Here is a 112446-nt window from a genome sequence, read left to right as displayed (position 1 = left end):
TGGCGACCGAGCCGACGAGCGCCGCTGCGACGGTCGGCAGGAGGTAGCCGCCGTGCACCGACTCGAGGGCGAGCCGACCCTCGAACCACGACGCGAGGAGCCAGGCGGCGAACCAGGCGGCGACCGCCACGGCGACGAGCACGAGCACCCTCCCGCCGACCGGCCAGCCGTGCGCGAGGTCGACCCCGAGCAGCATCGCGGTCGCCGGGACCAGTGCCGCGAGCGGGCCCTGCGCGGGGTGCCGCAGCTGGTCGACGAGCCGGTCGTGCGCGCGCACCCGGACCCCGCGGACGGCGTGCGCGGCGAGCAGCCAGACCCAGGCGACGGCGGCGATGCCCCAGAAGACCTGCGGGAGGACGGCCGGCAGGTCGAGGACGGGGGCGGCGTACGACCAGGTCTCGGCGAAGCCGGCGAGGCCGAACGGGACGGCGAGGGTGTTGAGCGGGATGCGGGTGGTGGGACGGGGCACGGTGTCCCATTCTCCCGAGTCGGACCGCTCCCGGGGGTCCCGTGCCAGATTGGGCAGCATGTCCTTCGAGAACACCGACCACGTCCAGGCCACCACCGCCGGCTCGTTGCCCCGCACGCCGGAGCTCATCGCCGCGAACGCCGCCCGGCCCCTCGCCGCCGACGGCTTCACGCTGGAGACCACCGACGAGGTCCGTGCGCTCACGAGCGCCGCGGTCGACGACGTCGTCGCCCGCCAGACCGCCCTCGGCATCACGCAGCCCGGCGACGGCGAGTTCGGCAAGGCGATGTCGAACAGCGTCGACTACGGCGCCTGGTGGGGGTACTCGTTCCAGCGCGTCAGCGGCCTCAGCCTGACCGAGGAGGACATCTTCACGCAGGAGCCGGTCCGCTCCGAGCCCGGACACGTCCGGCTCACGAGCTTCCCGGACCGCCGCGACTGGACGATCTTCCGCGAGGCCTACACCGACCCGGGCTCGGGCATCGGCACGGGCAAGAACGCCACCGCGTTCCCGACGACGACCGGCCCGATCACGTACACCGGGCACGAGGCAGCCCGGACGGACGCCGCCAACCTCCGGCACGCCGTCGAGGCCGCCGGCGCCGCGAACGGCTTCATCACGGCGCTCTCCCCCGGGTCCGCCGCCCGGGTCGCGAACGAGTACTACGCCACCGACGAGGAGCACATCTGGGCCTGGGCCGACGCCCTGCGCGAGGAGTACCGGATCATCCTCGACGCCGGTCTCGTCCTGCAGATCGACGACCCCTCGATCGCCGAGAACTGGGACCAGATCAACCCGGAGCCGACCGTCGAGGACTACCGCGCCTTCACCCGCATCCGCGTCGAGGCGCTCAACCACGCGCTGCGCGGCCTCGACACCTCGCGGGTGCGCTTCCACCTCTGCTGGGGCTCGTGGCACGGCCCGCACACCACCGACATCGAGCTCCGCCACATCGTGGACCTCATGCTCGACATCGACGCCGGCGCCTACTCGTTCGAGGCGGCGAACGCCCGCCACGAGCACGAGTGGACGGTCTGGCAGGACGTCGCGCTGCCGGACGGCAAGGTCATCGTGCCCGGCGTGGTCGGCCACGCCACGAACGTCGTCGAGCACCCGGACCTCGTCGCGCAGCGCATCGAGCGGTTCGCCTCGGTCGTCGGCCGGGAGCGCGTCATCGCCGGCACCGACTGCGGCCTCGGCGGCCGCATCCACCCGCAGATCGCCGCCGCGAAGCTCGAGTCCCTCGGCGAGGGCGCGCGCCGGGCGAGCGCGACGCTCTTCTAGCCGTCGCAGCGTGCGAGGTTCCGCGCTCGGTGCGGCCCGCACGGCCTGTCACGGTGTGCGGACGCTCGCACGGGACGGTCTGGAGGCGCGGTGCGGGCCCGACCCGCGCCTCCGGGCCCGCAGGCGGTCGCGTCTCCCCGAGAGGGACGTCGGAGCTCAGGAGGTCTGCCAGAGCACCGACGCCCGCGCGCCGTCGCTGAAGACGTACGCCCGCCCGGCGTCGCCGAGGTCGAACCGGAGCGGACCCGGCTCGATCGACGCGACGAACTCGGTGCCCGCGGGGGTCTCGTCGTCCTGGATCCACTCCGGCAGGCCGCCGTACTGGCCCGCGACGAGGACCCCCTCGGCTGCCGCGGCCGCGAGCACTCGGTCGGGGTCCTCGTCGTCGTGGACCATCGGCACCGGCACGTGCCGGAGGAGCATCGCGTCGGCGAGGAGCGGTGGGGACGCCGGCTCCGGGTCGTCGGGATCGCCGTGCGGTGAGACGGGTCCGGCCGCGAGGTGCAGCCCTCGGAGGGAGAACACGAACGCCGCGTTCGCGCCGCTGTCGGGCTCCCACGATGCACACGTCCCCGGGTCGAACTGACACACGAACACGCTGACGAGCGTGCCCCGGTGCTCGATCTGGGTGGTGAACTGCATCGGTTCGTCGTGGTGGGCGCACAGCGGCCACTCCCATCCCTCGGGCACCGCGGGGGCACCGCCGATGCGCGAGGCGGTGATGGGCGCCGACGTGTCCGGACGGTACGCCCCGAGCACGATCGTGCCGAGGTGCTCCGCCACCGACGGGGCGGTCCGGGGAACGGGGGGCTCGGTCGGATGCTCGACCAGTGTCAGCACGGTGCGTTCCGGTCCGCTCCCGCGCTCGGGTCCGCTCCCGCGCTCGGGTCCGCTCCTGCGCTCGGCGACGACGAACCGACCGGGCTGTGGCGGCGCGAGCGGCAGTTCCCAGCGGAGGAGCGGCCAGTCGGGCATCCCACGCTCACCGGTGCCCGGGTCAGGGCCGTTGTCCGCCGATCGGAGCATCCGGACCAGGGCGGCGACGTCGAGGTCCGGGAACCCCGCCGCACGCGACTCGGCGACCACCCGGGCCGCGGCACGGTCGAAGGGGGCGTCACGACGGCGGGCGCGCCGACCGCCGGGACGGACGACGGCGGCGTGGATGCCGTGCAGGACGAGCAGCGGCGGGAGCGTCCACGCCGATGCGATGAGGAACGAGGCGCCGACCGCCCGGTACCGGAAGGCGTTCTCGAACACCGAGATCGCGACGAAGGCGACGACGAGCACGATCCACGCGGTGACGAGCACGGTGGTCCAGGGTCCGCTGCCCGTCTTCGAGCCCGCGCGGTGCGACCGTGCACGTGCCCGGGCAGCGTCCTCGGTGTCGACGTCGACCCGTGTCGCCGGTCCTGCGTCGGCCATGCGGTCCCCCGATCCACGAGCACCCGACGTGCTCGCGAGCAGCAGGTTAGCGGTCGGACGCGGCCGCTCCGGTCACCGGCGGGCGCGCCCGAGCAGCGCGGCGCCCACGACCGCAGCCGCGCCCGCCCAGGCCAGCGGCCGGGTCACGCGGCGGCGCTTCGCGACCCAGCCGCCGTTCGTCGCGTTGCCGGCGTCGGCCGGGGTCCAGAGGTTGCCGTCGGTCGGTGCTCCCGTGCCGCGGAGCGCGAACGTCTGCACCATCGGCTTGGTGATCTTGTGGAACAGCCCGGGGAAGACGTACTGCAGCGGCACGAGCGACGCCTGGATCCGGCCGACGAACCGGTAGCGCTTGGGGTGCAGTGCCGTCCGGACGACCGCGCGGCCGGCACGCTCGACGGACACCGTCGGCGGCAGCGGGTGCGAGGTCTTGCCGGTGTAGTTGGCGCCGTTCTGGTAGATCGGCGTGTCGATGGTCGACGGCAGGAGCGCGGCGAAGCGGATGCCCGTGCCGGCGAACTCGTCGCCGAGGACGTCGACCAGGCCGAGGGCCGCGTGCTTGCTCGTCACGTAGGCGGACTGGTACGGCGCGGACAGCAGCGACTGGATCGAGCCGACGAGGACGTAGGTGCCCTCGCCCCGCTGCTTCCAGTGCGGGAGCAGGGCGGTGATCGCGTGCAGGTGGCCGTACAGGTTCGTGTCGACGACGCGCTTGAAGGCCTCGGTCGGGGTCTGCTCGAAGAGGCCGTAGACGAACAGTGCGGCGTTCCCCACGAAGACGTCGATCCGTCCGAAGCGGGTCGTGGTGGTCGCGACGAGGTCGCGGACGGCGTGCTCGTCGGCGACGTCCGTGGGGATCGCGACTGCCTCGGCCCCGAGCGCCCGGCACTCGGCGGCGGCGGCTTCGAGCGAGTCGTGGCTGCGGGCGGCCAGCACGAGCGTCGCGCCCTGCCGTGCGAACTCGTGCGCGGCGGCCCTGCCGATCCCGCTCGATGCTCCGGTGACGACGACGATCTTCCCGCGGAACCGATGTGCCATGGGTCCTTGGTACGCGGTCGCGGCTCCGTCCCCGCACAGGGCACGTGCTGCACGGCGGGTCCGGTAGCGTCGAGGGGCAGGCGACGAGGGGGAACGGTGCACGGGGACGCGGTGGACACGCTCGGGATCGACGGGGTCTGGTTCGATCCGCTCTGGCGGGTGGAGGTGCGGCTCACCCCGCTCGAACGACGACTGCTCGAGACGTGGACGGTGCGACGGCTCGCGTACGTCGCCCACGCCGGCGGTGCCGCGCTCACGACGACCCAGTCGTACTCGCGGCTCGAACACTCCCTCGGGGTGCTCGCGCTCGTCACCGCCTTCGCTCCGGACGACCACCTCGCCCGCACGACCGCACTCCTGCACGACGTCGGACACCTGCCGTTCAGCCACACCTTGGAGGGTCTGGGCGGCCTCGAGCACCACTCCCTCGGACGAACCGCGATCCGGCGCCTCGCGGACGAGGTCCCTGGTATCGACGCCGACCAGGTCATCGCGGTCGACGAGGGCCGCGTGCCGTCGGTGCTGACGTCGGTCCCGGGCGGACTGAAGCTCGACCACCTGGACTCGTTCCTCCGGAGCGGCCAGGCGCACGGACGGACGCAGACGCCGCCGCACGTGCTGCTCGGTCGCCTGCGGCTCGTCGGCGGGACGGTCGACGCGGATCCGGACGACGCCCTCGAGCTGGCCGACCTGGCCATCCGCGAGGCATTCGCGCAGCGCTCCGCGGCGAACCTCGTGCCCGTGACCGTGCTCCGCGACCTCGTCGGGCGGCTGCTCGACCGCGGTGCGCTGTCGCCGGCCGACCTCGCCCGGAGCACCGAGGACGAGGTCTGGGCGCGCCTCGTCGCCGACCCCGACACCGCAACCGACGCCGAGCTCCTGCGCCGCCGACCGCAGGCGTGGCGCATGCGCACCGGCGACGGACCCGTGCCGACCGGTGCGCTCCGGCACACGGTCAGCCGTGGGTACCTCGACCTGCCGACGGTCGGAGGGCGTGCCCTGCGCGATCCGCGTGTCGAGGCGCTCGCCGCGGGCCTGCCGCTCCGGGTGGCCGTGACGCGCGACGGGGTGCGCTGACGCGGGCCGCCTGCCACGATGGGCCCATGCGCAAGGACGACCTCACCGTCGACGAGGCGACCGTCATCGCCCAGCACGCCCGCGACGGCGTGCTGGAACTCGACGATCCCGAGGTGCGCAAGGTCGTCGAGCAGGCGAACCGGGTCCTCGTCCGCGCACAGATGTGGGGCGACGAACCGAGTCCGCGGCTCCGACGCCGCCGGCGGTTCATCGCGATCGGCGCCCTCGTGATGGTGCTCGTCTGGGTCGTGGGGTTGCTCGCGCCGTTCGCCTTCCACTTCGGGTGACCCGGGCACGGGCTTGCCCCGCCGGGCCGGAGGGGCTTGACTCGACCCGATGACCAGCACGGCCGGCTCGACCGCGACCCCCAGGACCTGGACCGTGACCGCACGGGAGGACACCGGGCCCATCGCGCTCGTCGGGCTCCGCGCCTCGTGGGCGCCCCTGGCGAAGCAGTCCGTCGTCGCCGCCCTCGTGGTGGCCGCCGCGGTGACCAGCACACTCACGCCCTTTCTCCCGGTCACCGACGCGCCGCGGATGTGGACCGGCGTGGCACTCGCCCTCGGCGGACTGCTGGTGGCGGCTGTCATGGCGCGCTGGCCGGGCGCCGCCCGCGCCGAGCTGGTCGTCCCGGCGATCGACTTCATCGCGATCGGGCTGCTCCGGTACGGCACGGGCGACACCCGTTCGGTGTTCCTCGCCGTCGTCGTCCTGCCGGTGATCTGGATGGCGGCGAGCCCGGGTCGGCGCCACGTGCTGTACCCGCTGCTCGGGACCTGCGCCACGCTGCTGTTGCCGTACGTGCTGGAACCCACCGAACCGCGTCCGAGCGAACTCGTCCGGCTCGCCTTCGCGGTCGTCGTGTACGGCGCGACGGCGGCCGTGACCAACGAGCTCGCCCGGCAGGCGGACGTCCGGCTCAGCACCGCACAGCGTCGTCGTCGCGTGGCCGAGGGTGAGATCGACCGGGCCGCCCTCGTCCAGCAGTCCCTGCTGCCCGCGTCCACGGAGGGACTCCCACCGGAACTCCACGCACTCGGGGTGTGCATCCCGGCACGGACCGTCGGCGGCGACTTCTACGACTGGTTCCCGACACCGGACGGCGCGGCCTTCACGCTCGGCGACGTGATGGGCAAGGGCGTCGGCGCCGGCATGATCGCCGCCGCGGTCCGGTCCCTCGTGCGCAGCACCGTCGACGAACCGGACGCGGCCACGGCGGTCCGTCGAGCGGCCGCCGGCCTGGCGACCGGGACGTCCGACGTCGAGAGTGCACAGTTCACGACGTGCTTCCACGTGCGGATCGACCGCGACGGCCACGCCCGCTGGGTCGACGCCGGCCACGGGTTGAGCCTCCTCCGGCGTGCCGACGGCGCGGTCCGGTCGCTGCGGTCCGGGCACCTGCCGATCGGCGTCGGGACCTCGTGGTCGAGCGAGACGACCGACCTCGAGCCCGGCGACGTCGTCGTGAGCGTCAGCGACGGGGTGCTCGACCTCTTCGGCGGGGACCTCGACGCGCTCGACCGCTTCGAGGCCTGGGTCGCCGAACGCTCGCACCCCCAGCAGCTCGTCGACGGGATCACCGAGCTCGCCCACCGCGGCGAGCACCCCGACGACGTCACGGTGCTCTGCATCGCCTACCGACCCTGACCACCCACGCGCACACCCGAGGAGGACGACGTGGACGACCGCATCGACCGTCGCCGGTTCATGACCGCCGGCATCGCCGGGACCACCGCCGCGATCGTCGGCACGAGCATCGCGAGCCGCTCCACACCGGCCGTGGCGGCAGCGGGCACCCTGCTCGCCGCGGACGAGTTCGACGGGCCAGCAGGCAGTGCGCCGAACAGCGCGGTCTGGCGGTACGACCTCGGCGCGGGCGGGTGGGGCAACGGGGAACTGCAGACCTACACGGACTCCCGGCGGAACGCGGCGCTCGACGGTGCCGGCAACCTCGTGATCACCGCCCGGCGTGAGGCCGACGGTTCGTTCACCTCGGCGCGGCTGAAGACCGAGGGCACGTCGACGGCGCAGTACGGCCGGATCGAGGCGCGCATCCGGATCCCCCGGGGGCAGGGGATCTGGCCCGCGTTCTGGATGCTCGGCGCGGACATCGGGTCGGTCGGGTGGCCGGCCTGCGGCGAGATCGACGTGATGGAGAACGTCGGGTACGAACCGACCGTGGTCCACGGCACGGTGCACGGCCCGGGGTACTCCGGCGCGCAGGGCATCTCGGCGGCGTCCACGAACCCCACGGGGGCTCCGTTCGCCGACGACTTCCACGTGTTCGGCGTCGACTGGCGTCCGGACTCGATCACGTGGTCGGTCGACGGCACGGCGTACCGGACGCTGACCCGAGCCGACGTCGGGGCGAATCCGTGGGTGTTCGACAAGCCGTTCTTCGTCGTCCTCAACGTGGCCGTCGGCGGCTCGTGGCCCGGGTCACCCGACGCGTCGACGCGCTTCCCGCAGCAGATGACGGTGGACTGGGTGCGCGTCTTCGCGAACGCCTGAGGCTCAGGGGCGGCCGCGGCCGTTCCGCGCGACCAGCCACAGGTACGTGCTGTGCCCGATGAGGGCGAGGCCGAAGAACACCGCGGCCACGGCGTACACGCGGTCGAGCTTGCCCTGTCCGATCACGAGCATCACGACGCAGAACACGACGGCCACGGCGAGCACGCCCACCTGCACCGTCGACCAGATCCGTCGGAAGCGCGGCATGCCCGTCTCGTTCACGACTCCATGGTGCCAGATGCCGTCAGTGCTCCCGGAGCGCCTCGACGAGCTCGGCCTTCCGCTTCGACGAGTACCCGGTGATGCCGAGCTCCTTCGCGCGTCGCTTGAGGTCCGCCACGGTCCAGTCGTCGTACGACCCGGACTCGCCGCCCTTCTTCGCCACGGCGTGCTCGCCCCGCGCCGCCGCGGCGTTGCTGATGCGGGCGGCCTTCTCCTTCGAGTTGCCCTCCTTGCGGAGCTCCTCGTACATGTCCGGCTTCTTGAGTTGGTTCGGCATGGCGCACACCGTACGCCCGGGTCCTCGACGTGGGAGACTCCGGCATGACCGAACCCTGGACCTCCGACCCGGGTGGTCCGGGCACCCCGGTCGTGCTGCTCCACCCCGGTGGCACCGATTCCCGGTCGATGTCGGCGCTGGCCGAGGCGTTCGGTGGCGCCCGTGTCGTGCTCGTCGACCGAGCCGGGCACGGTCGCACTCCCGACGTCGACGGCCCGTGGCACTTCGCGGACATGGCCGAGGAACTCGCCGGCACCGTGCGGTCCCTCGGCACCGGTCCCGTGCACCTCGTCGGGTGGAGCGACGGCGCGATCGTCGGGCTGCACCTCGCGCTCGCCCACCCGGACCTGGTGCGGTCGCTCGTGTTCGGCGGTGCACCCTTCTCCGTCGACGGCTGGCACGAGGGCGTGCTCGACGGCGACCCGCCCCGGTTCATGGCGGACGCCTACGCCGAGGTGTCCCCCGATCCTCCGGAGCACTGGGAGGTCGTCACCGCCAAGTCGCGGGTGCTGCACACGGCGGAACCCGCGGTGACGGTGGCGCAGCTGGGCGGCCTCGCCGTCCCGGTCCTCATCCTGTGCGGGGACGACGACGAGGTGCGGCTCGACCACCTCGCCCAGATGCTCGAGGCACTGCCGGACGGCGAACTCGCAGTGGTCCCGAGGGCGACGCACGGCCTCGTCGTCGAGCAGCCGGACCTCGTCGCGCAGCTCGTCGAGGCGTTCCACGCGACCGACAAGAGCGACGGCGTCGCACCCCGCCGTCGCGCGCGGCACTGACCGGACACCGCACTCCTGGGCGGCGGTCCAGACGCCGTCCGGTTCTGTGGGAGGGAACCGATGAGAGGACCCGCACCATGCCCCGCGACCAGTACGAGCCAGCCGACCCGCGTACCCGCTACCCCGACGTCCAGCCGGAGCCGCAGACGCAAGCCGAGCCGGGCCTCCAGAGCCGCATGCGGCCGGTACCGGACCTCGGTGAGGAGACCTACCGGGGAACCGGCCGGCTCGCCGGTCGGAAGGCGCTGATCACCGGCGCGGACTCCGGTATCGGTGGTGCCGTCGCCATCGCCTTCGCGCGCGAGGGTGCGGACGTCGCGCTCGCGTACCTCCCGGAGGAGCAGTCCGACGCGGACCACGTCATCGAGCAGATCCGCGCTGCGGGCCGGACGGCCGTCGCGGTGCCGGGTGACCTGCGCGACCGGTCGTACGCGACCACGCTGGTGGAGCAGGCCGTCGCGGGACTCGGCGGCCTCGACGCGCTCGCGAGCGTGGCCGGTAAGCAGCGTTGGCAGCCCGAGGTCGAGGACCTCACCGACGAGCAGTTCGAGGCGACGTTCGACGTCAACGTGTTCGGGCTGTTCCGCCTGGTCCGCGCTGCGCTCCCCCACCTGCAGCCGGGGTCGACGATCACCACGACGGCGTCGATGGAGGCGTACAAGCCCGCTCCGGACCGGCTCGACTACGCGGCGTCGAAGGGCGCGATCAACAACCTCTCGAAGGGGCTGTCGCAGGCACTCGTCGAGCGTGGGATCCGGGTGAACATCGTGGCTCCCGGACCCACCTGGACCGTCCTGCAGCCGAGCGGCGGCGTCGACCCGGAGTCGCTGCCCGAGTTCGGGTCGAGCGAGTCGCCGATGGGCCGCGCCGCGCAGCCGGCCGAACTCGCGCCCGCCTACGTGTTCCTCGCCTCGCACGAGTCGAGCTACGTCGCCGGGGAGACCCTCAACGTGAACGGCGGCATGGTGACGCCCTGACCCGGCACGGCCCACGGGCTGCACGCACCCGGGAATGGAACGAGCGTCCCGGGTGTCTCATCCACCACCGAACGCGAAGGAGCACACCATGAGCCACGACCTCCACGAGAGCACGGCCGTCGACGTCCAGCGGAGCTGCACGCCGGCGACGACGGTCTCCGTCCTGCACGACGAGCGGAAGCCGTCGTTCGGACGCTGGCTGGGCCAGATCAACCGGCAGGACTGACCGCCGTCGCGGCAGCGGCCGGGACCGCGGGCGTCGCCGCCGCGGCGGCCGCAGGTGCGGGGGCTGCGCCCGGGACGCCGAGTTCGCGGATCCGCCGCGCCGGCACCCCGGCGTAGACCCCGTGGGAGGTGAGCCGCCCCCGGACGACCGCCCCGGCCGCGACCACCACGTCGTCCTCGATGACCGTCCCGGGCAGCACGACGGCACGCCCACCGATCCAGACCCGCTCGCCGATGTCGACCGATCGGCCCGAGGCGGTCTCGCTCCACGCCCCGTCGTCGCCGATCTCGTGGTGGCTCGTCATCACGAGCACCTGCATCCCGATCGCGGTGTGGTCGCCGATCCGGACCGGCGCGACGGCCTCGACCGTGACGTTCCGGTTGAAGTACACGCCCCGGCCGACCACGAGGTTCTTCGGATCCCCCGTCAGTGAGAACAGCGGACCGGGGCTCGACGCGAGGTCGGCGCCCGCGGCGGACGCGATCAACCGGCGCACCGCACGTGGCAGGAACGGCGAACCGAGCAGCAGCGTGAACAGCGTGTACTCGCGGGCGTGGACGACGTCGTCGCGCAGCCGTGAGCCGAACGTGGACGGAGATGCGGTGCGTGCGGACATGCCGCCTCCAGGTCTCGCAGGGGGACGTGTGCGTCCTCGCACACAGCCGGAACGGTAGGTCGGCTCGAGCACGGTCGACAACGCGGGGACCGGGGCGTTGCGCGATTCTTGCGGTGTCCGCTGCCGGGATCCCGCACTGCTACCGTGCTCGCATGTCCTGGGGCCGACGGTACTTCGCGGTCCAGTCGGTCGCGGGGGCCCTCTGGTGGATCGCGGTGTGCACCCTCCCCGGGGTCCGGTCGGCGACCCTCGGCTCGCTCGACCCCGTCGTCGTCGCGGTGTTCGACGTCCCGCTCTTCGTCGTGGCATCGGCGCTCGCGGCGGCCGGCAGTCGCGCCGCCGCGGTGGTCACGACCGGGTGGACCGCGCTGGTCATGGCCGCCCTGGCCGTCTGGGCCACCGCGACGACCGAGGCCGGTGCCGGAGTGCTCGTGATGATCGGCGCGACCGTCGGGTCCGCCCTCGCCCTGGCGCTCGTCGTGCTCGGCCGGGTCCCGACCGAGTGGCTGACGACCGGCCCGCTGCGGTTCCGGACCGCCGACCCCGACGCGGGTCGCCGCCGCCACGTCCTCGGCACCGTCCTGCAGATCACCGTCTTCTGGGGGCTCTTCCTCGGGGTCCTGCCGCTCGTCATCGCCGCCGCCGAGCACCGCTGGCGGCTCCACCCGACGCTGCCCGACGGCGTCGTGGCCACCGCTGTCGTCACCGGAGCCGTCGCACTCGTCGCCGCGAGTGCGCTCGGCATCGCGTCCGCAGCGGCGATGTCGACGCAGGGCGCCGGGACCCCGCTGCCGTCCGCGATGCCGAACCGGCTCGTGATCGCCGGTCCGTACCGCTCGGTGCGCAACCCGATGGCGCTCGCCGGCATCGCCCAGGGCGTCGCCGTCGGGCTCCTGCTCACCTCGTGGATGGTCGTCGTGTACGCGCTCGCCGGGTCGATCGTCTGGAACTGCGTCGTCCGCCCACTCGAGGAGGCCGACCTCGACCACCGGTTCGGCGACGACTTCCGGCGCTACGCCGCACGCGTCCGGTGCTGGGTCCCCCGGTGGCCGATCCCGGCGAGCGCCCCGGCGGACGCGATCAGCCCGCCGCGCCGCTGATGTTGACGAGCCAGGTCACGCCGAAGCGGTCGGTGACCATGCCGAACGTGTCGCCCCACGGGGCCTTCGTGAGGGGTTCGATGATCGTCTTCGCCCCGTCGGCGAGCCCGTTCCAGTAGCGCGTGAGGGCTGCTTCGTCGTCACCGCTCAGGGACACCGAGATGTTGCTGACGTCGGGGCCCTCCATGCCGGTCGGTGCGTCGGAGGCCATCAGCAGCAGACCGTTCTCGCCCTCGAGCTGGCCGTGCATGACCTTGTCGGCGTCGGCGGGGTCCTGTGCCATCCCGGCCTCGCCGAAGGTGTTGACGGTGAGTTCGCCGCCGAAGACGCCGTGGTAGAAGTCGAGCGCGTCACGGGCCTGGTCGCGGAGGCCGATGTACGGGTTGAGTCGGACGGTCATGGTGGACTCCTCGCGGATGGTGCACGGGCGCCGTCGTCCGTGTCGCGTCGATCGTCCCAGACCGTCGGCGCGCGCGGAAGCCCGTGGGCGGGTCGTGCAGGATGGGGCGGTGGACAGCGACGACGCGTACGACGAGCACCTCACCGCCGAGATGCCGTGGACCGAGGTGGTCCGGACACTCGAGGGCCTCGGGTGGACGCCGTGCGGCACCGGGGACTGGGCGTGCGCGTTCCGTTCCCCCTCCGGTCGACTCGCGGCTCGGGTCAGCCCGTTCGACCCCGCCGGGCCGTACTCGGCGATGCTCTACCGTGTGGCGGCGCACACCCGTCAGGTCCCCGTGCTGGTCGACCACCGCGTGCTCGAGGGTGGGTCCGACCTCACGGTGATGGAGTACCTCGCGCCGGTGTCCGCGGCCGAGGGGGCGGCCTTCCACCGGTCGATCCGTGCCCGCGAGCCGGACGTGGCGGCGCTCGCCGAGCACATCGACGCCGTGCACGCGCGTGGTGCCCGGGAGCAGCCGTGGTGGGGTCCGCTCGACGACAACCCGGCGAACGTGATGCGCGGCTCGGACGGCCGGCTGGTCGTCGCCGACCTGTTCTACGCGGACGGCCCCGCGCTGTACGCCACGGTGCGGGACGACCCCGACCGGGTCGTGCGGGACTACCCGGAGCACCTGCGTCGGCACATGACGGAGTTGCCGCTGGCGAGTTCCGGCGGGTGGGCGGTCGGCGATGCGGAGCGGATGCGCCGGGCACTGGCGGCGGCGGACCGACGCCGGTCGGGATGACGTCCGGACGCTCCCCGCCCGCCACCAGCACCGGACGGTCCCCGCCCGCCACCAGCACCGGACGGTCCCCGCGCGCCGGGGCACCCGAGCACCCAGCCGCCTCGGCCTAGCATCGTGAGGATGCCCGACCCCCGCCCCGACGAGTTCATCCGCGTCCGCGGCGCCCGCGAGCACAACCTGCAGGACGTGGACGTCGACATCCCTCGCGACCGCATCGTCGCCTTCACCGGCGTCTCCGGCTCCGGCAAGTCGAGCCTCGCGTTCGGCACCGTGTTCGCCGAGGCGCAGCGCCGGTTCCTCGAGTCCGTCGCCCCGTACGCCCGGCGACTCATCGCGCAGGGGTCCACCCCGCACGTGGAGTCGATCACGGGACTCCCCCCGGCCGTCGCCCTGCAGCAGCGCCGCGGTGCCCCGAGTGCCCGCTCCACCGTGGGCACGCTGACGACCCTGTCGAACTCGATGCGCATGCTCTTCTCCCGCGCCGGCACCTACCCCCCGGGAGCCGACCGGCTCGAGTCCGACTCGTTCTCGCCGAACACCGCCGCCGGGGCCTGTCCCCGCTGCCACGGACTCGGCACCGCGCACGAGGTCACCGAGGCGTCCGCGGTCCACGACGACTCGCTCAGCATCCGCGACGGCGCGATCACCGCGTGGCCCGGTGCCTGGCAGGGCAAGAACCTCCGCGACGTGACGGCGGTGCTCGGCTACGACATCGACCGGCCGTGGCGGGACCTCCCCCGCGCCGACCGCGACTGGCTGCTCTTCACCGAGGAGCAGCCGGTGGTCGAGGTGCACCCGAAGCGCGACCGGGTCGCCAAGCCCTACCGTGGTCGGTTCTGGAGCGCCCGGCAGTTCGTGCTGCACACCCTCGCGGACTCCCAGAGCGAGACCCAGCGCACCAAGGCCCTGCAGTACGTCGAGTCCGGACCGTGCGGCCTGTGCGGCGGCACCGGGCTCACCCGGGCGGCCCTCGCCGTCACGGTCGGCGGGCACAGCATCGCCGACCTCAACGCGCTGCCGATCACGGCGCTCGCCGACGTGCTCCGGCCGATCGCCGCGATCACGGACGCCTCGGCGGCGACGTCCCGTGCGTCCTCGGGCGAGCACACCGAGGTGGCCGTCGCGATCGCGGGTGACCTCGTCACACGCCTCGACGTCCTGCTCGGCCTCGGGCTCGGGTACCTCGCGCTCGACCGGTCGACGCCGACGCTCTCCCCCGGTGAGACGCAGCGTCTCCGGATCGCGACGCAGCTCCGCTCCGGGTTGTTCGGTGTCGTGTACGTCCTCGACGAGCCGAGCGCCGGACTGCACCCCGCCGATGCCGAGTCCCTCGTGCAGGTGCTCGACGACCTGCGCGCCGGCGGCAACAGCGTCTTCGTGGTCGAGCACGACATGAGCATCGTCCGCCGTGCCGACTGGATCGTCGACGTCGGGCCGGGCGCGGGCTCCGGTGGCGGCACCGTCCTGTACAGCGGTCCCGTCGACGGCCTCCAGCACGTCGAGGGGTCGGTGACGCGGCGGTTCCTCCACCCGGCCGGCCCACCCGCCGTGCGCACACCGCGGGAGCCGGTCGCCACCCTGGCGCTCCACGACGTGACGCTGCACAACCTGCACGGTCTCGACGTCGACGTCCCGCTCGGGGTCCTCACCGCGGTCACCGGGGTGAGCGGCTCGGGGAAGTCCTCGCTCGTCGGTGGCGTCCTGGCCACCGAGGGCGCCTCGCACCCGCTCGTCACCCGGGTCGTCCAGGTCGACCAGAAGCCGATCGGCCGCACGCCCCGGTCGAACCTCGCCACCTACACGGGCCTGTTCGACGCCGTCCGCCAGGCCTTCGCCGCCACCGATGCCGCACGGGAGCGCGGCTGGGGCGCCGGACGGTTCTCGTTCAACGTCGCGGGCGGCCGGTGCGAGGTGTGCCAGGGCGAGGGCTCCGTCTCGGTCGAGCTGCTGTTCCTGCCCGGCAGCTGGGCGCCGTGCCCGGAGTGCCACGGTGCCCGGTACAACGCCGAGACGCTCGAGGTCCGGTGGGACGGCGCGAGCATCGCCGACGTGCTCGGCATGACCGTCGACGAGGCGGCGCCGTTCCTCGCCGGCCTCCCGGCCGCGGCGCGCGGGCTCGAGACGCTGCGCCAGGTCGGTCTCGGCTACCTCCGACTCGGCCAGCCCGCCCCGGAGCTCTCGGGCGGCGAAGCGCAGCGCATCAAGCTCGCCACCGAACTGCAGCGCGCCCGGTCCGGCCACACGCTCTACCTGCTCGACGAGCCGACCACCGGCCTCCACCCGGCCGACGTCGAGCTGCTGTCCGAGCAGCTGTCGCGGCTCACGGACGCCGGCAACACCGTCGTGGTCGTCGAGCACAGCATGGACGTCGTCGCGGCGGCCGACCACGTCATCGACATGGGTCCCGCCGGCGGGGACGCGGGCGGGCAGGTGGTCGCCGCCGGTACGCCGGCCGCGGTCGCGGCGTCCGCCACGAGTCGGACCGCGCCCTACCTGCGCGCGCAACTGGGGCGGTGAACGCGAGCGGGTGACGGCCTGGAGGCACGGTGCGGGCCCGAACCGTGCCTCCAGTCCGACCCGGTGCGGGTCGAGGGCCGCAGCGCTCGCTGAGTGGCCATCAGCTTTTCATCCCTCCGGAGGATGCACCCGCGGGGCGACCGGAGCATGCTGAGCGGTGTGTGGGGAGTCCGGTCGTCCGCGACCGCGGTCGTGGGGGCCGCGGTCGCGACGCGCCGGACCGTCTGATCCGCGGCTCGCGATGGCCGGCCGGACTGGCCGACCGCTCTCCGTCGCGGGGACGGTCACGACCCCGACAGCCCCACCGCGGCGCGCACGGCACGCAACCCCTCGGGCGTACCCGGCCAGTGCCGGTCCACCGCCGCCGCGCCCGCCCGCCGCGTGACGAACCGGAGCACGAGCGCGACGACGACCGCGTCGTCGAGGTACCCGATCACCGGCACGAAGTCCGGCACGAGGTCGATCGGCAGCAGCAGGTACCCGAGGAGTGCGACCAGGGCGATGCGCACACCCCGCGGCACCGTCGGGTCGGCGACGAGCCGCCGGACCAGCCGCACGACGTCGGGGACGAGCCGGAGCGCCTCGACCAGCCGGAGGCCGTCGCCCGATCGACGCGCGGCGACCACCAGGGCGATCACCACGACGCCCCACACGATCACGAACCCGCCCACGATCGCGACGACGACCGACCACCACTCCATGCCCCGAGCATGGCGGACGCGGTGTCGCGGGAGCTGAGCGAACGGACAGGTCGCGCTGCGAAGGCGGTGTCGAGCCGGAACGGTGCCGCCCGCCCCGGTACTGTTCCCGTTCGTGAGTGTTCGTCGTCGCGCGTCCCGTGTCGTCTCGATCGGGGTCGTCGCAGCCCTCGCCGCGTCGTTGACCGGCTGCGGGGAGGGGTCCGGGGTCGACAGCGACTACGCGAAGATCTGCCGCGACAACTCGACGCAGAAGCGCCTGCCGGACGACGACTGCAACAACCACGGCGGGCACGCCGGCTGGTACTACCTCCCGCTCAGCGGCAGCCGTGCGACGAAGGTCCCCGCCGTCGGCGACGCCGTGTCGGGCGGCACCGCCAGCCTCCCGTCGGGCAAGACCGCGGAGTCGGGGATCTCGTCCCGCGGCAGCTCGGTGACGAAGGGCGGCTTCGGCGGGTCCGGCGAGCACGGCGGGTTCGGCGGCTGATGGAGCGCGTCGAGTTCACCGAGCGCCCGGACTGGCAGCGACGGATCCAGCAGACCGGCCTCATCTACTCACGGTCGGTGCGCGAGGACGGCACCGCGGTCGAGTACTGGAACGACGGCGCGGCGTACGTGTTCACGCTGCCCGAGGTCGAGGCGCTCGAACGGCAGACCGAGGAGCTGCACCGCATGTGCCTCGAGGCCGCCCGGTACCTCGCCTCCGGCGAACTCGGCACCCTCGGGCTCACCCGCGAGGGCTTCGACCTCGCCGCGTGGTCGCTCGAGCAGGGCGAAGCGGACGTGTACGCCCGCTTCGACCTCGCGTACGCGGGCGACGGCTCCCCCGCGAAGATGCTCGAGTACAACGGCGACACCCCCACCGGGCTCATCGAGGCCTCGGTGACGCAGTGGCACTGGCTGCAGGACCGCATCGCGGACGGGACGCTGCCCGCCGACACCGACCAGTGGAACGGCATCCACGAGGCGATGGTCGCCCGCTGGCGCACCCTGCTCCACGCATCGCTCCGCGCCGAGGAGGGCGGTCGGCTCTTCGTCGCCCACTCCGACCTCGACACCGCCGGCGAGGACTGGAACACCGTCGCGTACATGCGGGACCTCGCCGGCGAGGCCGGGTGGGAGCACACCGGCATCGAGATGAAGGACATCGGGTGGCACGCGGTCGCCCGGCAGTTCGTGGGCAACGCCGAGCCCGCCGGCTCGTCCCGGAGCGTCTTCACGCTGCCCGGCGACGAGGACGGCACGCAGTACCCGGTCATCCGGAACCTGTTCAAGCTCTACCCGTGGGAGGACCTCGTCTCCGGGGACGACCGCGCCGAGGGCGACCAGGAGTTCGGCGCGTTCCTCGTCAGCGACCGCGGCCGCCTCGGCCGGTGGTACGAGCCCGCGTGGAAGATGTTCCTGTCGAACAAGCTGCTGCTGGTCGCGCTCTGGCGGCTGTTCCCGGGCCACGAGAACCTGCTGCCGGCGTTCGCCGACGGCCCGAACGGCATGACGGACTTCGTCGTGAAGCCGGTGTTCGGGCGCGAGGGCGACGGCATCGCCGTGCACCGCGCGGACGGCTCGGTGACGACGAACGGCTCGGAGTACCGCCGCGCCGGCACCGGCGGCGAACGGGTGTGGCAGCAGTACCACGAGCTGCCGGACTTCCCCGGATCACGCGGCCACAACCACCCGGTGCTCGGCTCGTGGGTGGTGGACGGCGAGTCGTTCGGCGTCGGCATCCGCGAGTCCGACGGCCCCATCACCGACTACTGGTGCCGCTTCGCGCCGAACGTGATCACCGCGTCCTGAACGACGGGGCCGCGCGTCCTGCCACGATGGACGGCATGACCTACACCGCCAGCAGCGACCGCTACGACACGATGCCCTACCGCCGTACCGGGAACTCCGGCCTCGACCTGCCGCTGCTCTCGCTCGGCTACTGGCACAACTTCGGCGACGACGTCGCCTTCGAGACGCAACGTGCCGTGAGTCGCCGCGCCTTCGACCTCGGCATCACCCACCACGACCTCGCGAACAACTACGGGCCGCCCTACGGTGCCGCAGAGGTCAACTTCGGGCGCCTCATGCGTGAGGACTTCCGGCCGTACCGCGACGAGATGATCGTGTCGACGAAGGCCGGCTGGGACATGTGGCCCGGTCCCTACGGCCAGGGCGGCGGCTCCCGCAAGTACGTCCTCGCCTCCCTCGACCAGTCGCTGCAGCGCACGGGTCTCGACTACGTGGACGTCTTCTACTCGCACCGCCTCGACGCGTCCACCCCGCTCGAGGAGACGATGGGCGCCCTGCACACCGCGGTCCAGCAGGGCAAGGCGCTCTACGTCGGCATCTCGTCGTACGACGCGGAGCGCAGCCGCCAGGCCGCCGCGATCCTGCGCGACCTCGGCACGCCCCTGCTCATCCACCAGCCCTCGTACTCGATGCTGAACCGCTGGATCGAGACCGAGGGGCTGCTCGACGCCGCGAGCGAACTCGGCTTCGGCGTCATCGGCTTCACCGCGCTCGCGCAGGGGCTCCTGACCGGCAAGTACCTCGACGGCGTCCCGGAGGACTCCCGCGCCGCCGCCGGCAAGTCCCTCGACGCGTCGAGCATCACACCGGAGGTGGTCGCCCACCTCCGTGCCCTGAACGACGTCGCCGCCGCACGTGGCCAGTCCCTCGCGCAGCTCGCGCTGGCCTGGGCGCTCCGCGACGAGCGGGTCACGTCGCTCGTCATCGGCGCCTCGCGCGTGTCCCAGGTCGAGGACAACGTCGCCGCCCTGGCGAACACGTCCTTCACCGACGAGGAGCTCCGCACCATCGACGAGCACTCCGTCGGGATCGCGGACGTCGACCTGTGGGCCCGCGCGCGCGCCGGTCAGGTCTCCTGAGCGGGAACCGTCACCAGGTGGCGGACGGGAGGCGCGGTGCGGGGCCGCGCCGCGCCTCCCGTCCCGCAGGCGGTCGCGTCCGCACTGCGGTGGGCCCTGCCGGGATCGGCATGCGTCATCGATTGCACTTCCTGTTCCGCACGGCGTAGATTCGCACCCGTGACCACCATCTCCGAGTACGCGGCGCAGCACGGCATCTCGCCGCGCCGCGCTCGCGCGCTCGCGCAGCAGGGCCGTCTCCCGGCACGACGGGTCGGACGTGCCTGGATCCTCGACGATGGCGTCGCCACGACGCCGGCCGTCGGCACCCGACCGATGAGCGAGCGCACGCGGCGCCTGTTCCTCCGTGCACTGAGCGACCAGACCGTCCGTGAGGTGACCGGGTCCGACCGCCGACGCATCGCCGCGTACCTCGGCCGGCTCCGCGCCTCCGACCGACCGGCAGCGCTCATCCGGGCGTGGTTCCGCGAAGCGGAAGTCCCGACGGGCTTCACGCTCGGAGAACTCCTGGTCCGGGCGGCACTGGAACACCAGGACGACGTCGTCGCCGACCGTCTCGCCCGACCACAGCGGCGGTACCTCAACTCGCCCGAGCGCCTGGCGCGGGTCGTCGCCGACGAACGGGCGATCCACGGCCTCAGCCGCGCACAACTGGCCGACCGTGCCGGCACGACACCCGGTGACGTCGCCGCCGTCGAGACCGGGCGGCAGGTCGACACCATGCTCACCGTCCTCCGGGTCGTGAACGCGCTCGACGTGCACCCCCTGGCGTTGCCCACCGGAGCTGTCCGGGACTCCGCGTGAACCGGGTGCTCCACGCCTGGCTCGAAGGGCAGTACGTCGGCGAGTTCGCCGTCGACGGGAGCGGCCGGATCACGCTCCGCTACGACGATGCCGCCCCGGACACACCCGTGTCGCTGTCCCTGCCCCGGGACGGCAAGATCTCCGACCGGGCACCGGGCCGGTTCCTCGACAACCTCCTGCCCGATCGGCCCGAAGCCCGCGACTGGATGCGTCGCGTCACCGGAGCCCGCTCGACGAGCACGTTCGACCTCCTCGAAGAGGTCGGCGGCGACGTCGCCGGCGGGCTGGTGCTCCTCCCCGCACCGGAGTTGCCGCAGCCGGCGGCCACCGCGCTGCTGCTGGCCGACGACGACGCGATCGCGTTCCGGATCAGCAGCCTGCACGACGATCCGGATCGCTGGTGGGAGCGGAGCGACCCGGCCCGGTTCTCTCTCGCCGGTACGCAGCCGAAGTTCGCGCTCGCGAACGTCGCCGGTACCTGGTTCTGGCCGAACGCGTCGGTCCCGTCGACGCACATCATCAAGCCGGCGTTCTCCGCCAACCGGGGAGCCGAGCATGCAGAGGTCGCGGCCGAGCGCCTGGCAGCGGACATCGGCATCGTCGCCCCGCGAGCCGACGTGCTCGACGTGGTCGGCGAGCAGGCGTACCTCGTTGAGCGCTTCGACCGGGCACCGCAACCGTCCGGCTTCGCCGCGCGACTCCACATGGAGGACCTCGCACAGGCACTCGGCAGGTCCGGTGCCGACAAGTACCGCATCGGAGCGAAGCCGATCCTCCAGCTCCTGCTGCAGCACGATGCGTCGGGCACGGCCGCGCACGACTTCCTCCGGCAGGCCGCGTTCAACGCAGCGATCGGCAACGCTGACGCGCACGCGAAGAACTACTCGGTCCTGCTCCGACCGGCGGGGGTGGAACTCGCGCCGCTCTACGACGCCCTGCCCACGCGCCTCTGGCCCGGGTACGACGAGCAGCTCGCGATGCGCATCGGTGGCGCGCAGTACACGCAGGAGCTGACACTCGACCACTGGTCGAAGCTCGCCGATCAGTCCGGCCTGGACGTCGACCGCGCCCGCGTCGAGGTGCAACGGGTGTACGACGACGTCGCCGACCGGATCGACACCGCTTGGAACGACCTCGACGACGACCAGGCCACTCGGATGCGCGGACTCGTCGCCGAGCAGACGGCGAAGATCGCGGGTCCGCGCGCGACGCGCACCACGCCGGGAACGGTGGGCCCTGCCGGGATCGAACCGACGACATCCACGGTGTAAACGTGGCGCTCTACCAGCTGAGCTAAAGGCCCTCACGTCGAGTCTACGGCGTCGGACACCCGCCCGATGTTCAGCCACAGGCTTACTTTCGGCGATGTGAAGTCGTATCCTTAACACGTGCACTCCGACCCCGTGATCGCGGTGATCGTCGACCTCGTCGACTCCCGCACCCTCGACGACCGCGCAGCGGCCCAGCGCGACGTCGAGCGCGCCTTCGACGGTACCCCAGCGGTCGAGGCGGTCGATCCGCTGCGCGCCACCGTCGGCGATGAGTTCCAGGTGATCTACGCCACGCTGACCGACGCACTCGTCGCGACCACGGCCGCGATCCTCGCACTGCCGCCGACCGTGCAGATCCGGTTCGGGATCGGGCGCGGCACGGTGCAGACGATCGGCGCGGGTGCGGTCGGTCCCCTGCAGGACGGCCCCGGGTGGTGGTCCGCACGCGACGCCATCAACGAGACCCACCGGCGCGAGGACGGCCGGACCGCGTTCCTCCGGGCCTGGTACCACGACGCCGAGGACCGCCACGGACCGACGGAGCGACTCGTGAACGCCTACTTCCTGAGCCGCGACCACGTCGTCGCGCGCCTGACCCCGCGTGCACGGCGGATCGCCCTCGGGCTGGTCCAGGGCCGGACCCAGGCGCAGATCGCTGCTGAGGAGGGCATCACCCCGTCGGCGGTCTCCCAGTCCGTGCAGAAGTCGGGCGTCGCCGCACTGGTCGAGGGCCTGCGGGTCCTCGGGGACGGGGGCCGCTGATGCTCGCCGGGGTCCTCCTCGCCCTGATCGGGACGGCCGACGTCGTGCGCACCCGGACCGGCACCGACGCCGCACCACGCCGCGTCCTGACCGTGATCGTGGTCCTGCTGCTGTGGATCGGGATGGCCGTCGTCGCCGTGCCGGGCCTCGGCCTCCCCGTCGGGGCGGTGGCCACCGCGATCGTGCTCGCCGCCCTGTGGATCGCCACGACGACGCCGGTGCGGCCGACCGACGCCCGGCCGTCGACCACGCCGCCACGGGTCTGGTGGCGCCGTTCGGGCTCGTGGCCGTCGGTCCTGCTCGCGGTCGCGCTCGCCGTGCTGCTGCTGACGGTCCCGTCCGTCGATCCCTCGGGGTTCGTCGTCGAGTGGCAGCGCGGTTCCGCGCCGGCGTTCGTCGCCGCCGTCCCGCTCGCCGCGATCGTCGGCGGCGTCGGAGCAGCGCTGTTCCTGGTCGACTCGGCCAACGTCGTCGTCGCCCAGGCCCTCCCGCCGGGGCTCTCCCCCGACACCGTCGGGCGTACGGTCGAGGACGGCCGGGGGCGACGGCTGTTCGCACGACGACCCCGACGGGATGCCCGCGACGCCGAGCCTGCAGGCGACGACGACACCGGCGCGGGCACGGTCCTGCTGCAGGGCGGCCGCATGATCGGCCCGATCGAGCGCCTGCTGCTCGCCGGGTTCTCGCTGGTCGGGGCGTTCCCCGTCGTCGCGGCGCTGATCGCGGCCAAGGGCATCGTCCGCTTCCCGGAGATCCGCCGCGAGACGACCGGGTACCAGGCCGAGTACTTCCTCATCGGCAGCCTGGTGAGCTGGGCGATGGCGTTCGCCGCGGCCGGCATGTGCTGGTTGCTCGCACAGGGCTGAGGCTCGCGCCGCGTCCCGCGCGACCCGTGACCCGCGTCCCCGGGCACCGCGCTCCCCCGTCGAACCACGAATCCGACATCGAACAACCGCCGGGTCCCGGTTCGATGTCGGATCCGTGGTTCGACGCCGCCAGCGCACCGCCGCCAGCGCCCCGCCGACGCCACGGGTCGATGCACAGCGGCCGCCCCGGGAGATCCCGGTCGTCGCCGGGTAGCGTCATCCCCGTGAACGGAGTCGGAGTCCTCGACGAGGCCGGCCGCATGCGGCTGCTGGGTGCCGGTGCGACCGGTGCCGCCTTCGCCGTCGTGCTCGTCGTCCTCGTGGCGTCGTCGTGGACGGAACCGACCCCGGCGCTCCTCGTCGGCCTCGGCGTCCCGGCGGCAGCGGTGGGCATCGCGATCGCCGTCGTCCTGCAGCTCCGCTCCTGGCGCGCCGAGGGCGGGTACGACCGGAGCGTCGTCGTCCGCAACTGGGTGCTCGACGGCGAGGTGCCCCCGACCGTGCCGGCCGCCGAGTGGATCCCCCTCGTGCAGGCCCAGGCCGAGCGCGAGGTCGCCGGCTGGGGCAAGATCGTCCTCTCGACGATCTGGATCCTGATGACCTGGTCGATGCGGGACCAGCACGGACCGGTCATCACGACGATGCTGATCCTGCTCTGGATCGGCCTCGGCCTGTGGAGCGCTCTCTGGGTGATCCCCCGCGCCCGGGCCGCCAAACGGCTGCTCGGCCGCGGCGTCGCCACCCCCACCTGATCCCGCCCGGCACCGTCCTGGGTACGCTCGCCGTCATGCAGAGTCGCACCCTCGGCCGTACCGGCCGCCCCGTGTCCGTCGTCGGCCTCGGCACCTGGCAGTTCGGCGGTGACTGGGGCCCGGTCTCCGACGCCGACGCGAACGCCGTGATGGACGCGTCCGTCGAGTCCGGCGTCACGCTGTTCGACACCGCCGACGTCTACGGCGACGGCCGGAGCGAACAGCTGATCGGCGCGTGGCGGGCGGCCAACCCCGACGTCCCGCTGACGATCACGACGAAGATGGGCCGTCGCGCCGACCAGGTCCCGTCCAACTACGTCGCCGCGAACTTCCGCGAGTGGGTCGACCGCTCGCGCCGGAACCTGCAGCAGGACACCCTCGACCTCGTCCAGCTGCACTGCCCGCCGACCGAGGTCGTCGCCGACGACGCCGTGTACGACGCCCTCGACGCGCTCGTCGCCGACGGCTCGGTCGCCGCCTACGGCGTCAGCGTCGAGACCGCCGACCAGGCCCTCACCGCGATCGCCCGCCCCGGCGTCGCCACCGTCCAGATCATCCTCAACGCGTTCCGCCTCAAGCCGCTCGACCGCGTGCTGCCGGCGGCCCAGGAGGCGCGGGTCGGCATCCTCGCGCGCGTCCCGCTGGCATCGGGGTTGCTGTCCGGCAAGTACACGGCGGACACGTCCTTCGCCGAGGGCGACCACCGCAACTACAACCGCCACGGCGAGGCGTTCGACCAGGGCGAGACCTTCAGCGGCGTCGACTTCGAGGACGGGGTGCGCGCTGCCCAGGCCTTCGCGGCATCGCTGCCCGATGGTGTCTCGGTCCCGCAGGCGGCGCTCGCGTGGATCATCGCCCAGGACGGCGTGACCGCGGCGATCCCCGGCGCACGCAACCCGGAGCAGGCCCGGTCGAACGCCGGCGCGGGCTCGCTGCCCGAGGTCCCGGGCCTCGACGAGACCGTCCGCGAGCTGTACGACGAGTGGTTCCGCGCCGCCGTGCACGACCGGTGGTGAAGCCGGCGGCCGTCGGCGCAGCGCTCGCGGCCCTCACGGTCCTGGCGCTCATCGCGGGCGGGACGGCACCGGCGGACGGCACTGCGCGGTCCGCTCCCCCGTGGCCCGCGCCGACGGCCCTCGCCGAGCACGCGGACGACGCCGGACTGCGCAACGTCTGGGGCGAGCGACTCGCCGAGCACGTCCACACCCACCTGACGATCCTCGACGGCGACGTCCCCGTGACGGTGCCGGCGAACGTCGGGCACTCGGACACCCGACGGTTCGCCGCGCAGCTGCACACGCACGACACCTCGGGCATCCTGCACGTCGAGTCCCCCACCCGGCAGACCTTCACGCTCGGGCAGTTCTTCGACGAGTGGGGCGTCTCGCTCGGCCCCGCGCACGTCGGCGGGCTCCGTGGCGAGCTGACGGTGTGGGTCGACGGCCGCAGGTTCATCGGCGACCCGCGCTCCATCGCGCTGACGAACCGCCGCGAGGTCGTGCTCGACGTCACGACGATCGGCGAGGTCCCGCACCTGCCGCCGCCCTTCGACTGGCCGCCGCAGTACCGCTGACCCGCACCGCGACACGCCCGGCAATGCCGCGCCCTCAGTCGCCCGGGAGCCCGAGCGCGCTCCCCCGCGGGACCGGTCGCGGCTCCGGAGGGTGCACGGCCCGGAGCGCGCGAACCAGCTCGCGGTCGTGCCGGTCCGAGCCGCCGCCGACGCTCCCGAGGCCGTACCGAGCACGCAGTCGGACCGGCCCGTGGACGGTCTCGAGGCGGAGGCACGACATCGTGAACGTCGGGTACCACGGAGGCCGGTACTCGCCCACGTCGATCGACGTCACGTCCGACCACAGCACGGTCGACACCGGCTCCGGTTCCTCGGGCGCCCACCCGTGCAGGCCCGCGTCGTCGACCGTCCACACCACCGGCAGCGACGTCGGCACCCCGACGGCGCGCTGTCCGGATGCCCAACGCCGCACCGGCAGCCAGAGCCGGATCGGCAGCCCACCGACCTCGTGCACCCGTCGCGCCGTCGCGCGGTCGGCGTACGGGAACCACAGGTTCGGCACGACCACCACCACGCCCGTGATGATGACGGAGGCCGCGATCGCGCTGATCGTCGGTTCGGTGTGGAACGCCACGCACGCTGCGGTCCCGACCGCCACCGCGACGAGGCTCGCCACACGGAGCGGCACCGGGTCGACGAAGCGGCCGTCCCGCAGCCGCTCCAGCCACGCCCGACGGTCCCGCGGCACGTCAGGCCTCCTTCGGGGCGGTCCACGCCAGGTCGAGGTCCCACTCGTCCACCGAGCCGGCCGGCAGCTGCCACACGTACTCGTTCTTGAGCTTGCGACCGTCCTCGCGGAAGGGTCCGGTGCGGTACGGGTAGAACGCCACGGTCGGCAGCGTGCCCGGCGGCGCCGTCCGGATCGCGTTCGAGAAGTCCTTGTTCAACCGCCGCAGTTCGGCGACCACCGCGCCTCGAGCACCGTCGGCGTCGAACCCCGATGCGCCGGACGCGAGCTGGAACGCGATGTGCAGCTGCCGGTCACCTCGGTCGTCCTCGTAGCTGATCAGCCGGTGGTTCTCGACGGCCTCGAGCAGTGCCGGGTCGCCGTAGACCACGTCGCGCACGACGTCCGGCGCGACGACCGCCCCGTTGTAGTCGACGGACAGGTCGGACCGCCCGTAGTGGAACAGCAGCGGCAGGTCGAGCTCGGCGGCGTCGGCGAGGTCGTCGAAGCCGTGATCGCGCAGGGTCCGGCGCAGCGAGCGCATCCGCACCACGTGCCCGCGGTCGTGGATGTTGTACCGGATGCGGGGGCTGATGTTCTCGGACCGGGTGATCGTCACGACGAGCTCCCCGAGCTCGTTCGTCTCGATGAGGTAGCCGAACGGGTTGAACTGGAACACCATCGGCAGCACGCCGTACTCACCCTGCTTCGTCAGCGCGGCGGAGAGCTCCGGCGACGCCGCGATCGCCCGACGCAGCTGCACGCTGAACGGCGTCTCGATCCCGAGGTTGATCTCGAGGTCGCTCGCCCCGTACGACCCGAGCACGGCCTGCGCGTACTGCTCGATGTGCGCGCGCATGTTCTCGCTGATGCCCTCGCCGCCGAACGCCGCGACGATCGTGTACTCGCTCCAGTCGAGCCGGTCGTCCTCGAACAGTGCCTTCAGGAACGGCGGGTAGCTGCAGATGATGTACGTGAAGTCGGTGCCGAACTCGCGCATCGTCTGCACGATCTTGTCGCGGTCCGGCCCGATCGACTTGATCATCGACGACTCGGTGAGCGACGCCGTCACGTTCATACCGGTGGCCCAGGCGCCGAGCGAGAACGCGTTGAGCACGAACGGCTGCTTCGGCAGGTCCTTCGCGGTGCGCGAGAACCCGAGCTGCAGCAGCTGCCGTGTGGCCTGCCGTTCGTCGGGCCCGCGCACCCAGCTGGTCGGCGTGCCGCTCGACCCGCTCGACTCGTCGACGACGACCCCGCGCCGGGGCAGCCGACCGTCGACGCAGCGCTCCGGGATGCTCCACCGCTTGACGTACGACTCCTTGTCCATCTCGGGCAGCCCCGAGATCGCTGCGGCGATCCCGCCGCGGGTGTCCAGACGGGAGGCACGCCCCGCCTCCGCCAGGAACGCCCCGTACGCGGGCACCCGCTTCGCAGCGCGTTCGGCCGTCCGCCACGCACGCCAGCGTCCGAGGGTCCAGCGGAGCGGCTCGATGCCCGGCGTGAGCAGGAGCTTGTGCGTGCCGACGCGCGGCATGAACAGCGCCACGACCGTCTCGACGACCCAGACCACCGAGAACACCGCCGCGCGCTTCACCGGGCACCCCCGATCGTCATCGCCGCCGCGGGTCGGCGGTGCGCCAGCGGTGGCGGTGCGCTGTGGCCGAAGCGGAAGAGCATCCACGCCATCCGACCGTCGGACTCGTCGACGCCGGCGCGCTCGACGAACGCCGCGTGCGACCGCGGGTTCGTGATCACGGTGCCGAACGGGTGCAGGGCGACGCCCCGTGCCGTGAGCTCGAGCCAGATCCGCATGAAGGTGCGTCCCGCCTCGACGTAGTCCGCCGGCGACGAGAACGGTCCCTCGAGCCACCCGAGCTGCCGGACGCCGCGCATCGTCGACAGGTACACGCGCTTGAAGACCCCGCCGACGCCGGGTGCCTCCCAGAGCCCGCGGTGCTCCATCGCGAACCGCAGCACCGGTCCGGGCATGAGCATCGTCTCCGCCGACAGCCCGTCACCGGACTCCGCCGCCTGCCGCTTCGAGAACCGCAGCCAGTGCAGGATCTCGTCGTGCACGGCGTCGTGCTGCAGGTCGTCGAACAGGGTCTCCTGGTTGACCCGGACGATCTCGTCGACGGTGGCCCGGTCGGCGGTGGTGCGGAAGCGGTGACCGGCCGCCGACGCGATGGCGGCCGCAGCCCGGATCGCGGACTCGTCCACCAGGGTCGCGTCGTAGGGCCTGCGCGAGGTGCGCCGTTCGAGGAAACGGGCCAGCGCCTCCCGGTCGTCCGCCGTGGCGGCGCGCGGACGCAACGCGACCGTGCCCAGTCGGTGCAGGTGGTCGTCGGCCGCGCCGGAACCGACGCCGGCGTCCAGCCGCCCGAAGTCCATCTCGGCGTGGTCCAGCCGTTCCTGCACGGTGAACCCGTGCGCCCGGGCCACCACGTCGAGCCCGGCCAGGAACACCCCGGCGCAGACGTGGCCGAACGGGATGCCGAACGACTCGGCCGGCAACCCCCTGCGCAGGTCGTAGAACACGGTCGCGGTGCGGTCGTCCTCGACGCGCACGACGATCGGTTGCGAGTTGTGCGGCGACGGGTAGTGCCGCGCGTCCTCGATGATGCCCGTCCACGGTGATGCCATCGGTTCCCCCTCGGTGGTCTCTGCCGTCGATCATACGAACGCCCGGTGACGCCCATGCCGTCCGGGGAATGCAGTGCTCCCCGAGCCCGCGTACGCTCGGCCCATGGCCACGATCCGGACCGGCACCGACCTCGCCGCGGTCGAGGACGTGATCGCCGGGATCACCGCGCACGGCGAGCGCTACCTCGCCCGGGTCTTCACCCGGCAGGAGCGCGCCGACGCCGGGGACGACCCGGAGCGCCTCGCGGCCCGCTTCGCCGGCAAGGAGGCCGTGCTGAAACTGCTCCGGCCGGAGCGGTCGGACGCCGTCCCGCTGACCGACGTCGCCGTCGTGCTCGACACCGTCGGCGCCCCCGTCGTCGAGCTGACCGGTCGTGCGGCGGAGCTCGCCGAGGCGATCGGCTGCACGTCGATCGCGGTCTCGTTGTCCCACGAACGGGGACTGGCGATCGCCACCGCCGTCGCCCTCTCCGAGCGCTGACGCAGCCCCCTGGGTCGCTCCCTGTCAGGGCACTCAGGTCCGGCGCGGCGCGTGCGGTTTCACGCACCCGCACGGCGGCTTTCCGGGCCGCCGTCCTCCTTATCGTTGCCAGCATGCACCAGGACCCGACCTCCGCAGCGACCGCCGTCGCACTCGTCGCCCCGACGACCGAACTGGCCGTCCGGCGAGCCCTCGCCGACCACGGGCGGCTCGTCGTCGACGCCATGGACGTGGCGTCGATCGCCGACCTCTACGCCCTCGGGCTGACCTCGCACGCCACCGTGAACGTGATGCTCGCGGTCGAGAACGAACTCGACGTGGAGTTCCCCGACGCCGCGCTGCACCGGTCGACCTTCGCCACCATCGAGTCCATCGCCACGGCAGCGGAGACGGCGGCGTGATCACCGAGGAGCGTCCGGCGAGCGCCGGCACGACCGTCTCCGCCGTCGACCGGTTCGCCGAGCGCACCGCCCTCGTGGTCGACATCGCCGCCCGGTACGCCGACGAGGTCGACCGTGACGCCCGTCCCCCGCGCGAGGCGATCGCCGCGATGAAGGAGCACGGTCTCCTCGCCGCGGCGGTCCCGGTGGAGCACGGCGGTGAGGGGGCGACCCTCGCCGAGCTCTCCGTCATCGCGACCGAACTCGGACGTGCGTGCGCCGCGACGGCCATGGTCTTCGCGATGCACCACGGCCAGGCCATGGCGCTCTGGCGGCACGGCGGCGTGGCCCTCGGCGTCACCGCGATGATCGAGGCCGTGCGGGACGGCGCCCTCGTCGCGTCGTCCACCACCGAGCGCGGCATCGGCGGCGACGCCCGTCGGAGCACCTGTGCGATCGAGCCCGACCAGGCCGGACGCATCCGGCTCCGCAAGGACGCCCCGGTCATCTCGTACGCGACCGAGGCCGACGCGATCCTCGTCACCGCCCGGCGCGACCTCGACGCGCCGGCGTCCGACCAGCGGCTCGTCATCGCGCTGCCGGCGGAGACCACGCTCACGCAGACCTCGACCTGGGACACGCTCGGGCTCCGCGGCACGTGCAGCAACGGCTGGGTGCTCGACACCGAGACGCACGAGGACCGCGTCCTGCGCGACGACTACGCGACGATCTCCGCCCGCACGGTCCTGCCCGTGTCGCACGTCCTCTGGGCGTCGGTGTGGCTCGGGATCGCGGCGGACGCGGCGGACCGTGCCCGTCGGGCCGTCCGCAAGCAGGCGCGCGCCGCCGTCGGGCAGACCCCTCCGGGAGCACTTCGGCTCGCCGAGCTCCTGGTCGACCTGCAGACCATGGCCGACGCCGTCCGGCACGCCGCGGCCCGGTTCGACCAGGTTGCCGACGACCCCGAGGTGCTCGAGTCGACGGCGTACGCGCTGGCCGCGAACGCGCTGAAGATCGGCTCCTCCGAGCGGGTCACCGACCTCGTCACCCAGGCGCTGCGGATCGTCGGCATCGCTGGGTTCGCCGCCACCGGGGAGCTCAGCATCGCCCGGCACCTCCGAGACGCGCACGGTGCCGCCGTGATGGTGAGCAACGACCGTCTCCTGCAGAACGACGCCGCACTGGCACTCATGACCGGAGCCATCCTGTGACCATCACCGAACCGACGACCACGACGCAGTCCGCACCCGCGTCCGACCTCGACGCCGCCCGCGCCGCGCTGCGTGCACGGCTGCTCGCCGACGGCGTGCTCATCGACCTCGGGTCGCCGGGTCTCTACGGCCGCACGGGCGTGTTCGAGCGCGTGTACACGGCGGTCGACACCGCGGCCATGGCCAGCCAGCAGGACCTCGACGCCGAGGTGCTGCGCTTCCCGCCCGTGGAGCCGCTCGCGGCGTTCGAGCGCACCGACTACATCGCGTCCTTCCCGGACCTCGCCGCGTCGATCTCCGGCTTCACCGGTGACGACCGCACGCACCGTGCCCTGCTCGCCGCCCGCGAGCGCGGGGAGCGGTGGGAGGGCTTCCTCGAGCCGGCCGACCTGATGCTGACCCCGGCGGTCTGCCACCCGGTCTACGGGCTCGTCGGGGACCGCGTCCCGCAGGACGGCCGCACCTTCGACATCGTCGGCGACTCGTTCCGGCGCGAGCCCTCGCTCGACCCGATGCGGCTGCAGGCGTTCCACATGCACGAGTTCGTGCACATCGGCACGCCCGGCTCGGCCCAGCACCACCGTGACGACCGCATCCCGGTCATGCGCGCGCTGCTCGAGTCGTTCGGCCTCGAGATCGACGTCGTCCCCGCGAACGACCCGTTCTTCGGACGGGTCGGGCAGATGCTCGCCCGGAACCAGGTCGAGCAGGCGCTCAAGTTCGAGTTCGTCACGCCCGTCTACGGCCCGGAGCACCCGGCGACCGCGATCGGCTCGGCGAACCTGCACGAGGACCACTTCGGCACGTCGTTCGGCATCTGCACGGCCGACGGCGAGGTCGCGCACAGTGCCTGCGTCGCGTTCGGCCTGGAGCGCATCACGATCGCCCTCTTCGCCGCGCACGGCACCGACCTCGACGCGTGGCCGGCTCCGGTCCGCGCGGCCCTGGCCCTGTGAGCACCCACCACGGCTGGACGGGTCGCCCGGCCCTCCGCGTCGCCGTGCAGCTCCCCGTCGCGGCGCGCGCCGGCGTCGTGATCTGTCCGCCGCTCGGGCAGGAGGGCGTGATCGCGTACCGGACCCTCCGCCTGCTGGCGGACCGACTGGAGGCGCGTGGCGTGGCCTCGGTGCGGTACGACCCGTCCGGACGTGGTGACTCCGCACCCGACGGCGATCCCGACGCGCAGGTCCGGTCGGCACGTCGCGCCGCAGCGGTGCTGCGTGGTGCCGGGGTCGAGCGGATCGCGTACGTCGGTCTGGCCTCCGCCGCGCCGATCGCCGCCGCCGCGGCCTCCGACACGGACGGCCTGGTCCTCTGGGACGCGCCCGCCTCCGGCCGCGCCTGGCTCCGGAAGCAGCGAGCACTGGCGACGATCACGATCGGCGCCGACCGCGTGGTCGACGGCGTCGAGAGCCTCGTCGGCATGGACGTCGACCCCACCGAAGCTGCGGCCCTCGGCGCGCTCACCTACCGGTCGCGGACCGGCCCGACCATCGCCCTCGTGCGCCCGGGCAGCAGCGCCCCCGCAGCGCTCGGCGACGTGTCGACGACCGAGGTCACCGGGAGCGCCGAGCTCCTCGACGGCACGAGCATGGTCGCCCGGATCCCGGGCTCCGCCGTCGACACCGTCGTGGCGTGGACGGACGCGTGGGCGCCGACGGTGGCCCTGCCGGTCCTGCCGCCGACACTCGACGAGGTCCTCGACGTGGACGCCCGCACGTCGGAGCGCATCGTCCGGATGGGCCCGGAACGGCTCTTCGCCATCGAGACCGTCACCTCCGGCCAGCACGAGGACGCCCCGGTCGTCGTGCTGCACAACGGCGCCGCCGAGCACCACGTCGGCGCGTCCGACTACCAGGTCGCCCTCGCGCGGACCCTCGCCCGCGACGGTGCCCGGGTGGTCCGGGTCGACCGGAGCGGCACCGGTGAGAGCTCCGCGGTCCACGAGGACGAGCGGTCCGCGATGTTCGCGCAGGAGTGGATCGACGACCAGCAGGCGGTGGTCGACGCCCTCGCCGTGGACTCCCGACGGCTCGTGCTCGTCGGCATGTGCGCCGGCGCGTGGCTCGCGGGGCGCTCTGCGGACGCCGCACCGCGCATGGTCCTCGAGATCAGTCCGAACGACTACCGTCGCCAGCCGGCCGCGGTGGGCGCGTACGCCGATGCCCTCCGCGCGATCGACGAACCGTCGCCGCTGCGGCTGGTGCTCCGGCGCTGGTGGAACGCCGTCGTACCCGAGTGGGTGCGCGACCGGGTCGCCCGTCGCGACCGGGTCGGCGGGGTCGTCGGACACGTCCGTCCGCTCGTCGAGCACGGCACCGACGTCGTGCTCATCGCGTCGCCCGTGGACGTCGAGCTGTTCGAGCGGCTCGGTGGTCCGCGTGCCCTCCGGCGGTGGGGCACCCGTGGCCGGACCGGCAGGGTGGAACTCGTGCGGGTGCCGGACGGCGACCACTCGCTGTTCTCCCCGGTGATGCGGCAGGCCGTGCTCACCGAGGTGCGGTCACGCGTCGCGGCGACGTTCCCCGTGCACGCCTGACCCGCCGGCGAACCCGTCGATGGCGCGCTGCGCGATCGCGACCTCGGTGGGCCCGCCGTGTCCCTCGTCCTCGACGACCTCGAGGCGGCTGCCCGGCCACGCCCGGTGCAGCAGCCACGGCGTGATGACCGGCCCGCTGACGTCACGCCGCCCGTGCACGAGCACGCCGGGGATCCCGGCGAGCTCGCCGGCGCGCCGGAGGACCTCGTCCGGACCGAGGAAGCAGTCGTTCGCCCAGTAGTGGGTGACCAGCGTGGCGAAGTTGCGCCGGTCCCGGGGATCGGTGTGCAGCTGCCCCGGGCGCCACGCCGGGTCGAGCGAGACGTGGGTCGACTCCCACGTGTCCCAGCTGTCGGCTGCGGCGTCCCGGACGGCGGGGTCGGACGAACGCAGCAGTCGGGCGTGGTGCTCGACCGGCCGCACGCCTGCCGGGACGTCGGCGGTGAACCGTGACCAGGCCTCCGGGAACACCGTCCCGACCCCCTCGGTGATCCAGTCGACCTCGCGACGGGAACCGGTGGTCACCGCGACGAGCACGACCTCGGTGACGCGCTCGGGGTGCTTCAGGGCGTAGGCGAGCGCGAGGGTGCTGCCCCACGAGACACCGTGCAGCAACCAACGCTCGACGCCGAGGTGTCGCCGCAACGCCTCGACGTCCTCGATCAGGGCCGCCGTCGTGTTGCGGTCGAGCGACCCGAGGTCGTCGATCGCCCACGGGGTGCTCCGCCCGCACCCGCGCTGGTCGAGCCCGATGATCCGGTACACCTCGGGGTCGAACCGCTGCCGGTAGCCCCCGGCGCCGAGACCGGATCCCGGGCCGCCGTGCAGGTACAGCGCTGGGCGGCCGGTCGGGTTGCCGGACTCCTCCCAGTGGATCCGGGCGCCGTCGGGACGGTCGAGCCAGCCGTGGTCGTGGGGGTCGATGGGCGGGTGCACCCCCGGAGCCTACGACGGACGTGCGGACCGGACGAGGTCGAGCGTGCGCGCCACCGCGGTCGGGTGCTCGACGTGGGCGAAGTGCCCGCAGTCGTCGAGCAGCACCGTCCGGACGTCGGGCAGGAGGCCACGGAGCGCCGCGAGGTCGGACACCCGGGCGAACACGTCGTCCCGCCCGGCGATCGCGGTGACCGGGCACGTCACGCCGCGCCATCGGTCCAGGTCGTAGGCGGCCGCGGCACGAGCGGCTCCGGTGAAGCCGGCCGGACGGAGCTCGTCGACGAACGCCTCGAGCACGCTCGGGTCGAGCCGGCGCACGTGCGAGAAGACGGGAGCGGCGAGGACGGGCAGGAGGCCGATCGCCCGGAGTCCGCGCAGGAGCGGCCGTGCCGTCTCCCCGGTGATCGCGAGGCCTGCCCGCAGCAGCGTGAACGCGGGGAGCGTCAGGAGCCCGCGCACGGGATGCCGGGACGCTCCGGCGGTCGCCACGGTCGTGCCGGAGACGAGCGCGACGGAGCGCACGCGTCCGGGTGCCACGACGGCCAGGTGCATGCCGACGAAGGCGCCCATCGAGTGGCCGACGACGTCGACGTCCGGGACCGCGAGGGCGTCGAGCACCGTGGTCAGCACCGACGCCGCCTGGTCGACCCCGAGCGGCTCGACCGGTGCCGGTGACGCGCCCCAGCCCGGCAGGTCGACGAGCACAAGACCGCGGTCGTCGATGCCGTGCGCCGCCGACAGGAGCGGGGTCCACGTGGTCCACGACCCGGCGACCCCGTGCAGCAGGAGCAGCGCGGCGGGACCGGGTCGGTGGTGCACGACGACCGGGCCGACGTCCGTCGGGACGACGGTGCGCTGCAGGCCGAACCGGTCGGCGTCGGCGGTGACCGGGAACGGCGCGTACGGCTCGGCGGTGACCACCCGCGCGGGTGGGCGGTCGTCGACGGCGTGCACCGTGCCTCCGATCCGCGACGCGTCGCGCGTCGCCTCAGGAGGTGTTCGGAACGCTAGCCGACGGGGACTGGTGCGGCGCAGGCCGCCAGGCGGTCGAGCGCGGCCTTGTACTCCGTCACGTCACGGGCGACGCCCGGCTCGGAGATGATCGAGGCCTTGATGCGACCCTGCACGTCGATGACGAAGGTCGCGCGGGTGGCGAAGCCCTTGTGCTCGAGGAAGACGCCGTACTCCTTCGAGACGGCGCCGTGCGGCCAGAAGTCCGCGAGGAGCTCGAAGTCGTAGCCGTTCGATTCGGCGAACGATCGGAGCGTCGCCTTCGAGTCGACCGAGATGCCGACGAGCTCGACGCGCTGGTCCTGGAACATCGCGATGTTGTCCTGGAGGGCGCAGAGCTCGTTCGTGCAGGTCGACGAGAACGCGAGCGGGAAGAAGACCAGCGCGACCGGGCGGACGCCACGGAAGTCGCTGAGGCGGACGTGCTCCCCGAACTGGTTCGGGAGTTCGAAGTCCGGCGCGAGCGAGCCGATCTCCAGTGCCATCAGTGCGTTGCTTCTTCCTCGGGCGTGGGGTGTGCCCGGTGTCCTCGCGCACGCACGGGTCGCGTGTGCACGATCGGCAATCGTACGCCGACGTCACCCGAATGCAAGCACCTGTCCACCCACACGTCACCATCAGCCTCTCGGTCGGTGCGGGGGCCTAGAGTGGTCGGGGCCCCATCCGGTCGTGACCCGACCAACCGGTGGCCCGCCATGTCCACCACCACGAGAACGAACGAGGTCAAGGGTGACGGTGAACGACCAGGACCCGTACAGCCACGGCAGCAGCGACCAGGACCCGGAGGAGACCGCCGAATGGCGTGAGTCCCTCGACGGGCTGGTGCAGACCCACGGCCACCAGCGTGGCCGCGAGATCATGCTGAGCCTGCTCAAGCGGTCCAAGGAACTGCACCTCGGTGTGCCGATGGTCCCGACCACGGACTACGTGAACACCATCGCGCCGGAGAACGAGCCCGAGTTCCCGGGCGACGAGGAGCTCGAGCGCCGCTACCGCCGGTGGATCCGGTGGAACGCCGCGATCACCGTGCACCGCGCGCAGCGCCCCGGGATCGCGGTCGGCGGCCACATCTCGACCTACGCGTCGAGCGCCGCCATGTACGAGGTCGGCTACAACCACTTCTTCCGCGCGCAGGACCACCCGTCCGGCGGCGACCAGGTGTTCTTCCAGGGGCACGCGTCCCCCGGCATGTACGCCCGCGCCTACATGGAAGGGCGCCTCGGCGAGGACCAGCTCGACGGCTTCCGGCAGGAGAAGTCCCACGCCGGCGGCGGACTCTCGTCCTACCCGCACCCGCGCCTCATGCCGCACTTCTGGCAGTTCCCGACCGTGTCGATGGGCATCGGCCCGATCAACGCGATCTACCAGGCGCAGCAGGCGAAGTACCTCTCCAACCGCGGCATCAAGGACGCCTCCGACCAGCAGGTCTGGGCGTTCCTCGGCGACGGCGAGATGGACGAGGTCGAGTCGCGTGGACAGCTCCAGGTCGCCGCGAACGACGGCCTCGACAACCTGAACTTCGTGATCAACTGCAACCTGCAGCGTCTCGACGGTCCGGTCCGCGGCAACGGCAAGATCATCCAGGAGCTCGAGGCGTTCTTCCGCGGTGCGGGCTGGAACGTCATCAAGGTCGTCTGGGGCCGCGAGTGGGACGACCTGCTCGCCCGCGACACCGAGGGCGCGCTCCTCAACCTGATGAACCAGACGCCGGACGGCGACTACCAGACGTACAAGGCCGAGAACGGCGCGTACGTCCGCGAGAACTTCTTCGGGCGCGACCCGAAGGCGCTCGAGCTGGTCAAGGACTACACGGACGACCAGATCTGGAACCTCAAGCGCGGTGGGCACGACTACCGCAAGGTCTACGCCGCGTTCAAGGCCGCGACCGAGCACAAGGGCCAGCCGACCGTCATCCTCGCGAAGACGGTCAAGGGCTACGGCCTCGGCCCGAGCTTCGAGGGGCGCAACGCGACGCACCAGATGAAGAAGCTCACGCTCGACAACCTCAAGCAGTTCCGCGACGAGATGCGCATCCCGATCACGGACGCACAGCTCGAGGAGAACCCCTACACGCCGCCGTACTACCACCCCGGGAACGACGACGAGGCGATCCAGTACATGCACGAGCGCCGGCGTGAGCTCGGCGGGTACGTGCCGGAGCGTCGCACCAAGTACACGTCGATCACCCTCCCCGAGGACTCGAAGTACCAGGTCGTCAAGAAGGGCTCCGGCAAGCAGGAGATCGCCACCACCATGGCGTTCGCCCGACTGCTGAAGGACCTGCTCCGCTCCCCCGACTTCGGCGACCGCGTGGTGCCGATCATCCCCGACGAGGCACGCACGTTCGGCATGGACGCGTACTTCCCGACGGCGAAGATCTACAACCCGAACGGCCAGCACTACACGTCGGTCGACCGTGAGCTCCTCCTCGCCTACAAGGAGAGCCCGCAGGGACAGATCATCCACGTCGGCATCAACGAGGCGGGCGCCCTCGCGGCGTTCACCGCGGTCGGCACCTCGTACTCGACGCAGGGCGAGCCGCTCATCCCGGTCTACGTCTTCTACTCGATGTTCGGGTTCCAGCGCACCGGCGACGCCATCTGGGCCGCCGGCGACCAGATGACCCGTGGGTTCATGATCGGCGCCACCGCCGGTCGCACGACGCTCACGGGCGAAGGCCTGCAGCACGCCGACGGCCACTCGCTGCTCCTCGCGACGACGAACCCGGCCGTGGTGTCCTACGACCCCGCGTACGGCTACGAGATCGGGCACATCGTCCAGGCCGGCCTCGACCGGATGTACGGCACGAACGAGGACGGCAGCGCGAAGCACGCCGACCCGAACGTCATGTACTACCTGACGGTCTACAACGAGCCGATCGTCCAGCCGGCCGAGCCCGAGGGCATCGACGTCGACGGCATCGTCAAGGGCATGTACCTGCTCAACCGCAGCGAGCACGACGGCCCGAAGGCCCAGCTGCTCGCGTCGGGTGTCGCCGTCCCGTGGATCCTCGAGGCGCAGCAGCTCCTCGCCGAGGACTGGGGCGTGTCGGCCGACGTCTGGAGCGTCACGAGCTGGGGCGAGCTGTACCGCGACGGTCTCGACGCGGAGCAGCACGCCTTCCTCAACCCGAACGAGGCGCCGCGCACCCCGTACGTGACCGAGCGACTGCTCGGCACCGAGGGCCCGGTCGTCGCGGTGAGCGACTTCATGCACGCCGTGCAGGAGCAGATCCGCCCGTTCGTCCCGACCGACTACGCCACCCTCGGCGCCGACGGCTTCGGCTTCTCGGACACCCGTCCGGCAGCGCGCCGCTTCTTCCACATCGACGGCCCCTCGGTCGTCGTGCGGACGCTGCAGCAGCTCGCGAAGCAGGGCAAGGTCGACGGCGCGCTCGTCCAGCAGGCGATCGACAAGTACCGCCTGCACGACGTGACCGCCGGCACCACGGGCAGCGCGGGCGGCGAGAGCTGATCTGCCGGTGACGTCGGTCCGACCGGACTCCGAGAGCCAGGAGAGCGCGCGCGAGCGGGCGCTCTCCTGGCTCCGTCAGGTGTCCGGGGAACTCTCCACCGCCACCATCAAGCGGCTCGAGGACACCCTCCCCTGGTACAGCGAGATGCCTCCGGGCCGACGCTCCGCCGTGGGGCTCGTGGCCCAGGCGGGCATCACCTCGTTCATCAGCTGGCTCGAGGGCACCGCGTCGACCCCGTGGATCGCCGCGGCGGACGTCTTCGGCTCAGCGCCGCGGGAACTCCTGCGCTCGGTGAGCCTGCAGCAGACGCTCCAGCTCATCCGCGTGGTCGTCACCGTGGTCGAGGAACGCGCCAAGGACGACGAGATGCTGCAGGAGGCGATCCTCAAGTACTCGCGGGACATCGCCTTCGCGGCCGCCGACGTCTACGCCCGCGCGGCCGAGGCCCGTGGGCTGTGGGACGCCCGGCTCGAGGCCCTCGTGGTCGACTCCATCCTGTCGGGTGAGTACGACGACGAACTCCCGTCGCGCATCGCGGCCCTCGGCTGGCACGGTCACGGCGAGGTCGCGGTCCTGGTCGGCAACGCGCCGAAGCAGCTCGAGGTCGACCAGATCCGTCGCACCGCGCGGCACATGGACGCCGACGTGCTCATCGGCGTGCAGGGCTCCCGCCTCGTCGTGGTGATCGGCCGTGCCACGCCGCGCGACGACGTCCCCGAAGGCGAGGAGCCGGTGTCCTTCACCGCCATCGCCCAGGCGCTCGAGCCCTCGTTCGGCGAGGGACACCTCGTCCTCGGCAACGAAGTGCCCGGCGTGGTCGACGCGTCCACCAGTGCCAAGGGTGCCCTCGCCGGCTTCGCGGTCGCGCGGGCATGGCGCGGTGCTCCTCGTCCGGCCCTGGCCGACGACCTGCTCCCGGAGCGGGCCCTCGCCGGCGACCCGCTCGCCCGGTCCGCCCTCGTGCAGCGCATCTACGTGCCGCTCAAGGACCAGTCGACGGAGCTCCTGCAGACGCTCTGGTGCTACCTCGACACCGGCCGGTCGCTCGAGGCCACGGCGCGCGAGCTGTTCGTGCACCCGAACACGGTGCGCTACCGGCTCCGCCGCGTGGCGGACATCATCGGGTGGGACGCCACGCACGCGCGGGACGCCCTCATCGTGCAGTCGGCGCTCATCCTCGGCGCCATGTCCGAGTCGACCGCCGGGCGACGTCGCATCCCGCACCGCCGGTGAGCGACGTCGTATGCCGCATCGTCGCTAGGAAATGCACAATGTCGAGCGGTCATCGCTGTGGGAAGCCCACACGGGTGCGGCGCAGGCCGACGGGCAGGATTGTCCGGTGATCGTCGTCGTCGCGCCCGGACAGGGCTCCCAGACCCCCGGCTTCCTCGCCCCCTGGCTCGAGGACGCCACCGTCCGTGACCGCGTGGGGGCGTGGTCCGAGGCCATCGGCGTCGACCTCGCCGCCCACGGCACGGAGTCCGACGCCGAGACCATCAAGGACACGGCGCTCGCGCAGCCGCTCATCGTCGCCGCCGGTCTCATCACGGCCGACGCCCTGCTCGCCGACGGCCGCCGTGCCCTCGTGGGCGGGGTCGCCGGCCACTCGGTCGGCGAGTTCACCGCCGCCGGGGTCGCCGGGATCCTCGAGCCGACCGACGCCGTCGCCCTCGTCGCCGAACGCGGCCGGGCGATGGCGGACGCCGCCGCGCTCGAGCCCACGTCGATGGCCGCCGTCCTCGGTGGGGACGCCGATGCCGTCGCCGCCGCGCTCGAGGCGAACGGCCTCGTCCCCGCGAACCACAACGGCGGCGGTCAGACCGTCGTCGCCGGACCCGCCGACGCGATCGCCGCCCTCGCCGCCGACCCGCCCGCGAAGGCCCGCGTGATCCCCCTCGCCGTGGCCGGTGCGTTCCACACCCGGTACATGGCGTCCGCCGTCGAGCGTGTCGCCCCGGTCGCCGCCGCCGCGACCGTGCAGGACCCGTCGCTGCCGATCTGGACGAACGCCGACGGTTCCCGTGTCGACGACGGTCGTCGCTTCGTCGACCTCATGGTCCAGCAGATCCAGAGCCCCGTGCACTGGGACGCCGTGATGGAGTCCTTCGCGGCCGCCGGTGTCACGGGCATCATCGAACTCGCACCCGCCGGTGCCCTCGTCGGCCTGGCGAAGCGCGGTCTGCGCGGGACGCCGACCGTCGCGATCAAGACCCCCGACGACCTGCCCGCAGCGATCGACCTGCTGCAGAGCGCGGGCCAGGAAGCAGACGCAACCGCATGACCGACGCCCCCATCCCGACCACCGCGACCGAGGGGACGGAGCCGACCCGCGCCTCCCGTCCGCTGCTGCAGCAGCGTCGCGGCCACGAGTTCACCCGCATCCTCGCCTTCGGCGCCGCCCGCGGTGAGAACGCCGTGCCGAACGACGACCTCGTCGGGCCGATCGACTCCTCCGACGAGTGGATCCGCCAGCGCACCGGGATCATCACCCGCATGCGCGCCGGCAAGGACGTCGAAGCGGTCGACCTCGCCGAGGCCGCCGCGCTCGACGCGATCGCCAAGGCCGGCCTGACGCCGGACCAGATCGGCGTCGTGCTCGTGAGCACCGTGACCCACACCGTCGCCACGCCGTCGATGGCCTCGCTGCTCGCCGAGCGCATCGGTGCCGCGCCCGCCGCGGCCTACGACATCAGCGCCGCGTGCGCCGGGTACGCGTACGGCATCGCCCAGGCGGACTCGTTCGTGAAGTCCGGCATCGCCGACCACGTGCTGGTCGTCGGTGCCGAGAAGCTCAGCGACATCGTCGACCCGACCGACCGCTCGATCTCGTTCCTGCTCGGCGACGGTGCCGGAGCGGCGATCGTCGGCCCGAGCGACTTCCCCGGGATCGCCCCGACGATCTGGGGCTCCGACGGGTCGAAGTGGGACGCGATCGGCATGACCTCGACCTACAACGAGTGGGAAGCGGGGGCCGCGCGGCCGACGATACGGCAGGCCGGTCAGACCGTGTTCCGCTGGGCCGTCTGGGAGATGGTCAAGGTCGCCCGTGAGGCGCTCGAGTCCGCCGGAATCCAGCCGTCCGACCTCGCCGCGTTCGTGCCGCACCAGGCGAACATCCGCATCATCGACGAGTTCGCCAAGCAGCTCGGCCTGCCCGAGTCCGTCGTGATCGCGCGCGACATCACCACCACCGGCAACACCTCCGCGGCGAGCATCCCGCTCGCCACGCACCGCCTGCTCGAGGAGAACCCCGAGCTCTCCGGCGGCCTCGCCCTGCAGATCGGCTTCGGCGCCGGCCTCGTCTTCGGCGCCCAGGTCGTCGTCCTCCCCTAGCCCATCCCGGCCACGCACCCGCGCGGCCACCCTCCGACGAGCCTCCGGGCGCGCGACCGCTGCGTGCCCTAGGCTGGTCCACGGTCAAACGACACCCCCTCAAGGAGAATCCCCATGGCCCTGTCCAACGAAGAAGTCCTCGCCGGCCTGGCCGAGCTGATCAACGACGAGACCGGCATCGCGACCGACACCGTCGCGGCCGACAAGTCGTTCACCGACGACCTCGACATCGACTCGATCTCGATGATGACCATCGTCGTCAACGCCGAAGAGAAGTTCGACGTCAAGATCCCCGACGAAGAGGTCAAGAACCTCAAGACCGTCGGCGACGCCGTCGACTACATCGTCAAGGCCCAGGCCTGACGCGAGCTTCCTGAGCGCCGCGGCCCCGGCGGACCGACCGCGGGCCGCGGCGCTCATCTCGTCCACCGGACCGACACACGTCGGTCCACACAGGTCCGGCGTTCGTCGGGCCGCACCGGTCCGGCGTTCGTCGGCCCGCCCCGGCTCCGTCCGGCACCGCCACGAGCGGTCGGACGTCCTCACGAAAGAACACGTCGTTCCATGACCAACAAGACCGTCGTCGTCACCGGGATCGGTGCGATCACGCCCCTCGCCGCGACCGCCCCGGACACGTGGGACGCGCTGCTCGCCGGCACGTCCGGCATCACCCGCATCGAGGACCCGCGCTACGCCGAGCTCGAGCTCCCCGTCGAGTTCGCCGGCCAGGCGCGCCGGTTCCTCACCGACCAGCTCACCCGCCCCGAGTCGAAGCGCCTCGACCCCTCGTCGCAGCTGTCGCTCGTCGCCGCGCGCGAGGCCTGGGCCGACGCCGGCATCGACGCCGAGACCGTCGTCCCCGAGCGCCTCATCGTCGACTGGGCCACCGGCATCGGCGGCGTCAACACCCTGCTCGACGCGTGGGACACCCTGCGCGAGAAGGGTCCCCGTCGCGTCCTGCCGATGACGGTCCCGATGCTCATGGCGAACGGCCCGGCCGCCGCCATCGAGATGGAGTTCGGCGCCCGCGGCGGCGCCCGCACCTACCTCTCGGCGTGCGCGTCCTCGACCGAGTCCCTCGCCGAGGCCTACCGCCACGTCGCCACCGGCGAGGCCGACATCGTCATCACCGGCGGTGCCGAGGCCGCCCTGCACCCGCTGCCCCTCGCGGCGTTCGCGTCGATGCAGGCGCTCTCCCGCCGCAACGACTCCCCCCAGACCGCCTCGCGTCCGTACGACGTCACGCGCGACGGCTTCGTGCTCGCGGACGGCGCCGCGGCGCTCATCCTCGAGACCAAGGAGCACGCCGAGGCCCGCGGGGCGACGATCTACGCCGAGGTCGCCGGCGCCGGCATCACCTCGGACGCGTTCCACATCACCGCGCCGGACCCCGAGGGCAGTGCTGCCGCCCGCGCCGTCCTGCAGGCGCTCGAGCACGCCGGTGCCGCGCGCGAGGACGTCGTGCACGTCAACGCGCACGCCACCTCGACCCCGGTGGGCGACGTCGCCGAGTACCACGCCATGCGCCGCGTGTTCGGCGACCACCTCGACAACGTCGTGGTGTCCGCCACGAAGGCGTCGACGGGGCACCTCCTCGGTGGTGCCGGTGCGATCGAGGCCGCGTTCACGGCCCTCGCGCTGCACAACCGCGTCGCGCCGCCGACGATCAACCTCACCCAGCAGGACCCGGAGATCGTGATGGACGTCGCCACGGCGCCGCGCGAGCTCCCGCAGGGCGACCTGCTCGCGGTGAGCAACTCGTTCGGGTTCGGTGGGCACAACGCCGTGGTCGCGTTCCGGAGCGTCTGAGTCCGGTCCGTCGGGCCCGTCCGTCGGGTCCGTCCGTCGTGTCCGTCGGGTCCGTCCGTCGGTCCTGGAGGCCCGTCCCGCGTCGTCGGGGCGGGCCTCCGTCCGTCCCTGGCCCGGTCCACCGCCGCGAAAGCGACAGTCTGGCGGCTCGCCCCCACGTCGCTGCCGCCGAAGCGACGGTCTGCCGCCGCAACGGGGCGGCAGACCGTCGCTTTCGCGAAGCGGCGCCGGCCGCCCCGGCAGCGGCTACGTCACGTCGGAGGGCGCGACCCGCGGCCGGACGCACGAACGCCGCCCCGAGGGGCGGCGTCCGTGACGGAGGATCGGGCGCGACTCAGCCGACGCGGTGCAGCCAGACGACCGGGTTGCCCTCGGCGGCGTGGCGGAACGGTTCGAGTTCGTCGTCCCACGCCTGACCCAGGGCGAGTCGGAGCTCGCGATGGAGTTCGAGGGCGTTGCTCCCCGCCACCTCCATCGCGTAGCGGACGCGGTCCTCGGGGACGACCATGTTGCCGGTGACGTCGGTCTGCGCGTAGAACACCCCGAGGTCGGGCGTGTGCATCCAGCGGCCGCCGTCCGACTCGGAGGTGGGTTCTTCGGTGACCTCGTACCGGAGGTGCTCCCAGCCGCGCAGGGCCGAGGCGATCGCCGCACCCGTACCGACGGAACCGGTCCAGGTGAACTCGGTCCGACGGGCGCCGTCCTGTGCGGGCTGGTCGAGCCACGAGAAGTTCACGGCACGGCTCATGGCGCGACCTGCCGCCCATTCGACGTGCGGGCAGAGCGCGCGTGGTGAGGAGTGCACGTAGAGCACCCCGGTGGTCGTTCCGTTCACGATTCCTCCGATTCGTCAGGTGCGACTTCCCCATCGACCTGAACTGGAGGTTCTCGTTTCGGAACCATCGATATCCGATTGTGATGTCCTTGCGGACACGCCCATTATGCAGGCTGCGCGCTGGGAACACCAGGCACCGCGACAGAGTCAGTGGAAGACGTGCCCCGACGCGTCGAGCGGGTGCCGCTCCCCCGCGGTGAGCGGCACCGGGATCCGGTTTTCGCCGGGCGGGATCGGGCAGGCGAACTGGTACGAGAACGCGCACGGCGGCAGGACGAGGAAGTTCCAGTCCAGCTCGACGTCGGCAGCGACACCGGGGTCGTCGAGGTACAGGAACCGGCCCATCGAGTAGGTGCTGCCGGGATCGTCCTCGAGCAGGGCACTCGTGGCGTCCTGCACGATGAGCTGCAGCCGTGCGGCGCCTCGGAAGGCCGCGGAGCGGACCGCCACCAACCGGACGGCCGATCCGCCCAGGGTGGTCTCGACGTGTCCGGCGACCTCGAGCGGATCGCCGGCTGCGTCGACGACGCTCGCCGCGCCTCCTGGGACACCCGGCGTGTACCTGCCGGACGTGACCCACGCGGCGGAGTGGTCGAACCGGGCGATGCGTGCGAAGCGGGCGATCGCATCGGACGCCGGGTCCCACACGCGCAGCGTGCCACGGGAGACGGACCCGGCGAGGCTGTCCGGGAAGGTGACGACCGACGGGACGACCGCCTCGTCGCCGGCGACGAGCACGGTGCCGTCCACCGGGTCGCCGTCGACGACCACCCCGTCACCCGCGTCGGCGGTGACCGTGAGGCCGCCGGGTGCCGGTGCCCACTGCCCCGGGACGGGCCACACGGGCTGGGCGTGGTCGACACGCTGGGCGTTCACGAGCGCGAGCGGACCCCGAGCGCTGGTCGCCCAGCGATCACGGTCGGCGACGTGCTCGTCGAAGGCGGTCACGACTGCTCTTGGCGGGGGTAGATGACCTTCTGGACGATGATGATCACCGACGCGGCGACCGGCAGGGCCACGAGTGCGCCGAGCACCCCGCCGATGGTCCCGCCAGCGACCGCTGCGATGACGACGAGGGCGCCGGGGACCTGCACGGCACGCGACATGATCCGCGGCGAGATCACGTACGCCTCGACCTGCATGTACACGAGGTAGTAGATCGCGGCGGCGAGGGCCGTCGCGGGCGAAGCGAACAGGCACAGCAGCGAGATGACGATGGCCGACGCGAGCGTGCCCACGAGCGGGATGAGCGACCCGAGGAACGCGAACGAGGCCAGCAGCACGGGCAGCGGAGCACCGATGATGAGCAGGAACACCAGGCTGAGGATGCCGTTGATGAGCGCCTGGGAGATCTGCCCGACGACGTAGCGGCCGACCGCCTGGGTGATCTGCTCGCTGACGTCGATGAAGTTCTCGCGACGGGACGCCGGGACGAAGCGGTAGGTCATCGACTTCATGCCGCGCATCGACGCGAGGAAGTAGAGCATCAGGATGATGACGATGACGGCGCCCGTGAGACCGGTCAGGATCCCGCTGCCGACCGCGAGGATCCCGCCGCCGAGGCTCAGCAGGTTGCCGGGGTTCTCGACGAAGGACTGCACGGACTGCAACGCGTGGTCGATGTCGAACGACCCGGACAGTTGGTCCGAGAGGTTCTGCACCCACTCCTGCCTCGAGATGTCCTGCACGATGTCGGGGAAGTTCTGGATGAGGTTCGTCGCCTGCTGGACGAGGATCGGCACGACCGCGAACACCACCCCGGCGAACGCGGCGAGGACCCCGACGACCACGACGGTGATGGCCACCCAGCGCGGCACGAACCGTTCGAGGAAGGACACCAGCGGGTCGATGCCGAGCGCCAGGAACAGCGCGACGCCGACGTAGACGAGCACGGTGGAGAGCTCGTTGACGATAGCCCCCGCGACGACGGCGACGAGCACGCCGAGCGCACCCATGAAGCCGATCCGGAAGGCGTTCACGCGCACGCCGGTGCCACCACGGGTCACCTCGAACGTCACGTTGGGCGTCGGGCTGTGGTCGTCCTGTTGCTGCTGCGTGTCGCGCTTCCTCGGGAGGTGCACGCGGGGCGGGTGCGGTCGCTTGCTGTTGCTCGAACCCGCGTCGGCTTTTGACATGTAGGGCGGGCGGGACTTGAACCCGCGAATCGTTCGGTTATGAGCCGACTGCCTTGACCAGCTTGGCTACCGCCCCGTGCCGGGGACCGTCAGGCCACCGGTTCCCCACGATACAGCGACTCGAACGTCGAGAGCGTGCGGTTGATGTCGTGCGCCTCGATCATCGCCAGGCTGCGGTCGCGCATCGTGACGTAGTCCTCGTCCGACGCGGTCAGCACCGCCGTGAGCTTCGCCGCGAGGTCGTGCTCGTCGCCGGGGGTGAACAGGTACCCGTTGCCGTCGATGAGGTGCGGGAGCGCCATCGAGTCCGCCGCGACGACGGGGAGGCCGGAGGCCATGCCCTCGAGCGAGGCGATGCTCTGCAGCTCGGCGGTGGAGGGCATCGCGAACACGGTCGAGTTGGTGAGCGCCTGCTGCTTGACCTCGTCCGAGACGAAGCCGAGGAACCGGACGCGGTCCTCGAGCCCGAGCTCCTTCGCCTGCTGCCGGAGCTTGGGGATCATCTCGCCGTCGCCGACGATCGTCAGCGTGGCTCCGAGCTCGGACGGCAGCAGCGCGAGGGCCTTCACGAGGACGTCGAGGTTCTTCTCGGGTGCGACCCGACCGACGAAGACGATGTCGTTGCCCGCAGGCCGCCCCTCGCGTGCGACGTACCGGGTGGCGTCGATCCCACACGAGATCGCCAGGACCCGCTGCCCGGCGATGGCCCGGCGCAGGTAGTCGGCGGCGAGGTTCGTCGGGGTCGTGATCGCGTCGGCGAGCCGGTAGGTCTTGGCGGCGTCGTTCCAGGCGATCTTCACGGCGATCGGCACCGTGCGCTTGCCGAACGGCGTGTACTCGAGGAGGTTCTCGGGCATGAAGTGGTTCGTGGCGATCACCCGGATGCCGCGCGCGTGCGCCTCGGGCACCATGCCCCGGCCGACGACGACGTGCGACTGGATGTGCAGGACGTCGGGCTGGAACGCGTCGAGGATCGGGGCGGTCCACTTCTTCACGCTCCACGGCCACACGAAGCGCAGCCACGCGTGCAGCGGCCACTTGTAGGACTTCAGGCGGTGCACGACGAGGGTCACGCCGTGGAGCTCCTCGTCGAAGGTGCCGTAGTGGCGGCTCGCCGCCGGGGCGACGATCTGGACCTCGTGCCCGCGCTCGGCCAGGCCGACGGCGAGCTGCTCGGCGAAGGTCGCGGCTCCGTTGACGTCGGGGGCGAAGGTGTCCGCTGCGATGAGGACGCGCAGCGGTCGTCGACCGCCCGTCGCACCCGTCGGTCCGGCGGTGGCGGTGGTGGCGTCGTCTGACACGGCTGGCGTCGTCCTCTCGTGGGCGATTGCTGGTCGTTCGACGACGCTACCGCACGCCGCTCGGGCAGCGCGTCCGCCTCGCGGTGGACTCCGTCACCCCACGGGACGACGGCTCAGGAGCGGGTCTGCGGGTGGTGCTTGGCGAGGAGGAACACCCCGGTGATCGCGATCGCGGCGGCGACGACGAAGCCGAAGACGGCGAAGACCGGAGCACCGGTGGCCTCGCCGAGGACGATCACCCCGATGCCGACGGCGACGATCGGGTCGATGACCGTCAGACCGGCGATGACGAGGTCGGCCGACCCGCTCGAGTACGCGTTCTGCACGAAGTACCCGCCCAGCGAGGCGGCGACGACCACCCCGACGATCGCGAGCACGGTCAGCCAGTCGAACGTGCCGTTCACGAACCGGTTGAGCACGACCTTGGCCAGCGTCGCGACGAACCCGTAGAGGACGCCGGCGCCGACGATGTAGTACAGCGCGTTCTTGTGCTTCGCGACGAGGCGGAACGACACCAGCACGAGCACCAGCACGACGGCCAGGATCACGAGCACGGTGACGAGCTGTCGGCTCGTGATCGCGCTCTCGTGCCCGACGAAGGCCGCGATGCCGACGAAGATGCCGACGCCGACGATGCACGTCCAGACCGCTCGCCGTGCCCGACGGCCGAGCGGCACCCCGGAGGACCGCGACGAGAACCAGGTCGTGATCACGAGGGCCACGGCGCCGAGCGGCTGCACGACGATGAGCGGCGCGTACGTGATGCTCACCAGCTGCAGGACCACGGCGATGCCGAGCATGAGCGTGCCGAGCACCCAGTAGCCACTCGAGACCAGCCCGACGACGTGCCGGACGCTGAGTCCCTTCGACTGCCGACCGAGCCGCGCTTCCACCCGCTGCACCCCGCGGCTCTGGAACTGCGCCCCCAGTGAGAGGAAGACCGCCCCGATGAGCGCGACGGGGATCATGAGCGCCTGGAACGGCGTGAGGTTCACCGCGTCGGGCAGCTGGAGGTCCGTCGTCACGCGTCGAGGCTACCGTTCCCCGCCGGATAACCTGGGTGAATGGCCGTTCTCCCGATCCGCATCACCGGCGAACCCGTCCTGCACGAGCGTGCAGCCGAGGTCACCGACTTCGACGACGACCTGCGATCGCTGGTCGCCGACATGTTCGAGACGATGGACCTCGCACCCGGGGTCGGACTGGCCGGCCCGCAGGTCGGCGTCGGCAAGCGGCTGTTCGTGTACTCATGGACCGATGATGACGAGGTCCTGCACCGCGGCGTCGCGGTGAACCCCGTCCTGTGGACGACCCCCGCCGTTCCCGAGGCTGTGGAGGAACTCGACGAGGACGAGGAGTCCGAGGGCTGCCTCTCGGTCCCGGGCGAACGGTTCCCGCTCCGCCGCTCCGAGGGCGCGCTGCTCCGTGCCGTCGACGAGCACGGCACGCCGTTCGAGGTCGAGGCCCACGGCTGGCTCGCCCGCATCTTCCAGCACGAGTACGACCACCTCGACGGGTACCTCTACGCGGACCGGCTCGTGCACCCGTACGGCAAGCAGGTCGCGAAGGCCATCAGGAAGAACAGCTGGGGCGGCCCGGGCAAGTCCTGGCTGCCGGGGCGCGACCACCCCGAGGGCTGACGGCGCTCGTCTCGTCGGCCCGGGTCCGGTCGACGGCCGACCGCGTCGGCCCGGCGCCGATCAGCAGGGCCCAGGAGGCGCGGCTCACCCCCGCCAGGCAGCGATCGCGTCCCGCAGGTGCTCGGTCTCCGGATGCCCCGGGCAGTACTCGAGCAGACCGGCCGCGACGTGCGCCTCGGCCGACGAGTCGACGGAGGCCGCCCACGGCCCGGTCCCCCGCACCGCGCAGGTGGTCGCGAGTTCCTCGAGCGTGGCGTCCCCCTCGGCGGCGTCGACCGCGGAGCGCTGCTGCGTCGACATCTCGGTGCCGGTGATCCGCTGCGCCCGGCAGTCGGTGCGCTCGTCGTCCCACACGGCGGAGTAGGTCGTGTACGTCTCGGAGCGGTCCGACGTCCCCACGTCGCAGACGAACGCGAAGACGATCGGTGCCGTGCCGGACACCGCGACGCCCGAGGTGGCGGTGGTGTCGAGCGAGTCGCCCGGCTCGGACTCCGCGCCGGTCGTGCACCCCACGAGGCCGATCGCCGCGGCCGCGACGACGCCCGCGGCGAGGGCTCGGCGCACGGTGATCACCTGTGAACGCTAACAGCTTCCGGCCATGCGTCCGCTGCGAGCTCCGACGCCACGCAAAAGGCCCCCACCCGAAGGTGGGGGCCGTGCTGCTCCCCGAGTTGGACTCGAACCAACAACCTGCCGGTTAACAGCCGGCTGCTCTGCCAATTGAGCTATCGAGGATCACTGTCCGCTGGCGAATGTCGTGCGAACAACGGGTAACAGCATAGCAGCACCCGGGAGCGACCCCGCGCATCCGCCACGCATCCCGGGCGTGCCGCGCTCAGTACCCCGCGACCGGGTCCACCACGCCGACGAAGCCCTCGCCTGCTCCGCCGAGGAACGCCACGGTGTTCACCCGCACGCGTTCGGCCAGCAGCGGTGCCACCATCTCCGGCGTGTCGGCCTGGTGCGGCGTGATGATCGCGCCCGACTCGTCCCAGAGCGGGTGTCCGTCCGGCAACGGCTCCGGGTCGGTGACGTCGAGTCCGGCCGCCGCGATCGCACCGCTGCGCAGCGCGTCCACGAGCGCGGAGGTGTCGACCAGTCCCCCACGGGCGATGTTCACCAGCCGTGCCGACGGCTTCATGATCGCGAACTGCGTGGGCCCGAACAGCTTCGCGGTCCCCGAGGTCATCGCCGCGGCGATCATGACCACGTCGGCATCGGGCAGGACGTCGTCGAGCTGGTCGGTCGTGACGGTCCGGTCCGCCCCGGGAACCGGCGAGGACGACCGGCGCACCACGGTGACCGAGACCTCGAACGGCGCGAGCAGGCGGATGTACTCCAGCGCGATGCCACCGGCGCCGATGACGACCACGTTCCGGCCGTAGAGCGAGACACCCTCGGGCTCGGTCGCCCACGACCGCGCCCGGGCGCGCTTCTGCAGCACCCGCAGCGTCCCGAGCGTCAGCGCGAGGGCGTGCTCGGCGACGGGTTCGGCGTACGCGCCCTTGGCCGAGGTGAACAGCACCCGGTCGCCGTACTCGGCGATCAGCGAGGCGAAGGCGTCGACACCGGCGAACGGCAGCTGGACCCAGCCGATGGACGGTGCGGCGTCGAGCGCCTCGGCGAGTCCCGCGGGATCGCGAGGGTCGAGCCACACGAGTCCGGCGGTGTCCGCCCCGAGCGACGCGGTCCCACCGGCTGCGGCGACGGCGTCCTCGTGGAGGGCGGTGCCGTCCCCGGCGGGCAGGATCGCGATCGGTCCGGCGGTCGGCGGGGCGACCGGCAGTTCGGCACCCGCGTCGGTCACCACGGCTCGGTGCCCGCGCACCCCCGACGACGACGACGACGTACCCGCGCTCATGCGTTCTCCTGCCGCTCCGCGCGCGGACCGGTGCCGGCGGCGACCGGCCGACGCGGCGCCGAGGACCGACGGGGCGCGGCCGACGCCGGCTGCCGACGCTTCACCGGACGGGCCGCCGTCGACGCGAGCGTCTTGACGTAGGGGTCGACGGGGTTGTCGAGGACCTCGTCGAAGGTGCCGAGACCGACGAGCCGGCTCTCGGCCATGATCGCCACCCGGTCGGCGAGTGCCCGGGCCTCGCGCAGGTCGCTCGACACCACGACCGCCGAGAACTGCCGGTTCCGCTGCAGGGTCGCCAGCGCCTCGAGCACCGACTGCCGCACGAGCACGTCGACGCCGCGGGCGGGTTCGTCGGCGACGAGCAGCTGGGGCTCGAGCACGAGCGCCTTCGCGAGGGCGACGCGCTGCCGCTGCCCGCTCGAGAGCTCCCACGTGTTGAGCCGCATCACCCCGAGCGGCAGGTGCACGGCGTCGACCAGGCGGGCGACGATGAGGCCGGCCTCCTTGCGGTCGAACCGGCGGTCACGGGCGTAGATCGGTTCCGCGATGGCCTCGCCGACGGTGAGGTCCGGGCTGAGCCGGTCCGCGCCGTCCTGCGGCAGGTAACCGATGCGGCCGCTGAGCCGCTCGAGCTTGCGGGACGTCGGTCGGAGCCCGCGCGTCTTCTGCCCGAGCACCGTGAGTTCGCCCCCGACGATGTGCCGACGGTGGGCGCCGTCGCCCTCGCCGGTGGTGCCGAGCTGGCCGGCGATCGCCGCGGCGAACGTCGACTTGCCGGACCCGGACTCGCCGAGCACGGCCAGGATCTCCCCCTGACGGACCGTGAGGCTCACGCCGTCGACGGCCCGGATCGCATCCGTCCCCCGTCCGCTCCGGTACTCGATCGACACGTCGTCCGCGACGACCGCCGGTCCGTTGACCGCGATCATGGGTCCCCTTCCACGCCGCCCCCTGGCGGCGGTTCGCGACGGACCGGGCTGCACCGACCGTCGTGCGTGTTGCGGTGGAGGTGACCGCCCAGGAGGCGCGGCGTGCGTCGTCGACGTCAGCCGCGCCTCCGGGGATGGTCGCGTCGGGTCAGGACCCGGCGTTCTCCAGTTCCACAAGCGTACGCCGTCGCTCCGCCTGTTCCGCCGGATCCGGCACCGGGAGTGACGCCAGGAGACGCTGCGTGTACGGGTGCTGCGGCGAGCCGAGGACCTCGGCCGTGGTGCCCGTCTCGACCAGGTCGCCGCGGTAGAGCACGGCGATCCGGTCGGAGAGCGCGCCGACCACGGCGAGGTCGTGGCTGATGAACAGCGACGCGAACCCGAGGTCCTGCTGCAGCTCGAGGAACAGCTCGAGCACGCGCGCCTGGACGGACACGTCGAGCGCACTCGTCGGTTCGTCGGCGATGAGGAGCTTCGGTCGAAGCGCGAGCGACCGCGCGAGTGACGCACGCTGCCGCTGCCCGCCGGACAGCTCGTGCGGGTACCGGTCGCCGTAGGCCGCCGGGAGCTGCACGGCCTCGAGCAGTTCGCCGACACGCTTCCGGGCGGCACGCGGGCTCGACACCTCGCCGTGCACGACGAGCGGTTCGGCGACGCACTCCGAGATCGTGAGCAGCGGGTTGAACGAGGTCGCCGGGTCCTGGAAGACGAACCCGATGTCCTTGCGGTGCCGCTTGAAGTCGCGTTCGCGGTACCCGAGCATCTCGGTGCCGAGCACCTCGAGCGAGCCGCCGGTGATCTTCGTCAGGCCGGCGATCGCGCGGCCGATGGTCGTCTTGCCGGAGCCGGACTCCCCCACGAGGCCGAGGACCTCGCCGGGACGGATGTCGAGGTCGACGCCCTTGACCGCCTTGAACGCGTGCGACCCGAGCCGGCCCGGGTACTCGATCTCGAGCCCGCGTGCGCGGACGAGCGGCTCGACGTCGTCACTGATCGCGGCACGGCGGGCGACCCCGGTGGAGGCCTCGAGCCGGGGCACGGCGGCGAGCAGGCGCTTCGTGTAGTCGGCCTGCGGCGCCGCGAACAGCTCAGCGACCGGGGCCTCTTCGACGACCTCGCCCTGGTACATCACGGCGACGCGGTCGGCCAGGTCGGCGACGACGCCCATGTTGTGCGTGATGATGACGATCGCCGCGCCGAACTCGTCGCGGCACCGGCGGAGCAGGTCGAGGATCTCCGCCTGGACCGTCACGTCGAGGGCGGTGGTCGGCTCGTCGGCGATGATCACCGACGGTTCGAGGGCGAGCGCGCTCGCGATGACGACGCGCTGCTTCTGGCCGCCGGAGAACTGGTGCGGGTAGTGGTCGACCCGGGTCTCGGGATCGGGGATGCCGACGCGGCGGAGGTAGTCGATCGCCTTCGCGCGGGCCTCCTTCGCGGAGACGCCGCCGTGGGCCCGGAGCCCCTCGGCGATCTGCCACCCGACCGTGAAGACCGGGTTCAGCGCCGTGGAGGGTTCCTGGAACACCATCGCGCCCGCGGTGCCGCGCAGGCTCCGGAGCTTCTGCGCGCCGACCGTCACGACGTCCGTGCCGTCGAGGAACACCGCACCGCCGAGCGTCGCCGTCTCCGGCATGAGGCGCAGGATGCTCCGCGCCGTGACGGACTTGCCCGAGCCGGACTCGCCGACGAGGGCGAGGACCTCGCCGGGGCGGACGTCGATGCTGACGCCCTTGACCGCGTCGACGGCACCGCCGTCGGTCGCGAAGGTGACGGTCAGGTCGTCGACGACGACGACCGGTTCCGTCGTGGTGTCGCCGGCCTGGAGGCGCGTGGAGGCGCGGGACTGGTCGGTCGCGCGGGACTGGTTGGTCGCGTCCGTCATGCGGTCGCCCCTTCCGTGCTGGCCGTCTGCTTGCGGGACACCAGCTGCTTGAGCCGGCGTCGCGCACGCAGACGCGGGTCGGAGATGTCGTTGAGGCTCTCGCCGATGAACGTCACGCCGAGGACGAGCACCACGATCGCGACACCCGGGAAGACGCCGGTCCACCAGACGCCGCTCGCGACGTCGGACAGCGCACGGCTGAGGTCGTAGCCCCACTCCGCGCCGCTGGTCGGGCCGATGCCGAAGCCCAGGAACCCGAGGCCCGCGAGCGTCAGGATAGCGTCGCTCGCGTTCAGCGTGAGGATCAGCGGGAGGGATCGCGTCGAGTTCCGGAGGACGTGCCGGGTCATGATGCGCCACGGGTTCGTGCCCATCACCCGCGCGGACTCGACGAACGCCTCGTTCTTGAGCCGCACGGCCTCGGCGCGGACGACCCGGAAGTACTGCGGGACGTACACGACCGTGATCGAGATCGCCGCGGCGATGATGCCGCCCGAGTAGCTCGAGTTGCCGCCGGAGATGACGATCGACACCACGATGGCGAGGAGCAGGGACGGGAACGCGTAGATCGCGTCCGCCACGACGACGAGGATCCGGTCGAGCCAGCCGCCGATGTAGCCGGAGACCATGCCGAGCAGCACGCCGATGATGATCGACACGACGACGGCGACGATGACCACGAGCACCGCGGTCCGGGCGCCGTAGACGACGCGGCTGAAGACGTCGAAGCCGCCGACGGTCGTGCCCCAGATGTGCGTGGCGCTCGGTGCACCGGTGCGCGGGAAGCTCTGCCCGTCGGCGCCCTGCAGCTGGCCGAAGCCGTACGGGGCGATGAGCGGCGCGGCGATCGCGACGATGAGGTACAGCGCGCAGATGACCACGCCGGTGATGAGCATGGCGCGCTGCCAGCCCGTGCTCCGACGGAGCTGCAGCACGACGGGCAGCCGCTTCCAGAGCGGCTCGTGGCGGTCGACGAGGGAGGTGTCAGCCATCTCTAGAACCTCACTCTCGGGTCGATGAGGGCCGCGACGACGTCCACGATGAAGTTCGTCACCGCGACGATCACCGCGAGCATCGCGACGATGCCCTGGACCGCGACGAAGTCGCGGGCCGACAGGTACTGGTTGAGCTCGAAGCCGAGCCCGCGCCACCCGAAGGTGGTCTCGGTGAGGACGGAACCGCCCAGGAGCATGGCGATCTGGAGTCCCATCACCGTGATGATCGGCACGAGGGCGGGACGGAACGCGTGCGTGCGGACGAGCCGCGCCTCCCGAACGCCGCGCGAGCGGGCCGCGTCGACGTACTCGGAACCGAGCGTCCCGATCATGTTCGCGCGCACCAGGCGCAGGAAGATGCCGGCGGTGAGGAGCCCCAGGGTCAGTGCCGGCAGGACGGCGTGCGCCAGCACGTCCCCGATGATCTGGGCGTTGCCGGTGCGCAGGGCGTCGATGAGGTAGATGCCCGTCGCGCCCTGGATGTTGTCGAGGACGAGCGACACCCGCGTGGACGCGCGGTCGCCGAGCGGGAGCCAGCCGAGCCACACCGAGAAGACGAGCTTGAGCAGCAGGCCGCCGAAGAACACCGGCGTCGCGTAGGTGAGGATCGCGAGTGCGCGGAACAGGACGTCCGGCCACTTGTCGCGCATGTACGCGGCGAGCATGCCGAGCGGGATGCCGAGCAGCAGCGCGACGATGAGCGCGTAGAAGACGAGCTCGGCGGTCGCGCCGCCGTACGTGACGATGATCTCGGTGATCGGCCGGTTGTCGGTGGCCGTCGTGCCGAAGTCGCCGCGGACGATGTTGCCGAGGTACTCGATGTACTGGACGAAGACCGGGCGGTCGTAGCCCGCGGCGTGCAGGCGTTCCTGCAGCTGGGACGGCGTGAGTCGGCCGCCGACCGATGCGGTGATCGGGTTCCCGATGACGCGCATCAGGAAGAACACGAGCGTCACCAGGATGAAGACGGTCGGGAAGATGAGGAGGAACCGGACGAGGACGTACCGGCCGAGTCCGCCGCCGCTGCTCTTGGCACTGCGCTGTGCCTCGGGCTTGGTGGGGTCGGTGGCCAGTTCCGAGCTCGCCTCTGGGGTGCTGAGGGTCACGGGGACGGGTGCCTTTCGGTGCCGTGGGGGACGCGGTCACGGGGGCGCTCCTCGTGAGAGCGCCCCCGTGGACCGGAACCGGGCTTACTTGGAGAGGGTCGCGTACCGGAACTTGTACGAGGAGTCGAGGGTCAGGCCCTTGACATCCTTGGCCGCGACGGCGACCGACTTGCCCTGCAGCAGCGGCAGTGTCGAGATCTGCGTCGCCTCACGCTCCTGCGCCTGCTCGATGAGGTCCGCGCGCTTGTCCTTGTCGGACTCCTGCTGCTCCTCGGAGATGAGCTGCTGGATCGTCGGGTCGTCGTAGTGGTTCTGCACGAAGTTGTCCTTCGTGAAGAACGGCGACAGGTAGTTGTCGGCGTCCGAGAAGTCCGGGAACCAGCCGAGCTGGTACACCGGGTAGGCGTCCTTCGTGCGCTCCTGTGCGTAGGTCGTGTAGACCGTCGACTGGATGTTCACGGTGAACAGGCCGGAGTTCTCGAGCTGGGTCTTGAGCTCGGCGTACTCGTCGTCCGACGTCGAACCGTAGTGGTCCGGTGCGTACTGGATGTCGAGCTGCACCTTGCCGGTGACGCCCGCCTTCGACAGGGTCTCCTTCGCCTTGTCGACGTCCGCGCCGCCGTCGCCGTCGCCGTAGAGCTCCTCGAAGGGCTTCGCGGCACCGGTGAGGCCGTCCGGCACCATCGAGTAGAGCGGCGAGTAGGTGTCGTTGTAGACGTCCTTGGCGAGCTTCTCGCGGTCGACGACGTCCGCCACGGCCTGGCGCACGGCCAGGGCCTTCGTCTCGTCGGCGTCCGACTGCTTCGCGCCGAACGGCTGCGTGTTGAAGTTGAAGACCAGGTAGCGGATCTCACCGCCGGGGCCATCGGTGACCTTCACCTTGTCGTCCTTGCGGAGGTCGGCGATGTCGGTCGGCGTCAGCGAACGGTAGGCGACGTCGACGTCGCCCTTCTGCACGGCGAGCTTGAGGTCGGTCTCCTTGGTGTAGTAGCTCGCCGTGACCTCGTCGGTCTTCGGCTTGCCCAGGAGGCCGTCGTAGTTCTTGTTCGCCTTGTACTGGATCGTGTCGTTCTCCTTGTAGGAGCTGATCGAGTACTGCCCGGCGAACGCCTTGCCCTTGACGATGTCCGCAGCCGGCGTGAGCTTGTCGGCCGAGAAGACCTGCTCGTCGACGATCGGGCCGGCGGGGCTGGAGAGCACCTGCGGCCAGGTCTGGTCGGCGTGGTCGAGGTTGAACACGACCGTCGTGTCGTCCGGCGTGTCGATGCTCTTGAGGTTGGCGAGCAGGGACTGCGGGCCGTTCTCGTTGTTGATCTTCAGCTCGCGCTCGAACGAGAACTTCACGTCACTCGACGTGAGGTCGTTCCCGTTCGCGAACTTCAGGCCCTTCTTGAGCGTCACCGTGTACGTGGTGACGTTCGTGAACTCGCCCTTGGTCGCGATGTCCGGCTTGACGTCGGGGCTGCCCACCGGCGTGTTCATCAGGAACGGGAAGACCTGGTTCTGCACGGCGAACGAGCCGTTGTCGTACGAGCCCGCCGGGTCGAGCGACGTGATCTTGTCGGTCGTCCCGATGCTGATGCCGTTCAGGGCGGTGTCGCTCACGCTGCTGCTCGCGCAGCCGCTGAGCACCAGCGCCGTCGCTGCCACTCCGGCGCCGAGCGCGATGCCGCGCTTGCCCCACTTGGTCACGGATGCCATGTCCGATGCCTCTCTTGGTGATGAATGCAAGGGTCCTGGGCCGGAGGTGGATCGACTGTGTGCCCGGCCAGGAACGCTCATTGCTATCACCCTGTCACGGAACTGCACGAACCGAGGGAGATTTGTTTACACCGCTGTAATGCACGGTCGCGTCGCGTGTTGCATCATCCGTGCGTGTCCGGCCGGCGCGTCGCGCAGGATTGTTGCGCGGTGCAACGCGCGGCTCTGCCGGCCCCGCCGGCGCCCCGGCGCCCCGGCGCGCGAGCGGGCGATGTCCGCACCGCTCGCGCCTGGCATCCGGCGGGCGCTCCGGCGCCCCGGCGCGCGAGCGGGCGATGTCCGCACCGCTCGCGCCCGGCGAGCAGCGTGCTCCGCCCGCTCGCGGTCGCCGTCGGCGATCCGGCGGGTTCGCCGGGCTCGCCGGGTTCGCCGGGTCGCGAGCGGGCGAAATGCACACCCCTCACGCCCGGCATGCGGCATGTTCCGCCCGCTCGCCGCCCGGCACGCGGCGCGTCCCGCCCGCTCGGCGTCGCCAGCCTGCGACCGTGCCGGCCGGCAGCGCCGAGGTCGCGCGAAGTGCCGTCCGCGGGCGGCCTCGCCGGCCGTTCGTGCGACCTCGGCGACACGCACGCGGCGCGTCGTGCGATCTCGGCACCCTGGAGGCGCGGCACCAGTCCGCACCGCATCCCCCGGTGACGCTCCGGTCACGTCCACCGCACGCGGGTCCACCCCGTGCGCGTGGCTGGCCCCTGGCCCGAGGTCGCACGAAGTGCCGCTCCGAGCGCTACCGATCGGCCGTTCGTGCGACCTCGGCGACACGCACGCGGCGTGTCGTGCGACCTCGGCGGGCGACCTCGGCGAACGAACCCGGGGCGAGCGACCCCGCGCGGGCGACCACGGGCGACCACGGGCGCCCGACCGCACGGCAGCCAGGTGGGCGCCGCGACCCGCCTACGAGTTCGCCGCCGCCTCGGCGTCCGCGCGCAACCGCATCCGCTGCGCGTCGATGTCCACGAGCTGCCGCTGGATCTCCGCCCGCCGATCGGCCTGCTCGTTCGGGTCTGCCCGCTGCAGTTGCCCGAGCAGCGATGCCTTCCGCGCGAGCAGGTCCCGCTCCACCAACGCGACGACGATGCTCCGCGCGTAGATGGCCAGGTCCTCGTCGGTGCGGGCCGGGATCGGTGCGAGCGCGAGCTCCTGCACGAGGCCACGGAACGGCCCCGGCACGTCCTGCAGCAACCGTTCGAGCCAGTCCCCCGCGCCGATCGCGTCGACGTTCGCCACGACGGCGTCCCGCACGACGGACAGCATCGGGGCCGAGAAGGTCGCGGCCGCCGCCAACCCGAGGAGCGGCGCTCCGACGTGCCCGGGCTGCTGCACCATCGCCATCACGGCGTCGCGCTCCATGCGGGTGATCGGGTCGCTCGGCAGGAGTCGGAGCCCGGCCACGGGCTCGTCCGGGACGGCGACCGCCTCGCCACCGGAGCCGGGGTGCGTGGCTGGAGCCGCGCCTCCTGATCGGTGTTCGGTCGTCGACGCACCCGCGCGCTGGCGGGCGTTCTCGACCGCGCGACGCACCTCGGGGATGTCGAGGCCGAGCCACTTGGCGGTCTCGCGCGTGTACGCCGTCGCGAGGGTCCGGTCGCGGATGCCCGCGACGACCGGTGCGGCGTCGCGGAGGCCGGCGACGCGCCCCTCGGCCGTCTCGATGTCGTGCGCGGCGAGCCGGCGACGGATGATGAACTCGAACATCGGGCGCTTCGTCTCGATGAGGCGCGTGACCGCGGCGTCACCCCGCGCCAGCCGGAGGTCGCACGGGTCGAGCCCGCCCGGCGCGACCGCGACGTAGGTCTGCGAGGCGAAGCGGCTCTCTTCCGCGAACGCCCGCGAGGCAGCGCGCTGCCCGGCCTCGTCCGGGTCGAACGTGAAGACGATGTTGCCGAGCTGCGAGAGGTCGCGGCTGGCCGAGTCGCCGAGCATCGGCCGGAGCACCTTGATGTGGTCGACGCCGAACGACGTGCCACAGGTGGCGACCGCGGTGGTGATGCCGGCGAGGTGGCACGCCATGACGTCGGTGTACCCCTCGACGATCACGACCTGCTTCTGCTTCGAGATGTCCCGCCGGGCGAGGTCGAGCCCGTAGAGCACCTGGCTCTTGTGGTAGATCGGGGTCTCGGGCGTGTTGAGGTACTTGGGGCCCTTGTCGTCCTCGAGCAGCCGCCGCGCACCGAAGCCGATCGTCGCCCCGGTGACGTCGCGGATCGGCCACATGAGGCGCCCGCGGAACCGGTCGTACGGCGACCGGTCGCCCTGGCTGACGAGTCCGGCGGAGACGATCTCCTCGAGCGAGAACCCACGACCGCGCAGGTGGTCCCGCAGTGCGTCGTACGACTTCGGGGCGAAGCCGACGCCGAAGTGCTGAGCCGCCGCGGGGTCGAACCCGCGCTCACCGAGGAACTGCCGGGCCGGCTCGGCCGCCGCCGTCGTGAGCTGCGCGGTGTAGAACTGCTGCGCCGCCTCGTTCGCGGCGATGAGCCGCGCACGGGCGTTGTAGTCGGTGCGGGGGCCGTCGCCCTCTTCGTAGTGGAGCGTGAAGCCGATCTTCGCGGCCATCCGCTCGACGGCTTCCTGGAAGGTCGTGTGGTCCTGCTTGATGACGAAGTCGAAGACGTCGCCGTCCTCGCCGCAGCCGAAGCAGTGGTACCGCCCGACCTGCGGACGGACGTGGAACGACGGGGAGCGTTCGTCGTGGAAGGGGCAGAGGCCCTTCAACGACCCCACCCCGGCGGACTTCAGGGTCACGTAGTCGCCGACGACGTCGGCGATGTTGACACGCGAGCGGACCTCGTCGATGTCGTTCCGCGCGATCCTCCCAGCCACCCCTCGATCCTAGTTCGTGCGACCGACGTCGGCCGACCGTCACGAGACCTGTGGACAACGGCCAGGAGGCGCGGCTCGGCCCCGCCCCGCCGGCGCCGCCCCGCCGCGGGTCGCATCCAGGGCGCGGCGCACGTGGCCGTGCGCGGACCGTCAGACCGGGATGTGCACCGTCTCGCGGTCCCCCACCACGAGCCGCTTGTGCCACGCCAGCGCACCCTGGTCGGTCAGGCTCGCCACCTGGTCGACCACGGCCCGCAACCGCCCGGCGTCGTCGGACGCGGCACGCCAGTCCGCCGCGAAGCCCGGCTCGAGGTCGGCGCTGCCGCTCGCCGCGAGGGCGTCGAGGAGCTCGGTCAGGATCCGCCGCTGGTCCTCGTACACGGGCTGCCGATCGCCCTGCGTCATGACGAACGCCGCGACGATGCCCTTCAGCACGGCGATCTCACCGATGATCTCGGGCGGGGTCACGACCGACGCCGCGAAGCGCACGAGGGAGCCCGAGGCGTAGGACTCCCGGGTCGCCGCGGTCGCCGTCCGCGCGAACCGACCGATCAGCTGCGAAGTGAGGTTCTTCAGCCGCGCCAGGTCTCGTCGCGACCCGTCGTAGGAGGTCATCCACAGCGGCAGCGAGCGGAGCCGGTCGAACGCCTCGAGCAGCTCGTCGCGGCTGAGGTCCGAGCCGACCCAGGCGTGCATCGCCGACACGATGTCGTTCTCGCCGACGCGGTCGCCCAGGGCAGCGACGTCGATGAAGCCCGCGACGACGGCGTCCTCGAAGTCGTGCACCGAGTACGCGATGTCGTCCGAGAGGTCCATGACCTGCGCCTCGATGCAGCGCTGCCGACGGGGAGCCCCGGCCCGGAGCCACTCGAACGCGTCGTGGTCGTCGTCGTAGAAGCCGAACTTGGTGCGGCCGGACGACGCCTCGGACACGCCCTGGGCCGCCGGCCACGGGTACTTGCAGCTGGCGTCGAGCGATGCCCGCGTGAGGTTCAGCCCGTACGGGCGGTGGTCCTCGGGCTCGGCGCCGTACACCTTCGGCTCGAGCCGGGTGAGGAGCCGCAGCGTCTGCGCGTTCCCCTCGAACCCGCCGATGCCTGCCGCCCACGCGTTCACGGCCGTCTCGCCGTTGTGGCCGAACGGCGGGTGCCCGATGTCGTGCGCGAGGCAGGCGGTGTCCACGACGTCGGGGTCGAGGCCGAGCGAGTCGGCGAGCTCGCGGCCGACCTGGGCGACCTCGAGCGAGTGCGTCAGACGGTTCCGGGCGAAGTCGAGCCCGGTCGTCGGACTGAGCACCTGGGTCTTCGCGGCGAGCCGTCGGAGCGCGCTCGAGTGCAGGAGCCGGGCGCGATCGCGGGCGAAGTCGGACCGACGGTTGCCGTGGGTCTCGGGCAGCCAGCGTTCGGCGTCGGCCGGCCCGTACGAACTCGTGGCGCTCATCCGCCGCTGTGGTGCAGCTCGGCGGCGGCGAGGACCTTGCGGAACTCGCTGTCGACGTCGCGCGACTCGAGCCAGCGGTCGGGCAGGGCCGTGCGCTTCGGGTGGCCCGCACGACCTCGGGGCCCCTCGGCGTCGGCACCGGGGTACGGAGCGTCGTGGTCGAGCTGCCCGAGCAGGTCGTCGATCTCCTGCAGGCTGGACGCCATCGCGAGCCCGGACCGGACGTCGCCGCCGATCGGGTACCCCTTGAAGTACCAGGCGACGTGCTTCCGGACGTCGCGGCAGCCGTGCTCCTCGCTGCCGAAGAACTCGACGAGCAGTTCGGCGTGCCGCTTGAACGCCACCGCCACCTCGCCGAGGGACGGCATGTACCGCAACCCCTCGCCGCGGAACGCCGCCGCGAGGTCGCCGAACAGCCACGGCCGACCGAGGCACCCGCGCCCGACGACGACGCCGTCCGCCCCGGTCTCGTCGACCATGCGGAGTGCGTCGGCAGCGGACCAGATGTCGCCGTTGCCGAGCACCGGGATGTCGGTGATGGTCTCCTTCAGCGTCGCGATCGCCGACCAGTCCGCGTGGCCCGAGTAGTGCTCGTTGGCGGTGCGGGCGTGCAGGGAGACCGCCGCGACGCCGGCGTCCCGCGCGATGCGGGCGGCGTCGAGGTACGTGAGGTGGTCGCCGTCGATGCCCTTGCGCATCTTCACGGTGACGGGGACGTCCCCGGCGGCCCGGACGGTCTTCGTGACGAGTTCCTTGAAGAGGTCGAGCTTCCAGGGCAGGGCCGCTCCGCCGCCCTTGCGCGTGACCTTCGGCACGGGGCACCCGAAGTTGAGGTCGATGTGGTCGGCGCGGTCCTCGCCCACGAGGATCGTCGCCGCCTCGGCCACCGTGTTCGGCTCGACGCCGTACAGCTGGATCGACCGCGGGGTCTCGGACTCGTGGTGCTGGATGAGCTGCATCGACACGGGAGTGCGTTCGACGAGCGCGCGCGAGGTGATCATCTCGCACACGTACAAGCCGGCGCCGTACTCGCGGCAGAGCCGGCGGTAGGCCATGTTCGTGATGCCCGCCATCGGCGCGAGCACGACCGGCACGTCGACCTCGATGGGGCCGATGCGCAGGGGCTTCGCCGGACGGGTCGCCGTCCCGGGTGCGTCAGTGATCGTCATACGTCTCCCATCCTCCCACGTCGGTGCGCGCCGGTAGCGTTCTCCACATGACGACCGACGCCATCACCAGGTTCGACGCCGACGCACGGGCCCGAGGGCTCCGGGTCGACGTGGTCGAGCGCCCCGCCGCGGACTCCCTGCACGGGGCAGCCGCACTGCTCGGCATCGAGCCCGGCGACATCGTGAAGACCCTCGTCGTGAAGCGGCACGACGGCGGCTTCCTGCTCGCCCTCGTGCCCGGTGGCCGTGCCATCGCCTGGAAGAAGCTCCGCACCGTCGTCGGCGTCAACAAGCTCTCGATGCCCGACGCCGCCACCGCGCTCGAGGCCTCGGGCTACGAACGCGGCACCATCACGCCCATCGGCGCGACCGGCGACCTGCCGGTCTACGCCGACGAGCGGATCCTCGGACATCGGGTCGCCCTCGGCGCCGGTCGGCACGGCGCGAGCGCCTTCGTCGACGCCGACGACCTGATCGCGGCGTACGGCGCAACGGTCGCCGACATCACCGACGAGGAGCCCGTCCGCTAGCACCCGCTCAGTCGGGGACCTCGGTCCAGACACCCTCGGCGCCGGGCACGAAGCACGAGTCGCCCTCGCAGACCGGCGCACCGCCGGGCGTGACGAGCGTGAGCAGGGCGGGTCGCGCCTCCTGGCCGTCGGACTGGAGGCGCGGCTCGGCCGAGCCGTCGACGCGGACGTCCGTCATCGGGTCGCCTCCGCGTCTGCTGCCGCGTCCTCGGCGGACCGCTGCTCGGCCTCGGCGACGTCCGACGGGGTCGTCCCGCGGAGGGCGACGACCTGCGTCAGCACCTGCTCGAACGCAGCCGGGTCCTGCGCGCCGGAGACGCCGTACTTGCCGTCGATGACGAAGAACGGGACGCCGTTGATGCCGTACGCCTGCGCCTGCGCCTGGTCGGCGCGGACGGCCGCGAGCTGCGAGTCGTCGCGGAGCGTGGCGCGGACCTCGTCCGGGTCGAGGCCGACCTCGGCCGCGAGGGACGCCAGCGACTCGTCCTGACCGACGTGCTCACCACGCTCGAAGTAGGCGGCGAAGAGGCGCTCGACCATCTCGAGCTGCTTGCCCTGCTCCTTCGCCAGGTGGATGACCTGGTGCGCCTTCACCGTGTTGGTGTGGTGCATCGACTCGAAGTCGTAGTCGAGGCCGACGCTCGCGGCGATGCCGGAGACCTGGTCGAGCATCTGCTGCGCCTGCTCGACGGGCATGCCCTTGTGGCCGGAGAGGAACTCGGCCTCGGTGCCCTCGAAGTCCACGGGGGTGTCGGGGCTGAGCTCGAAGGAGTGGTACTCGACCTCGACCGGGGCGCCGTTCGGGGTCGAGGCGAAGGCGGCGACGCCGGCCTCGAACTTCCGCTTGCCGATGTAGCACCAGGGGCAGGCGATGTCCGACCAGACATCGACCTTCACAGAGTCGTTCATGCTGGTCGCAACCGGGGCCGCCGCAGCCGCATTCCCGCGCTGCCGGGCGCGGCGGGCGCGGCCCACAACCAAAAGCACCCCGCGCCGCGCATCAGCGTGGTTCGGGGTGCTTTTGGTTGTGCGAACGGCCGCGCCGCCGCGCGACGCCGCACCGCGCCTACGCGCCGAGCAACCGCGCCGCGAGGTACCCCTGCAGCTGGTCGAGCGCCACCCGCTCCTGCGACATCGTGTCGCGCTCGCGCACCGTCACGGCCTTGTCCTCGAGCGTGTCGAAGTCCACCGTGATGCAGAACGGCGTGCCGATCTCGTCGTGGCGACGGTAGCGACGGCCGATCGCTCCCGCGTCGTCGAAGTCCACGTTCCAGTACTTGCGCAGGTCGTCCGCGAGGCCGCGCGCCACCGGCGACAGCTGCTCGTTGCGGGACAGCGGCAGGACGGCGGCCTTGACCGGAGCGAGCCGCGGGTCGAGCCGCAGGACCGTGCGCTTGTCGACGCCGCCCTTCGCGTTCGGCGCCTCGTCCTCGTGGTAGGCGTCGAGCAGGAACGCCATGAGCGCGCGGGTCAGACCGAACGACGGCTCGATGACGTACGGCACGTACTTCTCGTTCGCGGCCTGGTCGAAGTACCGGAGGTCCTTGCCGGAGGACTCGATGTGGTTGTTGAGGTCGAAGTCCGTGCGGTTCGCGACGCCCATGAGCTCGCCCCACTCGGTGCCCGCGAACCCGAAGCGGTACTCGATGTCGGCGGTGGCGTCGGAGTAGTGCGCGCGTTCCCCGTCCGGGACGTCGAAGCGCCGCAGGTTCTCCGGGTCGATGCCGAGGTCGGTGAAGAACGCGACCGAGTCGGCGATCCACTGCTCGTAGTGCTCCTGCGCGGAGGCCGGCGGCACGAAGTACTCGATCTCCATCTGCTCGAACTCGCGCGTCCGGAAGATGAAGTTGCCGGGCGTGATCTCGTTGCGGAAGGCCTTGCCGACCTGGCCGATGCCGAACGGGGGCTTCATGCGGCTGGTCGTCACGACCTGCGCGAAGTCCACGAAGATGCCCTGCGCGGTCTCGGGGCGGAGGAAGTTCAGGCCTTCTTCCGACTCGACCGGGCCGAGGTAGGTCTTGAGCATGCCGGAGAACTCGCGCGGCTCGGTCCACTGGCCGCGGGTACCGCAGTTCGGGCACGCGATCTCGGCCATGCCACCCTCGGGCTGCCGGTCCTTCTTCGCCACGAACGCCTCGATGAGGTGGTCTTCGCGGAACCGGTGGTGGCAGTGCAGGCACTCGACGAGCGGGTCGGTGAACGTCGCGACGTGCCCGGACGCCTCCCACACCTTGCGCGGCAGGATCACGGCCGAGTCGAGGCCGACCATGTCACCGCGGCCGCGGACGAACCGCTGCCACCACTGCCGCTTGATGTTCTCCTTCAGCTCGACGCCGAGGGGCCCGTAGTCCCACGCGGAGCGCGATCCGCCGTAGATCTCCCCCGACTGGAAGACGAAGCCACGGCCCTTGGCCAGGGCGATGACGCTGTCGAGACGGGAGGACTGTGCCACGGGATGCTCCAGAGGTCGCCGAGCTGGGTGCCCGGTTCGGAAACGTACCGGGCAAGCGTACCGGCCTCACGGGCCTCGGCGGACGGGAGGCGCGGTGCCTGTGGAGAACGGGCCTCACCCCTCCGGTCTGAAGCCGTCCACCGCGCCCAGCGCGTCCGCCACGCGCGTCACGTCGTCCTCGTCGTTCCAGAGGTGGAACGCCAGCCGGAGCCGACCGGCCCGCCCGCTCGCGGTGATCCCGGCTGCCGCGAGGGCCCGGAGGGCCGCGCCGTCGGCGTCCGCGAACGTCGTGATCGCCTGACCGCTCCGAGGTGACCCGAGCGTGTCGGCGAGCCGGTCCGTGAGACGCGTGGCGTGCCTCCAGGACGACGTCGCGTCGAGCGCGGCGACGTGCCGGAGCGCAGCCACCGCGCCCGGCCATGCCTGCCACGCCGGCGAGACGTCGAACCGACGCGCGTCGTCGGCGAGCCGCATCGCGGGGCCGTAGCAGGACGCCCACACGTCGGCGCCCGCGTACCACCCGGCCTGCACGGGGCGGAGCCGTGCGAGCGCGGCGTCCGAGAACGTCGAGAACGCGACCCCGCGCGGCGCGCACAGCCACTTGTAGGCGTGCGTGACCGTCACGTCGAACGGGGCCGCGTCCACCGGGAGCACACCGGCGGCCTGCGTGAGGTCGCACAGCGTGAGCGCGCCGACGGTCCGAGCCGCCTCGAGCACCGGCTCCGGATCGGTGACGACGCCGCTCGACGACTGCACCGCGGACCAGGCGACGAGGGACGTCCCGGGCCGCACCGCGTCGGCGAGGGAGGCGAGCGGGACGCTCCGGACCCGGACCCCGCGGTGCGCCTGGGCGAGGAACGGGAACACGAGCGAACTGAAGTCGCCGTCGGGGACGACCACCTCGGCGCCGTCCGGCAGCGCAGCGGCGACGACCGCAACCATGGCGGAGGTCTGTGACCCCGTGGCGACCCGTGCCCGGTCGACGCCGACGATGCGCGCGAAGAGCGAGCGACCCTCCTCGACGAGCGCGCCGTACGCGACCGGCGTGGACGCGGCGTGCTCCCACTCGTCGAGGTCGGCGCGCATGGCGGCGAGCGTGCCGCGCGTGGGGAGTCCGGCGGTGCAGGCCGCGAGGTAGCCGGAGCCGTCGACGAAGGAGTCCATGCCTCCACGGTGGCGCGGGGTCGTCCATCACACCAGGGCAGGCTTCTTCGATCCCCCATAACATGACGTTGTGGACGACCTCGATCCCCAACTCCTCCGCGTGCTGCGCGCCGTCCGTGACGCCGGCTCGATCAGCCGCGCGGCCGCCGCCCTCGGGTACAGCCAGCCCGCGGTGAGCCAGCTGCTCGCCCGCGCCGAACGCCGGACGGGCCACGAGCTCGTGCTCCGCGGAGCGCGCGGCGTCACGCTCACCGAGTCGGGACGGGTCCTCGCCGACCACGCCCTCGCCGTGCAGGCAGCCCTCGCGGCAGCGCAGGAGGACCTCGACGCCGTCGGCGGCCTCGCCCGCGGACGGGTGCGGATCGCCGGGTTCCCGAGCGCGTCGTCGACCCTCGTGCCGCCGGTGCTCGCCGCGATGTCGGTCACGAGCCCGGGCGTGGTGACCTCGTACGTCGAGGCCGAACCGCCGGAGGCCGTCGAGCTCCTCCGCCGCGGCGAGGTCGACGTGGCGCTGACGTTCTCCCACGCGTTGCAGGGCGACGACGTCGGCGCCGACCCGACGCTCACGACCCGGGTGCTCGGTCGCGACCCGCTCGCCCTCGTGACGCCTGCCCCGGCACTGAGCGGGTCCGCGCACGGTGCCGACGCGGTCGCGGACCTCGCCGCCTTCCGCGAGGCGCGATGGATCGGCGGGTGCCCGCGCTGCCGAGGGCACTTGCTCGCGTCGTGCGCCGCCTCCGGCTTCACCCCGGACATCGTCCTCGAGACGGACAACGCCGCGGCGGTCGTCGGGTTGGTCGCGGCGGGCCTCGGTGTGGCCCTGCTCCCCCGCCTCGCGCTCACGACCACCGTGGTGCCGCCCGGCGTCTCGGTCACGCCGGCGAGCGACGAGCTCGCGCGGCGCGTCGAGGTGGTGGTGGCACGGGGCGCGGACCGGGTGCCGAGCGTCCGCGCCGCGCTCGACGCGGTCCGCGGCGCGGCGCACCTGCTCGGCTGAGCCGGAGGCGGGCGCTCGGTCGAGCCGGGAACCGTCGGACGGGAGGCGCGGGTCGGCGCCGCCCCGCGCCTCCTGTCAGGCCGTCGGTGCGTCCACCGCCCCGCCGAACCGTCGATCGCGGCGCGCGTACTGCTCGATCGCTCCCCACAGGTCGGTGCGACGGAAGTCCGGCCACAGCCGGTCGAGGAACACCATCTCGGCGTACGCCGACTGCCACAGCATGAAGTTGGACGTCCGCTGCTCCCCCGAGCTCCGCAGGAAGAGGTCGACGTCCGGCAGCTCCGGCACGTACAGCCGCTTCGCGAGGGCCTTCTCGGTGACCTGGCTCGGCTTGAGGCGCCCGGCGGCGACGTCCTCGGCCATGCCCCGGACCGCGTCGACGATCTCGTTCCGACCGCCGTAGTTGACGCACATCGTCAGCGTGCAGACGTCGTTGTCGGCGGTCATGCGCTCGGCGGTCTGCAGCTCGTCGATCACGCTGCGCCAGAGCCGCGGCCGACGTCCCGCCCACCGGATCCGGACCCCCCACGCGTTCAGTTGGTCGCGGCGGCGGTGCAGGACCTCGCGGTTGAAGCCCATCAGGAAGCGGACCTCGTCGGGTGAGCGCTTCCAGTTCTCGGTCGAGAACGCGTACGCCGAGACGTGCTTGACGCCGATCTGCACGGCGCCGGCGACCACGTCGAGGAGCGATGCCTCACCCGCGCGGTGCCCCTCGACCCGGGTGAGGCCGCGCTGGTTCGCCCAGCGGCCGTTGCCGTCCATCACGATCGCGACGTGCTCGGGGACGAACTGCAGCGGGATCGCTGGAGGGTGCTCACCCGTCCAGTCGACGGGCTTCAGCGGCTCGGACTCGGCGTACCGGCGAGGGCTCATGCAGGGGTTCCTCCGTGGTCGGGCGCGTGGTCGGGCGCGTGGTCGGGCGCGTTGCCGGACGCGTTGCCCGGCACGTTGCCGGTCGCGTTGTCGGACGGGTCCGGCGGCTCCGGCAGCGTGGGTGCCGGGGTCGCGGCGACCGCGGCGGGCACACCACCCGGTGTCGGATGGACCGGGGACGGGAGCTCGGTGCGGTCGACGTGCGGCAGCGACCGGAGCGATCGTTCCAGGTGCCACTGGGCGTACGCCGCCACCACGCCGGACGCCCGGGAGCGTGTGCGCTCGTCCGACGCGTCCACCGTGCTCCAGTCGCCGGCGAGCAGTGAGCCCAGGAGCTGCAGGGTGTCCGGGTCGAGCCGCGGTGTCCCCGGAGGCGCCGCGTGGTCCGCCACCACGCCGCCGAGCTGCACCACGAACGCCGAGTGGGGCCCGGGCTCGCCGGTGACCGCGCAGTCGCGGAACGACGGTGCCCACCCCGCGATGCTCATCGCGCGCAACAGGTACGAGTCGAGCGTCGCACTCGTCACGTGCTCGCCGCGCGCCAGCGACCGGAGCGCCCCGACGAGGAGCAGGTACTGCTGCAGTCCGGCGTCGGCCTCGCTCAGGCGGTCGGCTGTCTCGACCATCGCGCTGGCGGCGGTGTAGGCCCCGTAGTCGGCGACGATCTGCGCGCCGTACGAACCGAGCGACTCGGCCTGCGTGACGATGTCGAGCGAGCGGCCCTCGTAGAACTGGGCGTCGACGACCATGAACGGCTCGAGCCGGGACCCGAACTTCGACGCGGTCCGCCGGACGCCCTTCGCCACCGCCCGGATCTTGCCGTGCTGCCGGCTCAGCATCGTGACGATGCGGTCGGCCTCACCGAGCTTGTGGGTGCGCAACACGACGCACTCGTCCCGGTACAGCGGCATTGGTCCAGTATCCCCCGCGCCACCGACGCGACGCGCCGCGCTGCTCGCGGCGCGCGAGCGTTCGCGGCGTGCGATCGGGCGGGCGGGCGGGCGAGCGGGCGCGACACGCCGCTCACGTCCGCGGAGCGGGCGGAAGGCGCTGCTCGCCACCGCCGAGCGGGACAGAAACGTCCCGCTCGCGGCGCGCGCGCACGCACGCACGCACCAGCGCGACCACGCACAGGAGGCGCGGTGCGGGACGGACCCGCACCGCGCCTCCTGGACGGAACGCGTTACGCCGAGACCAGCTCCGACGCGCCGGACGCAGCCCCCGCGCGCACCGCGCGGTTGACCGCCGAGACGATCGCCTTGAGCGACGCGGTGGCGATGTCGGCGTCGATCCCGACGCCCCACAGCCGGACGCCGTCGACGTCGAGCTCGACGTAGGACGCGGCCTGCGCGTCACCCGACGCGCTCATCGTGTGCTCCGAGTAGTCGTAGAGCGTCACGTCGACGCCCTGCTCCCGCATGACCGTGAGGAACGCGTCGATCGGGCCCGTCCCGACGGCGTCGGACGTGATCGAGCCGTCGTCGACGCGCAGGGCGACCGAGAGCTTCGTCGTGCCGTCGAAGTCGCTCGACGTCGCCGTCTTCGTGATCTCGTAGCGGCCCCACTTGTCGGACTCGTCTGCCGCGGGCAGGTACTCGTCGCGGAAGAGGTCCCAGATGCGCTCGGACGAGAACTCGCCGCCCTCGGCGTCGGTGCGCTGCTGCACGACCCCGGAGAACTCGATCTGCAGCTTGCGGGGCAGGTCGATCGAGTGGTCCGTCTTGAGCAGGTAGGCGACGCCGCCCTTGCCGGACTGGGAGTTGACGCGGATCACGGCCTCGTACGAACGGCCGATGTCCTTCGGGTCGACGGGCAGGTACGGCACCGCCCACGCGATCTCGTCGATGTCCTTGCCGGCGGCCGCGGCCTTGGCCTTCATGGCCTCGAAGCCCTTGTTGATGGCGTCCTGGTGCGAGCCGCTGAACGCCGTGTAGACGAGGTCACCCGCCCACGGCTGGCGCTCCGGCACCGGCAGCTGGTTGCAGTACTCGACCGTGCGCTTGATCTGGTCGATGTCCGAGAAGTCGATCTCGGGGTCGATCCCCTGCGTGAACAGGTTCATGCCGAGTGCGACCAGGTCGACGTTGCCGGTGCGCTCACCGTTGCCGAACAGGCAGCCCTCGATGCGGTCGGCGCCGGCCATGTACCCGAGCTCCGCGGCCGCGACGGCGGTGCCACGGTCGTTGTGGGGGTGCAGGGAGAGGATGACGTCCTCGCGGTGGGCCAGGTTGCGGGACATCCACTCGATCGAGTCGGCGTAGACGTTCGGCGTCGCCATCTCGACGGTCGCCGGCAGGTTGATGATCACCTTGCGGTCGGGCGTCGGCTCGAAGACCTCGAGCACGGCGTTGCAGATCTGGACCGCGACCTCGAGCTCGGTGCCCGTGTACGACTCGGGCGAGTACTCGTAGAAGACCTTCGTGTCGTGCTGCAGGGTCGCCTCGGCCGCACGGCACAGCTTCGCGCCGGACACCGCGATGTCGACGACGCCCTGCACGTCGGTGCGGAACACGACCTCGCGCTGGACGATCGACGTCGAGTTGTACAGGTGCACGATGGCCTGCTTCGCGCCGTCGATCGCCTCGTACGTGCGGTTGATGAGGTGCTCGCGCGCCTGGGTCAGCACCTGGATCGTGACGTCGTCGGGGATCGCGCCCTCGTCGATGAGCGAGCGGACGAAGTCGAAGTCGGTCTGCGAGGCGCTCGGGAACCCGACCTCGATCTCCTTGTAGCCCATGCGGACGAGCAGGTCGAACATGGCGCGCTTGCGCTCGGAGTCCATCGGGTCGATCAGGGCCTGGTTGCCGTCGCGCAGGTCGACCGCGCACCAACGCGGTGCCTCGTCGATGCGCTTCGTCGGCCAGGTGCGGTCCGGGAGGTCGACACGGATCTGCTCGTGGAAGGGGACGTACTTGTGGATCGGCATCCCGGAGGGGCGCTGGGTGTTCTGCATCGTTTCGTCGCTTTCGTCGTCAGGTGTGGGTCAGGCCACGACGGACTCCGCGACGAGGTGGGCCGTTGTGTCAGGCCTCGTCGCGGCAGCGAAGGAGGAGGAGCGCCGAGTACATCGGGTCCACGGTAGCACCGGCGGCGGTCCGTGTGACAGAGCGAGCCGCCGCGGGGCGCCGAGGTCGCACGACGTGCACCCGGCGGCCGGGGTGCCGAGGTCGCACGACATGCCGCGGCCTGGGCGTCGAGGTCGCACGAACCGTCGCCCGCAGGCACCGCGAGCGACACTTCGTGCGACCTCGGCCGACCCGAACGAGCGAACGTGCGACCTCGGCCGGCCCGAGCGACGGAACGTGCGACCCGAGCGACCCGAACGACCGCGAGCGGCGTCTCAGTCGACCGCCAGCGCCTCCGTCGGCGGCACCCGCATCGCACGCCGCACCGGCGCGATCGTCGCGACCACCGCGAGGACCAACGCTCCTACGACCACGATCCCCACCGTCAACGGCGGCAGCACCGGCGTCGTCGCGAAGCCGAGCGAACCGAGCAACGTCTGCCCACCGACCCACCCGTAGAAGGTGCCGAGCACGAGCCCGGTGACGACGGCTGCGACGACCATCTGGACGGCCTCGGTGACGATCATCCGTCGGACCTGCGCCCCGGTCAGCCCGAGCACCCGCAGCAGCCCGAGCTCCCGCCGGCGCTGCAGCACCCCGAGGGCGAGCGCGTTCACGACCCCCACCGCGGCGATCACGGCGGAGAACCCGACGATGACGCTCACCACGGCGTTCAGCTGGACGAAGAAGTCACGCTGCCCCTCGAGCATCTCCTTCGTCATCTGCCCCTGGTCCATGGCCTGCAGCTGGGCACCGAGCACGTGCTGCATGATGCCGAGCGCCACGGCGAACGTGACGAGCAGGGTGACGCCGATGACGAGCCCGATGGTCGCCCGTGCGGACCGGCCGGGTGCACGCATGGCGTTGCGGCCGGCGAGCAGGACGACGGGGTCACGGGCCCCGATGCGTCCGATGAGCTGCAGCACGGGCGGCATCACGATCGTCGCACCGACGGCCACCCCGGCGAAGGAGACGAAGCCCCCGAGCGCTGCCGGCAGGACCGCGATGGGCGAGAGCCCGCTGGCGAGCAGCCCGACGAGCAGGAGCAGGCCGCCCGCAGCCATGAGCACGATCGCCCAGACCTTCCGAGCGGTCCCGGAGCGGACGTCGTCGTGACTCGGTTCGACGCTCGACGAGAGCGCCTCGAGCGGGGTCACGGTGAGCACCCGCCGCGAACCGGCCGCGAACGCACCCCAGGTCGCGAGGACGACCGCCACGACCGGGAGCACGAGCTCCCACGGCACGATCGTGTACGCGGTGTCCGGCAGGAACCCGTTGCCCCGCAGCACGACGACGAAGAGCGCACTGAGCCCCGTGCCGACGACCGCCCCGATCAGACTGCCGAGTACCCCGACGACGAGGCCGGTCCGGGTGATCCGTGCACGCAACGAGGCGCCGGTCGCCCCGACGAGCCGCTGCAGCGCGATGATGCGGGTCTGCCCGGCGATGAGCGTGGCGCAGGTGTTCGCCGTGACGATCGCACCGACGTAGAGGGCGATGCCGAGGAAGAGCCACCCGACGACCGAGAGGATCGCCTTCACCGGGCCGAGCTCGGAGAGACCGGAGGCCGCCAGGGCCTCGGTGACGATCCCCGGCGCGATGACCAGTGCCGACCCGAAGGTGGTGCCGAGCGCCGCGACGAGGACGGTCGGGGCGAACGCGCGGACGCCGTTCACGCTGCGGTCTCCATCCCGAGCATCGTGGTCGAGATCGCCGCGGCGTCCATCGCCGGACGATCCCCCACCACACGACCATCCGCCAAGAACAGGATCCGATCAGCATTCGCCGCAGCCACCGGATCGTGCGTCACCATCACCACGCTCTGCCCCCACTCCGACACCGCACCCCGCAAGATCTGCAACACATCACGACCCGTCCGCGAATCCAACGCCCCCGTCGGCTCGTCCGCGACCACCACCGCCGGCCGCGACGCCAACGCCCGCGCGATCGCCACCCGCTGCTGCTGCCCACCCGACAACTGGTGCGGACGATGCGACAACCGATCCCCCAACCCCAGCATCTCCACGAGACGATCGATCCACGCCGACTCCTCGCGAGTCACCTTGTGCCCACCCAACAGGAACGGCAACCGGATGTTCTCCGCCACATCCAACGTCGGCACCAGGTTGAACGACTGGAACACGAACCCCAACCGACGACGCCGTAACTCCGTCAACTCCCTGTCACCCAACCCCGTGACGTCAACCCCGTCGATCCAGATCCGACCCGACGACACCTGGTCGAGCCCCGCCGCGACGTGCATCAACGTCGACTTCCCCGAACCCGACGGCCCCATCACCGCCGTGAACTCCCCCGCACCGATGTCGACGCTCACATCGTCCAACGCCGTCACCCGCCGCACGGCATCGCCGTAGTGCTTCGAAACGCGGTCGAGACGGATGATCGGTCTGCTGCTCGTGGTCATGACTCCACGATGACGGCCAGGAGGCACGCCCCGCGTCGGCCCAGCGGCTCCTGTGGATCGTCCGCTCGGCTCCACTGCCTGGGGAGAAGTCATCCTGACGGATGACGGACCGTCAGCGCGCAGCGCGCAGCCGGACACCCCGCGGTCAGTCGGCCTTCGCGACCAGACCGTGCTCGTGCGCGAACACCACGAGCCGCACCCGGTCCCGCAGCTCGAGCTTCGTGAGGACGCGCGAGATGTGCGTCTTCACCGTCGCCTCGCTCACGTACTCGTGCTGCGCGATCTCGCTGTTGCTGAAGCCCCGCGCCGCCAGGTCGAAGATCTCCCGTTCGCGCGGCGTCAGGTCGGCGAACGCGGCCGGCACCGAGGCCGCCTGCTCGCTCGTGTCCTCGTAGCGGCGGAGGAGCTCACGGGTCGCCGACGCCGCGAACACGGCCGTCCCGGCGTGCACCGTGCGGATCGCCGCGAGCAGGAACTCCGGGTCGGCGTCCTTCAGCACGAACCCGCTCGCGCCGGCTCGGATCGCCTTCGCCGCTGCCTCGTCGAAGTCGAACGTGGTGAGCACGAGCACCTTCGCGCCGTCGGTCCCACTGTCCTCGACGATGCGGGCGGTGGCGGTGATGCCGTCCATCACGGGCATGCGGACGTCCATGAGCACGACGTCGGGACGCCCGCGCCGCACGAGCTCCACGCCCTCCGCACCGTCCCCGGCCTCGCCGACGAACTGGAGGTCGGCCTGCGAGTCGATGAGCATCCGGATGCCGGTGCGGAACAGGGCCTGGTCGTCGACGAGCGCGACGCGGATCGGGGTGTCGTTCATCGGCCGGTGCGCTCCTGGAGGGTCGAGGGTGTGGTCGGGACGAGCCCGCGCGGCATCTGGCCGCTCGCGGGGACGGACGGCATCCGGACCGCGACCGCGAAGTCGTCGCCCCGCGGTCCCGCGGTCATCGTCCCCCCGGTCATGGTGGCACGTTCGCGCATGCCGACCAGCCCGTGTCCGGTGCCGGGCCCGCGCGTGCCGTCGTCGGCGCGCCGGTTGACGACCGTGATCTCGACGGTGTCCGGCCGGTACGTGAGGCTGGCGCGCACCGGAGTGTTCGGCTCGCCGTGCTTCCACGCGTTCGTCAGGCTCTCCTGGACGATCCGGTAGACGGCGAGCTGTGTCGTGGTCGGCAGGCCCGACGAATCGCCCTCGCGCTCGACCCGCACGTCGAGGCCGACGCCACGCATCTCGCCGATCAGCCGGTCGATGTCGTCGATCTCCGGGGTCGGTGCGGTGCCCTGCTCGTGCCGCAGCGCACCGAGCAGTTCGCGCACGTCACCGAGGGCACGGCGGGCGGTGCTCGAGATGGTCCCGAGCGCTTCGTCGGCGATGGCCGGGTCCGCCTTCAGCGCGTACCGGGCGCCGTCCGCCTGGGCGATCACGACCGCCAGCGAGTGCGCGACGATGTCGTGCATGTCCCGGGCGATCCGGACGCGTTCCTGCTCCACGGCGACGGCGCGATCGGCCCGTGCGGCGTCGCGCTCGGCGAGGAGCTGGGCCTCTCGGCTCATGCTCGCCGACCGCCGGGTGCGGAGCACGAGACCGGCGAGCCACGGCAGGAGGAGCAGCAGCAGCACGATCGCGAAGTAGGCGATCGCGACCTTGAGCGACTCCTGCTCGGGCGTCGTCGCCGTCACGATGCCCTGCCGCTGCCGGTAGTCGTCGAGACCGAGGTAGACGGCCGCCGTCACCGGACCGACGATCGACGACACCAGGCCCGCCAGCCGGACGCGCCGGCTGCCGTAGCGGCTCGTCGAGTACACCACCCCGGCGATGAACGCGTTCGACAGGTCGGGCATCTGCAGGGTGACCATCTCGAGGACGGCGAACACCCACGCCACACCGAGCGCGAGCCCCGGCGACAGGCGCCGGAGCGCCAGCGCGGCCGTCATGCCGAGGACCGTCAGGAGCGCGAACGGCGAGTCCAGTCCCCGCGCGGTCACGACGAGCACGAGCGCGCCGAGCAGGACCGCGATCACGACGTCGGTGATCACCTGCGCACGCAGCATGGGACGGAACACCACACCACGGTACGTCCAGGAGGCGCGGTGCGCGTCCGCCTCCAGGTTGACGTCAGCAGACGGTCGGGTCAGAAGCCCAGTCGCCCGAGCTGCTTCGGGTCGCGCTGCCACTCCTTCGCGACCTTCACCCGGATGTTGAGGTACACGTGGCGACCGCCGAGCAGCGCCTCGATCTCGGTACGGGCCCGCGACCCGACGTCCTTGAGGCGCTCCCCCTTGCGGCCGATGACGATCGCCTTCTGGCTGTCCCGCTCGACGAAGAGGTTCGCGAAGATGCGCAGCGGGCCGTCCGGTTCGTCGTCCTCGTCGGGCTCGACGACGTCCTCGATCACGACGGCGAGCGAGTGCGGCAGCTCGTCGCGCACGCCCTCGAGCGCGGCTTCGCGGATGAGTTCGCCGATCCGCTCCTCGTCGGTCTCCTCGGTCACCGCGGCGTCGTCGTAGAGCTGGGGCGACTCGGGCAGCAGCGACGTGATCACGCCGAGCAGGTCCTCGAGCTGCAGTCCTCTCGTGCCCGAGGTCGGCACGATGGCGTCCCACTCGCGGAGCTTCGACACCGCGAGCAGTTGCTCCCCGACCTTGTCCTTGGCGGCCCGGTCGATCTTCGTGACGATGGCGACCTTCTTCGCACGCGGGTACTGGTCCAGCGTGTCGTTGATGAACCGGTCGCCGGGGCCGATCGGCTCGTTCGCCGGGACGCAGAGCCCGATGACGTCGACGTCCCCGAGGGTGGACTGCACGAGGTCGTTCAGCCGCTCGCCGAGCAGGGTGCGCGGTCGGTGCACGCCGGGGGTGTCGACGATGATGACCTGGCCGTTCGGTCGGTGCACGATCCCGCGGATGGCGCGGCGGGTGGTCTGCGGCTTCGACGAGGTGATCGCGACCTTCTGGCCGACGAGCGCGTTCGTCAGCGTGGACTTCCCGACGTTCGGGCGCCCCACGAACGAGACGAACCCGGCACGGTACGGCTCGGTCGGTCCGGCGGTGGCTGGCGTGGTGTCGGTCATGCGTGCGTGGTTCCCGTCGTGGTGGATGCTGCGTCGTCGAAGGCGTCCTCGACGTCCGCGAGTCCGGGCGTGCGCTCGGCGAGCACGGTGATGAGGTGGCGGCGCTTGCCCTCGACCCGGTCGGCCGTGAGCACGACGCCGGACACGGTGACGCTGTCGCCGCTGATCGCCAGGTGGCCGAGCTCCTTGGTGAGCAGCCCGCCGGCGGTGTCGACGTCGTCGTCCTCGAGCTCGATGCCGAACAGGTCGCCGAGGTCGTCGATCGGCAGTCGGGCGGAGATCCGCCAGACGCCCGGCTCGACCTCGACCCGGTCGACCACGGCGCGGTCGTACTCGTCCGAGATGTCGCCGACGAGCTCCTCGATGAGGTCTTCCATCGTGACGAGCCCGGCGACGCCGCCGTACTCGTCGACGACGAGCACGAGGTGGTTCTTCGCGACCTGCATGTGGCGCAGGGTGTCGTCGGCGGCCTTCGACTCCGGCACGAACTCCGCCGGGCGCAGGAGCGTCGTGACCCGCTTGGTACCGGACCCCGGGCGCTCGTACAGGGCCCGGGCGACGTCGCGCAGGTAGAGGACCCCGAGCACGTCGTCGCTGCCCTTGCCGGTGACGGGCATGCGGGAGACGCCCGCGGCGAGGAACTGCTCCATGCCGCTCGCGAGGGTGTCCGAACCGTCGACGGTGAGCATGTCGGTGCGCGGCACCATCACCTCGCGCACGAGGGTGTCGCTGAACTCGAAGACCGAGTGGATGAGCTCGCGGTCGTCCTGCTCGAGGACGTTGCTCTCGGTGGCCTCGTCGACGAGCGACAGCAGCTGCTCCTCGCTCGACACCGTCGAGGCACTGCCCCCGCGCCCGGGCGTGACGCGGTCGCCGATCGCCACGAGCAGGCCGGCGAGCGGACCGAGCACGATGCGCACGGCCCGGACGAGCCCGCCCGTGGTCGCGATGAGCCGTTCGGCGTGCGCGCGACCGACGCTGCGCGGGCTGGACCCGACGAGGACGAACGACACCGCGGTCATGATCGCGGCGGCCACGATGAGCGCGACCCACCACGTGTCGAAGACCATCACGAGTGCGATCGTGACGAGCACGGCGGCGGCGGTCTCGGCGAGCACCCGGAAGAAGTTGAGCGCGTTGACGTGCGCCCCGACGTCGTCGCCGACCGCCTCGATGGCGCGGCGGTGCTTGCTCTCCCGCGCGATCTCGTCGAGGTCGGCGCGGGACAGGACGGAGAGCGCGGCGTCGGACGCGGCGAGGAGGCCACCGACGACGACCAGCACGAACGCCACCGCCAGCAGGCCGACGACGAGCAGCATCAGCTCACCGCCCGCGGCGCTGGGCGGCGAAGGCCGTGAGGATCTCGCCCTGCAGCCCGAACATCTCCGCCTTCTCGTCCGGCTCGGCGTGGTCGAACCCGAGCAGGTGCAGGATGCCGTGGCAGGTCAGCAGGAGCATCTCGTCGGTGCTCGAGTGCCCGGCGGTCTTCGCCTGTTCCTCGGCCACCTGCGGGCAGAGCACGATGTCGCCGAGCAGCCCGGCGGGCGTCGGGTCGTCCTCGGTGCCCGGACGGAGTTCGTCCATCGGGAAGCTCAGGACGTCGGTCGGCCCGGGTTCGTCCATCCACCGGACGTGCAGCTGCTCCATCGCGCCCTCGTCGACGAGCACGATCGCGAGCTCCGCATCGGCGTGGACGTGGAGCGCGTCGAGCGCGAAGGCGGCGAGGCGCTGGATGGCTGCCTCGTCGACCTCGACGCCGGACTCGTTGTTGAGCTCGATGCTCACCGGTTCCCTCCTCGGGAGTCGTTCTGGGGGTACGGGGAGCGCTGGCGGTCCTGCGGCGGACGCCCCCGTCGCTCGGCGCGGTTCGCACCGGCGGGGTTCGGCGTGGCGGCGCTGCCCCGGCCGCCCGGGCGGTACCCGGACTGCTCGGCGAGGCGTTCCTCGTCGTAGACGGTGTAGGCGTCCACGATCCGTCCGACGAGCGTGTGGCGGACGACGTCCTCGCTGCCGAGGCGGGCGAAGTGGATGTCGTCGACATCGCCGAGGATGCGCGTGACGAGCCGGAGCCCGGACAGGTTGCCCGGCAGGTCGACCTGGGTGATGTCACCCGTGACGACCATCTTCGAGCCGAACCCGAGCCGCGTCAGGAACATCTTCATCTGCTCGGGCGTCGTGTTCTGCGCCTCGTCGAGGACCACGAACGAGTCGTTCAGCGTGCGTCCGCGCATGTACGCCAGCGGGGCCACCTCGACCGTGCCGGCGGCCAGGAGCTTCGGGACCAGCTCGGGGTCCATCATCTCGTTGAGCGCGTCGTAGAGCGGACGCAGGTACGGGTCGATCTTGTCGGTGAGGGTGCCCGGGAGGAACCCGAGCCGCTCGCCGGCCTCGACCGCGGGGCGCGTCAGGATGATCCGGGTGACCTCGCGCCGCTGCAGCGCCTGGACGGCCTTCGCCATCGCGAGGTACGTCTTGCCGGTACCGGCGGGGCCGATGCCGAACGTGATCGTGTGCTCGTCGATGGCGTCGACGTAGGCCCGCTGCCCGTCGGTCTTCGGCCGCACGGACTTGCCGCGGCTCGACACGATCGGCGTGCCGAAGGTGTCGGACGGCTTGCGGTCCTCGTCCAGGAGCTTCGCGGAGACGGGGATGTCGGACGGCCCGATGTCCTGCCCGCGCTTCACCATGCCGACGAGCTCGTCGACGAGGGCGTGCGCGCGCGCGACGTCGCGTTCGGGCCCGGTCAGCGTGACCTCGTTGCCACGCACGAGCACGCGGACGCCCGGGTACTGGCGTTCGACGGTCTTGAGCAGTCGGTCCTGGGGGCCGAGCAGCTGCACCATGGCGATGCCGTCGACCTGGATCGAGGCCGACACGTCCGTCGGGTCGGCCGGGGTGGGTGCTGGTTCGTTAGCCGGCAAGGGTGCCTTCCTGCAGTTCACCTGCGAGTACGTGCGCGTGCACGTGGAACACGGTCTGACCGGCGGCTTCGCCGGTGTTGAAGACGAGTCGGTACTGGCCGCCGGCGCGCTCGTCGGCGATGCGCTGCGCGGTGGCGACCAGGTGGGCGAGGAGGTCCGGGTCACCGGCTGCGAGCTCGGTGACGTTCCGGTACTGCTCGGTCTTGGGGATGACGAGCACGTGGACGGGTGCCTTCGGCGCGATGTCCTCGATGGCGATCACGCGGTCGTCCTCGGCGACGACGGTCGCCGGGATCTCGCGCGCGATGATCCGGGAGAAGATGCTGGGCGTGCTGGTGCTCATGGCTCCATCGTAGAACGCGGTACCGACGCCACGCCTTCCCGATCCGGGCGCTACCAGCGACCGAGCCGCGTCTGGAGGACCGCGAGCGCGGCCGGGCCGGCAGTGGACGTCCGGAGCACCGTGTCGCCGAGGCGGACCCGGACGGCGCCGGCGGCCACCAGCCGGTCGAACTCGGAACCGTCGATGCCGCCCTCGGGTCCGACGACGAGCACGATCTCGGCGACGTCGCTCGGCGGTTCCCACTCGGAGAGCCGGACGTCGCCGACCGGGTCCAGCACGAGGACGGCGCGAGCACCGTCGGCCGCGCCGGGAGCCGGAGCCGCGAGCTGCCCGGTCGTCACCGGCGCGTCGACGACGGGCACCCGGGAACGGATCGCCTGCTTCGACGCCTCGTGCGCGATCGCCGTCCAGCGTGCGCGGCCCTTCTCGACCTTCGCGCCGTCCCAGCGGGAGACGCTGCGGGCCGCCGACCACGGCACGATCCGGTCGACACCGATCTCGGTCGCCGCCTGCACCGCCATCTCGTCGCGGCCGCCCTTCGCGAGCGCCTGCACGAGCGTGAGCGTCGGTGTGGGTGCGTCGTCGACGGCGACCGTGGACACCGCCAACGAGAGCGTGTCCCGCCCGAGCGCGGCCACGGCCCCGGTCACGACGGTGCCACGACCGTCGGACAGGCGCAGCGTCTCCCCCACCCGGACCCGGGCGACCGTGACGGCGTGGCGTCCCTCCGCCCCGTCGAGCGGGACGGTGTCGCCGACCGTGACGCCGTCGAGCGACCCGACGAGGTAGAGCGATGCCATCAGAAGTTGAAGAACCGGTCGCGGAGCTTGCCGAACATGCCCTGCTGGAAGCGGGCGAGCTGCGGCTTCGCGGCCTTGTGCGACTTCGCGAGCTGCTCGACGAGCTGCCGTTCCTTGTGCGAGAGCTTCGTCGGCGTCACGACCTGCACACCGACCCGGAGGTCGCCGCGACCGTTGCCCCGGAGCTTCGTGATGCCGCGGTCCTTGATCACGAGGACGTCGGCGCTCTGCACACCAGGCCGGACCTCGAGCTCGACCGGGCCGTCGAGCCCGTCGATCGTCGCGGTCGTCCCGAGCACGGCGTCGGTCATCGCGACCTCGAGCGTGGCGAGCAGGTCGTCCCCGTCGCGGCTGAACACGTCGTGGTGGCGCACCCGGATCTCGAGGTAGAGGTCACCGGAGGGGCCACCGGCCGGGCCGACCTCGCCCTGGCCGGGCATCTGCAGGCGGAGCCCGGAGTCGACGCCGGCGGGGACGTCGACCGGCACCGTGCGGCGTGCGCGGACGCGTCCCTGGCCCTGGCACGTCGGGCACGGGTTCGGGATGACGGTGCCGTACCCGCGGCAGGTGCCGCAGGGCGCGCTCGTCACGACGTTGCCGAGGAGCGAGCGGACCTGGCGCTGGATGTGGCCGGTGCCGCCGCAGATGTCGCACGTCTGCGGGCTCGTGCCCGGCGCACAGCAGGAACCGCCGCACGTCTCGCACAGCACCGCGGTGTCGACCTCGACGTCCTTGTGGGTGCCGAAGACGACCTCGTCGAGGTCGACGTCGATGCGGAGCAGGGCGTCCTGTCCGCGCTCGGCACGGCTGCGCGGGCCGTTGCCACGACCGCCGCCGCCACCGCCACCGAAGAACGCGTCGAAGATGTCGCTGAACCCGCCGGCTCCGCCACCGAAGGGGCTGTCGGCCTGGGGCCCGGCGTCGTACCGGCGGCGCTGCTCGGGGTCGCTCAGCACGTCGTACGCGTGCGTGACGTCCTTGAAGCGCTCGGCCGCGTCGGGGCTCGGGTTCACGTCCGGGTGCAGTTCGCGCGCCAGACGGCGGTACGCCTTCTTGATGTCGGCATCGGAGGCGTCCTTCTGGACGCCGAGGACGTCGTAGTGGTCTGCCACGTATCCCTCAGTCGGTTCGGTTCGGTCGGTCGGGTGCGGCGGTCGCCGCGGTTCTGGTGGTCGTCGGTGGGCCTGGAGGCGCGGGTCGCCCCGTCGGGACCGGCTCGCTCAGGCGCGTGGGCACCTGGTCAATGTTCACCCAGGAGTTTGGACAGGTACCGTGCGACGGCGCGCACGGCGGCCATGTTCGTGCCGTAGTCCATCCGGGTCGGCCCGAGCACGCCGAGCCGGGCGAGTTCGCCGCCGGCCAGGTAGCCGCCGGCGACGATGCTCGTCGCGTCGAGCCCGTACTCGGCGTTCTCCACGCCGATGCGCGCCGCGACGCCGTCGTCGATCTGCATCTCACCGAACAGGCGGAGCAGGGTCACCTGTTCCTCGATCGCCTCGAGCACGGGGAAGAGCCCGCCCGAGAAGTCCTGCTCGCTCTTGGCGAGGTTCGCCGCACCGGCCATCACCAGGCGGTCCTGCCGGTTGGCGGCGACCTGCTCGATGAGGGTCGCGACGACGACCCCGGCGAGCGGCTGGGCGTCGGGGCGGATCTGCTGCGGCACCGCGCGGAGCGCCGTCGAGACGTCCTGCAGCAGCAGCCCGACGCTGGCGCCGTTCACCACCGTGCGGAGTTCGATGAGCGAGCCCTCGTCGAGCGCCACGTCGGTCTCCACGACGCGCTGCTCGACCCGGGCGGTGTCGGTGATGAGCACGACCATCAGGCGGTTGTCGCCGAGGCGGACGAGCTCGATGTGCTGGACACGCGCGCGCACCATCGAGGGGTACTGCACGAGGGCGACCTGGTTCGTGAGCTGGCTGAGCAGCCGGACCGTGCGGCCGAGGACCTCGTCGAGGTCGTTCGGCGCCCCGAGGAACGTCTCGATCGCGTGCCGCTGGGCGCTGGACAGCGGCCGCGCGCCGGCGAGGTGGTCGACGAAGACGCGGTACCCCTTGTCGGTGGGGACGCGACCGGACGAGGTGTGCGGTGCCGCGATGAGTTGCTCGTCCTCGAGCTGGGCCATGTCGTTCCGGATCGTGGCGGCGCTGACCCCGAAGGCGTGCCGCTCGACGATCGTCTTCGAACCGACCGGCTCGCGCGACGCGACGTAGTCCCGCACGATGGCCTTGAGGACCTCGAGGCTGCGCTCGCTGACCACCCGGACCCCTTCCACTCGATCTGGCACTCGGACGTGTCGACTGCTGATCCTACGCCCGACCACCGACGGACCGGGACTTCTCCACACGCCTGCCAGTACGCTTCCGCCATGACCTACGGACAGCAGCCCGGTGGCCCCCAGTTCCCGGGCGGGTACCAGCCGCCCCAGCCGATGTCGCCCGAGGACCAGCGCCTCTGGGCCACGCTCACGCACATCGGCGGCATCTTCTTCAACTTCGTCGCGCCGCTCGTGGCCTACCTCGTCCTGCGCGATCGCGGCGGCTTCATCCGCGAGCACACGCGCGTGGCGCTGAACTTCCACATCACGATGGCGATCGCCTACGTCGCCGCGGGCCTCTTGACCATCGTGCTGATCGGCGCGGTGCTCCTGCCGGTGATCGGGATCCTGACGATCATCTTCGGGATCATGGCCGCCGTCGCAGCCAACCGCGGGCAGTTCTACCGCTACCCGCTCTCGATCGAGTTCATCAAGCAGTAGCTCAGTCGAGCAGCTCGCGGACCACCGCGTCCGCGAGCAGGCGACCCCGCAGGGTCAACTCGATCCGTCCCCGCACCGCGGCCGACCCGTCCACGAGACCACGTGCGATGAGGCCGGCGACGCGGCCCCGTGCCTCCTGGCCCAGCTCGCTCGTCGCCAGCTCACCGCGGACCCGCGCCGCGAGCAGCACGCGCTCGACGTACCGGGTCTCGTCGTCGAGGGTCTCGCGGCCGGCCGCGGGCGACTCGCCCTGCAGCACCCGGTTCGCGTACGCGGCGGGGTGCTTCACGTTCCACCAGCGGGTTCCGGCGACCGCGGAGTGCGCGCCCGGGCCGACGCCCCACCAGTCGTGGCCCTTCCAGTAGGACAGGTTGTGCCGGCTCGCGTGGTGGTCGCCGCGGGACCAGTTCGAGACCTCGTACCAGGAGTACCCGGCGTCACCGAGGACCTGGTCGGCCAGCTCGTACATGTCCGCCGCGAGGTCGTCGTCCGGCGCCGGCAGCTCGCCGCGTGCGACCATCCGGCCCATCGCGGTGCCGTCCTCGACGATGAGCGAGTACGCCGAGACGTGGTCGGGAGCACACGCCAGGGCCGCGTCCAGCGAGGTGCGCCAGTCGTCGAGGGATTCGCCCGGCGTCGAGTAGATGAGGTCGAGCGAGACGTCGAGCCCCTGCTGCTTCGCGGCGTCCACGACGAGCGGCACGCGCTCGGGGTCGTGCGTCCGGTCGAGCGTCGCGAGCACGTGCGGCACCGCGGACTGCATGCCGTAGCTCACCCGGGTGAACCCGCCGGCGCGCAGCGTCGCCAGGGACGACTCGTCGACGGAGTCCGGGTTCGCCTCGGTCGTGACCTCGGCCCCGGGCAGGATGCCCCAGGTGTCGTCGATCGCCCGCAGGATCATCACGAGGTCGGACGCCGGCAGCATCGTCGGCGTCCCCCCGCCGAAGAACACCGTCGACACCGGTCGCCGCGGGACGCCGGAGCGGTCGAGGACGTCCGCCGCGAAACGGATCTCCTGCACGGCGTGCCCGGCGTAGTCGTCCCGCCGGACCCCGCGGAGCTCGGACGCCGTGTAGGTGTTGAAGTCGCAGTAGCCGCACCGCACGCGGCAGAACGGCACGTGCACGTACACGCCGAACGGGACGTCACCGGCTCCGGCCGCGGGCGAGAGCAGCCCGTCCGCTGGTGCGGGATCGGCGATCGGGAGAGCACTCGGCATGGACTCCATTGTCCGTCATGATGGAGGCATGGAGCACCACCCCGTCCCCACCACGGTGCTGTGGGACATCGACGGCACCCTCGTGATGAACGCCTCCTCGCCGGGCAACCTCTACCACCTCGCGCTCGAGCGGGCGGTGGGTCGCGACCTCGTCCTCCGCGTCGGCCACCAGCACGGCCGCACCGACGCCGGGCTCATCGCCGAGCACGTCCGGGCCCACGACCTGGACGACTCGCTCATCCCCACCGTGAGCCGCCACCTGCACGACCTGACCGAGGAACGGCACGTGTCCGGCGACCACCGGAGCCCGGCTCCGGGTGCGATCGCCCTCGTCCGACGGTTCGCCGAGCTCGGCTGGCGCAACGGACTGCTGACCGGCAACTCCCCCTACCGTGCCCGCGTGAAGCTGCTGGGCGCCGGATTCGACGTCGACGCGTTCGACTGGGAGCACTCGTACTTCGGGGACGCCGAGGTCGAGCGCAGCGGGGTGACCGCGCGTGCTGCCGATGCCCTCGCGGGCACCCGGGCCGTCATCGTCGGGGACACCCCGCGGGACGGCGAGGCGGCCGAGGCCGTCGGGATCCCGTTCCTCGCGGTGGCGACCGGGGTGTTCGACGTCGACGCGCTCCGCGCCACGGGTGCCGTGACGATCGCCCGGAACTGCGTCGACGACGCGTCGCTCATCGAGGACGCCATCGCGGCGCTGCCGCCGCTCCGCCCGGTCGGCGAGGACTCCTAGCCGAGCAGACCTAGTCGCCGCGGAGCGCTTCGAGGTACTTCTGCGCCATCACGCGCTGCTGCCGACGGAGCAACGGGGCCACGAACTGCCACTTCCGGCTCGACGGCTGCGAGAACTGCCGGATCTGCAACCACACCGAGCCGTCCGAGGTCCGCTCGACGACGAAGGACTCCTCGCCCGAGAGCGGGTGCCCCTCGAGCGTGCCGTACGCGAAGCCCTTGCGGTCGGTCTCGTCGATGATCGAGACGACCCGGACCGGCGCCTGCACCGTCTGGCCGAACGCGTGCATCGTCAGCGTCGCGCTCGTCCCCGCCGTCACGAGCGGCGTGCCGTCCGGGGCGAACTTCTCCACCCGCGGCGTCCCGATCGAGGCCGGGGCGATCGGCACGCCGTCCTCGTCGAAGGTCACCGGGTTGTAGCGGACCTCGTCGTCGTCGGGCTGTTCCTCGACGTGCACGCGGATCCCGCTGCGCTCCTGGATCTGCCAGGTCAGGGCCTGGGTCACCGCGGTCTCGAAGCGCTGGTCGCCGTGGCCGATCCGGGAGCGCGACTCGGACGGGGCGAACCCCTCCGGCGGGTACGTCATGAGGTCCGGCGCCTGGGTCGCACCCACGGCTCCGTACGTCAGGGCGGTCCGGTAGCTCCCGCGGGTACTCATGCGGCCCACTGTACTGGGGACTCGTCCCCCGGATCGAACCGAGTCGTCCTCGGGTGCGCAACCGGCGGTCCGCTTTCCGCGCGCCCCGAACTGGAGGCCCGACACCCGTCCGACACGCCCCTATCGTGGGTGCGTGCCCCGCTCCCCCCTCGCTCGCGCGCGGTCCGTCGACCGCACGACGGCCGCGTTCGCCGTCCTGACGCTCGCGGCGTTCGGACTGGCGGCGACGGCACGGGCCGCGGTCGAGTGGGCGACGGCCGGCCTCGGCGCTCCCTCCCGGTACGTCACGACGCCGCCGGGGGACGTCGACGTGTTCGACACCGCGAACGCCATCGCGGCGTTCGGGGCGTGCAGCGCCGGAGCGGGTGTGCTCCTGTTCGGGGTGACGCTCGTGCTCGCGGTGCGCCGACACTCGGCACGCCGGCTGCCCTACGTGCTCGGGTTCTGCACGCTGGCGATGGTGGTCGGGTCGGTGGTGGCCGGGTTCGCCGCGGCGGCGCAGGCCGACTACGACACGGCTGCCGGACTCGTCATCCTGCGGACCGCACTCGCAGGACTGGCCGCGGCGAGCCTCCCGGCACTGGGCCTCGCAGCGTTGCGGGCTCGCGCCCGCCGCGTCTGACGCGCTCCGCTACTTCTTCTTCTCTTCGACGTCGCCGGAGAGCGCCGCGATGAAGGCTTCCTGCGGGACCTCGACACGACCCACCATCTTCATGCGCTTCTTGCCCTCCTTCTGCTTCTCGAGGAGCTTGCGCTTGCGGGTGATGTCACCGCCGTAGCACTTCGCGAGGACGTCCTTGCGCATCGCCCGGATGCTCTCGCGGGCGATGATCCGGGCGCCGATGGCGGCCTGGATCGGGACCTCGAACTGCTGGCGCGGGATGAGCTTGCGCAGGCGCTCGGTCATCAGCGTGCCGTAGGCGTACGCCTTGTCGCGGTGCACGATCGCGCTGAACGCGTCGACCTGCTCGCCCTGGAGCAGGATGTCGACCTTCACGAGGTCGGCCGCCTGGTCACCCGTGGGCTCGTAGTCGAGCGACGCGTAGCCCTGGGTCTTGCTCTTCAGCTGGTCGAAGAAGTCGAAGACGATCTCACCGAGGGGCATCTCGTACCGGATCTCGACGCGGTCCTCGCCGAGGTACTCCATGCCGAGCAGCGATCCGCGGCGCGACTGGCACAGCTCCATGATCGCGCCCACGTAGTCCTTCGGCGCGAGGATGGCCGCACGGACCATCGGCTCGCGGACCTCGACGATGCGACCGCCGGGGAACTCGGACGGGTTCGTGACCTCGGTCACGGTGTTGTCCTCGTTCGTGACCTCGTAGATCACGCTCGGGGCCGTGGTGATGAGGTCGAGCCCGAACTCGCGGCTGAGGCGCTCGGTGATGATCTCGAGGTGGAGCAGGCCGAGGAAGCCGCAGCGGAAGCCGAAGCCGAGCGCCACCGACGTCTCCGGCTCGTACACGAGGGCGGCGTCGGACAGCTTGAGCTTGTCGAGCGCCTCACGGAGGTCGGGGTAGTCCGAGCCGTCGATCGGGTACAGGCCCGAGAACACCATCGGCTTCGGGTCGGTGTACCCGGCCAGCGCCTCGGTCGCGGGCTTCTGCGCCGTCGTGACCGTGTCGCCGACCTTCGACTGGCGGACGTCCTTCACCCCGGTGATGAGGTACCCGACCTCGCCGACGGAGAGACCCTTCGTCGGCTTCGGCTCGGGCGCGGACACGCCGATCTCGAGGATCTCGTGCGTCGACTTGGTCGACATCATCTGGACCTTCTCGCGCGGGTGGATCGTGCCGTCCACCATCCGCACGTACGTCACGACGCCGCGGTAGCTGTCGTAGACCGAGTCGAAGATCATCGCGCGGGGCGGAGCGTCCACGTCGCCCACGGGGGCCGGCACGGAGCCGACGACCCGGTCGAGCAGTTCGGCCACGCCCACGCCGGTCTTGCCGGACACGCGCAGGACGTCGTCGGGCGAGCCGCCGATGAGCTGCGCGAGCTCGGCCGCGTACTTCTCCGGCTCGGCCGCCGGCAGGTCGATCTTGTTCAGGACCGGGATGATCTCGAGGTCGTTCTCGAGCGCCAGGTAGAGGTTGGCGAGCGTCTGGGCCTCGATGCCCTGCGCCGCGTCGACCAGGAGGATCGCTCCCTCGCACGCCGCGAGCGACCGGGACACCTCGTACGAGAAGTCCACGTGACCGGGCGTGTCGATCATGTTGAGGGCGTACGTCTGCCCGTCGAGCTCCCACGGCATGCGCACCGCCTGGGACTTGATCGTGATGCCGCGCTCGCGCTCGATGTCCATGCGGTCGAGGTACTGCGCACGCATGGCGCGGTCCTCGACGATGCCGGTGATCTGCAGCATGCGGTCGGCCAGCGTGGACTTGCCGTGGTCGATGTGCGCGATGATGCAGAAGTTGCGGATCGCGTCGGCCGGGGTCGAGGCGGGCTCGAGCGGCGCGGATGCTTGTGGGCTCACGGTTCCTCGGGGTGGGTCGGACGGTCGAACGATTGTCCCACGTCCGCGCGGCGGCGGCGCGCACGTCCCGTCAGACCACGGCGTGCTCCGGCGCCGGCAGCGCACCCAGTCCGCGGCGCAGGTCCGCCGGCGTCGCCGCGAGGCACACACGGATCCAGCCCTCGCCGGTCCGGCCGAACGCGCTCCCGGGCGCCACGGCGACCCGCTCCCGCTGGAGGAACCCGAGCGCCCACTCCGCGACGTCGCCCTGCGAGGCGTGGGACATGTCGATCCACAGGTAGAAGGCGCCGCGCGGGTCGAGGTAGTGGATGCCGGCGGCGTCGAGCACCTCCTTCGCGACGCCGAGGTTGGCGCGGTAGTGCTCGCGGGCGTCCTGCACGGCGGAGTGGTCCCCCACGATCGCCGCGAGGGCCGCCCACTGGTCGGGTTCGGCGACGCAGCTGATCATCGCCTCCTGGGTCGTCCGCATCGTCGGGCCGAGCCCCTTCGGCGTGACGAGGTACCCGACACGGACGCCCGTCATCGCGTAGGTCTTGCTCAGCGAGAAGGCGGTGAAGACACGGTCGTCCTCGTCGAGGCTCGCCAGGCTGACGTGGCGCGTGCCGTAGGTGAAGTACTCGTAGACCTCGTCGCTGATCACCCAGAGGTCGTGCCGCTTCGCCAGGGCGAGCAGGTCGCGGAGGGTCTGCTCGCCGAACACCGAGCCGAGCGGGTTCGACGGCGAGTTCACGACGAGGGCGCGGGTCCGCTCGGTGATGCTCGCCTCGAGGGCCTGCAGGTCGGGCTCGAACCCGTGCTGCGGCTCGAGCCGGTACGGCACCGGCGTCGCTCCGATGATGTGGGCGTTCATCGTGAAGGTCGTGTAGCCGGGGTCCGGCACGAGGACCTCGTCGCCGGGGCTCAGCACGAGGGTCATCGCCTGGAAGAGCGCCTGCGTCGCGCCGATCGTCATCCAGATCTGCTCGACGTCGACCTCGATCCGGTTCTCGCGGCGGAGCTTGTCGCGGATGGCCTCCCGAAGCGGGGCGATGCCACCGTTCGGGGTGTAGTCGGTGCGGTCCTCGGTCCATGCGCGCCGGGCGGCCTCGCCGATGTGCGCCGCGACGGGCACGTCGGGTTCGCCGATGACGAGCATCGCGATGTCCGTGCCGGTCGCCTGGTCCGTCTGCTCGGCCTGCATGCGGGCGGCTTGCTCGAACACCCGGCGGATGCCGGAGGCGGGGACGGTCTCGATGCGGGGCGCGAGCGATGGCATGCTCGTCACGGTAGCGAACGGTTGTTGCGGCACGGTTTCGGCGTTTCGGTGCTTTGGTCCAGACGCTCCGGCCTGGTAATGTTGGTGGCTGGCTTCCGCGTTCCCCGCCCACGGGTGGAACGCGATGCGACCAAGGGCCCCTCTACCCAGCGGTCGCGACCACCCGTAGAGACGATCAAGGAGCAACACGCATGGCGAACATCAAGTCGCAGATGAAGCGCATCAAGACCAACCTCAAGGCCCAGGAGCGCAACAAGGCCTACCGTTCGGAGCTCAAGACGGTCATCCGTCACACGAACGAGGCCGTCGTCGCCGGCGACAAGGACAAGGCCGTCGCGGCCCTGACCCTCGCGTCGAAGAAGCTCGACAAGGCCGTGAGCAAGGGCGTCATCCACAAGAACCAGGCCGCGAACCGCAAGTCGGCCATCGCGAAGAAGGTCGCGTCGCTCTGACGCACTGACCCTTCTGGTCTGCAGGCCCCGCACCGTTCGGTGCGGGGCCTGTTTGCGTGCGCGGGGCGCGCGGCGCCTGGCGCGCGGCGCCGGGCGCGCGGCGCCTGGCGGCGTGACACGCGCGGTTCGACATGCTGCGCGTCGATCGACACGCAGAACGTCGCAACGAGCGTGCGGTGCCGTCCGACCCGCGTCGCGTGCGCAGTTCGGGAGGCGCGGCTCGCCTCAGCGCGCCTCGCCGCGCCGGGCGATGGTGCGGACCATGACCTCGAGCGCGTAGTGCGCGTCGCGCGAGCCACCCTTCACCGCGGTGTCGGCCTCGGCGATGCTGATGATCGCGTTCGCGAGCCCGGACTCGCTCCACCCCGCGACGTCACGCTGTGCCCGCTGTACCTGCCACGGCGCCATGCCGAGCGCCGAGGCGGCCTGACCGCTCGGCCCGCGGAAGGCACTGACCTTCGCCATCGTGCGGATCTTCGACGCGAACGCCGCCACGATCGGCACCGGAGCCTCGCCCGTGGAGAGCGCGTGCCGCAACTCGACGATGGCCGGCGCCGAACGGCCGGCGAGTGCGATGTCGGCGACCTTGAACGCGTTCGTCTCGACGCGACCGCCGTAGTACTTGTCGACGACCTTGTCCGTGATCTCGGCTGCCTCGTCCGCGAGGAGCTGCCGGCACGCGGCCGCGAGCTCGGCCAGGTCGTCCGCGAACGCCGCGACGAGGGTGCGCACCGCCGAGGGCGCGATCTTCCGTCGGGCAGCGCGGAACTCCGCCGTGACGAAGTCGATCCGGTCGGTCTCGCGCTTGAGCTCGTCGCACTGCACCTCGACGCCCCCGCCGACACCGCTGCGGATCGTGTCGAGCAGCTTCTTGCCGCGCACTCCCCCACCGTGGCGCAGAACGAGCGTGACGTCGTCCGCCGGGGCACCGAGGTACGAGATCGTCTCGGTGATGAACGCGTCGGTGCACTTCTCGACGTTGGTGACCCGGACCAACCGGGGCTCGCCGAACAGGGACGGACTCGCGAGGGTCGCGAGGAGGCCGGGAGCGTACTGGTCGGCTTCGAGGTCGTGCACCTCGAGGGCGGGGTCCTCGCCCAGGAGCAGGTCACGCAGGACGCTGCTCGCTCGCTCGGCGAGGAAGGTCTCGGGCCCCGTGACGAGCACCACCGGCGCAGGGCGGATGCCCGACCAGGGCACCTGGTCGATCTTCGCTGCGGCGCGGACGGGCTTCTTGGCGGCCATGCCTCGATCCTACGGGCGACCGCTGACGCCGAACGCTCCGTCCACACCCGGAGGGCGTCGGGTCCGTCCCGTCCGACGACCACGGTCCCCTGCTGGTCGGTCCGGTACGCGCGGGTGCCCGCGGCCGCGAGCACGTCCAGCGCCGAGCGGGTCGGGTGGCCGTACGTGTTGTCCGCACCGACGCCGATGAGCCCCACCGCGGCCGCGGTCTCGCGGTAGAGCACCGGGTCCTGGTCGGCCGAACCGTGGTGCGCCACCTTCACGACCTCGATCGTGGTCCCGGGCCGGGCCTGCGTTCCGGTGTCGGCCTGGGTCGCCAGGACACCGCGGAGCCGGCGCTGCGCGGTCTCCCCCAGGTCTCCGAGGAACAGCCCGGCGACACACGACGTGCAGCCCGGCCCGGGTTCCGTGCGGAGGACCAGACTCGCGTCGTTGCCGGCGTCCCGCGCACCCGACCGCGGCCACACCACCCGCCACCGGAGTGGCCCGAGCGTGCCCGATGTCGTGTCGTCGGCCGTGCGGACGTCGATGCCCGCGTCGACGAGCGAACGGAGGACGCGCTCGTCCTCGGCCCGTCCGGTGGGCCCGACGAGCGCGGTCGTCACACGGTCCGCGACCGACGCGACCGCACCGACGTGGTCCCGGTCGAAGTGCGTCAGCACGAGCAGGTCGACCCGGTCGACGCCGAGGAGGTCCAGGCAGGCGCCGAGTCGCGCCGGATCGTCGCCGACGTCCACCAGTGCGGTGCCGCTCCCGCCGCGGACGAGCACCGCGTCACCCTGTCCCACGTCGCACGCGGCGACGGCCCAGTCGCCGGGCAGCCCCGCGCGCACGACGAGTCGTGGCACGGCGACGGACACGATCCCGACCGCTGCGACCGTGCACGCGGCGAGGAGCAGGCGGAAGCGGACCGCTCGGGGCGCGAGGACCGCCACCGCGACCGAGGCGCTCACGACGGCAGCGCCGACCACCCCGAGCACTCCGGCTGGCCAGGGCGCGGCGGCGTACGGGAGCGCAGCCGCTCCGTGCGCGATGCCTCCGATCGCGCTGGCGGGCGCCCACGCCACCGCAGCGAGCACCGAACCGCCCCACGGCCACAGCGGCGCGGTCAGGCACGCGGCGAGCCCGACCACCGTCACGATCGGCGCGAGCGGCTCGGTCAGCAGGTTCGCCGGGACCGCGTAGGTCGGGAACGTGGCCGACAACGGGATCGTGACCGGCCAGCAGGCGAGCTGCGCCGCGACGGGGATCGCGAGCGCTGCCGCCACCGGCGTCCACATCCGTCGTGCGAACAGCGCCGTCAGCGGCGGACCGAGGACCACGATCCCACTCGTCGCGAGCACCGACAGGGTGAACGCGAACGACCGGGCGTACCAGGGGTCGACGACGAGCATCCCGACCACGGCGAGGGCGATCAGCGGGACCCCACGCACCGGACGTCCCGTGAGGTGCACCACGAGCACGACCACCGCCATCACGGTCGCCCGCACGATCGAGGGGTCCGGACGGACCAGCACGACGAACGCCAGCAGGAGCGCGATCGCCACCACCGCCCGACCCGCTCGCGGGAGGCCGACGGCCCGCCCCAGCACGACCACGAGTCCCACGATCACCGCGCAGTTCGCGCCGGACACGGCGGTCAGGTGGGTGAGCGCCGAGGTCTCCATCGCGGCCTCGGTCGCGGGGTCGAGTCCGCTCCGGTCGCCGATCGCCAGACCGCGCAACAACGAGGCTCCGGGTTCCGGCAGGGTCGCGCTCGCGGACACGAACGCTCGGCGTGCCCGATCGGTGGCCGCGAGGAGTCCCGTCGTCGGCTCGGTCCGGACCTCACCGCGCAGGAACACCACGAACGACGTCGTGCTCCCCGGCTCGTCCGCTTCGAGCGTCGCCACCCCGTGTACCCGACTCCCCGCGGCGACAGCCCCGCCCGCGCCGCGCGCCGTGGGGACGACCCGAACCGGCACGCGCAGCCCGTCGACGTCCTCCGCGGTCACCAGGGTCCCGAGCACCGACCGGTCACCCGCCGCGAGGTCCCGGTCGAGCACGATCTCCACGGCGACCGTCCGGACACCGTCGAGGACGGCAGGGCTCCGCCGGTCGTCGCCGGCCACCACGGCGACCGCCACCGTGGTGCAGAACGCGGCCGACGCCACCACGAGTCCCACGACGCCCAGAGCCCGCCGCTGACACCCCACCACCAGCCACGCGATGCCGCCACACGCGACGGCCGCGCCGACGAGCCCGAACCACCCTGCGCTGCCCGGTACCCCGACCAGCACGGCCGCACACACCCACGCGGCCGTCGCGGGACCGGCCACTCGCAGGTCCCGCACGCCGGGAGCGAGGTCGACCGCCACCGCCGGCCCCGATCAGACCCGCACGCGGTCGCGGAGCTCCGCGAACCGGACGTCACCGATGCCGCTGACGTCGAGCAGGTCCTCGACGGCGGCGAACCGTCCGTGCTCGTCGCGCCACGCGAGGATCCGGCCCGCGAGTGACGGCCCGATCCCGGGCAGGGTCTCGAGCAATGTCTGATCGGCCGTGTTGAGGTCGACGACGGCATCGTCGGCAGACCCGGCACCACCACCGGCACCATCCGACCCGGCTCCAGCACCGCCGCCGCCGCTCCCGCTCGAACCGTCGAGCGCTGCCGGGATGTCCGTCTCCCCCACCTTCGGCACGTACAACCGCTCGCCGTCCACCGGCACCCGCGCGAGGTTCAGCCGAGCCAGGTCCGCGTCGTCTCGAGCGCCCCCGGCCCGCTCGACCGCGTCGGACACACGGCTGCCCCCGGGAAGCGTCACGATGCCCGGACGTGCCACCGCCCCGACGACGTGCACGACCACGAGCGGGGCGGCCGACGAAGACGGAGGACCCCCACCCGGAGAACGGGACGGCACCGCTGACGGAGCACCCGCCACCGATAGCGGACCGTCGCCGTCACCGCTCGCAGACGATGACGAACCCGACCACGACCCGACCGCCACCACGACCCCGGCGACCAGGACGACGAGCCCCGCCAGCAGGACCGCCGTCCGCGGCGACAACGCCAGCCCAGCGGCCCACGACCGCGCAGACCCACCCGCCGACGCCGCCCCAGCCCCGCTGGACGGTCCCGTGGCTCCACCATCACCAGACGACATGCCCGCACGCTACGGAGCCCGACCACCCGGCCGGACCCCGCAACGACGATCGGTGGACGACCGTCCGCCCGCCCAACCTGTGGAGGACGAACGGCGCGCTACCCCTTGATCGCGATGTTCACGAGCTTCGGCGCCCGCACGATCACCTTCACGATCTCGCGGTCCCCGATGTACCGCTGGACGTTCGCCGACGCCCGAGCGAGCGCCTCCAGCTCCGACGGCTCGATCGACTTCGACACCTCGAACGAGTCCCGCACCTTGCCGTTGACCTGCACGACCGCGGTCAGCGACTCCTGCACGAGCAGCGTCGGGTCGGCCTTCCGCCAGCCGTACGTGGCGACGGTGGCCTCGTAGCCCAGCTTCTCCCACATCTCCTCGCCGGTGTACGGCGCGAAGACGCTCAGGCCGAGCGCGATGGTCTCGACGGCCTCGCGGACGGCGGGGTCAGCCGCGCCCGGACCGTTGTCGATCGCCTTGCGGGTGACGTTCACCAGGTCCATGAGCCGCGCGATCACGACGTTGAACTTGAACGACTCCATCATCCCCGGCGCATCGGCCAGGAACCGGTGCGTGACCTGCCGCAGGGCGCGGTCGCCGTCCGCCCACACGACGTCCGGCGACGACGTGACGTCGAGCGCCAGCCGGTAGGCACGGGCGAGGAAGCGGGCCGAGGCGGACGGGGAGACGTCCTCCCAGTTGATGTCGTCCTCTGGAGGCCCGGCGAAGCCCATCACCAGGCGGATCGCGTCGACACCGTTCGCGTCGAGCTCGTCACCGAGCGAGACGCCACCCTTCGACTTCGACATCTTCGAGCCGCCGGACAGCACCATGCCCTGGTTGAGCAGCGCCGAGAACGGCTCGGTGAAGTCGAGGTAGCCGAGGTCGAACAGCACCTTGGTCACGAAGCGCGCGTACAGCAGGTGCAGGATCGCGTGCTCGATGCCGCCGATGTACTGGTCGACCGGGGCCCACTTGCGTGCGACGGCGGGGTCGAACGCCTGCGTGTCGTCGTTCGCCGCCAGGAAGCGCAGGAAGTACCACGACGAGTCGACGAAGGTGTCCATCGTGTCGGTGTCGCGGAGCGCGGGGGTGCCGTCCACCGGGTTCGGCACGTTCACCCAGTCGGTCGCGCCACCGAGCGGCGAGGTGCCCTTCGGCTTGAGGTCGAGCCCCTCGGTGTCGGGCAGCCGGACGGGCAGCTGGTCCATCGGCACCGGGTGCTCGGTGCCGTCGGCCCCGTGGATGATCGGGATCGGGGTGCCCCAGAAGCGCTGGCGCGAGATGAGCCAGTCGCGCAGGCGGTAGGTCTTGGCGGCACGGCCGGTGCCGCGCTCCTCGAGCAGGGAGATCGCCGCGGTGATCGCGTGCTGCTTGGACATGCCGTCGAGCGGGCCGGAGTTGATCATCCGACCGGTGCCGGTCAGGGCCTCACCCGTCGACACCGGGTCGAGCGCGGGCAGGTCGTCGAGCGAGGCACCCTCGGGGATCACCGGGATCGCCCCGGTCACCGCGGCGTTCGTGTCGACGACGACCTTCACCGGCAGGTCGAACGCCCGCGCGAAGTCGAGGTCGCGCTGGTCGTGCGCCGGGACGGCCATGACCGCGCCGTGACCGTAGTCGGCCAGCACGTAGTCGGCGGCCCAGATCGGCAGGTGCTCCCCCGTCAGCGGGTGGATCGCGAAGCGACCGAGCGGCACACCGGTCTTCGGGCGGTCGGCGTTCTGCCGGTCGATCTCCGAGGTCTTCTGCGTGGCGACGAGGTATGCGTCGAACGCAGCCCGGACGTCGTCCGACACGGATGCGTCAGCCACCAGCGCAGCAGCCAGGTCAGAATCCGGCGCCACCACGAGGAACGTCACCCCGTGGATCGTGTCCGGACGCGTGGTGAACACCGTGACGGGCTCGTCGCGGCCCTCGATCACGAAGTCGACGTCCGCGCCGACCGAGCGCCCGATCCAGTTCCGCTGCTGCGCGATGACCTTCGCCGGCCACCGGCCCTCGAGCTGGTTGAGGTCGTCGAGCAGCCGGTCCGCGTACTCGGTGATCTTGAAGTACCACTGCGTCAGCTTCTTCTTGACGACGACTGCGCCGGAGCGGTCCGAGGTGCCGTCCGCCAGCACCTGCTCGTTCGCGAGGACGGTCTGGTCCACCGGGTCCCAGTTGACCCAGCTGTCCTTGCGGTAGGCCAGCCCCTTCTCGTACATCTTCAGGAACAGCCACTGGTTCCACTTGTAGTACTCGGGGTCCGAGGTGTGGATCTCGGTGGTCCAGTCGAACGACGGCGCGTAGCGCTTGAACGACGCCTTCTGCTGCTCGATGTTCGCGTAGGTCCAGTCCTTCGGGTCGACCCCGCGCTTGATCGCCGCGTTCTCGGCCGGCAGGCCGAACGAGTCCCAGCCGATCGGGTGCAGCACGTTGAAGCCCTGCTGCCGCCAGTACCGCGCCACGAAGTCGCCGAGCGCCCAGTTCTCGGCGTGCCCCATGTGCAGGTCGCCGGACGGGTACGGGAACATCTCGAGGATGTACTTCCGCGGACGCGTGTCGTCGAGGTCGGTCGTGAAGAGCCCGAGCTCCTCCCAGCGCGGCTGCCACTTCTCCTGCAGACGACGGAAGTCGTAGGCGTTCGGGTCCTCGGGGTACGGCTCGGTGGTCACGGAACTCTCATTCAGTCTGGAGGCACGGATCACGTCCGTCGGACGCGCTCCGGTCATCAAGGATATAAGCCTGGAGGAACGGATCACCGCACCGGAGTCGACCCACCGCCGGCAGGTGCTCGGCTCACACCGCCGCGAGCCGCCCGTCGCGCATCCGCAGCGTCCGGTCGACGAGGTCCGCCGCCACCGGCACGTGCGACACGATGACGACCGTCCTGCCGTCCTGCCGCGCGGCCCCGACGAGGTCGCGCAGCACGGTGTCGCCGAGGTCGGGGTCGATGTCGGCCGTCGGCTCGTCGAGCACGAGCACCGGGAACGCGTGCAGGAGCGCCCGGGCGAGCGCGAGCCGGTGCGCCTGCCCGCCGGACACGAGGGCACCGCGCTCCCCCACGCCCGCGTCGAGTCCACCGCGTCGCTGCACCCACGCCCCGAGCCCGACCCGGTCGAGCACGGCGACCAGGTCCTCGTCGGTCGCGGTGTCGCGGGCGAACAGCAGGTTCTGCCGCACGGACTGGTCGAACACGAACGGGTCCTGCTCGATCAGCCCGACGCGGGCGCGGACGGCGTCGGGGTGCATGTCCTTCGCCTCGACCCCGTCGAGCGTGTACGAGCCCTCGTGGTCGACGAACCGGACGAGCGCGTCCACGAGCGTCGACTTGCCCGCGCCGCTCGGCCCCTCGAGCACGACGACCTCGCCGGGTCGGAGGTCCAACGACACCCGGTCGACGGCGGCCGCCGCGGCACCGGGCCAGCGCACCGTCACGTCGCGCAGCGAGACGGCGACGGGCCCGTCGACCACGAGCGAGGCGGGATCGGCGTCCGCGTCCGGCTCCGGGACGATGCCGGCCGGCACCTCCGCCGGGACGACCCGCTCCACCCGGTCGGCCGCGGCCCGGACCCGGCGCAGCGTCAGCACCGCGAGCGGGACCCCGCCGACGACCTCGAACAGGGCGAGCGGCACGAACACGGCGAGGGCCCAGAGCGGTCCGTCGAGCGCGCCGGTGACGACCGCGGGGACGCCTACGGCCAGGATCCCGATGACCGCGCCACCGCCGACGAGGCCGACCAGGGCCCCGACGAGTGACTCGACCGTCCCCCGGCGCCGCACGGCCGCGGTCACCCGGGCGTCGAGCCGGGCGATGTGGTCGAGCCGTTCGTCGAGCGTGCCGTAGGCGGCGAAGACGTCGAGCGTCCGCACCGTGTCGAGCACGAGGTCGGCGACGTGCCCGCGTTCCGCGGCCGTCTGCTCGTCGGAGCGCCGTGCGATCGAGAGGGTGACGACCGACCCGAGCAGTGCGGCCACGGCGAGGGCGACGAGCAGCACGAGCGCCGCCGGCACCGACACGAACGCGACCGCGACGACGGAGAGCAGCGCGGCCACGCCGGCGGACACGAGCGGACCGACGACGCGGATGGGCAGGTCCTGCAGCCGGTCGGTGTCGGTGACGAGCCGCGTGAGGAGGTCGCCGCGACCGGTGGAGCCGAGTCCCGCCGGAGCGATCGACGACAGTCGGCGGTACATCTCGGTGCGCACGACCGCGAGCTGCCGGAACGAGGCGTCGTGTCCGGCGAGGCGGTCCACGTACCGGAGCGCCGCACGGCCGAGCGCGAACGCGCGGACGCCCACCATCACGAGCGTCAGGTAGAGGATCGGCGGGTGCTCGGCCGCACGCGTGATGAGGTACCCGCTCGCGGCGAGGAGCGCCACGGCGCAGACCGCACTGAGCGCACCGGCCGTGACCGCCTTGGCCCAACCGGCCCCGTGCGGCATCGCGAGCCGCAGGACGGAGGCGTCCCCGCCGGCACGGCCGCCCCGCCGCTGGCGCGTCGGACCGGAACCGGCGCCGTGGGCCCCTCGCGCCTCCCGGGTCATGCCCGCACCCCGTCCGTGCTGGTGACCGCGACCGCGCCACCCGGTCGCCCGTCGACACGGGTGACCGCGACCGCGCCGTCCGGCCGCACGTCGACGCGGACGTCCGCCGCCGCGACGACCGCGGGCCGGTGGCTCGCGACCACGACGACGGCCCCGTCGTCGGCGAGGCGGCGGAGCGTGCGGACGACGTGAGCCTCGGCGTCGGCGTCCAGCGCGGAGGTCGGCTCGTCGAGCAGCACGAGCTCCGTCCCCGTCCGCCGCGCGCGGTACAGGGCGCGCGCCACCGCGACGCGCTGCGCCTGGCCGCCGGACAGGCCGCTGCCGCCGGAACCGACCTGGAGGCGCGGGTCGAGTCCCAGCCCCGCCTCGCCCAGGGCGGTACGGACCGCTGGCTCGTCGGGGGTCGCGCTGAGCGCGACGTTCTCGGCGATCGTGCCGCGGACGAGTCGTGGGCGCTGGTCGGCCCAGGTCGTGCGCTCGGCGACCGTGCTGCCGTCGGGGCCCGGCACGGTCACCGTGCCGTCGTGGGGCAGGGCTCCGCGGACCGCGGCGATGAGACTGGACTTGCCGGAGCCGCTCGGGCCGGCCAGGACGACGATCGTGCCCGGTCCGGCGCGGAGGTCGAGCGGACCGATCACGACGTCGGGACGGCGCACGGTGAGTCGGTCCAGCACCAGGTGGTCGGCGGCGGGGACGGCTCCGGGACGTGCCGCGGGCGCCGTGGTGTCGTCGAGGACGTCGAGCACGGCGGTCGAGGCCTCGACGCCGTCCTGTGCCGCGTGGAAGTCGGCGCCGACCTGGCGGATCGGGGCGAAGGCCTCCGGAGCGAGGACGAGCACGAACATCGCGGCGCCGAGCCCGAGCGAGCCGTCGACGAGTCGGATGCCGATCGACACCGCGACGAGCGCGACGGACAGGCTCGCGGCGAGTTCGAGCGCGAACCCGCTCACGAACGACAGCCGCAGGACCCCGACGGTGCCACGGCGGTACTCGTCGGTGACGGTGCCGATGCGTCCGACCTGGCGCCGGGCACGGCCGAAGACCTTGAGCGTCGCCAGCCCCTCGACTGCCTCGGTGAAGGCACCGCCGAGCTTCGCGAGCGCGTCCGACTGCTTCCGCTGGAGCGCCTGCGTCGCGAGGCCGATGAGGATCATGAACACCGGGATCACCGGCAGGGCGCAGAGCACGATCAGGCCGCTGGTCAGGTCGCCGAGCCCGATCGCGACGACGAGCATCGGCGTGGCGATCGCGGTGAGGGCCAACTGCGGCAGGTACCGGCCGAAGTAGGCATCGAGGGCGTCGAGCCCGGGGCCGAGCGTGGTCGCGAAGGCCGCACTCGAGCGCTCGGCGAGCCACGACGGTCCGCGCTCGGCCGCCCGGGCCAGGACGGTCGCGCGCAGCTCGCTCTTCACCTTCGCCGCTGCACGTGCGGCGAGGTCGTCGGTGGCCCAGGCGGCCACGGCCCGGACGACGAACGCCGCGCCGAGGAGCGCGAGCGCCGGGGTGAACGCGTCCGGGACGCTGCCGTCACGGACGGCGTCCACGCCGAGGGTCACCGCCGCGGCGATCCCCCACGCGATCGCGATGGTCGCGAGCGTGCGGAGGACACCGGTGCCGGCGGCCGCGACGATGAAGCCACGGGCCGTCCGCGACAGCCGCAGCAGGCGCGGGTCGAGCGGCTTCACCGTCGCCGCCTAGTGCGCGGCCTGGGTCACGTGGGCCCGGGACACGCGCTTGCGGAAGATCCAGTACGTCCACGCCTGGTAGGCGAACACGAGGGGCACGAAGATCAGCGCCACCCAGCTCATCACCGTGAGCGTGTACGAGCCGCTCGAGGCGTTGTAGACGTTCAGGCTGTTCGCCGGGTCGTTCGTCGCGGGCATGACGTCCGGGAAGATCGCGGTGAACATCGCCAGGACGATCGCGGCGATGGTGACCGCCATGAGCGTGAACGCCCGGCCCTCCTTGCCCCAAGCGTTGCAGAGCACCGCGAGGACCAGGGCGAGCGCGGCGACGACCGACAGGACGATCGACGTCGGGGTGGACCGCACGAAGGCCATCCAGACCAGGAACCCTGCGCCGACGACGATCGTCAGCACGCCCGCCCGGGTCGCGAGGCGCTTCGCACGCGCACGGATCTCACCCTCGGTCTTCAGCGCGACGAAGACGACGCCGTGCGTGAAGAACACCAGCAGCGTCGCCACGCCGGTGAGCAGCGCGAAGGGGTTGAGCAGGTCGAACACCGTGCCGGTGTAGTTGTGGCCGGCGTCCATCGGGATGCCCCGGACCACGTTGCCGAACGCGACGCCCCAGAGGAACGACGGCACCGCGCTGCCGACGATGATCATGAGGTCGAACCGGCGCTTCCACTCGAGGTGCTTGTTCTGGTGCCGGTACTCGAACGAGACGCCGCGGGCGATGAGCGCCGCGAGGATGAGCAGGAGCGCCAGGTAGAACCCGGAGAACATCGTGGCGTACCACTCGGGGAACGCCGCGAACAGGCAGGCGCCCGCGACGATGACCCAGGTCTCGTTGAGGTCCCACACCGGACCGATCGTGTTGATCAGGACCCGACGGTCGGTGTCGTCCTTGCCGAGGAACGGCAGGGACATGCCGACACCGAAGTCGAAGCCGTCGAGGACGAAGTAGCCGACGAAGAAGACGCCGACGATCGCGAACCAGAGAACGGGGAGATCCATCAGTAGACCGTCACTTCGTGCTTGACCTCACCGGTCTCCTCGTCGACCTCCGCCGGGGCGGCGGGGCCCTCTTGCGCGACCTTCTTGATGAGCCGGAACTCGACCACCGCCAGGGAGCCGTAGATGAGCGTGAAGACGATGAGCGAGATGAGGACCTCGACCCCGGTGACGTTCGGCGAGACGCCGTCGCTCGTCTTGAGCAACCCGAACACGAGCCACGGCTGGCGGCCCATCTCGGTGAAGATCCAGCCGACGATCATCGCGGCCATCGGCAGCGGGACGGTCCAGGTGGCGATGCGCCAGACCCACCGCTGGGTCGGGAACCGGCCCTTGCGGGTCAGCCAGAGCCCGACGAGCGAGACCAGCACCGCGCCGACACCGAGCGCGATCATCCAGCGGAACGACCAGTAGGTCACCCAGATGATCGGCTTGTAGTCGCCGGGGCCGTAGACCTGCGAGTACTGCGCCTGCAGGTCGTTGATGCCCTCGACCGTGCCGTTGAAGGTGTGCGTCGACAGGAACGAGAGCAGGTACGGCACACGGATCGAGAACAGCTCGTGCACGCCGTCCGGGGTGCCGAGTGTGAAGATCGAGAACGAGGCGTCCTTGCCGGTGGCGGTGTTGTACAGCGCCTCGGCAGCGGCCATCTTCATCGGCTGGGTGTCGACCATCGTGAGGCCGAGCTGGTCGCCGGTGAGCACCGTGAGCGCCCCCGCGGCCAGCATCGTCCACATGCCGAACTTCAGCGCCGGCATCATCGTCTCGAGGTTCTGGTTGCGCGCCAGGTGGTACGCGGCGACCGAGATGATCACCGCGGCGGCGACCATGAAGCACGCGAACAGGGTGTGCGGGAAGGCGGCCAGCGCGACCTTGTTGCCGAGCACGGCCCAGATGTCCGTGAGCTCCGCACGCCCCTTGGCCTCGTTCATGGAGAAGCCGACCGGGTGCTGCATGAACGCGTTCGCGGCGATGATGAAGTACGCCGACATGATCGTGCCGGCGCTGACGCACCAGATGCTCGCGAGGTGCAGGCCCTTCGGCAGGCGGTCCCACCCGAAGATCCAGATGCCGATGAACGCCGCCTCGAAGAAGAACGCGAGGATGCCCTCGAGCGCGAGCGGGGCGCCGAACACGTCACCGACGAACCGGGAGTAGTTCGACCAGTTCATGCCGAACTGGAACTCCTGCACGATCCCCGTCACGACGCCCATCGCGAAGTTGATGAGGAAGATGCGCCCGAAGAACCGGGTCAGCTGGAGGTAGTGCGCGCGCCCCGTCCGGTACCAGGCCGTCTGGAACACGGCCACGACGACGGCCATGCCGATCGTCAACGGGACGAAGAGGAAGTGGTAGATCGTCGTCAGACCGAACTGCCACCGCGACAGGAGGAGCGGATCGAGGATGTCGTTCATGCGGCGTTTCCGAGCCGGTTCGCCGCGCGCTGTTGGTGCACGTCAGTTGCTTCCTGTGGAGGGGAACTTCTGCTGTCACAACCGTTGGGACACGAACACGTTACCTCGCGGACACATGGTTCGACAAGTTGTAGAACCCTCAGTGCACGGATGTGCAGCGGGATTGCACGGCACAACCGTGCGGAACAACGGTGCGGGTACCAGATCTCGGAACGACGACAGGTGCCGGGCAGTTGCCCGACACCTGTCGTTTTGTGCTGACTGAGTGCTACAGCAGGTCGTTGTCCTGCAGGAACGCCTTGGCGACCGAGGCCGCCGACTTCTGGTCCACCGAGTTCTGACGGTTGAGCTCGATGAGCGCGTCGGTCGTGAGGAGCTTGTTCACCTTCTCGATGGCGTCCGCGGCCTTCGAGTCGAGGTCCTTCGACACGATCGGGGTCACGTTGTTCGCCGGCACGAGGTGCTCCGGGTCCTCGAGCGTGACGAGCTTCTCGGTCTTGATCGAGGCGCTGGCGGAGTAGATGTCCGCGACCTGCGAGTCACCGTCCTGGATCGCCTTGATCGTGAGCGGGCCACCGGAGTCGTTCTGCTGGTTGACCTCGCCGGTGATGCCGTACTTCTCCTTGAGGCCCTTCGGACCGTAGGCGGCGGTGGCGAACTCCGGGTTGGCGGCGATCGAGATCGTCCCGCCGATCTTCGAGAGGTCGGCGATCGACTTCAAGCCGTACTTGTCCGCCGTCGCCTGGGTCACCGTGTAGGTGTCGGCGTCCGAGGCGTCGGCCGACGGCAGCGCCTTGACGTCCGACGGCAGTGCCGACTTCAGCGCGGTGTTGATGCCGTCCGTCGTCGTCTCGGTCGTGGTGGACTTGCCGTCCTCCTGCAGGAGGTAGTTGAGCAGGTTGCCGTTGTACTCCGGGAAGACGTTGATGCTCCCCTTCGCGACCTCGGGCCAGTACGCCTTGCGCTGACCGATGTTGAGCTTCTTGGTGACGGTGAAGCCCTCGTGCTCGAGCTCCTGCGCGTAGAGCTCGGCGATGATCTCGTTCGACGGGTACGCCTGCGAGCCGACGACGATGGTCTTGGAGTCCCCACCGCCGGAGCCGGAGGAGAGCGGGTCGCTCGACGAGCAGCCCGCGAGGGCGATGGCGGCCGCGGACGCGACGGCGATCGTCGCGGCGAGACGCCGGGTCGTTGCTGTGATCACGGGTGGGTTCCTTCCACAGGGGTTGATGCTCGTGGTGCTGAGCTGCGGGTGCTCCGACGCGACAGACGCGCCGACCCGGCGGAGACACCCGCGGGGACGGCGAGCCGCTGCAGCGCGGCGAAGACGATCTCGAACGCGATGGCGAGGGCGATCACCAGGAGGGAACCGCCGAGCACCTCCGCGTAGTCCGAGTTGGCGATGCCGGAGAAGGCGTAGCCGCCGAGTCCGCCGGCGTTGATGTAGCCGACGAGGGTCGCGGTGGCGACGACCTGCAGCACGGCGGCACGGATGCCGCCGACGATGAGCGGCAGGGCGAGCGGGATCTCGACCTTGCCGAGGATCTGCCACCCGGTCATGCCCTGCGCCTTGGCGGCGTCGATCACGACGCGGTCGATCGCCTCGACGCCGGAGTAGGCGCCGGCGAGCACCGACGGGATCGCGAGGATGACGAGTGCGATGAGCGGCGCCCCGAGTCCGAGGCCGATCGAGAGTGCGAGCAGCGTCAGGACGCCGAGGGTCGGCAGCGCACGGATGCCGCCGGAGACGCCCACCGCGATCGAGCGTCCCTTGCCGGTGTGCCCGATCAGCAGGCCGACCGGCACGGCGATCGCGACGGCGATGGCGACCGTGAGCAACGTGATCCACACGTGCTCCCAGAGCCGGACGCCGACGGCGTCGGACCCGACGTTGTTCGCCGGGTCGAAGATCCAGGCGATGCCCTGGGCGAAGAGGTTCATGCGGAGACCTCGTTCGCTCGGACGTCGTCAGCGGCGCGGCGTCGGACGGCACGGGCGTTGCGGCCGCTCCCCCGTGTCCACGGCATCGCGAGCCGACCCACGGCCACGAGCAGCGCGTCGAACACGAGCGCGAGCACGATGGTCAGGACGATGCCCGTGAGGATCTCGGCGCTGATGCCGCGCTTGAGGCCATCGGTGAGCAGGAACCCGAGGTTCGGCACACCGATGAGCGCGCCGACCGTGATGAGGCTGATCGTGGACACCGACACCACCCGGATGCCCGCGAGGAGGACCGGACCGGCGAGCGGCAGCTCCACCTTGAAGAACCGCTGTGCGGGCGAGTACCCGAGCGCCTCGGACGCCCCCACGACGTCCTGGTCGACCGCGTCGATGGCGTCGGCGGCGGACCGGGCCATCAGGGCCACACCGAAGATGGTCATCGCGATCACGACGTTCACCGGGTCGAGGGTGCTCGTGCCGATGATCGCGGGCAGCACCAGGAAGAGGGGCAGCGCCGGGATCGTGTAGAAGAGGCTCGCGACGACGACGATCGTCGAGGCGGTCCCCCGAGCCACGCCGTTGCGCTTCCGAAGGCGCGACACGAGCAGGCCGATCGGGACGGACAGCAGGAAGCTGATGACGATCGGCGGGATCGCCAGCCAGACGTGCGCGATCAGGTTGTCGCTGATCGTGTCCGTGTTGCCGAGGACCCAGTTCACGCGTCGCCCCGCTGCTCCTGGGGCACTGCCTCGGCCGCGTCCACGACCTGCACCGGACCGGTGAGCACACCGGCGGCGCGTCCTTCGCCGTCGACGACGATCGGCCCGGTCGGCGTCTGCTCGACGCGGAGCGCACGGCGGCCGCGACCGGCGCCGATGAAGTTCGCGACGAAGTCGTCGGCGGGCTCGGCGAGGATCTCGGCGGGGGTGCCGAGCTGGGCGATCTCGCCGCCCTTCTTGAGGATGACGACCTGGTCGCCGAGCTTGAAGGCCTCGTCGATGTCGTGCGTGACGAAGACCACGGTCTTGCCGAGCTCGCGCTGGAGCCTGATGAGCTCGTCCTGCAGGTCGTTCCGCACGAGCGGGTCGACGGCACCGAAGGGCTCGTCCATGAGCAGGATGTTCGGGTCGACCGCGAGTCCGCGGGCGACGCCGACGCGCTGCTGCTGTCCGCCGGAGAGCTGCGAGGGGTACCGGTTCGCGAAGGCACGGTCGAGCCCGACCGTGTCCATGAGCTCGAGGGCACGCTGGCGCGCGTCGGCCTTCGGGACCCCCGTCAGCAGCGGCACCGTGGCGATGTTGTCGACGACCTTGCGGTGCGGCAGCAGCCCGGCGTTCTGCATCACGTAGCCGATGCTGCGGCGGAGCTTGACCGGGTCGACGCCCGCGACGTCCTCCCCGTCGATCTCGACGGCACCTGCGCTGGGGTCGACCATGCGGTTGATCATCCGGAGCAGCGTGGTCTTGCCGCAGCCGCTCGACCCGACGAAGACCGTCGTGGTCCTCGAGGGGATGACGAGGCTGAAGTCGTCGACCGCGTTGGTGCCGTCCGGGTAGGTCTTGCGCACCGAGCGGAACTCGATCATGGGTGCCCTTCTGTTCGGAGGTAGCCCGACTCCGAGTGAGAGTACCCGTCGGGTGTGACACCCGTTCAGCCGTGACGACGTGTGTCGCGTCCCGGACAGCGCATGCGCAGCGTCCGGACGCGACGACGCCCGTCTCTCCTGTTCGGAGGACGGGCGTCGTCGGATTGCCGCTCGGCGTGTCAGGAGGCCGCGATCACCGCTTCGAGGTGCCCGCGGCTCATCGCCCGGTACTCCTCGATCAGTGCGGTCTCGGGGTTCGCCGGGTCACGGTGCGCCCGCGCGAGGACGGCGTGCGACGACTCGGCGAGGACCACCCAGGTCCGCTCGATGCGCTCCCCCGTCGGCACGCCGAACCGCTCGTGCATGATGTGGGCGACGGCGCTCCCCAGTGCCGCCATCCGGTCCTCGGCGTCGCCCGTGCCGGTGTCCGCCGCGTCGCCGAAGCGGATCGCCCGGAAGCCCGGCTCGGTGCGGTACATCTCGGCGGTGACGTCGATGAGCGCGTCGCACGCGGCCTGCCAGGTCGTCGCCTCGCTGGTGTCGAGGGCGGTGATGAACCGCTCGGCCAGGCGCTGGGTGCTCCGGATCGCGAGTGCCTCGACCACGGCGATGCGGTCCGGGAAGTAGCGGTAGACGGTGCCGATGGACGCCCCCGCCCGCTCGGCCACCATCGCGGTGGTCAGGCGCTCGAACCCGATCTCGTCGATCACCGCGGCCGCGGCGTCGAGGAGGCCGGCGAGGCGCGCCGAACTGCGGGCTTGGACCGGCTCGTTCCTGAGCAGTGATGATCCCCCCGGCAGTGCGTTCGATACCTCGGTGACGAGCACGTGTTCTCCTCTTGCGCCGACAGCGCGACTCATGTGGGTGTGACGGTCACAACTGTCGCAGAGACCGGCTGGAATATCGCTGCGACTCTCCCAGTACACGTGTGAGGTCGTACGTGTGCCAGGTCGGACGTGGAATGATGGGGCGATGCCCGACCCGACGCCCCACGAGCCGTCGTTGGCCGAGCCGATCCTCCACCGGGCGGCCCGCATCGAGGACGCCGTCCAGGAGTTCCGCGAGCACCGGGCGCGCCGCCGGGGGCTGGTGCCGACCGTCATCCCGTACACCGGCTACGGCGCACCCGGGTGGGTCCGCGTCCTCTGCCGGGTCCTCCTCACGCGTCGGGGCCTCGCATCCGACGCCTCCTTCTACGGCGTGCGCGGCTGGCGGAGCTTCACGAGCGTCGCGGTCGACGACGCCGAGGTCACGATCACCGCCGGCGGGACCTCGCACGTGGTGCAGTCCGACCGCGGCGGCGTGGTCGACACCATCGTGCCGATCGACCTCGAGCCGGGCTGGCGCACCATCAAGCTGTCCGCCGGGGGCATGCGCGACGTCGAGGCCGACGTCTTCATCGTGCACCCGGACACGCGGTTCGGACTGCTGTCGGACATCGACGACACCGTCATGGTGACCTCGCTCCCCCGCCCGATGCTCGCGGCCTGGAACTCCTTCGTGCTCACGGAGCACGGGCGCCGGCCCGTCCCGGGCATGTCGGTGCTGTACGAACGCGTCCTCGCGCAGCACCCCGGCGCCCCGACGGTCTACCTCTCCACCGGCGCCTGGAACGTCGCGCCGACGCTGCAGCGCTTCCTCAGCCGGAACCTCTACCCCTCCGGCACCCTGCTGCTCACCGACTGGGGTCCCACGCACGACCGGTTCTTCCGCAGCGGCCAACTCCACAAGCAGCAGAACCTCGAACGACTCGCCCAGGACTTCCCGCACGTGCAGTGGCTCCTCGTCGGCGACGACGGGCAGCACGACGAGTCGCTCTACGGCGAGTTCGCCCGGGCGCACCCCGAGAACGTCGCGGGCGTCGCCATCCGCCAGCTCTCCACGAGCGAGGCCGTCCTCGCCGGTGGGCGGTCCCGCGCCCAGGAACGCTCGCGCGAGTCCTCGGCGCCCTGGGTCTACGCCCCGGACGGCGCCGGCATGTGGTCCGAGCTGGCACGGGTCGGCATCACCCGCGCCGACCCGGACGATCCGGCCTGAGCCATCCCTCAGCAACCACCCCGGCCTCCCGAGTCGGTGGTGGTTGGATCGGCCCATGAGCCCGGCTGACACACCGACCAACCGCATCGAGGACCACGCGCTGATCGGCGACACCTACACCGCCGCGCTCGTCGGGCGCGACGGCACCGTCGACTGGGCGTGCCTGCCCCGCTTCGACAGCCCGTCGACCTTCGCCTCGATCCTCGGCACCGAGGACCACGGGCACTGGACCCTCCGCCCCACGGACCCGGACGCGACCGCCACCCGCCGGTACGACCACGACACGCTCGTGCTCGCGACCGTGTGGACGACGAGCACCGGCGTGGTCGAGGTCACCGAGTTCATGCCGATCGGTGCGCACCGGGCGACGATCGTCCGGCGGGTGCGGGGGCTCCGCGGCAGCGTGGAGCTCCGACAGACGCTGCGCATCCGGTTCGACTACGCCCTCGCACTCCCCTGGGTCCGGCAGATCGGCGGCGACGAGGACCCCGCACTGCTGGCCACGGCGGGACCCGGGTCCGTGATCGTCCGCGGCGTCCGCTTCCGCGCCGACGACCACCGGCACACCGCCACCACCACCGTGCACGACGGCGACGTGCTCGACACCGTCCTCACCTGGTACCCGTCGCACCGCGAGCCGCCGGAGCCCCTCGACGTCGACGAGGCCCTGCACCGCACCGTGCGCTGGTGGCGGGACTGGATGGCCACCGCCCGGACCGAGGGCCGGTACGCCGAGGCGGCCCGCCGGTCGCTCCTCCTGCTCCGTGCGATGACCCACGCCGAGACCGGCGGTGTCGTGGCGGCCGCGACGACCAGCCTGCCGGAGGACCCCGGCGGCGAACGCAACTGGGACTACCGCTACGTCTGGCTCCGCGACGCCTCGCTCGCCCTCGCGTCCCTCATCGCGCACGGGTACCGCGACGAGGCGATGCACTGGCGCGGCTGGCTCCTCCGCGCGATCGCCGGCGACCCCGCCGACGTGCAGATCATGTACGGCATCGCCGGGGAGCGCGAGCTCCCCGAACGCGAACTGCCGAACCTGCCCGGGTACGCGGGCTCCACGCCGGTCCGGATCGGCAACGGCGCCTACACGCAGTACCAGGGGGACGTCTTCGGCGAGGTCCTCGCCGCGCTCCACGACGCCCGCGAGCTCGGCGTCGAGGAGAACGCCGACTCGTGGGCACTCCAGCGCGCCCTGCTCGGGTACGTCGAGGAGCACTGGCAGGAGCCCGACAACGGCATCTGGGAGATGCGCGGGCCCCGTCGGCACTTCACGCACTCGCGCGCGATGATCTGGGCCGCGTTCGACCGCGGCGTCGCAGCCGTCGAGGAGTTCGGCCTCGAGGGCCCGGTCGACCGCTGGCGGACCCTCCGCGCCGAGGTGCGCGCCGAGATCGAGGAGCACGGGTGGAACGCCGAGCGCGGCAGCTACCGCCAGCACTACGACACCGACGAGGTCGACGCGAGCCTGCTCGTCCTGCCGCAGATCGGCTACGTGAAGCCCGGTGACCCGCGGATGACCGGGACCGTCGCCGCGATCGAGCAGGACCTCCGGACCGGCGACGACGGCCTCGTGCTCCGGTACCGCACCTCGTCCGGCTTCGACGGGCTCTCCGGCAGCGAGCACCCGTTCCTCGCGTGCTCCTTCTGGCTCGTCGAGCAGTACGCCGCGTCCGGGCGCGTCGAGGACGCCGAGCGGCTGATGGACGTGCTCGTCGGGTACGCGAACGACGTCGGCATGCTCTCCGAGGAGATCGACGTCGCGACCGGCCACCACATCGGGAACACCCCGCAGGCGCTGTCGCACCTCACGCTCGTGTCCGCCGCAGACGCGATCGCGCGGGCACGCGGCACGGCGGCCGGCCACCGGACCCGACTCGCCGTGCACGACGGCGGCACCCGGTCGTGGACCGGAGAGGGCGAGCGGGCCGGCACACCCGCCTGACGCGGTGGTCGTGACCGCAGACGGACGGGAGGCGCGGTGCCAGCTGGCAC

102 protein-coding genes, 3 tRNA genes and 4 pseudogenes are annotated in these 112446 nt (G+C 71.9%); 41 read left to right on the top strand and 68 right to left on the bottom strand.

Annotated elements, in window-relative coordinates; genetic code table 11:
• Window positions 1-469, bottom strand: a pseudogene (locus tag BIV03_RS04930) (transporter); the annotation flags it as partial.
• A gap of 58 nt (window positions 470-527) precedes the next feature.
• Between BIV03_RS04930 and BIV03_RS04925 the strand changes: the two are divergent.
• Window positions 528-1754 carry a cobalamin-independent methionine synthase II family protein gene (locus tag BIV03_RS04925; RefSeq protein WP_071294867.1) on the top strand — a complete coding sequence of 409 codons (1227 nt, stop codon included), beginning with the start codon at window positions 528-530 and terminating at the stop codon, window positions 1752-1754.
• Window positions 1755-1910: 156 nt separating this feature from the next.
• Here BIV03_RS04925 and BIV03_RS04920 read toward each other — a convergent pair whose 3' ends face one another.
• Together BIV03_RS04920 and BIV03_RS19035 are read right to left on the bottom strand one after the other, a co-directional pair.
• Window positions 1911-3176: a hypothetical protein gene (locus BIV03_RS04920; protein WP_071294866.1), complete on the bottom strand. Its 1266-nt coding sequence runs from the start codon at window positions 3174-3176 to the stop codon at window positions 1911-1913.
• Window positions 3177-3248: 72 nt separating this feature from the next.
• On the bottom strand, window positions 3249-4211 hold the full coding sequence (locus tag BIV03_RS19035; RefSeq protein ID WP_071294865.1) for an SDR family oxidoreductase: 963 nt from the start codon (window positions 4209-4211) through the stop codon (window positions 3249-3251).
• Window positions 4212-4307: 96 nt separating this feature from the next.
• Between BIV03_RS19035 and BIV03_RS19030 the strand changes: the two genes are divergently transcribed.
• Genes BIV03_RS19030 through BIV03_RS04895 form a run of 4 tightly spaced genes read left to right on the top strand, consistent with a single transcriptional unit; the run spans window position 4308 to window position 7799 of the window.
• On the top strand, window positions 4308-5288 hold the full coding sequence (locus tag BIV03_RS19030; RefSeq protein ID WP_071294864.1) for an HD domain-containing protein: 981 nt from the start codon (window positions 4308-4310) through the stop codon (window positions 5286-5288).
• A 26-nt stretch (window positions 5289-5314) separates the two neighbouring features.
• Entirely contained in the window at window positions 5315-5575 is a 261-nt protein-coding gene (locus BIV03_RS04905) for a hypothetical protein (RefSeq protein WP_071294863.1), read from the top strand.
• Between the two features lie 49 nt (window positions 5576-5624).
• Entirely contained in the window at window positions 5625-6935 is a 1311-nt protein-coding gene (locus BIV03_RS04900; protein ID WP_071294862.1) for a PP2C family protein-serine/threonine phosphatase, read from the top strand.
• Window positions 6936-6965: 30 nt separating this feature from the next.
• Window positions 6966-7799, top strand: coding sequence for a family 16 glycosylhydrolase (locus BIV03_RS04895; protein WP_217637343.1), 834 nt, complete (start codon window positions 6966-6968; stop codon window positions 7797-7799).
• 3 nt (window positions 7800-7802) lie between these two features.
• Here the strand turns inward: BIV03_RS04895 and BIV03_RS04890 are convergent, their stop codons facing one another.
• Together BIV03_RS04890 and BIV03_RS04885 are read right to left on the bottom strand one after the other, a co-directional pair.
• Window positions 7803-8021: a hypothetical protein gene (locus BIV03_RS04890; RefSeq protein ID WP_071294861.1), complete on the bottom strand. Its 219-nt coding sequence runs from the start codon at window positions 8019-8021 to the stop codon at window positions 7803-7805.
• A gap of 22 nt (window positions 8022-8043) precedes the next feature.
• Complete coding sequence (locus BIV03_RS04885; protein WP_071294860.1) at window positions 8044-8298, bottom strand: Rho termination factor N-terminal domain-containing protein; 255 nt, start codon at window positions 8296-8298, stop codon at window positions 8044-8046.
• A gap of 44 nt (window positions 8299-8342) precedes the next feature.
• Between BIV03_RS04885 and BIV03_RS04880 the strand changes: the two genes are divergently transcribed.
• The 3 genes from BIV03_RS04880 to BIV03_RS19465 all read left to right on the top strand — a co-directional run bounded on the left by BIV03_RS04880 (window position 8343) and on the right by BIV03_RS19465 (window position 10280).
• Window positions 8343-9077, top strand: coding sequence for an alpha/beta fold hydrolase (locus BIV03_RS04880; RefSeq protein WP_071294859.1), 735 nt, complete (start codon window positions 8343-8345; stop codon window positions 9075-9077).
• Window positions 9078-9154: 77 nt separating this feature from the next.
• A complete protein-coding gene (locus BIV03_RS04875) occupies window positions 9155-10054 on the top strand; it encodes an SDR family oxidoreductase (protein ID WP_071294858.1) in 900 nt (299 codons plus the stop codon).
• An 88-nt stretch (window positions 10055-10142) separates the two neighbouring features.
• The gene (locus BIV03_RS19465; protein ID WP_156794898.1) at window positions 10143-10280 is read left to right on the top strand and encodes a hypothetical protein; all 138 of its coding nucleotides are present in this window, start codon (window positions 10143-10145) and stop codon (window positions 10278-10280) included.
• Here BIV03_RS19465 and BIV03_RS04870 read toward each other — a convergent pair.
• Window positions 10264-10896 (bottom strand): DapH/DapD/GlmU-related protein, encoded by a 633-nt coding sequence (locus BIV03_RS04870; RefSeq protein ID WP_071294857.1) that lies wholly within the window; start codon window positions 10894-10896, stop codon window positions 10264-10266. The genes BIV03_RS19465 and BIV03_RS04870 overlap by 17 nt on opposite strands.
• A 152-nt stretch (window positions 10897-11048) precedes the next feature.
• Here BIV03_RS04870 and BIV03_RS04865 point away from each other — a divergent pair, with 152 nt between their 5' ends.
• A complete protein-coding gene (locus BIV03_RS04865; protein WP_071294884.1) occupies window positions 11049-11996 on the top strand; it encodes an isoprenylcysteine carboxylmethyltransferase family protein in 948 nt (315 codons plus the stop codon).
• On the opposite strand, the gene BIV03_RS04860 is transcribed toward BIV03_RS04865, so the two are convergent.
• Window positions 11977-12396: a VOC family protein gene (locus BIV03_RS04860; RefSeq protein WP_070418740.1), complete on the bottom strand. Its 420-nt coding sequence runs from the start codon at window positions 12394-12396 to the stop codon at window positions 11977-11979. The genes BIV03_RS04865 and BIV03_RS04860 overlap by 20 nt on opposite strands.
• A gap of 109 nt (window positions 12397-12505) precedes the next feature.
• Here BIV03_RS04860 and BIV03_RS04855 point away from each other — a divergent pair, with 109 nt between their 5' ends.
• Entirely contained in the window at window positions 12506-13183 is a 678-nt protein-coding gene (locus BIV03_RS04855; RefSeq protein ID WP_071294856.1) for a hypothetical protein, read from the top strand.
• 120 nt (window positions 13184-13303) lie between these two features.
• Window positions 13304-15700: an excinuclease ABC subunit UvrA gene (locus BIV03_RS04850; RefSeq protein ID WP_071294855.1), complete on the top strand. Its 2397-nt coding sequence runs from the start codon at window positions 13304-13306 to the stop codon at window positions 15698-15700.
• Window positions 15701-16098: 398 nt separating this feature from the next.
• Here BIV03_RS04850 and BIV03_RS04845 read toward each other — a convergent pair.
• Window positions 16099-16401, bottom strand: a pseudogene (locus BIV03_RS04845) (YkvA family protein); the annotation flags it as partial.
• Window positions 16402-16513: 112 nt separating this feature from the next.
• On the opposite strand from BIV03_RS04845, the gene BIV03_RS04840 reads away from it, so the two are divergent.
• From BIV03_RS04840 to BIV03_RS20290, 5 genes are all read left to right on the top strand, one after another.
• Window positions 16514-16885 carry a tRNA-dihydrouridine synthase gene (locus tag BIV03_RS04840; protein ID WP_254789616.1) on the top strand — a complete coding sequence of 124 codons (372 nt, stop codon included), beginning with the start codon at window positions 16514-16516 and terminating at the stop codon, window positions 16883-16885.
• Window positions 16885-18192 carry a glutathionylspermidine synthase family protein gene (locus BIV03_RS04835; RefSeq protein WP_071294853.1) on the top strand — a complete coding sequence of 436 codons (1308 nt, stop codon included), beginning with the start codon at window positions 16885-16887 and terminating at the stop codon, window positions 18190-18192. Before BIV03_RS04840 ends, BIV03_RS04835 begins: the two co-directional genes overlap by 1 nt.
• Window positions 18193-18227: 35 nt before the next feature.
• On the top strand, window positions 18228-19271 hold the full coding sequence (gene mgrA / locus BIV03_RS04830; protein WP_071294883.1) for an L-glyceraldehyde 3-phosphate reductase: 1044 nt from the start codon (window positions 18228-18230) through the stop codon (window positions 19269-19271).
• 159 nt (window positions 19272-19430) lie between these two features.
• The gene (locus tag BIV03_RS04825; RefSeq protein WP_071294852.1) at window positions 19431-20075 is read left to right on the top strand and encodes a helix-turn-helix transcriptional regulator; all 645 of its coding nucleotides are present in this window, start codon (window positions 19431-19433) and stop codon (window positions 20073-20075) included.
• Window positions 20072-21346, top strand: coding sequence for a HipA domain-containing protein (locus BIV03_RS20290; RefSeq protein ID WP_368086570.1), 1275 nt, complete (start codon window positions 20072-20074; stop codon window positions 21344-21346). The genes BIV03_RS04825 and BIV03_RS20290 overlap by 4 nt, the downstream gene beginning before the upstream one ends.
• On the opposite strand, the gene BIV03_RS04815 is transcribed toward BIV03_RS20290, so the two are convergent.
• Window positions 21306-21378: transfer RNA gene (locus BIV03_RS04815), tRNA-Val, on the bottom strand. The genes BIV03_RS20290 and BIV03_RS04815 overlap by 41 nt on opposite strands.
• Before the next feature lie 85 nt (window positions 21379-21463).
• Here BIV03_RS04815 and BIV03_RS04810 point away from each other — a divergent pair.
• From BIV03_RS04810 to BIV03_RS04790, 5 genes are all read left to right on the top strand, one after another.
• Window positions 21464-22108 carry a SatD family protein gene (locus tag BIV03_RS04810; protein WP_071294850.1) on the top strand — a complete coding sequence of 215 codons (645 nt, stop codon included), beginning with the start codon at window positions 21464-21466 and terminating at the stop codon, window positions 22106-22108.
• Window positions 22108-22974, top strand: coding sequence for a hypothetical protein (locus BIV03_RS04805; protein WP_071294849.1), 867 nt, complete (start codon window positions 22108-22110; stop codon window positions 22972-22974). The genes BIV03_RS04810 and BIV03_RS04805 overlap by 1 nt, the downstream gene beginning before the upstream one ends.
• 224 nt (window positions 22975-23198) lie before the next feature.
• Complete coding sequence (locus tag BIV03_RS04800; RefSeq protein WP_071294848.1) at window positions 23199-23726, top strand: hypothetical protein; 528 nt, start codon at window positions 23199-23201, stop codon at window positions 23724-23726.
• A 35-nt stretch (window positions 23727-23761) separates the two neighbouring features.
• Complete coding sequence (locus tag BIV03_RS04795; protein ID WP_071294847.1) at window positions 23762-24742, top strand: aldo/keto reductase; 981 nt, start codon at window positions 23762-23764, stop codon at window positions 24740-24742.
• Entirely contained in the window at window positions 24739-25299 is a 561-nt protein-coding gene (locus tag BIV03_RS04790) for a hypothetical protein (protein WP_139201861.1), read from the top strand. The genes BIV03_RS04795 and BIV03_RS04790 overlap by 4 nt, the downstream gene beginning before the upstream one ends.
• Window positions 25300-25333: 34 nt before the next feature.
• Here the strand turns inward: BIV03_RS04790 and BIV03_RS04785 are convergent, their stop codons facing one another.
• Genes BIV03_RS04785 through BIV03_RS04775 form a run of 3 tightly spaced genes read right to left on the bottom strand, consistent with a single transcriptional unit; the run spans window position 25334 to window position 28612 of the window.
• Window positions 25334-25987 carry a hypothetical protein gene (locus BIV03_RS04785; protein ID WP_071294845.1) on the bottom strand — a complete coding sequence of 218 codons (654 nt, stop codon included), beginning with the start codon at window positions 25985-25987 and terminating at the stop codon, window positions 25334-25336.
• A 1-nt stretch (window position 25988) separates the two neighbouring features.
• A complete protein-coding gene (locus tag BIV03_RS04780) occupies window positions 25989-27563 on the bottom strand; it encodes a phenylacetate--CoA ligase family protein (RefSeq protein ID WP_254790733.1) in 1575 nt (524 codons plus the stop codon).
• A complete protein-coding gene (locus BIV03_RS04775) occupies window positions 27560-28612 on the bottom strand; it encodes a hypothetical protein (protein WP_071294844.1) in 1053 nt (350 codons plus the stop codon). Before BIV03_RS04775 ends, BIV03_RS04780 begins: the two co-directional genes overlap by 4 nt.
• A gap of 103 nt (window positions 28613-28715) precedes the next feature.
• Between BIV03_RS04775 and BIV03_RS04770 the strand changes: the two genes are divergently transcribed.
• The 5 genes from BIV03_RS04770 to BIV03_RS04750 all read left to right on the top strand — a co-directional run bounded on the left by BIV03_RS04770 (window position 28716) and on the right by BIV03_RS04750 (window position 33223).
• Window positions 28716-29093 (top strand): holo-ACP synthase, encoded by a 378-nt coding sequence (locus BIV03_RS04770; protein ID WP_070418726.1) that lies wholly within the window; start codon window positions 28716-28718, stop codon window positions 29091-29093.
• A gap of 113 nt (window positions 29094-29206) precedes the next feature.
• Window positions 29207-29494: an acyl carrier protein gene (locus BIV03_RS04765; protein WP_071294843.1), complete on the top strand. Its 288-nt coding sequence runs from the start codon at window positions 29207-29209 to the stop codon at window positions 29492-29494.
• Window positions 29491-30684: an acyl-CoA dehydrogenase family protein gene (locus BIV03_RS04760; protein WP_139201860.1), complete on the top strand. Its 1194-nt coding sequence runs from the start codon at window positions 29491-29493 to the stop codon at window positions 30682-30684. Before BIV03_RS04765 ends, BIV03_RS04760 begins: the two co-directional genes overlap by 4 nt.
• The gene (locus BIV03_RS04755) at window positions 30681-31640 is read left to right on the top strand and encodes an amino acid--[acyl-carrier-protein] ligase (RefSeq protein WP_217637342.1); all 960 of its coding nucleotides are present in this window, start codon (window positions 30681-30683) and stop codon (window positions 31638-31640) included. The genes BIV03_RS04760 and BIV03_RS04755 overlap by 4 nt, the downstream gene beginning before the upstream one ends.
• Window positions 31637-33223, top strand: coding sequence for an alpha/beta hydrolase (locus tag BIV03_RS04750; protein ID WP_071294842.1), 1587 nt, complete (start codon window positions 31637-31639; stop codon window positions 33221-33223). The genes BIV03_RS04755 and BIV03_RS04750 overlap by 4 nt, the downstream gene beginning before the upstream one ends.
• Here BIV03_RS04750 and pip read toward each other — a convergent pair.
• Genes pip through BIV03_RS04735 form a run of 3 tightly spaced genes read right to left on the bottom strand, consistent with a single transcriptional unit; the run spans window position 33188 to window position 35655 of the window.
• Window positions 33188-34159 (bottom strand): prolyl aminopeptidase, encoded by a 972-nt coding sequence (pip, locus tag BIV03_RS04745; RefSeq protein WP_071294841.1) that lies wholly within the window; start codon window positions 34157-34159, stop codon window positions 33188-33190. The two genes, BIV03_RS04750 and pip, sit on opposite strands and share 36 nt — an antisense overlap.
• A gap of 9 nt (window positions 34160-34168) precedes the next feature.
• The gene (locus tag BIV03_RS04740; RefSeq protein WP_083403204.1) at window positions 34169-35113 is read right to left on the bottom strand and encodes an alpha/beta fold hydrolase; all 945 of its coding nucleotides are present in this window, start codon (window positions 35111-35113) and stop codon (window positions 34169-34171) included.
• Window positions 35114-35166: 53 nt separating this feature from the next.
• Complete coding sequence (locus tag BIV03_RS04735) at window positions 35167-35655, bottom strand: peroxiredoxin (RefSeq protein ID WP_070418722.1); 489 nt, start codon at window positions 35653-35655, stop codon at window positions 35167-35169.
• Window positions 35656-35899: 244 nt separating this feature from the next.
• Between BIV03_RS04735 and aceE the strand changes: the two genes are divergently transcribed.
• The 6 genes from aceE to BIV03_RS04705 all read left to right on the top strand — a co-directional run bounded on the left by aceE (window position 35900) and on the right by BIV03_RS04705 (window position 43787).
• The gene (aceE, locus tag BIV03_RS04730; RefSeq protein WP_070418721.1) at window positions 35900-38644 is read left to right on the top strand and encodes a pyruvate dehydrogenase (acetyl-transferring), homodimeric type; all 2745 of its coding nucleotides are present in this window, start codon (window positions 35900-35902) and stop codon (window positions 38642-38644) included.
• 7 nt (window positions 38645-38651) lie between these two features.
• The gene (locus BIV03_RS04725) at window positions 38652-39878 is read left to right on the top strand and encodes a CdaR family transcriptional regulator (protein ID WP_070418720.1); all 1227 of its coding nucleotides are present in this window, start codon (window positions 38652-38654) and stop codon (window positions 39876-39878) included.
• Between the two features lie 106 nt (window positions 39879-39984).
• On the top strand, window positions 39985-40926 hold the full coding sequence (locus BIV03_RS04720; protein ID WP_070418719.1) for an ACP S-malonyltransferase: 942 nt from the start codon (window positions 39985-39987) through the stop codon (window positions 40924-40926).
• Window positions 40923-41978: a beta-ketoacyl-ACP synthase III gene (locus BIV03_RS04715; RefSeq protein ID WP_070418718.1), complete on the top strand. Its 1056-nt coding sequence runs from the start codon at window positions 40923-40925 to the stop codon at window positions 41976-41978. Before BIV03_RS04720 ends, BIV03_RS04715 begins: the two co-directional genes overlap by 4 nt.
• 114 nt (window positions 41979-42092) lie before the next feature.
• Window positions 42093-42341, top strand: a complete 249-nt coding sequence (locus BIV03_RS04710; RefSeq protein ID WP_022903951.1) for an acyl carrier protein — start codon at window positions 42093-42095, stop codon at window positions 42339-42341.
• A 201-nt stretch (window positions 42342-42542) separates the two neighbouring features.
• Window positions 42543-43787 carry a beta-ketoacyl synthase gene (locus BIV03_RS04705; RefSeq protein WP_070418717.1) on the top strand — a complete coding sequence of 415 codons (1245 nt, stop codon included), beginning with the start codon at window positions 42543-42545 and terminating at the stop codon, window positions 43785-43787.
• 334 nt (window positions 43788-44121) lie between these two features.
• Here BIV03_RS04705 and BIV03_RS04700 read toward each other — a convergent pair whose 3' ends face one another.
• The 6 genes from BIV03_RS04700 to BIV03_RS04675 form a co-directional block, all read right to left on the bottom strand.
• Window positions 44122-44625 carry a DUF3145 domain-containing protein gene (locus BIV03_RS04700; protein WP_229085361.1) on the bottom strand — a complete coding sequence of 168 codons (504 nt, stop codon included), beginning with the start codon at window positions 44623-44625 and terminating at the stop codon, window positions 44122-44124.
• Between the two features lie 144 nt (window positions 44626-44769).
• The gene (locus BIV03_RS04695; RefSeq protein ID WP_071294839.1) at window positions 44770-45570 is read right to left on the bottom strand and encodes a DUF1684 domain-containing protein; all 801 of its coding nucleotides are present in this window, start codon (window positions 45568-45570) and stop codon (window positions 44770-44772) included.
• Entirely contained in the window at window positions 45567-46703 is a 1137-nt protein-coding gene (locus BIV03_RS04690) for an AI-2E family transporter (RefSeq protein WP_229085312.1), read from the bottom strand. The genes BIV03_RS04695 and BIV03_RS04690 overlap by 4 nt, the downstream gene beginning before the upstream one ends.
• Window positions 46704-46758: 55 nt before the next feature.
• Window positions 46759-46833, bottom strand: a tRNA-Ile gene (locus BIV03_RS04685).
• A 13-nt stretch (window positions 46834-46846) separates the two neighbouring features.
• On the bottom strand, window positions 46847-48058 hold the full coding sequence (locus tag BIV03_RS04680; RefSeq protein ID WP_071294838.1) for a glycosyltransferase: 1212 nt from the start codon (window positions 48056-48058) through the stop codon (window positions 46847-46849).
• Window positions 48059-48171: 113 nt separating this feature from the next.
• The gene (locus BIV03_RS04675) at window positions 48172-49083 is read right to left on the bottom strand and encodes a DMT family transporter (RefSeq protein WP_175475715.1); all 912 of its coding nucleotides are present in this window, start codon (window positions 49081-49083) and stop codon (window positions 48172-48174) included.
• Window positions 49084-49122: 39 nt separating this feature from the next.
• On the opposite strand from BIV03_RS04675, the gene def reads away from it, so the two are divergent.
• Window positions 49123-49698, top strand: coding sequence for a peptide deformylase (gene def, locus BIV03_RS04670; protein ID WP_071294837.1), 576 nt, complete (start codon window positions 49123-49125; stop codon window positions 49696-49698).
• An 84-nt stretch (window positions 49699-49782) separates the two neighbouring features.
• Here the strand turns inward: def and BIV03_RS04665 are convergent, their stop codons facing one another.
• From BIV03_RS04665 to dusB, 11 genes are all read right to left on the bottom strand, one after another.
• The gene (locus tag BIV03_RS04665) at window positions 49783-50271 is read right to left on the bottom strand and encodes a hypothetical protein (protein WP_070418713.1); all 489 of its coding nucleotides are present in this window, start codon (window positions 50269-50271) and stop codon (window positions 49783-49785) included.
• An 89-nt stretch (window positions 50272-50360) separates the two neighbouring features.
• A tRNA-Asn gene (locus BIV03_RS04660) sits at window positions 50361-50433 on the bottom strand.
• Between the two features lie 100 nt (window positions 50434-50533).
• On the bottom strand, window positions 50534-51559 hold the full coding sequence (locus BIV03_RS04655; RefSeq protein ID WP_083403203.1) for a D-isomer specific 2-hydroxyacid dehydrogenase family protein: 1026 nt from the start codon (window positions 51557-51559) through the stop codon (window positions 50534-50536).
• On the bottom strand, window positions 51556-52488 hold the full coding sequence (locus tag BIV03_RS04650) for an ATP-binding cassette domain-containing protein (protein WP_070418712.1): 933 nt from the start codon (window positions 52486-52488) through the stop codon (window positions 51556-51558). Before BIV03_RS04650 ends, BIV03_RS04655 begins: the two co-directional genes overlap by 4 nt.
• A gap of 148 nt (window positions 52489-52636) precedes the next feature.
• A complete protein-coding gene (locus tag BIV03_RS04645) occupies window positions 52637-54373 on the bottom strand; it encodes an ABC transporter ATP-binding protein (protein ID WP_254790731.1) in 1737 nt (578 codons plus the stop codon).
• Entirely contained in the window at window positions 54370-55365 is a 996-nt protein-coding gene (locus BIV03_RS04640) for an ABC transporter permease (RefSeq protein ID WP_071294836.1), read from the bottom strand. The genes BIV03_RS04645 and BIV03_RS04640 overlap by 4 nt, the downstream gene beginning before the upstream one ends.
• Before the next feature lie 2 nt (window positions 55366-55367).
• Window positions 55368-56441 (bottom strand): ABC transporter permease, encoded by a 1074-nt coding sequence (locus BIV03_RS04635; protein WP_070419549.1) that lies wholly within the window; start codon window positions 56439-56441, stop codon window positions 55368-55370.
• 117 nt (window positions 56442-56558) lie between these two features.
• Window positions 56559-58175, bottom strand: a complete 1617-nt coding sequence (locus tag BIV03_RS04630) for an ABC transporter substrate-binding protein (protein ID WP_071294835.1) — start codon at window positions 58173-58175, stop codon at window positions 56559-56561.
• 951 nt (window positions 58176-59126) lie between these two features.
• A complete protein-coding gene (gene dnaG / locus BIV03_RS04625) occupies window positions 59127-61055 on the bottom strand; it encodes a DNA primase (RefSeq protein ID WP_071294834.1) in 1929 nt (642 codons plus the stop codon).
• A 150-nt stretch (window positions 61056-61205) separates the two neighbouring features.
• Complete coding sequence (locus BIV03_RS04620; protein WP_071294833.1) at window positions 61206-62495, bottom strand: deoxyguanosinetriphosphate triphosphohydrolase; 1290 nt, start codon at window positions 62493-62495, stop codon at window positions 61206-61208.
• Window positions 62492-63664, bottom strand: coding sequence for a tRNA dihydrouridine synthase DusB (dusB, locus tag BIV03_RS04615; protein ID WP_070418707.1), 1173 nt, complete (start codon window positions 63662-63664; stop codon window positions 62492-62494). Before dusB ends, BIV03_RS04620 begins: the two co-directional genes overlap by 4 nt.
• A gap of 47 nt (window positions 63665-63711) precedes the next feature.
• On the opposite strand from dusB, the gene BIV03_RS04610 reads away from it, so the two are divergent.
• A complete protein-coding gene (locus BIV03_RS04610; RefSeq protein ID WP_071294832.1) occupies window positions 63712-64194 on the top strand; it encodes an aminoacyl-tRNA deacylase in 483 nt (160 codons plus the stop codon).
• 7 nt (window positions 64195-64201) lie between these two features.
• Here BIV03_RS04610 and BIV03_RS19450 read toward each other — a convergent pair whose 3' ends face one another.
• From BIV03_RS19450 to BIV03_RS04595, 4 genes are all read right to left on the bottom strand, one after another.
• Window positions 64202-64372, bottom strand: a complete 171-nt coding sequence (locus BIV03_RS19450) for a hypothetical protein (protein ID WP_175473623.1) — start codon at window positions 64370-64372, stop codon at window positions 64202-64204.
• The gene (locus tag BIV03_RS04605; RefSeq protein ID WP_071294831.1) at window positions 64369-65103 is read right to left on the bottom strand and encodes a DsbA family protein; all 735 of its coding nucleotides are present in this window, start codon (window positions 65101-65103) and stop codon (window positions 64369-64371) included. The genes BIV03_RS19450 and BIV03_RS04605 overlap by 4 nt, the downstream gene beginning before the upstream one ends.
• Window positions 65104-65260: 157 nt before the next feature.
• Entirely contained in the window at window positions 65261-66646 is a 1386-nt protein-coding gene (locus BIV03_RS04600; protein WP_071294830.1) for a glycine--tRNA ligase, read from the bottom strand.
• Window positions 66647-66760: 114 nt separating this feature from the next.
• Entirely contained in the window at window positions 66761-67810 is a 1050-nt protein-coding gene (locus BIV03_RS04595; RefSeq protein WP_071294829.1) for an aminotransferase class V-fold PLP-dependent enzyme, read from the bottom strand.
• 70 nt (window positions 67811-67880) lie between these two features.
• Here BIV03_RS04595 and BIV03_RS04590 point away from each other — a divergent pair, with 70 nt between their 5' ends.
• Entirely contained in the window at window positions 67881-68807 is a 927-nt protein-coding gene (locus BIV03_RS04590; protein ID WP_071294828.1) for a LysR family transcriptional regulator, read from the top strand.
• Window positions 68808-68882: 75 nt separating this feature from the next.
• Here the strand turns inward: BIV03_RS04590 and BIV03_RS04585 are convergent, their stop codons facing one another.
• The 15 genes and pseudogenes from BIV03_RS04585 to hrcA all read right to left on the bottom strand — a co-directional run bounded on the left by BIV03_RS04585 (window position 68883) and on the right by hrcA (window position 84562).
• Window positions 68883-69680, bottom strand: coding sequence for an isoprenyl transferase (locus tag BIV03_RS04585; RefSeq protein ID WP_070418701.1), 798 nt, complete (start codon window positions 69678-69680; stop codon window positions 68883-68885).
• A 188-nt stretch (window positions 69681-69868) separates the two neighbouring features.
• A pseudogene (gene recO / locus BIV03_RS04580) lies at window positions 69869-70591 on the bottom strand (DNA repair protein RecO); the annotation flags it as partial.
• Between the two features lie 272 nt (window positions 70592-70863).
• A complete protein-coding gene (gene leuA, locus BIV03_RS04575) occupies window positions 70864-72633 on the bottom strand; it encodes a 2-isopropylmalate synthase (protein ID WP_071294827.1) in 1770 nt (589 codons plus the stop codon).
• 387 nt (window positions 72634-73020) lie between these two features.
• Entirely contained in the window at window positions 73021-74421 is a 1401-nt protein-coding gene (locus BIV03_RS04570) for an ABC transporter permease (protein WP_071294826.1), read from the bottom strand.
• Window positions 74418-75170: an ABC transporter ATP-binding protein gene (locus BIV03_RS04565; protein ID WP_071294825.1), complete on the bottom strand. Its 753-nt coding sequence runs from the start codon at window positions 75168-75170 to the stop codon at window positions 74418-74420. The genes BIV03_RS04570 and BIV03_RS04565 overlap by 4 nt, the downstream gene beginning before the upstream one ends.
• Before the next feature lie 145 nt (window positions 75171-75315).
• Window positions 75316-75990, bottom strand: coding sequence for a response regulator transcription factor (locus tag BIV03_RS04560; protein WP_071294824.1), 675 nt, complete (start codon window positions 75988-75990; stop codon window positions 75316-75318).
• Window positions 75987-77234 carry a sensor histidine kinase gene (locus BIV03_RS04555; RefSeq protein ID WP_139201858.1) on the bottom strand — a complete coding sequence of 416 codons (1248 nt, stop codon included), beginning with the start codon at window positions 77232-77234 and terminating at the stop codon, window positions 75987-75989. Before BIV03_RS04555 ends, BIV03_RS04560 begins: the two co-directional genes overlap by 4 nt.
• Before the next feature lie 68 nt (window positions 77235-77302).
• The gene (era, locus tag BIV03_RS04550) at window positions 77303-78241 is read right to left on the bottom strand and encodes a GTPase Era (protein ID WP_070418695.1); all 939 of its coding nucleotides are present in this window, start codon (window positions 78239-78241) and stop codon (window positions 77303-77305) included.
• Window positions 78238-79560: a hemolysin family protein gene (locus tag BIV03_RS04545; RefSeq protein WP_070418694.1), complete on the bottom strand. Its 1323-nt coding sequence runs from the start codon at window positions 79558-79560 to the stop codon at window positions 78238-78240. The genes era and BIV03_RS04545 overlap by 4 nt, the downstream gene beginning before the upstream one ends.
• A 4-nt stretch (window positions 79561-79564) precedes the next feature.
• The gene (gene ybeY / locus BIV03_RS04540) at window positions 79565-80026 is read right to left on the bottom strand and encodes an rRNA maturation RNase YbeY (protein WP_070418693.1); all 462 of its coding nucleotides are present in this window, start codon (window positions 80024-80026) and stop codon (window positions 79565-79567) included.
• Window positions 80023-81084, bottom strand: coding sequence for a PhoH family protein (locus tag BIV03_RS04535; protein WP_254790735.1), 1062 nt, complete (start codon window positions 81082-81084; stop codon window positions 80023-80025). The genes ybeY and BIV03_RS04535 overlap by 4 nt, the downstream gene beginning before the upstream one ends.
• 67 nt (window positions 81085-81151) lie before the next feature.
• The gene (locus BIV03_RS04530; protein WP_070418691.1) at window positions 81152-81505 is read right to left on the bottom strand and encodes a histidine triad nucleotide-binding protein; all 354 of its coding nucleotides are present in this window, start codon (window positions 81503-81505) and stop codon (window positions 81152-81154) included.
• A 50-nt stretch (window positions 81506-81555) separates the two neighbouring features.
• Window positions 81556-82305 carry a 16S rRNA (uracil(1498)-N(3))-methyltransferase gene (locus BIV03_RS04525; protein ID WP_071294822.1) on the bottom strand — a complete coding sequence of 250 codons (750 nt, stop codon included), beginning with the start codon at window positions 82303-82305 and terminating at the stop codon, window positions 81556-81558.
• The gene (gene dnaJ / locus BIV03_RS04520) at window positions 82305-83417 is read right to left on the bottom strand and encodes a molecular chaperone DnaJ (protein WP_071294821.1); all 1113 of its coding nucleotides are present in this window, start codon (window positions 83415-83417) and stop codon (window positions 82305-82307) included. Before dnaJ ends, BIV03_RS04525 begins: the two co-directional genes overlap by 1 nt.
• 128 nt (window positions 83418-83545) lie before the next feature.
• Window positions 83546-84562 carry a heat-inducible transcriptional repressor HrcA gene (hrcA, locus tag BIV03_RS04515; protein WP_071294820.1) on the bottom strand — a complete coding sequence of 339 codons (1017 nt, stop codon included), beginning with the start codon at window positions 84560-84562 and terminating at the stop codon, window positions 83546-83548.
• A 108-nt stretch (window positions 84563-84670) separates the two neighbouring features.
• Here hrcA and BIV03_RS04510 point away from each other — a divergent pair, with 108 nt between their 5' ends.
• Window positions 84671-85060 (top strand): DUF4870 domain-containing protein, encoded by a 390-nt coding sequence (locus BIV03_RS04510; RefSeq protein ID WP_070418687.1) that lies wholly within the window; start codon window positions 84671-84673, stop codon window positions 85058-85060.
• A 1-nt stretch (window position 85061) separates the two neighbouring features.
• Here BIV03_RS04510 and hemW read toward each other — a convergent pair whose 3' ends face one another.
• Entirely contained in the window at window positions 85062-86279 is a 1218-nt protein-coding gene (hemW, locus tag BIV03_RS04505; protein ID WP_071294875.1) for a radical SAM family heme chaperone HemW, read from the bottom strand.
• A 28-nt stretch (window positions 86280-86307) separates the two neighbouring features.
• On the opposite strand from hemW, the gene BIV03_RS04500 reads away from it, so the two are divergent.
• Window positions 86308-87018, top strand: coding sequence for an HAD family hydrolase (locus BIV03_RS04500; protein ID WP_071294819.1), 711 nt, complete (start codon window positions 86308-86310; stop codon window positions 87016-87018).
• A 10-nt stretch (window positions 87019-87028) separates the two neighbouring features.
• Here the strand turns inward: BIV03_RS04500 and BIV03_RS04495 are convergent, their stop codons facing one another.
• On the bottom strand, window positions 87029-87676 hold the full coding sequence (locus BIV03_RS04495) for a DUF1990 family protein (protein ID WP_071294818.1): 648 nt from the start codon (window positions 87674-87676) through the stop codon (window positions 87029-87031).
• A 133-nt stretch (window positions 87677-87809) separates the two neighbouring features.
• On the opposite strand from BIV03_RS04495, the gene BIV03_RS04490 reads away from it, so the two are divergent.
• Window positions 87810-88298 carry a hypothetical protein gene (locus tag BIV03_RS04490; protein ID WP_071294817.1) on the top strand — a complete coding sequence of 163 codons (489 nt, stop codon included), beginning with the start codon at window positions 87810-87812 and terminating at the stop codon, window positions 88296-88298.
• A 9-nt stretch (window positions 88299-88307) separates the two neighbouring features.
• On the opposite strand, the gene lepA is transcribed toward BIV03_RS04490, so the two are convergent.
• Together lepA and BIV03_RS04480 are read right to left on the bottom strand one after the other, a co-directional pair.
• On the bottom strand, window positions 88308-90155 hold the full coding sequence (lepA, locus tag BIV03_RS04485) for a translation elongation factor 4 (protein WP_071294816.1): 1848 nt from the start codon (window positions 90153-90155) through the stop codon (window positions 88308-88310).
• A 70-nt stretch (window positions 90156-90225) separates the two neighbouring features.
• Window positions 90226-91410: a pyridoxal phosphate-dependent aminotransferase gene (locus BIV03_RS04480; RefSeq protein ID WP_071294874.1), complete on the bottom strand. Its 1185-nt coding sequence runs from the start codon at window positions 91408-91410 to the stop codon at window positions 90226-90228.
• A 191-nt stretch (window positions 91411-91601) separates the two neighbouring features.
• Between BIV03_RS04480 and rpsT the strand changes: the two genes are divergently transcribed.
• Window positions 91602-91862 carry a 30S ribosomal protein S20 gene (rpsT, locus tag BIV03_RS04475; protein ID WP_070418682.1) on the top strand — a complete coding sequence of 87 codons (261 nt, stop codon included), beginning with the start codon at window positions 91602-91604 and terminating at the stop codon, window positions 91860-91862.
• 225 nt (window positions 91863-92087) lie between these two features.
• Here rpsT and holA read toward each other — a convergent pair whose 3' ends face one another.
• The 13 genes and pseudogenes from holA to BIV03_RS19445 all read right to left on the bottom strand — a co-directional run bounded on the left by holA (window position 92088) and on the right by BIV03_RS19445 (window position 109274).
• On the bottom strand, window positions 92088-93107 hold the full coding sequence (gene holA / locus BIV03_RS04470) for a DNA polymerase III subunit delta (RefSeq protein WP_071294815.1): 1020 nt from the start codon (window positions 93105-93107) through the stop codon (window positions 92088-92090).
• A 371-nt stretch (window positions 93108-93478) separates the two neighbouring features.
• Window positions 93479-94873: pseudogene (locus BIV03_RS20285) on the bottom strand (ComEC/Rec2 family competence protein); the annotation flags it as partial.
• A gap of 603 nt (window positions 94874-95476) precedes the next feature.
• Window positions 95477-95947 carry a ComEA family DNA-binding protein gene (locus BIV03_RS20085; protein ID WP_254790729.1) on the bottom strand — a complete coding sequence of 157 codons (471 nt, stop codon included), beginning with the start codon at window positions 95945-95947 and terminating at the stop codon, window positions 95477-95479.
• 401 nt (window positions 95948-96348) lie between these two features.
• Window positions 96349-98904 carry a leucine--tRNA ligase gene (leuS, locus tag BIV03_RS04450; RefSeq protein ID WP_071294812.1) on the bottom strand — a complete coding sequence of 852 codons (2556 nt, stop codon included), beginning with the start codon at window positions 98902-98904 and terminating at the stop codon, window positions 96349-96351.
• 124 nt (window positions 98905-99028) lie between these two features.
• Window positions 99029-100777: a thiol reductant ABC exporter subunit CydC gene (gene cydC, locus BIV03_RS04445; RefSeq protein ID WP_083403201.1), complete on the bottom strand. Its 1749-nt coding sequence runs from the start codon at window positions 100775-100777 to the stop codon at window positions 99029-99031.
• The gene (cydD, locus tag BIV03_RS04440; protein WP_071294811.1) at window positions 100774-102462 is read right to left on the bottom strand and encodes a thiol reductant ABC exporter subunit CydD; all 1689 of its coding nucleotides are present in this window, start codon (window positions 102460-102462) and stop codon (window positions 100774-100776) included. The genes cydC and cydD overlap by 4 nt, the downstream gene beginning before the upstream one ends.
• A 9-nt stretch (window positions 102463-102471) precedes the next feature.
• A complete protein-coding gene (gene cydB, locus BIV03_RS04435; RefSeq protein ID WP_071294810.1) occupies window positions 102472-103476 on the bottom strand; it encodes a cytochrome d ubiquinol oxidase subunit II in 1005 nt (334 codons plus the stop codon).
• Window positions 103476-104888 (bottom strand): cytochrome ubiquinol oxidase subunit I, encoded by a 1413-nt coding sequence (locus BIV03_RS04430; RefSeq protein ID WP_070418675.1) that lies wholly within the window; start codon window positions 104886-104888, stop codon window positions 103476-103478. The genes cydB and BIV03_RS04430 overlap by 1 nt, the downstream gene beginning before the upstream one ends.
• A 268-nt stretch (window positions 104889-105156) precedes the next feature.
• Window positions 105157-106092: an ABC transporter substrate-binding protein gene (locus tag BIV03_RS04425; protein ID WP_070418674.1), complete on the bottom strand. Its 936-nt coding sequence runs from the start codon at window positions 106090-106092 to the stop codon at window positions 105157-105159.
• Entirely contained in the window at window positions 106089-106829 is a 741-nt protein-coding gene (locus tag BIV03_RS04420) for an ABC transporter permease (protein ID WP_070418673.1), read from the bottom strand. The genes BIV03_RS04425 and BIV03_RS04420 overlap by 4 nt, the downstream gene beginning before the upstream one ends.
• Complete coding sequence (locus BIV03_RS04415; protein ID WP_070418672.1) at window positions 106826-107548, bottom strand: ABC transporter permease; 723 nt, start codon at window positions 107546-107548, stop codon at window positions 106826-106828. Before BIV03_RS04415 ends, BIV03_RS04420 begins: the two co-directional genes overlap by 4 nt.
• Complete coding sequence (locus BIV03_RS04410) at window positions 107545-108414, bottom strand: ABC transporter ATP-binding protein (RefSeq protein ID WP_070418671.1); 870 nt, start codon at window positions 108412-108414, stop codon at window positions 107545-107547. The genes BIV03_RS04415 and BIV03_RS04410 overlap by 4 nt, the downstream gene beginning before the upstream one ends.
• Before the next feature lie 179 nt (window positions 108415-108593).
• Window positions 108594-109274, bottom strand: a complete 681-nt coding sequence (locus BIV03_RS19445) for a TetR/AcrR family transcriptional regulator (protein ID WP_070418670.1) — start codon at window positions 109272-109274, stop codon at window positions 108594-108596.
• A 112-nt stretch (window positions 109275-109386) separates the two neighbouring features.
• Here BIV03_RS19445 and BIV03_RS04400 point away from each other — a divergent pair, with 112 nt between their 5' ends.
• On the top strand, window positions 109387-110451 hold the full coding sequence (locus BIV03_RS04400) for an App1 family protein (protein WP_071294809.1): 1065 nt from the start codon (window positions 109387-109389) through the stop codon (window positions 110449-110451).
• Between the two features lie 55 nt (window positions 110452-110506).
• Complete coding sequence (locus BIV03_RS04395; RefSeq protein ID WP_071294808.1) at window positions 110507-112396, top strand: glycoside hydrolase family 15 protein; 1890 nt, start codon at window positions 110507-110509, stop codon at window positions 112394-112396.
• The last annotated feature ends 50 nt before the right edge of the window (window positions 112397-112446 follow it).

The sequence above is a fragment of the Curtobacterium sp. MCBA15_016 genome, from assembly GCF_001865105.1.
In the GTDB taxonomy this organism is placed as follows: Bacteria; Actinomycetota; Actinomycetes; order Actinomycetales; family Microbacteriaceae; genus Curtobacterium.
Note: the sequence above shows the minus strand (reverse complement) of the source record. Positions and strands in the feature narration are given on the sequence as shown.

Excerpts from the sequence above, each read along its gene's own strand:
- BIV03_RS04925 (WP_071294867.1), top strand. The coding sequence starts at position 528 with ATGTCCTTCGAGAACACCGACCACGTCCAGGCCACCACCGCCGGCTCG.
- BIV03_RS04920 (WP_071294866.1), bottom strand. The coding sequence starts at position 3,176 with ATGGCCGACGCAGGACCGGCGACACGGGTCGACGTCGACACCGAGGAC.
- BIV03_RS19035 (WP_071294865.1), bottom strand. The coding sequence starts at position 4,211 with ATGGCACATCGGTTCCGCGGGAAGATCGTCGTCGTCACCGGAGCATCG.
- BIV03_RS04905 (WP_071294863.1), top strand. The coding sequence starts at position 5,315 with ATGCGCAAGGACGACCTCACCGTCGACGAGGCGACCGTCATCGCCCAG.
- BIV03_RS04900 (WP_071294862.1), top strand. The coding sequence starts at position 5,625 with ATGACCAGCACGGCCGGCTCGACCGCGACCCCCAGGACCTGGACCGTG.
- BIV03_RS04885 (WP_071294860.1), bottom strand. The coding sequence starts at position 8,298 with ATGCCGAACCAACTCAAGAAGCCGGACATGTACGAGGAGCTCCGCAAG.
- BIV03_RS04880 (WP_071294859.1), top strand. The coding sequence starts at position 8,343 with ATGACCGAACCCTGGACCTCCGACCCGGGTGGTCCGGGCACCCCGGTC.
- BIV03_RS04875 (WP_071294858.1), top strand. The coding sequence starts at position 9,155 with ATGCCCCGCGACCAGTACGAGCCAGCCGACCCGCGTACCCGCTACCCC.
- BIV03_RS19465 (WP_156794898.1), top strand. The coding sequence starts at position 10,143 with ATGAGCCACGACCTCCACGAGAGCACGGCCGTCGACGTCCAGCGGAGC.
- BIV03_RS04870 (WP_071294857.1), bottom strand. The coding sequence starts at position 10,896 with ATGTCCGCACGCACCGCATCTCCGTCCACGTTCGGCTCACGGCTGCGC.
- BIV03_RS04865 (WP_071294884.1), top strand. The coding sequence starts at position 11,049 with ATGTCCTGGGGCCGACGGTACTTCGCGGTCCAGTCGGTCGCGGGGGCC.
- BIV03_RS04860 (WP_070418740.1), bottom strand. The coding sequence starts at position 12,396 with ATGACCGTCCGACTCAACCCGTACATCGGCCTCCGCGACCAGGCCCGT.
- BIV03_RS04850 (WP_071294855.1), top strand. The coding sequence starts at position 13,304 with ATGCCCGACCCCCGCCCCGACGAGTTCATCCGCGTCCGCGGCGCCCGC.
- BIV03_RS04835 (WP_071294853.1), top strand. The coding sequence starts at position 16,885 with ATGGAGCGCGTCGAGTTCACCGAGCGCCCGGACTGGCAGCGACGGATC.
- mgrA (WP_071294883.1), top strand. The coding sequence starts at position 18,228 with ATGACCTACACCGCCAGCAGCGACCGCTACGACACGATGCCCTACCGC.
- BIV03_RS04805 (WP_071294849.1), top strand. The coding sequence starts at position 22,108 with ATGCTCGCCGGGGTCCTCCTCGCCCTGATCGGGACGGCCGACGTCGTG.
- BIV03_RS04795 (WP_071294847.1), top strand. The coding sequence starts at position 23,762 with ATGCAGAGTCGCACCCTCGGCCGTACCGGCCGCCCCGTGTCCGTCGTC.
- BIV03_RS04775 (WP_071294844.1), bottom strand. The coding sequence starts at position 28,612 with ATGGCATCACCGTGGACGGGCATCATCGAGGACGCGCGGCACTACCCG.
- BIV03_RS04770 (WP_070418726.1), top strand. The coding sequence starts at position 28,716 with ATGGCCACGATCCGGACCGGCACCGACCTCGCCGCGGTCGAGGACGTG.
- BIV03_RS04765 (WP_071294843.1), top strand. The coding sequence starts at position 29,207 with ATGCACCAGGACCCGACCTCCGCAGCGACCGCCGTCGCACTCGTCGCC.
- BIV03_RS04735 (WP_070418722.1), bottom strand. The coding sequence starts at position 35,655 with ATGGCACTGGAGATCGGCTCGCTCGCGCCGGACTTCGAACTCCCGAAC.
- BIV03_RS04715 (WP_070418718.1), top strand. The coding sequence starts at position 40,923 with ATGACCGACGCCCCCATCCCGACCACCGCGACCGAGGGGACGGAGCCG.
- BIV03_RS04710 (WP_022903951.1), top strand. The coding sequence starts at position 42,093 with ATGGCCCTGTCCAACGAAGAAGTCCTCGCCGGCCTGGCCGAGCTGATC.
- BIV03_RS04705 (WP_070418717.1), top strand. The coding sequence starts at position 42,543 with ATGACCAACAAGACCGTCGTCGTCACCGGGATCGGTGCGATCACGCCC.
- def (WP_071294837.1), top strand. The coding sequence starts at position 49,123 with ATGGCCGTTCTCCCGATCCGCATCACCGGCGAACCCGTCCTGCACGAG.
- BIV03_RS04655 (WP_083403203.1), bottom strand. The coding sequence starts at position 51,559 with ATGAGCGCGGGTACGTCGTCGTCGTCGTCGGGGGTGCGCGGGCACCGA.
- BIV03_RS04650 (WP_070418712.1), bottom strand. The coding sequence starts at position 52,488 with ATGATCGCGGTCAACGGACCGGCGGTCGTCGCGGACGACGTGTCGATC.
- BIV03_RS04645 (WP_254790731.1), bottom strand. The coding sequence starts at position 54,373 with ATGACGGACGCGACCAACCAGTCCCGCGCGACCGACCAGTCCCGCGCC.
- BIV03_RS04640 (WP_071294836.1), bottom strand. The coding sequence starts at position 55,365 with ATGGCTGACACCTCCCTCGTCGACCGCCACGAGCCGCTCTGGAAGCGG.
- BIV03_RS04630 (WP_071294835.1), bottom strand. The coding sequence starts at position 58,175 with ATGGCATCCGTGACCAAGTGGGGCAAGCGCGGCATCGCGCTCGGCGCC.
- BIV03_RS04620 (WP_071294833.1), bottom strand. The coding sequence starts at position 62,495 with ATGAGCGCCACGAGTTCGTACGGGCCGGCCGACGCCGAACGCTGGCTG.
- dusB (WP_070418707.1), bottom strand. The coding sequence starts at position 63,664 with ATGACGATCACTGACGCACCCGGGACGGCGACCCGTCCGGCGAAGCCC.
- BIV03_RS04610 (WP_071294832.1), top strand. The coding sequence starts at position 63,712 with ATGACGACCGACGCCATCACCAGGTTCGACGCCGACGCACGGGCCCGA.
- BIV03_RS19450 (WP_175473623.1), bottom strand. The coding sequence starts at position 64,372 with ATGACGGACGTCCGCGTCGACGGCTCGGCCGAGCCGCGCCTCCAGTCC.
- BIV03_RS04605 (WP_071294831.1), bottom strand. The coding sequence starts at position 65,103 with ATGAACGACTCTGTGAAGGTCGATGTCTGGTCGGACATCGCCTGCCCC.
- BIV03_RS04595 (WP_071294829.1), bottom strand. The coding sequence starts at position 67,810 with ATGGACTCCTTCGTCGACGGCTCCGGCTACCTCGCGGCCTGCACCGCC.
- BIV03_RS04585 (WP_070418701.1), bottom strand. The coding sequence starts at position 69,680 with ATGAGCCCTCGCCGGTACGCCGAGTCCGAGCCGCTGAAGCCCGTCGAC.
- leuA (WP_071294827.1), bottom strand. The coding sequence starts at position 72,633 with ATGCAGAACACCCAGCGCCCCTCCGGGATGCCGATCCACAAGTACGTC.
- BIV03_RS04565 (WP_071294825.1), bottom strand. The coding sequence starts at position 75,170 with ATGACCACGAGCAGCAGACCGATCATCCGTCTCGACCGCGTTTCGAAG.
- BIV03_RS04560 (WP_071294824.1), bottom strand. The coding sequence starts at position 75,990 with ATGAACGACACCCCGATCCGCGTCGCGCTCGTCGACGACCAGGCCCTG.
- era (WP_070418695.1), bottom strand. The coding sequence starts at position 78,241 with ATGACCGACACCACGCCAGCCACCGCCGGACCGACCGAGCCGTACCGT.
- BIV03_RS04545 (WP_070418694.1), bottom strand. The coding sequence starts at position 79,560 with ATGCTGCTCGTCGTCGGCCTGCTGGCGGTGGCGTTCGTGCTGGTCGTC.
- BIV03_RS04535 (WP_254790735.1), bottom strand. The coding sequence starts at position 81,084 with ATGGTGCAGCTGCTCGGCCCCCAGGACCGACTGCTCAAGACCGTCGAA.
- BIV03_RS04530 (WP_070418691.1), bottom strand. The coding sequence starts at position 81,505 with ATGAGCACCAGCACGCCCAGCATCTTCTCCCGGATCATCGCGCGCGAG.
- BIV03_RS04525 (WP_071294822.1), bottom strand. The coding sequence starts at position 82,305 with ATGGCATCGCTCTACCTCGTCGGGTCGCTCGACGGCGTCACGGTCGGC.
- BIV03_RS04510 (WP_070418687.1), top strand. The coding sequence starts at position 84,671 with ATGACCTACGGACAGCAGCCCGGTGGCCCCCAGTTCCCGGGCGGGTAC.
- hemW (WP_071294875.1), bottom strand. The coding sequence starts at position 86,279 with ATGCCGAGTGCTCTCCCGATCGCCGATCCCGCACCAGCGGACGGGCTG.
- BIV03_RS04500 (WP_071294819.1), top strand. The coding sequence starts at position 86,308 with ATGGAGCACCACCCCGTCCCCACCACGGTGCTGTGGGACATCGACGGC.
- BIV03_RS04495 (WP_071294818.1), bottom strand. The coding sequence starts at position 87,676 with ATGAGTACCCGCGGGAGCTACCGGACCGCCCTGACGTACGGAGCCGTG.
- BIV03_RS04480 (WP_071294874.1), bottom strand. The coding sequence starts at position 91,410 with ATGCCATCGCTCGCGCCCCGCATCGAGACCGTCCCCGCCTCCGGCATC.
- rpsT (WP_070418682.1), top strand. The coding sequence starts at position 91,602 with ATGGCGAACATCAAGTCGCAGATGAAGCGCATCAAGACCAACCTCAAG.
- holA (WP_071294815.1), bottom strand. The coding sequence starts at position 93,107 with ATGGCCGCCAAGAAGCCCGTCCGCGCCGCAGCGAAGATCGACCAGGTG.
- cydC (WP_083403201.1), bottom strand. The coding sequence starts at position 100,777 with ATGACCCGGGAGGCGCGAGGGGCCCACGGCGCCGGTTCCGGTCCGACG.
- cydB (WP_071294810.1), bottom strand. The coding sequence starts at position 103,476 with ATGGATCTCCCCGTTCTCTGGTTCGCGATCGTCGGCGTCTTCTTCGTC.
- BIV03_RS04430 (WP_070418675.1), bottom strand. The coding sequence starts at position 104,888 with ATGAACGACATCCTCGATCCGCTCCTCCTGTCGCGGTGGCAGTTCGGT.
- BIV03_RS04420 (WP_070418673.1), bottom strand. The coding sequence starts at position 106,829 with ATGAACCTCTTCGCCCAGGGCATCGCCTGGATCTTCGACCCGGCGAAC.
- BIV03_RS04410 (WP_070418671.1), bottom strand. The coding sequence starts at position 108,414 with ATGATCGAGTTCCGCTCGGTGCGCAAGACCTACCCGGACGGCACCAAC.
- BIV03_RS19445 (WP_070418670.1), bottom strand. The coding sequence starts at position 109,274 with ATGAGTCGCGCTGTCGGCGCAAGAGGAGAACACGTGCTCGTCACCGAG.
- BIV03_RS04400 (WP_071294809.1), top strand. The coding sequence starts at position 109,387 with ATGCCCGACCCGACGCCCCACGAGCCGTCGTTGGCCGAGCCGATCCTC.
- BIV03_RS04395 (WP_071294808.1), top strand. The coding sequence starts at position 110,507 with ATGAGCCCGGCTGACACACCGACCAACCGCATCGAGGACCACGCGCTG.